General features: G+C 36.3%; 102 protein-coding genes, 1 tRNA gene and 2 pseudogenes (1 of these 105 running past the window's edge). 61 read left to right on the plus strand and 44 right to left on the minus strand.

The window, feature by feature from the left end:
- Positions 1-79: EF-Tu C-terminal domain-related protein (locus tag B6A32_RS16265; protein ID WP_198946944.1), on the plus strand; the 79-nt coding region annotated here is incomplete at its 5' end.
- Positions 80-1,122: 1,043 nt separating this feature from the next.
- On the opposite strand, the gene B6A32_RS16270 is transcribed toward B6A32_RS16265, so the two are convergent.
- Positions 1,123-1,199 (minus strand) — tRNA-Arg (locus tag B6A32_RS16270).
- A gap of 465 nt (positions 1,200-1,664) precedes the next feature.
- Between B6A32_RS16270 and B6A32_RS16275 the strand changes: the two genes are divergently transcribed.
- Genes B6A32_RS16275 through prsR form a run of 4 tightly spaced genes read left to right on the plus strand, consistent with a single transcriptional unit; the run spans position 1,665 to position 9,089 of the window.
- Positions 1,665-2,615 (plus strand): efflux RND transporter periplasmic adaptor subunit, encoded by a 951-nt coding sequence (locus B6A32_RS16275; protein ID WP_158088504.1) that lies wholly within the window; start codon positions 1,665-1,667, stop codon positions 2,613-2,615.
- 5 nt (positions 2,616-2,620) lie between these two features.
- Positions 2,621-5,665, plus strand: a complete 3,045-nt coding sequence (locus B6A32_RS16280) for an efflux RND transporter permease subunit (protein WP_085305980.1) — start codon at positions 2,621-2,623, stop codon at positions 5,663-5,665.
- Between the two features lie 3 nt (positions 5,666-5,668).
- Positions 5,669-7,726, plus strand: coding sequence for an XrtA/PEP-CTERM system histidine kinase PrsK (prsK, locus tag B6A32_RS16285; protein WP_085305981.1), 2,058 nt, complete (start codon positions 5,669-5,671; stop codon positions 7,724-7,726).
- A 13-nt stretch (positions 7,727-7,739) separates the two neighbouring features.
- Positions 7,740-9,089, plus strand: a complete 1,350-nt coding sequence (gene prsR, locus B6A32_RS16290; RefSeq protein ID WP_085305982.1) for a PEP-CTERM-box response regulator transcription factor — start codon at positions 7,740-7,742, stop codon at positions 9,087-9,089.
- 223 nt (positions 9,090-9,312) lie between these two features.
- On the opposite strand, the gene B6A32_RS16295 is transcribed toward prsR, so the two are convergent.
- From B6A32_RS16295 to B6A32_RS16315, 5 genes are read right to left on the minus strand one after another with little or no spacing between them, the layout of a single operon-like run.
- Positions 9,313-10,344: an XrtA/PEP-CTERM system-associated ATPase gene (locus B6A32_RS16295; protein ID WP_085305983.1), complete on the minus strand. Its 1,032-nt coding sequence runs from the start codon at positions 10,342-10,344 to the stop codon at positions 9,313-9,315.
- A 4-nt stretch (positions 10,345-10,348) separates the two neighbouring features.
- Positions 10,349-11,971, minus strand: a complete 1,623-nt coding sequence (locus B6A32_RS16300) for a TIGR03016 family PEP-CTERM system-associated outer membrane protein (protein ID WP_085305984.1) — start codon at positions 11,969-11,971, stop codon at positions 10,349-10,351.
- Positions 11,940-12,794, minus strand: coding sequence for an XrtA-associated tyrosine autokinase (locus B6A32_RS16305; protein ID WP_085305985.1), 855 nt, complete (start codon positions 12,792-12,794; stop codon positions 11,940-11,942). The genes B6A32_RS16300 and B6A32_RS16305 overlap by 32 nt, the downstream gene beginning before the upstream one ends.
- 3 nt (positions 12,795-12,797) lie before the next feature.
- On the minus strand, positions 12,798-14,390 hold the full coding sequence (locus B6A32_RS16310) for an XrtA system polysaccharide chain length determinant (protein WP_085305986.1): 1,593 nt from the start codon (positions 14,388-14,390) through the stop codon (positions 12,798-12,800).
- Between the two features lie 37 nt (positions 14,391-14,427).
- Positions 14,428-15,051 carry an XrtA/PEP-CTERM system exopolysaccharide export protein gene (locus tag B6A32_RS16315; protein ID WP_233131453.1) on the minus strand — a complete coding sequence of 208 codons (624 nt, stop codon included), beginning with the start codon at positions 15,049-15,051 and terminating at the stop codon, positions 14,428-14,430.
- Positions 15,052-15,292: 241 nt separating this feature from the next.
- Here B6A32_RS16315 and B6A32_RS16320 point away from each other — a divergent pair, with 241 nt between their 5' ends.
- The 10 genes from B6A32_RS16320 (at position 15,293) to B6A32_RS16365 (ending at position 26,477) form a co-directional block, all read left to right on the plus strand.
- A complete protein-coding gene (locus B6A32_RS16320; RefSeq protein WP_085305988.1) occupies positions 15,293-16,702 on the plus strand; it encodes a TIGR03013 family XrtA/PEP-CTERM system glycosyltransferase in 1,410 nt (469 codons plus the stop codon).
- Positions 16,703-16,741: 39 nt separating this feature from the next.
- Complete coding sequence (locus B6A32_RS16325) at positions 16,742-17,263, plus strand: serine O-acetyltransferase (RefSeq protein WP_085305989.1); 522 nt, start codon at positions 16,742-16,744, stop codon at positions 17,261-17,263.
- Positions 17,263-18,444, plus strand: a complete 1,182-nt coding sequence (locus B6A32_RS16330) for a glycosyltransferase family 2 protein (RefSeq protein ID WP_085305990.1) — start codon at positions 17,263-17,265, stop codon at positions 18,442-18,444. The genes B6A32_RS16325 and B6A32_RS16330 overlap by 1 nt, the downstream gene beginning before the upstream one ends.
- 65 nt (positions 18,445-18,509) lie before the next feature.
- Entirely contained in the window at positions 18,510-19,604 is a 1,095-nt protein-coding gene (locus B6A32_RS16335) for a hypothetical protein (RefSeq protein WP_233131454.1), read from the plus strand.
- Positions 19,604-20,587: a polysaccharide deacetylase family protein gene (locus B6A32_RS16340; RefSeq protein ID WP_085305992.1), complete on the plus strand. Its 984-nt coding sequence runs from the start codon at positions 19,604-19,606 to the stop codon at positions 20,585-20,587. The genes B6A32_RS16335 and B6A32_RS16340 overlap by 1 nt, the downstream gene beginning before the upstream one ends.
- A gap of 26 nt (positions 20,588-20,613) precedes the next feature.
- Positions 20,614-21,666, plus strand: a complete 1,053-nt coding sequence (locus B6A32_RS16345) for a glycosyltransferase family 4 protein (RefSeq protein ID WP_085305993.1) — start codon at positions 20,614-20,616, stop codon at positions 21,664-21,666.
- A complete protein-coding gene (locus tag B6A32_RS16350) occupies positions 21,663-22,778 on the plus strand; it encodes a glycosyltransferase (protein ID WP_085305994.1) in 1,116 nt (371 codons plus the stop codon). Before B6A32_RS16345 ends, B6A32_RS16350 begins: the two co-directional genes overlap by 4 nt.
- Positions 22,779-22,836: 58 nt before the next feature.
- Complete coding sequence (locus tag B6A32_RS16355; protein WP_085305995.1) at positions 22,837-24,336, plus strand: oligosaccharide flippase family protein; 1,500 nt, start codon at positions 22,837-22,839, stop codon at positions 24,334-24,336.
- A gap of 12 nt (positions 24,337-24,348) precedes the next feature.
- Positions 24,349-25,287 carry a glycosyltransferase family 2 protein gene (locus B6A32_RS16360; protein ID WP_085305996.1) on the plus strand — a complete coding sequence of 313 codons (939 nt, stop codon included), beginning with the start codon at positions 24,349-24,351 and terminating at the stop codon, positions 25,285-25,287.
- Positions 25,288-25,376: 89 nt separating this feature from the next.
- The gene (locus B6A32_RS16365) at positions 25,377-26,477 is read left to right on the plus strand and encodes a hypothetical protein (RefSeq protein WP_085305997.1); all 1,101 of its coding nucleotides are present in this window, start codon (positions 25,377-25,379) and stop codon (positions 26,475-26,477) included.
- A gap of 72 nt (positions 26,478-26,549) precedes the next feature.
- Here the strand turns inward: B6A32_RS16365 and B6A32_RS16370 are convergent, their stop codons facing one another.
- Positions 26,550-27,539: an acyltransferase family protein gene (locus B6A32_RS16370; RefSeq protein ID WP_085305998.1), complete on the minus strand. Its 990-nt coding sequence runs from the start codon at positions 27,537-27,539 to the stop codon at positions 26,550-26,552.
- 321 nt (positions 27,540-27,860) lie between these two features.
- Here B6A32_RS16370 and B6A32_RS16375 point away from each other — a divergent pair, with 321 nt between their 5' ends.
- The 3 genes from B6A32_RS16375 to B6A32_RS16385 are packed head-to-tail and all read left to right on the plus strand — an operon-like array spanning position 27,861 to position 30,561.
- A complete protein-coding gene (locus B6A32_RS16375; RefSeq protein ID WP_085305999.1) occupies positions 27,861-28,961 on the plus strand; it encodes an acyltransferase family protein in 1,101 nt (366 codons plus the stop codon).
- Between the two features lie 6 nt (positions 28,962-28,967).
- Positions 28,968-30,158, plus strand: coding sequence for a CDP-glycerol glycerophosphotransferase family protein (locus B6A32_RS16380; protein WP_085306000.1), 1,191 nt, complete (start codon positions 28,968-28,970; stop codon positions 30,156-30,158).
- Positions 30,159-30,168: 10 nt separating this feature from the next.
- A complete protein-coding gene (locus tag B6A32_RS16385; RefSeq protein ID WP_085306001.1) occupies positions 30,169-30,561 on the plus strand; it encodes an adenylyltransferase/cytidyltransferase family protein in 393 nt (130 codons plus the stop codon).
- Positions 30,562-31,422: 861 nt separating this feature from the next.
- On the opposite strand, the gene B6A32_RS16395 is transcribed toward B6A32_RS16385, so the two are convergent.
- The 10 genes and pseudogenes from B6A32_RS16395 to xrt all read right to left on the minus strand — a co-directional run bounded on the left by B6A32_RS16395 (position 31,423) and on the right by xrt (position 41,152).
- A complete protein-coding gene (locus B6A32_RS16395; RefSeq protein WP_085306003.1) occupies positions 31,423-31,809 on the minus strand; it encodes a hypothetical protein in 387 nt (128 codons plus the stop codon).
- A gap of 455 nt (positions 31,810-32,264) precedes the next feature.
- A pseudogene (locus B6A32_RS16400) lies at positions 32,265-33,195 on the minus strand (IS630 family transposase).
- A 44-nt stretch (positions 33,196-33,239) separates the two neighbouring features.
- On the minus strand, positions 33,240-33,506 hold the full coding sequence (locus B6A32_RS16405; protein WP_085306004.1) for a hypothetical protein: 267 nt from the start codon (positions 33,504-33,506) through the stop codon (positions 33,240-33,242).
- 115 nt (positions 33,507-33,621) lie between these two features.
- Positions 33,622-33,819 (minus strand): annotated as a pseudogene (locus B6A32_RS16410) (asparagine synthase-related protein); the annotation flags it as partial.
- A gap of 61 nt (positions 33,820-33,880) precedes the next feature.
- Complete coding sequence (locus B6A32_RS16415) at positions 33,881-34,018, minus strand: adenylyltransferase/cytidyltransferase family protein (RefSeq protein WP_198946943.1); 138 nt, start codon at positions 34,016-34,018, stop codon at positions 33,881-33,883.
- Positions 34,019-34,042: 24 nt separating this feature from the next.
- Positions 34,043-35,449, minus strand: a complete 1,407-nt coding sequence (locus tag B6A32_RS16420; protein WP_085306006.1) for an O-antigen ligase family protein — start codon at positions 35,447-35,449, stop codon at positions 34,043-34,045.
- A gap of 62 nt (positions 35,450-35,511) precedes the next feature.
- The gene (locus B6A32_RS16425; protein ID WP_158088505.1) at positions 35,512-36,582 is read right to left on the minus strand and encodes a GNAT family N-acetyltransferase; all 1,071 of its coding nucleotides are present in this window, start codon (positions 36,580-36,582) and stop codon (positions 35,512-35,514) included.
- Complete coding sequence (locus tag B6A32_RS16430; protein WP_085306008.1) at positions 36,572-37,510, minus strand: glycosyltransferase family 2 protein; 939 nt, start codon at positions 37,508-37,510, stop codon at positions 36,572-36,574. Before B6A32_RS16430 ends, B6A32_RS16425 begins: the two co-directional genes overlap by 11 nt.
- A 31-nt stretch (positions 37,511-37,541) precedes the next feature.
- The gene (locus B6A32_RS16435) at positions 37,542-39,704 is read right to left on the minus strand and encodes a right-handed parallel beta-helix repeat-containing protein (protein ID WP_085306009.1); all 2,163 of its coding nucleotides are present in this window, start codon (positions 39,702-39,704) and stop codon (positions 37,542-37,544) included.
- Positions 39,705-39,775: 71 nt separating this feature from the next.
- Positions 39,776-41,152: an exosortase gene (xrt, locus tag B6A32_RS16440; protein ID WP_158088506.1), complete on the minus strand. Its 1,377-nt coding sequence runs from the start codon at positions 41,150-41,152 to the stop codon at positions 39,776-39,778.
- 219 nt (positions 41,153-41,371) lie between these two features.
- Here xrt and prsT (B6A32_RS16445) point away from each other — a divergent pair, with 219 nt between their 5' ends.
- The 3 genes from prsT (B6A32_RS16445) (at position 41,372) to B6A32_RS16455 (ending at position 48,051) form a co-directional block, all read left to right on the plus strand.
- Positions 41,372-44,119, plus strand: a complete 2,748-nt coding sequence (prsT, locus tag B6A32_RS16445) for an XrtA/PEP-CTERM system TPR-repeat protein PrsT (protein WP_085306011.1) — start codon at positions 41,372-41,374, stop codon at positions 44,117-44,119.
- A 206-nt stretch (positions 44,120-44,325) separates the two neighbouring features.
- On the plus strand, positions 44,326-47,040 hold the full coding sequence (prsT, locus tag B6A32_RS16450; protein WP_085306012.1) for an XrtA/PEP-CTERM system TPR-repeat protein PrsT: 2,715 nt from the start codon (positions 44,326-44,328) through the stop codon (positions 47,038-47,040).
- A 168-nt stretch (positions 47,041-47,208) separates the two neighbouring features.
- Positions 47,209-48,051, plus strand: coding sequence for a PEP-CTERM sorting domain-containing protein (locus B6A32_RS16455; RefSeq protein ID WP_085306013.1), 843 nt, complete (start codon positions 47,209-47,211; stop codon positions 48,049-48,051).
- A gap of 641 nt (positions 48,052-48,692) precedes the next feature.
- On the opposite strand, the gene B6A32_RS16460 is transcribed toward B6A32_RS16455, so the two are convergent.
- The 3 genes from B6A32_RS16460 to B6A32_RS16470 form a co-directional block, all read right to left on the minus strand.
- Positions 48,693-49,583, minus strand: coding sequence for a ThiF family adenylyltransferase (locus B6A32_RS16460; RefSeq protein ID WP_085306014.1), 891 nt, complete (start codon positions 49,581-49,583; stop codon positions 48,693-48,695).
- Between the two features lie 87 nt (positions 49,584-49,670).
- Positions 49,671-50,477 (minus strand): PEP-CTERM/exosortase system-associated acyltransferase, encoded by an 807-nt coding sequence (locus tag B6A32_RS16465; RefSeq protein ID WP_085306015.1) that lies wholly within the window; start codon positions 50,475-50,477, stop codon positions 49,671-49,673.
- Between the two features lie 137 nt (positions 50,478-50,614).
- Positions 50,615-51,439, minus strand: a complete 825-nt coding sequence (locus tag B6A32_RS16470) for a patatin-like phospholipase family protein (protein ID WP_085306016.1) — start codon at positions 51,437-51,439, stop codon at positions 50,615-50,617.
- 125 nt (positions 51,440-51,564) lie between these two features.
- On the opposite strand from B6A32_RS16470, the gene B6A32_RS16475 reads away from it, so the two are divergent.
- A complete protein-coding gene (locus tag B6A32_RS16475) occupies positions 51,565-52,329 on the plus strand; it encodes a S1 family peptidase (RefSeq protein ID WP_085306017.1) in 765 nt (254 codons plus the stop codon).
- A 50-nt stretch (positions 52,330-52,379) separates the two neighbouring features.
- Here B6A32_RS16475 and B6A32_RS16480 read toward each other — a convergent pair whose 3' ends face one another.
- From B6A32_RS16480 to gpmM, 3 genes are all read right to left on the minus strand, one after another.
- Positions 52,380-53,144: a divergent polysaccharide deacetylase family protein gene (locus tag B6A32_RS16480; protein WP_101685980.1), complete on the minus strand. Its 765-nt coding sequence runs from the start codon at positions 53,142-53,144 to the stop codon at positions 52,380-52,382.
- 97 nt (positions 53,145-53,241) lie between these two features.
- Positions 53,242-54,459: a murein hydrolase activator EnvC family protein gene (locus B6A32_RS16485; RefSeq protein WP_143327925.1), complete on the minus strand. Its 1,218-nt coding sequence runs from the start codon at positions 54,457-54,459 to the stop codon at positions 53,242-53,244.
- Between the two features lie 71 nt (positions 54,460-54,530).
- Positions 54,531-56,075, minus strand: coding sequence for a 2,3-bisphosphoglycerate-independent phosphoglycerate mutase (gene gpmM / locus B6A32_RS16490; protein ID WP_085306019.1), 1,545 nt, complete (start codon positions 56,073-56,075; stop codon positions 54,531-54,533).
- Positions 56,076-56,323: 248 nt separating this feature from the next.
- Here gpmM and B6A32_RS16495 point away from each other — a divergent pair, with 248 nt between their 5' ends.
- The 4 genes from B6A32_RS16495 to gpsA all read left to right on the plus strand — a co-directional run bounded on the left by B6A32_RS16495 (position 56,324) and on the right by gpsA (position 58,628).
- A complete protein-coding gene (locus B6A32_RS16495; protein ID WP_085306020.1) occupies positions 56,324-56,749 on the plus strand; it encodes a rhodanese-like domain-containing protein in 426 nt (141 codons plus the stop codon).
- A 32-nt stretch (positions 56,750-56,781) separates the two neighbouring features.
- On the plus strand, positions 56,782-57,042 hold the full coding sequence (grxC, locus tag B6A32_RS16500) for a glutaredoxin 3 (protein WP_101685982.1): 261 nt from the start codon (positions 56,782-56,784) through the stop codon (positions 57,040-57,042).
- Between the two features lie 65 nt (positions 57,043-57,107).
- Positions 57,108-57,617 (plus strand): protein-export chaperone SecB, encoded by a 510-nt coding sequence (gene secB, locus B6A32_RS16505; protein ID WP_085306022.1) that lies wholly within the window; start codon positions 57,108-57,110, stop codon positions 57,615-57,617.
- Between the two features lie 3 nt (positions 57,618-57,620).
- Entirely contained in the window at positions 57,621-58,628 is a 1,008-nt protein-coding gene (gene gpsA / locus B6A32_RS16510; RefSeq protein WP_085306023.1) for an NAD(P)H-dependent glycerol-3-phosphate dehydrogenase, read from the plus strand.
- 121 nt (positions 58,629-58,749) lie between these two features.
- Here the strand turns inward: gpsA and trmL are convergent, their stop codons facing one another.
- Positions 58,750-59,214: a tRNA (uridine(34)/cytosine(34)/5-carboxymethylaminomethyluridine(34)-2'-O)-methyltransferase TrmL gene (trmL, locus tag B6A32_RS16515; RefSeq protein WP_085306024.1), complete on the minus strand. Its 465-nt coding sequence runs from the start codon at positions 59,212-59,214 to the stop codon at positions 58,750-58,752.
- Between the two features lie 110 nt (positions 59,215-59,324).
- Here trmL and B6A32_RS16520 point away from each other — a divergent pair, with 110 nt between their 5' ends.
- Positions 59,325-60,251, plus strand: coding sequence for a cation diffusion facilitator family transporter (locus tag B6A32_RS16520; protein ID WP_233131455.1), 927 nt, complete (start codon positions 59,325-59,327; stop codon positions 60,249-60,251).
- Between the two features lie 47 nt (positions 60,252-60,298).
- On the opposite strand, the gene B6A32_RS16525 is transcribed toward B6A32_RS16520, so the two are convergent.
- Genes B6A32_RS16525 through B6A32_RS16535 form a run of 3 tightly spaced genes read right to left on the minus strand, consistent with a single transcriptional unit; the run spans position 60,299 to position 63,466 of the window.
- Positions 60,299-61,309: an alpha/beta fold hydrolase gene (locus B6A32_RS16525; protein WP_085306025.1), complete on the minus strand. Its 1,011-nt coding sequence runs from the start codon at positions 61,307-61,309 to the stop codon at positions 60,299-60,301.
- 49 nt (positions 61,310-61,358) lie between these two features.
- On the minus strand, positions 61,359-62,765 hold the full coding sequence (locus tag B6A32_RS16530; RefSeq protein ID WP_085306026.1) for an ATP-binding protein: 1,407 nt from the start codon (positions 62,763-62,765) through the stop codon (positions 61,359-61,361).
- A complete protein-coding gene (locus B6A32_RS16535) occupies positions 62,765-63,466 on the minus strand; it encodes a response regulator (protein ID WP_085306027.1) in 702 nt (233 codons plus the stop codon). The genes B6A32_RS16530 and B6A32_RS16535 overlap by 1 nt, the downstream gene beginning before the upstream one ends.
- Before the next feature lie 176 nt (positions 63,467-63,642).
- Between B6A32_RS16535 and B6A32_RS16540 the strand changes: the two genes are divergently transcribed.
- Positions 63,643-64,140: a Spy/CpxP family protein refolding chaperone gene (locus B6A32_RS16540; protein WP_085306028.1), complete on the plus strand. Its 498-nt coding sequence runs from the start codon at positions 63,643-63,645 to the stop codon at positions 64,138-64,140.
- Between the two features lie 2 nt (positions 64,141-64,142).
- Here the strand turns inward: B6A32_RS16540 and B6A32_RS16545 are convergent, their stop codons facing one another.
- The 4 genes from B6A32_RS16545 to rsgA form a co-directional block, all read right to left on the minus strand.
- A complete protein-coding gene (locus B6A32_RS16545) occupies positions 64,143-66,104 on the minus strand; it encodes a M56 family metallopeptidase (RefSeq protein WP_085306029.1) in 1,962 nt (653 codons plus the stop codon).
- A 49-nt stretch (positions 66,105-66,153) separates the two neighbouring features.
- Positions 66,154-66,540: a BlaI/MecI/CopY family transcriptional regulator gene (locus tag B6A32_RS16550; RefSeq protein ID WP_085306030.1), complete on the minus strand. Its 387-nt coding sequence runs from the start codon at positions 66,538-66,540 to the stop codon at positions 66,154-66,156.
- Positions 66,541-67,342: 802 nt separating this feature from the next.
- Positions 67,343-68,218: an archaetidylserine decarboxylase gene (gene asd / locus B6A32_RS16555; protein ID WP_085306031.1), complete on the minus strand. Its 876-nt coding sequence runs from the start codon at positions 68,216-68,218 to the stop codon at positions 67,343-67,345.
- Between the two features lie 37 nt (positions 68,219-68,255).
- Positions 68,256-69,293: a small ribosomal subunit biogenesis GTPase RsgA gene (rsgA, locus tag B6A32_RS16560; RefSeq protein ID WP_085306032.1), complete on the minus strand. Its 1,038-nt coding sequence runs from the start codon at positions 69,291-69,293 to the stop codon at positions 68,256-68,258.
- Positions 69,294-69,506: 213 nt separating this feature from the next.
- Between rsgA and orn the strand changes: the two genes are divergently transcribed.
- Complete coding sequence (orn, locus tag B6A32_RS16565; protein WP_085306033.1) at positions 69,507-70,052, plus strand: oligoribonuclease; 546 nt, start codon at positions 69,507-69,509, stop codon at positions 70,050-70,052.
- A 258-nt stretch (positions 70,053-70,310) separates the two neighbouring features.
- Here the strand turns inward: orn and B6A32_RS16570 are convergent, their stop codons facing one another.
- Entirely contained in the window at positions 70,311-70,781 is a 471-nt protein-coding gene (locus B6A32_RS16570) for a hotdog fold domain-containing protein (RefSeq protein WP_085306034.1), read from the minus strand.
- 449 nt (positions 70,782-71,230) lie between these two features.
- Between B6A32_RS16570 and B6A32_RS16575 the strand changes: the two genes are divergently transcribed.
- From B6A32_RS16575 to B6A32_RS16585, 3 genes are read left to right on the plus strand one after another with little or no spacing between them, the layout of a single operon-like run.
- Entirely contained in the window at positions 71,231-74,857 is a 3,627-nt protein-coding gene (locus B6A32_RS16575) for a hypothetical protein (protein WP_085306035.1), read from the plus strand.
- Positions 74,854-75,051, plus strand: a complete 198-nt coding sequence (locus B6A32_RS16580; protein ID WP_085306036.1) for a DUF1289 domain-containing protein — start codon at positions 74,854-74,856, stop codon at positions 75,049-75,051. Before B6A32_RS16575 ends, B6A32_RS16580 begins: the two co-directional genes overlap by 4 nt.
- Positions 75,052-75,081: 30 nt before the next feature.
- Entirely contained in the window at positions 75,082-76,731 is a 1,650-nt protein-coding gene (locus B6A32_RS16585; RefSeq protein WP_085306037.1) for a response regulator, read from the plus strand.
- A gap of 63 nt (positions 76,732-76,794) precedes the next feature.
- Here B6A32_RS16585 and queG read toward each other — a convergent pair whose 3' ends face one another.
- Entirely contained in the window at positions 76,795-77,940 is a 1,146-nt protein-coding gene (gene queG / locus B6A32_RS16590; protein ID WP_085306038.1) for a tRNA epoxyqueuosine(34) reductase QueG, read from the minus strand.
- A gap of 398 nt (positions 77,941-78,338) precedes the next feature.
- Between queG and tsaE the strand changes: the two genes are divergently transcribed.
- From tsaE to hflC, 8 genes are all read left to right on the plus strand, one after another.
- Complete coding sequence (gene tsaE / locus B6A32_RS16595; protein WP_456297761.1) at positions 78,339-78,779, plus strand: tRNA (adenosine(37)-N6)-threonylcarbamoyltransferase complex ATPase subunit type 1 TsaE; 441 nt, start codon at positions 78,339-78,341, stop codon at positions 78,777-78,779.
- A 95-nt stretch (positions 78,780-78,874) separates the two neighbouring features.
- The gene (locus B6A32_RS16600; RefSeq protein WP_085306039.1) at positions 78,875-80,194 is read left to right on the plus strand and encodes an N-acetylmuramoyl-L-alanine amidase; all 1,320 of its coding nucleotides are present in this window, start codon (positions 78,875-78,877) and stop codon (positions 80,192-80,194) included.
- A gap of 7 nt (positions 80,195-80,201) precedes the next feature.
- Positions 80,202-82,160: a DNA mismatch repair endonuclease MutL gene (gene mutL / locus B6A32_RS16605; protein WP_085306040.1), complete on the plus strand. Its 1,959-nt coding sequence runs from the start codon at positions 80,202-80,204 to the stop codon at positions 82,158-82,160.
- A 12-nt stretch (positions 82,161-82,172) separates the two neighbouring features.
- Positions 82,173-83,129, plus strand: a complete 957-nt coding sequence (gene miaA, locus B6A32_RS16610; protein WP_085306041.1) for a tRNA (adenosine(37)-N6)-dimethylallyltransferase MiaA — start codon at positions 82,173-82,175, stop codon at positions 83,127-83,129.
- A 118-nt stretch (positions 83,130-83,247) separates the two neighbouring features.
- Positions 83,248-83,496 (plus strand): RNA chaperone Hfq, encoded by a 249-nt coding sequence (gene hfq, locus B6A32_RS16615; RefSeq protein ID WP_085306042.1) that lies wholly within the window; start codon positions 83,248-83,250, stop codon positions 83,494-83,496.
- 33 nt (positions 83,497-83,529) lie between these two features.
- Positions 83,530-84,816 (plus strand): ribosome rescue GTPase HflX, encoded by a 1,287-nt coding sequence (hflX, locus tag B6A32_RS16620; protein WP_085306043.1) that lies wholly within the window; start codon positions 83,530-83,532, stop codon positions 84,814-84,816.
- Positions 84,817-84,896: 80 nt separating this feature from the next.
- A complete protein-coding gene (hflK, locus tag B6A32_RS16625; RefSeq protein ID WP_085306044.1) occupies positions 84,897-86,045 on the plus strand; it encodes an FtsH protease activity modulator HflK in 1,149 nt (382 codons plus the stop codon).
- A gap of 3 nt (positions 86,046-86,048) precedes the next feature.
- Positions 86,049-86,927, plus strand: a complete 879-nt coding sequence (hflC, locus tag B6A32_RS16630) for a protease modulator HflC (RefSeq protein ID WP_085306045.1) — start codon at positions 86,049-86,051, stop codon at positions 86,925-86,927.
- A 316-nt stretch (positions 86,928-87,243) separates the two neighbouring features.
- On the opposite strand, the gene B6A32_RS16635 is transcribed toward hflC, so the two are convergent.
- The gene (locus B6A32_RS16635; RefSeq protein ID WP_143327926.1) at positions 87,244-88,047 is read right to left on the minus strand and encodes a hypothetical protein; all 804 of its coding nucleotides are present in this window, start codon (positions 88,045-88,047) and stop codon (positions 87,244-87,246) included.
- A 277-nt stretch (positions 88,048-88,324) separates the two neighbouring features.
- The gene (locus B6A32_RS16640) at positions 88,325-89,200 is read right to left on the minus strand and encodes an alpha/beta hydrolase family esterase (protein ID WP_158088508.1); all 876 of its coding nucleotides are present in this window, start codon (positions 89,198-89,200) and stop codon (positions 88,325-88,327) included.
- 153 nt (positions 89,201-89,353) lie between these two features.
- Here B6A32_RS16640 and B6A32_RS16645 point away from each other — a divergent pair, with 153 nt between their 5' ends.
- The 3 genes from B6A32_RS16645 to B6A32_RS16655 all read left to right on the plus strand — a co-directional run bounded on the left by B6A32_RS16645 (position 89,354) and on the right by B6A32_RS16655 (position 92,898).
- On the plus strand, positions 89,354-91,447 hold the full coding sequence (locus B6A32_RS16645) for a winged helix-turn-helix domain-containing protein (protein ID WP_085306048.1): 2,094 nt from the start codon (positions 89,354-89,356) through the stop codon (positions 91,445-91,447).
- A 152-nt stretch (positions 91,448-91,599) separates the two neighbouring features.
- Entirely contained in the window at positions 91,600-92,217 is a 618-nt protein-coding gene (locus B6A32_RS16650; protein WP_158088509.1) for an HAD family hydrolase, read from the plus strand.
- Positions 92,218-92,367: 150 nt separating this feature from the next.
- Complete coding sequence (locus B6A32_RS16655; RefSeq protein ID WP_085306050.1) at positions 92,368-92,898, plus strand: CIA30 family protein; 531 nt, start codon at positions 92,368-92,370, stop codon at positions 92,896-92,898.
- Positions 92,899-92,969: 71 nt separating this feature from the next.
- Here B6A32_RS16655 and B6A32_RS16660 read toward each other — a convergent pair whose 3' ends face one another.
- From B6A32_RS16660 to B6A32_RS16670, 3 genes are read right to left on the minus strand one after another with little or no spacing between them, the layout of a single operon-like run.
- Positions 92,970-93,716: an SDR family NAD(P)-dependent oxidoreductase gene (locus tag B6A32_RS16660; RefSeq protein ID WP_085306051.1), complete on the minus strand. Its 747-nt coding sequence runs from the start codon at positions 93,714-93,716 to the stop codon at positions 92,970-92,972.
- A complete protein-coding gene (locus tag B6A32_RS16665) occupies positions 93,679-94,104 on the minus strand; it encodes a thiol-disulfide oxidoreductase DCC family protein (protein WP_085306052.1) in 426 nt (141 codons plus the stop codon). Before B6A32_RS16665 ends, B6A32_RS16660 begins: the two co-directional genes overlap by 38 nt.
- 38 nt (positions 94,105-94,142) lie before the next feature.
- Positions 94,143-94,793, minus strand: coding sequence for a flavin reductase family protein (locus B6A32_RS16670; RefSeq protein WP_085306053.1), 651 nt, complete (start codon positions 94,791-94,793; stop codon positions 94,143-94,145).
- Positions 94,794-95,119: 326 nt separating this feature from the next.
- Here B6A32_RS16670 and B6A32_RS16675 point away from each other — a divergent pair, with 326 nt between their 5' ends.
- Together B6A32_RS16675 and B6A32_RS16680 are read left to right on the plus strand one after the other, a co-directional pair.
- Positions 95,120-96,121 (plus strand): ABC transporter substrate-binding protein, encoded by a 1,002-nt coding sequence (locus tag B6A32_RS16675; protein ID WP_233131456.1) that lies wholly within the window; start codon positions 95,120-95,122, stop codon positions 96,119-96,121.
- 13 nt (positions 96,122-96,134) lie between these two features.
- Entirely contained in the window at positions 96,135-97,412 is a 1,278-nt protein-coding gene (locus B6A32_RS16680) for a diguanylate cyclase (protein ID WP_085306054.1), read from the plus strand.
- Between the two features lie 11 nt (positions 97,413-97,423).
- Here B6A32_RS16680 and B6A32_RS16685 read toward each other — a convergent pair whose 3' ends face one another.
- From B6A32_RS16685 to B6A32_RS16705, 5 genes are all read right to left on the minus strand, one after another.
- On the minus strand, positions 97,424-99,175 hold the full coding sequence (locus B6A32_RS16685) for a sugar phosphorylase (protein ID WP_085306092.1): 1,752 nt from the start codon (positions 99,173-99,175) through the stop codon (positions 97,424-97,426).
- A gap of 17 nt (positions 99,176-99,192) precedes the next feature.
- Positions 99,193-100,419, minus strand: a complete 1,227-nt coding sequence (locus B6A32_RS16690; RefSeq protein WP_085306055.1) for a glycosyltransferase family protein — start codon at positions 100,417-100,419, stop codon at positions 99,193-99,195.
- A gap of 54 nt (positions 100,420-100,473) precedes the next feature.
- The gene (locus B6A32_RS16695; RefSeq protein WP_085306056.1) at positions 100,474-101,325 is read right to left on the minus strand and encodes an HAD-IIB family hydrolase; all 852 of its coding nucleotides are present in this window, start codon (positions 101,323-101,325) and stop codon (positions 100,474-100,476) included.
- Entirely contained in the window at positions 101,322-102,203 is an 882-nt protein-coding gene (locus B6A32_RS16700) for a kinase (protein ID WP_085306093.1), read from the minus strand. The genes B6A32_RS16695 and B6A32_RS16700 overlap by 4 nt, the downstream gene beginning before the upstream one ends.
- A gap of 292 nt (positions 102,204-102,495) precedes the next feature.
- On the minus strand, positions 102,496-103,368 hold the full coding sequence (locus B6A32_RS16705) for a LysR family transcriptional regulator (RefSeq protein ID WP_085306057.1): 873 nt from the start codon (positions 103,366-103,368) through the stop codon (positions 102,496-102,498).
- A 93-nt stretch (positions 103,369-103,461) separates the two neighbouring features.
- On the opposite strand from B6A32_RS16705, the gene B6A32_RS16710 reads away from it, so the two are divergent.
- The 3 genes from B6A32_RS16710 (at position 103,462) to B6A32_RS16720 (ending at position 104,902) form a co-directional block, all read left to right on the plus strand.
- The gene (locus tag B6A32_RS16710; protein ID WP_085306058.1) at positions 103,462-103,965 is read left to right on the plus strand and encodes a lactoylglutathione lyase family protein; all 504 of its coding nucleotides are present in this window, start codon (positions 103,462-103,464) and stop codon (positions 103,963-103,965) included.
- Positions 103,966-104,426: 461 nt separating this feature from the next.
- Positions 104,427-104,690, plus strand: coding sequence for a DUF3081 family protein (locus tag B6A32_RS16715; protein WP_085306059.1), 264 nt, complete (start codon positions 104,427-104,429; stop codon positions 104,688-104,690).
- Entirely contained in the window at positions 104,687-104,902 is a 216-nt protein-coding gene (locus B6A32_RS16720; protein ID WP_085306060.1) for a TIGR02450 family Trp-rich protein, read from the plus strand. Before B6A32_RS16715 ends, B6A32_RS16720 begins: the two co-directional genes overlap by 4 nt.
- A gap of 62 nt (positions 104,903-104,964) precedes the next feature.
- Here B6A32_RS16720 and B6A32_RS16725 read toward each other — a convergent pair whose 3' ends face one another.
- The gene (locus B6A32_RS16725) at positions 104,965-105,381 is read right to left on the minus strand and encodes a DUF3429 domain-containing protein (protein WP_085306061.1); all 417 of its coding nucleotides are present in this window, start codon (positions 105,379-105,381) and stop codon (positions 104,965-104,967) included.
- Between the two features lie 134 nt (positions 105,382-105,515).
- Here B6A32_RS16725 and B6A32_RS16730 point away from each other — a divergent pair, with 134 nt between their 5' ends.
- The 13 genes from B6A32_RS16730 to B6A32_RS16790 all read left to right on the plus strand — a co-directional run.
- Positions 105,516-106,037: a DUF2878 domain-containing protein gene (locus B6A32_RS16730; protein WP_158088510.1), complete on the plus strand. Its 522-nt coding sequence runs from the start codon at positions 105,516-105,518 to the stop codon at positions 106,035-106,037.
- The gene (locus B6A32_RS16735; protein WP_085306063.1) at positions 106,027-106,650 is read left to right on the plus strand and encodes a chalcone isomerase family protein; all 624 of its coding nucleotides are present in this window, start codon (positions 106,027-106,029) and stop codon (positions 106,648-106,650) included. The genes B6A32_RS16730 and B6A32_RS16735 overlap by 11 nt, the downstream gene beginning before the upstream one ends.
- Complete coding sequence (locus B6A32_RS16740) at positions 106,647-107,207, plus strand: DUF3833 domain-containing protein (protein ID WP_233131457.1); 561 nt, start codon at positions 106,647-106,649, stop codon at positions 107,205-107,207. The genes B6A32_RS16735 and B6A32_RS16740 overlap by 4 nt, the downstream gene beginning before the upstream one ends.
- A 202-nt stretch (positions 107,208-107,409) precedes the next feature.
- Positions 107,410-107,985: an LON peptidase substrate-binding domain-containing protein gene (locus B6A32_RS16745; RefSeq protein WP_085306064.1), complete on the plus strand. Its 576-nt coding sequence runs from the start codon at positions 107,410-107,412 to the stop codon at positions 107,983-107,985.
- 69 nt (positions 107,986-108,054) lie between these two features.
- The gene (locus B6A32_RS16750; RefSeq protein WP_085306065.1) at positions 108,055-108,681 is read left to right on the plus strand and encodes a sigma-70 family RNA polymerase sigma factor; all 627 of its coding nucleotides are present in this window, start codon (positions 108,055-108,057) and stop codon (positions 108,679-108,681) included.
- A complete protein-coding gene (locus B6A32_RS16755) occupies positions 108,674-109,363 on the plus strand; it encodes a ChrR family anti-sigma-E factor (protein WP_085306066.1) in 690 nt (229 codons plus the stop codon). Before B6A32_RS16750 ends, B6A32_RS16755 begins: the two co-directional genes overlap by 8 nt.
- Positions 109,364-109,374: 11 nt before the next feature.
- The gene (locus B6A32_RS16760; RefSeq protein WP_085306067.1) at positions 109,375-110,334 is read left to right on the plus strand and encodes a YbgA family protein; all 960 of its coding nucleotides are present in this window, start codon (positions 109,375-109,377) and stop codon (positions 110,332-110,334) included.
- A gap of 20 nt (positions 110,335-110,354) precedes the next feature.
- Positions 110,355-111,758 carry a deoxyribodipyrimidine photo-lyase gene (gene phrB / locus B6A32_RS16765; protein ID WP_085306068.1) on the plus strand — a complete coding sequence of 468 codons (1,404 nt, stop codon included), beginning with the start codon at positions 110,355-110,357 and terminating at the stop codon, positions 111,756-111,758.
- Positions 111,759-111,866: 108 nt separating this feature from the next.
- A complete protein-coding gene (locus B6A32_RS16770) occupies positions 111,867-112,343 on the plus strand; it encodes a nuclear transport factor 2 family protein (protein WP_085306069.1) in 477 nt (158 codons plus the stop codon).
- On the plus strand, positions 112,343-113,101 hold the full coding sequence (locus B6A32_RS16775) for an SDR family NAD(P)-dependent oxidoreductase (protein ID WP_085306070.1): 759 nt from the start codon (positions 112,343-112,345) through the stop codon (positions 113,099-113,101). Before B6A32_RS16770 ends, B6A32_RS16775 begins: the two co-directional genes overlap by 1 nt.
- Entirely contained in the window at positions 113,101-114,384 is a 1,284-nt protein-coding gene (locus B6A32_RS16780) for an NAD(P)/FAD-dependent oxidoreductase (RefSeq protein WP_085306071.1), read from the plus strand. Before B6A32_RS16775 ends, B6A32_RS16780 begins: the two co-directional genes overlap by 1 nt.
- A complete protein-coding gene (locus B6A32_RS16785; RefSeq protein ID WP_085306072.1) occupies positions 114,377-115,195 on the plus strand; it encodes a DUF1365 domain-containing protein in 819 nt (272 codons plus the stop codon). The genes B6A32_RS16780 and B6A32_RS16785 overlap by 8 nt, the downstream gene beginning before the upstream one ends.
- Positions 115,196-115,219: 24 nt before the next feature.
- Positions 115,220-115,343, plus strand: the 5' portion of a protein-coding gene (locus tag B6A32_RS16790; RefSeq protein WP_085306073.1) for an SAM-dependent methyltransferase. It continues 1,103 nt past the right edge of the window; the window shows 124 of its 1,227 coding nt (coding positions 1-124); the start codon lies at positions 115,220-115,222; its stop codon lies off the right edge, out of view.

The following is a 115,343-nucleotide window of genomic DNA, read 5'->3' on the forward strand; positions in this document are numbered from 1 at the left end:
GGACGAAGGTTTACGCTTCGCTATCCGTGAAGGTGGTCGTACTGTAGGTGCTGGTGTTGTATCTAAAATCATCGCTTAATAGCTGATTTAAGAAACACCTTTAAAAAGACGCTTCGGCGTCTTTTTTGTTAATAAGAGATTAGCAAAGTGAGTGCTGGTGTTGTATCTGCTCTTACCTTAGAAAAGCATCACTTAATAGCTGATAATTTGAGACACTTTTAAAAAGACGCTTCGGCGTCTTTTTTGTTGTTAAGAGATTAATAAAGTGAGTGCTGGTGTTGTATCTGCTCTTACCTTAGAAAACTATCGCTCAATAGCTTATAATTAGAAACACCTTTAAAAAGATGCTTCGGCGTCTTTTTTGTTTTCGGGTGATTACTAATTGAATGGTGGTATTACAGTTGGTGCTGATGTTGTATCTGCTCTTACCTTAGAAAACTATCGCTTAATAACTGATTTAAGACACCCCTGTAAAAAGACGCTTAGGCGTTTTAAATCGAATACTAATACTCGACGTTATTATATGTATAGTATTTTTACTTACATTATAAAACCAAAGCTGAGTAACTTCATTATTCGAAATTCACAACAGAAATAAAATTTATTTCATTTTTATTCTATGGGAATAGCTAGATATTATGCAACGGATGTTGTGATGTTTTACCTGTCTAAAATCAATAGCTAAGATTAAATTCACCAAGAAATTGAAGGTGAATTAAGATAATAAATTAAACCATGTTTGGGGATATTTAAGTTATGTTGAAATTAATTAAGGTAGAAGTTTGCATTATAAATATATTGTTCTAGTATTGTTGGTGTTGGCAACAAAGCGAAGCAGGATGCTTTGTTTAGGACGCTTCAGGATGAAGTTAAGCGGCAAGAAGCTGCTACAAGGATGAATAAAAACAGGGAGTGTTAATCATGGAAGATTTCCTCTGTTTTACCTTTCTTTTACATCAAGTCTCTATCAATAATTTATGTTGATAAAGATGTTAAGTATAAATGTTGAATCAAAATAATGATCTTCTGAATAATCCCATCAAATAGCTTACGACTTTTAGGTAGAGTTAAAAATAGAAAAAATAGTCGCGTTATAAATAAAATAATATCGTTTAAGGAAAGTGGCCCACCCGACAGGATTTGAACCTGTGACCGCACGCTTCGGAGGCGTGTACTCTATCCAGCTGAGCTACGGGTGGTTAATATATTAAGACACTATTATTCAATAATAAAAATCAGTGTTGCCTGTACTATTAGCTGCAGGTGAATACTAGAATGTGTCATGGCTTAATTCATATAACACTAAGTTCTAAATGAACAACAAATAGTGTAAAGATTCAAGCGCGGCAAATACTATAGTTTAACGCCGATTATGTCTAGGGAATATGTTAATTTGTGTCGACATATATAACTTCGTTGATGAGAACCCTCGAATGCTGCAGTTGATAGCAATCGTGATCGAAAGACGGTAGTTAACCTACGCATTCATCGTGAGAATATATTTGTTTGTTAATTAAATTGTTAACAGAATGAGGGAAAAAGATGTACTTTCATCATGAAGATGCCTAAAGTAAAGGCTATAATATCTCTTATCTCAATACCCTATAAGCAAACACTTGACTATGAAATATCTCTCGATTGTTTTTACCTTTCTATTCATATCTATGATTACTCCTTTAGCAGCGCAATCATTTGATACAGAAGTTATTAGTGCAGAGTTGTACAATGACACAATACAACGTACAGGCAAGCTTGATTATAAGCGCACTTTAGCGCTTTCATTTAAAAGTACTGGCTACTTGGAATTACTAAAAGTAGATGAGGGCGATCAATTTGCCAAAGGGCAATTATTAGCCTCACTTGATGTAACTGAATTAAAAGAACAAAAAAACTCAAACTATGCAAAATTAGTACAAGCTAAGCGTGAGGTAAAACGTTTAAGTAAGCTTATGGATGCCAATCTAAGTTCTGAGCGTGATTTAGACACAGCAAAAACAGAAGTTGAAGTATTACGAGCAGCCTATCAGCTTTCAAGTTACAGTTTAGAAAAGGCACAAATATATGCGCCCTTTTCTGGTGTAGTGTTGTCACGTACTACTGAGCTTGGTGAATTACAGAGTCCAGGACAAACAGCATTAAAAATAGCTAAACTCGAATGGGTTGTAAAAGTTGCTTTAACGGGACAAGAAGTTGCTCAAATTCAATTAGGTCAAAAAGCGAGTATTTCACTTAGTCATGTCGGTATTGTTGAAGGCGTGATTAGTAAAATACCAGCAATGGCTGGTAGCAACGGCAACCTATTCACAATAGAGATATTATTACCTAAAATAAAAATATCTGCGGGGATGATTGCTGGGCAACTTGCTGCTGCCACCATAGCTTTTGAAAGTAATATGTTTGTCTATAAATTACCAATATCTGCACTGGTTGCTGTAGACGAAGTAGGTAAAGCAATTGTGATTGCACAAACAGAGCAGAGTTCAGGCTTCAAACAATATAGCTTTGAAATTTTTCAAATAGACAACGATTATGTATACGTAAAAGCCAATCGTAATGACGAGTCATTAAAGATAATGACTACAGGTTGGCAAAATTTTTCTGAAGTAGGGAAATAGTCGTTATGCAACTCCCTCGCATTGCAATTAAAAATGCTCAGTTTACTTTTACAATAGTTGTACTTTTAGTGCTGGTTGGCATAGTGTCATATTTTCAAATGCCACGTTCTGAAGATCCTCAGTTTGATATTCCGATCACCTTGCTTGAAATTATTTATCCTGGTGCATCTCCTACCGATATTGAAACATTAGTCGTTGACCCTCTCGAAGAAGAATTCGCAGAAATTGAAGGGATCAAAAAAGTTGAGTCGCAAATTAAAAATGGTGGGGCTCGCATCGAAGTTACCTTTTTATATGGTAGTGACCCAAATGCAGCTTACAATGAAGTAAAGCAAGCCGTTTCAACAGTAAAACCCTCGTTACCTGAAGGTGTACAAGACGTATTAGTATTAAAAGCAACACCTACCAGCGTTGCTATTATCCAATTAGCCTTGTGGAGTGAAACAACAGATTACAAAAGCATGGAGTTTCATGCTAAGCAGCTCGAAAAGCGTCTTGAAGCAATTGAGGCGGTAAAAAAAGCCGATATTTGGGGATACCCAACACAAGTAGTCGCGGTTGACTTAAATCTTGCCATGCTTAAGCACTATGGTATTAGTATTGCCGCAATAAACAATGTACTCCAAAAGCGGGCTGTAAATATAACGCCAGGTTTTGTTGATGCAAATACTCGCCGTTTTAATGTTAAAACTAGTGGCAATTATCAACATATTGATGAACTGAATAATACAGTAGTTTATTCTGACAACACTGGCGTTATTCGGTTAAAAGATGTTGCGCATGTTACCTTTTCAAACAGAGAAGCAAACTATTTAGCCTATTACGATGAGAAGCCGGTAATATTTTTAACGGCTGAACAAAGAACGAACACTAATATATTTGCATTGACGCAGGCAATAGAGTCTGAGATTTCAGCGTTTAAACAAACGCTACCCGATAACATAAAAATAGACACACTTTTTAAACAATCTGACGGTGTAGAAAACCGAGTGAATGGCTTCTTCGATAATTTATGGCAAGGCCTAGTGCTTGTTGGGATTATGTCATTGATCTTTTTGGGTGTGCGTGAAGCCGTTGTTGTTATTGTTGCTATTCCTTTATCTTTTTTAGTGGCGATTGGTTGGTTAGACTTCGCAGGCTTTGGCTTGCAGCAAATGTCTATTGTAGGTTTAATTATCGCGCTAGGTTTATTAGTAGATAATGCCATTGTAGTCACTGAGAGCATTCATCGAGAAAAGAAAAATACCGCATCTCTGGCTGATGCAGCAGCAGCGGGCACGAGTAAAGTAGGTTGGGCAATTACCAGTGGCACAGTTACGACAATGTTAGCTTTTTTACCTATGCTGATGTTGGCAAGTGATACGGGAGATTTTGTTCGCTCTATGCCTGTTACCGTAGTGTTAGTTTTATTGGCTTCTTTATTAATTGCCTTAACACTAACACCATTGCTTGCAAGTAAATTTTTCAGCAAAAAACCGAGTAAATTTAAAACTCTACAGTATTATGCCAATGGCTTTGCCGAGCAATATTATGTGCAAGGGTTAAGTCGCTTAATGAACATAAAGCTCATTATGCTTGTAGTTGCCTTTATTGCTTTATTCGCTATGGCCTCTCTCTTTGGACAAGTAGGCGTGAGCTTATTTCCAAAAGCTGAGAAGTCTATGTTGTTAATTGATGTAGAAACACCGGCAAACTCATCTCTGGATTATACCAACGATGTTATGCAATCAATGACTGGCTTTATTAAAACTCAGCCCTATGTGGAAAAAATTGCCCTTAATGTGGGTAACTCTAACCCTCGTATTTACTACAATGAAATTCCAAAACGTGGTGTATCAAGCTACGGGCAAGTACTACTAGTTCTAAAAGAATACGACGAGCAAGAAGTTAACAAGCTAGTTGCATCATTGCGAAAAGAGTTTTCAACATGGCAACAAGCAAAAGTTACCGTGAAAGAGTTCACCCAAGGGCCAGTAACTGATCAGCCAATTACCGTAAGGTTAATCAGCGAGTCATTATCAGATCTTGAACATGTAGCCAGTGACTTACAGCGTAAAATAGCTTCAATACCAGGCGCTATTAATTTAGATAACCCAATTGGTATTGCTAATACGGAATTAGCCTTAGCAATTGATTATGATAAAGCGGCTTTATCAGGTATTGATATCAACCAATTAGACAATGCAATTCAAACTGCGTTATCAGGCACCTTTATTGGGCAATTTAACGATGCCAACGGGGAAAACTATCCAATATTAGTTCGCAGACCTAAAAGTGATTTATCAGGCCTTTCTGATATTACTATCGTTAACCAGCAAGGCGAAAACATTCCATTAGGACAATTTGTAGAGATTAAATTACAAAAAGGCCGAACAGACTTTTTTCATTATCAAAAATTACGTATGGCTAGAGTATCTGCTGATGCAGCTCAAGGCTATTCGGTGCAAGAGATTACCAGCGAAGTGGTTAACTACTTAGATAGCTACACATTACCAGCAGGCATGTATTACATATTAGGTGGTGAAGAAGAGTCTCGACAAGAGTCTTTTGCAGGTTTATCTCAAATTATGTTGATCACGGCAATCGGTATATTTGCTATTTTAGTTTTACAATTTAAGTCATTTTTGCAGCCATTGATTATCTTTACTTCGATACCTTTTGCTATGACAGGTGCAATTCTAGGCTTGTTCATCACGAATTTATCATTTTCTATGATGGCCTTTATCGGTTTAATTAGTTTATTTGGTATTGTAGTTAACAATGCCATTATCTTGATTGATACGACCAACAGAAACTTGTCGACGGGTTTAGCTAAAAAAGAAGCTATTTTATTGGCCAGCTCAACGCGATTTACCCCAATACTACTAACCACGATCACTACCATTGGAGGTTTATTACCGTTAACACTTTTTGGTGGTAGTTTATGGCAACCATTAGGCGTAGTTATAATTTCAGGACTGTGTGTTTCGGCGATAGCGAGTTTTATTATTGTGCCAATACTCACCGAGCTATTTACAAAAACAGATGAACCTCAAATAATAAAAGAATAAATCATGGATTTTTACGGCTTAATTGGTTTCTCACTTGCAGTAGGTGTTTATACATTATTTGCACTGCTCATTATTGCCGCGCGCAATTATAGCTTGGTTGCTCGTGCAGTATTAATTTGTACTTTAGTTACTTTAAGCAGTAACTTAATTGCAGCATTACAAATTAAGCTTGGATTCAGTCTTCAATGGGCAATGCTTACAGACGGATTTAAAATTGCTTGTTGGTCGTTACTCATTATTTTGTTCAATACCGAGCACCGAAATCTAAAGGCATTGGTGGGCAACTATTATGTTCGACAATATATCGGCATTTGGTCTGTACTCATGGTGGGCTCTTGGCTCGCCAGCTATTGGTTAGGTTATGCGTATGAATATATATTCTTACTATTCATCATTTTAAACTTATGGATGTTGGTATTGCTCGAGCAGCTATATCGTAATGCTGACTTGCAGGTACGTTGGGCTATTTGGCCGTTGGTTGTCGCATTGGCCAGTGTTGCTATTTTTGATTTTGTTATTTATGCGCAAGCCACCATGGTTGATGGCATTGATTTTAATTTTTGGTTTAGTCGTGGTTATTTAGCTTTTCTGGTAACACCATTACTATTAATTAGTATTCGTCGAATTAAAAATGGCGAGGTCCGCATTTTTGTTTCTCGTAATGTTGTCTTCTATAGCTCAATGTTAATGATAGCCGGTGCTTACTTACTGTTAATGTCTTTTGCCGGATATATCATCAACTTTATTGGTGGAGAGTGGGGGGACTTAGTCAGTCTCGGGTTTTTAGTGCTGAGTGGTATTGTGCTAGTGGCTTTACTGATCACCGAATCTTTAAGGCGCCGAGTAAAAGTTTTTATTGCGAAAAACTTTTTTGCCAATAAGTATGAGTATCGAGACGAGTGGCTAAACTTAATTGAGAAAATTGAAACCACAAGTGGTGCAAGTCATTATCAAATGGCTACGCAAATTATGCAGTCTAAGGTTGAAGCGTCTTGTGGTGCAATAATTAAAAAATTCTCTAATCAGCATTATCAGTTACAGTATAGTCATGGCATAGAAATTAACGACGAACTCGAAGAACACCTTTTGGAGGTTGGCTTATTTTGTCATCAACAAGGTTGGATTGTTGACGTAAACGAATATGAAAAATCTCCTTTACTTTATCCTGATTTGACATTGAATATTGCGTTATTAAGAGCTAAAAAAATTCAAATAATAGTGCCAATATTTATTGGCAAAGCATTTTATGGTTTGTTTCTGCTCGCTAATGAACAAGAGCTAAAACGCTTAAACTGGGAAGACAGAGATTTATTATTTGCGATTTCTAAACAGTTAGGCAATTTCGTATCTTTGTACGAAGCCACAGACAAGTTAAGTGAATCGAAACAATTCGACGCTTTTAATCGTATGTCGGCATTTTTGGTACATGATCTAAAAAATGTTCAAGCGCAATTAGCTTTAATAACCGCAAATGCTGAAAAGCACCGAAATAATCCTGAATTTATTGATGACGTATTTGAAACGGTAGAATCAGCGACACAACGTCTAGAAAAGGTTTTATCACAATTACGGAAAAAACAAGTAGAGCAATCGTCGAATAGTCAAACAGATATCGCATTAACTATCAAAAAAGTAATTGAACAAAGCAACTTAAGCTTACCTGCAGTACAGTTTGAACAGCAAGGTGATTGTTCCACTTTTATTGATAACGAATCATTTCACTCGGTTATACATCACTTAATACAAAATGCTCAAGAGGCAACCGAAAGTAGTGGATGGGTTAAAGTTTCGATTGTTGAGAAACAGCGAGTTATCAGAATTATTATTGAAGATAATGGTTGCGGTATGAGCGAAGAATTTATTAAGAATAGATTGTTTAGGCCTTTTGATACCACTAAAGGAAATGCTGGTATGGGCATTGGGGTATTTGAAGCGAAACAGTTTTTTGAAAATATGGCTGGTATTATAAAAGTTACAAGCACGCCAAAAAAAGGCACAATGTTTACCATTGATATACCAAAAAGAACAATAGGCGCGATAAACGGCCAAAATTTACTATAAGGATCCAAGAAGCATGGAAAAGTTGTTAATAGTAGATGACGATAAAGGTATCCAAAAACAATTAAAATGGAGCTTATCTGATTATGATGCTGTACTCGCGGCTGATCGTGAAAGTGCAGTTGCTGCTGTTAGGCGCTATGAGCCAAAAGTGGTTACATTAGATTTAGGCCTGCCACCAGACGAAGCAAATGCCTCTGAAGGCCTTGCTGCATTGCAAGAGATTTTAACTATTGCTCCACATACTAAAGTCATTGTAATAACGGGTAATGATGACCGTACCAATGCACTTGCAGCAATTTCTGCTGGCGCTTACGATTTTTATCAGAAGCCAATTGAAACTGACGTTATTAATGTCATCGTCGCTAGGGCGTTTAGTGTTGCTGCCATTGAAGAAGAAAACCGCAAAATGCGTGCCGTTGGTGGAAGTGACATTGGTATTATTGGTAATAGCGAAAGCATTGAACGTTTACGTATGATGGTTAAGCGCATTGCACCAACGGCAATTACCGCTTTATTATTGGGTGAAAGTGGTACTGGTAAAGAAGTAACAGCTAATGCCGTACATTTAGCTAGTGACCGAAAAAATAAACCCTTCGTTGCGATTAACTGTGCCTCTATTCCTGAAACGCTTTTAGAAAGTGAATTGTTTGGCTTTGAAAAAGGTGCTTTCACAGGCGCACACAGAGCAACCAAAGGGAAAATAGAATGTGCAGAAGGCGGCACATTATTCCTCGACGAAATAGGGGATATGCCCTACAGCTTGCAAGCTAAACTTTTACGTTTTCTGCAAGAAAAAAGCATTGAACGCTTAGGTGGCAGACAAGAGATTGCCGTAGATGTTCGTGTAGTTTGTGCAACTAACCAAAACCTTGAACAAATGGTTGCTGATAAAACCTTTCGTGAAGATTTATTCTATCGAGTCAGTGAAATAACGTTAAACATTCCGCCGCTTAGAGATCGTGATGAAGACGTAATCATCCTTTCACAGTACTTTCTTCAACATTATGCGGCTGAGTATAAGCGTAATGTTAAAAGCTTCTCTGAAGACGCCTTAAGCGCGATTAAAGCACATAAATGGCCGGGTAATATACGTGAGTTACAAAATAAAGTGAAAAGCTCGGTAATTATGACCACAGGTACACAAGTAACTGCGATAGATTTAGGTTTTTTTGAAAATCAGGATAAGAGTTTCGAACTGTCGCTAAACTTGCGGACTGTGCGCGAACAAGCTGAGTCAATTGCGATACAAAAAGCCTATGCTATTTCTGAAGGCAATATGTCGAAAGCCGCTGACTTGTTAGGGGTAACTCGACCAACGTTATATTCATTAATAGAAAAATACGAATTAAAAATTAATGCTTAGTGTTTAGTTTGAAAATTCGAGTAAAAAACTAAAAATAACCGTCGTAAGGCGGTTTTTTAGTTTAAGAGGTTTAGAAATAAATCAAGAGTATAGTAATCAGTTGTAGGTTGGACTTTAGTCCGTCAGCGCTCAAACCTGCGTTAATGAGCACACAGTACTTACGTAAATATAAATTATAAAGATAATCCCTACTGTAAAGCAGGGATACAAGGAAAGTTAGGTGTTATTGTTCGCTTTTATCATCTGTATCAGTGTAAATGCGACTTTTATGTTTAAGCATCTTATCAACATAACGTGCCATTTTAATTTTTTGCTTAATATTACTTTCTAATATTTCTTCTACTTCTCGTAATACTTCTTTAATGCTCTCAACTTTTTCAGCAGAATTTACCACAACTTGATTTGGTTCAGTGCTGGTTAATTCAGCGGCATTTAATGAACCGGTTAACTCAACTTCCATCTCTTGTGCTACTTCATTGATCGCAGCCGAATTTATACTGTTTAGCTCTTCTAAAAAACCAAACAAGAGTAGCCGATCAACAAAAATATTAATCTTACGTGGCACACCTAATGTTTTCTCATGAATAAGATCAAATGCAGCATCAGAAAATAAATCTTCTTTATTACAGCCCGCTTGATGTAGCCTATGGTTAATATACTTCTTAACTTCTTCTTTAGATAAAGGTTTTAAATGCGCAGAGGCGATAATTCGTTGACGAAATTGCTCCATATTTGGCGCTTGTATAATACCTTTAAGTTCTTCCTGTCCGAGTAAAAAGCTCTGGATTAAAGGTTTATTATCTAATTGAAAATTAGATAACATACGTAACTCTTCAACGGTCTCACCAGGTAGATTTTGCGCTTCATCAACAATTAATAATGCACGTTTACCTTGTTGGTTTAGTTGAATTAGAAACTTCTCAATACCTTGTAGTAAGTCGGCTTTACTGTTGCCTTCAACAGAAATGTTAAACTCTGACACCACTAACTCGAGTAATTCTTGAGGATTAAGTTTAGTGGTTACAAGTTGTGCGGCAACAATGCTTTTATCCGCTAAGTTATTTAATAAATTGCGGGCTATTGTCGTTTTTCCTGTGCCAATTGGCCCAGTTACCACAATAAAGCCTTCGCCTTGATCTAATCCATATTGTAGGTAAGACAAAGCGCGTTGATGATGGCTAGAAGCGAAAAAAAATCGTGGATCTGGACTTAACTGGAACGGTCTTTCTTTAAAACCATAGTAATTTTCATACATACTGCTAAAAACCTTTGGTTACTTTGGCGCTAACGCGACCTTCTTCGTAATTGAATAATGCATTATCAGAAGCTCTGTTTAAGTAGCTTAACGATAAATCAAAAGACAAGGCGCTATTTAATGATTTCTGATAACTGATTTCGTAACGTCTATATCTGTCGATACGCTCAAACTCTGTATCTATTTGCAAATTAGTTTCGGTATAAGATAAATCAAAACTGATACTCGAACGACCACTGACTTTTCTGCTTACATTTAAGCTTGAAGCACTTCGTTCATCCTCATTGAAGGTTTCTAAATTTTCTCTATTTTGATGGTTAGCGGTAAAGCTAATTGTTGTTCTAGGTAATGCTAAAACAGAACTCCAATTTAAGGTTTTATTTAAAGAAAAAACGTTGTCTTCAACCAAAGTAAAGTCTTGAATAGGGAATAATTGAAACCCAGGGTTGTCAGGTTCATTGGGGTTATCAGGAAATATAGTGCCCTCATCTTTAATAATACAATCAGCTACGGATGTTATATTACTTGAAGGGCAAAAATAAAACCCAACGAGGTTTGCTGCAAAATTATTACGGGTGAAAGTTTGTACATCTTCTACATAACTAATTGAGTTAGTTAAGCGTTTATTTCTATGAGTAAAATCTAAACCATAACTGGTGCCATAAAAGCGTTCAGAAATATTAGCGGTAAGTTTAGTTCGTGGTGAAGGTTGCCATTGCACTGAAGCATTAACATAAGCTTCTTGTTCGTCGCCATCTAAATCTAGGTTATCACCAATAGGCTGATTATAAGAAACATTTAACGCTAAACGCGGTGTAATTAACCAACGAACACCTAAGCCGTATGAGTTCGACTCAATAGAGCGATTACTGTTATTAATATCGCCACTATTGTCTTCATCATAATATCGCAGAAAAGGATTAAGACCATAGCCTGTTATCCAACCAATTTTAACTTCACTTTGGCTTTGTTTACCTTTTTGATTATTATTTTCTAAATCTTGGTAATCATGCTCAACTTCCCAAAAAACATGGCGAGCGCCAGTGCCATTTGTGCTGGTAATTCTGCTGTTTATTCCTTTTTGATTTCCAATATTGTCTTCTGAATTAGTTTCTCGATAACCAATCGAAGAGTTTACAATAAAATCACTATTATCGATGTTGTATTCAAGACCACCGCTGTAAGTTTCTACTTGCACTGTATCAGCTGAAACAATATCGGCTAATGCATTTCGGCTGCCATTTCGCGATTGATTAGCAATATCGACGCCACCATAAACGACAATACCATTAGGCCAAAGTTGAATTCTTAAATCACTCGATAAGGTTTGATAGTCGCTATCAAGATCATGATCATGACTATATAAAGCATAAATACTTTCTGATGAAAAATTAAATTCAGCTTGTTGTGCCTTATATGTAGATTCAATGTTTAATCCAACCTGAGTTACTAAGCTAGACTGTTCATTATTAGTGGTTAAGCCAACATTATCAGAGTATGTTTCATCGACAATAATACTAGGATCAAACTGCCATTCACCTGCAGTAGCAAGCTTAGAGCAAATTAATGCAATACAAACAGCACTAAGCTTAGTTTTATGCGCCATACCCATAGCCGTAATAGCCATACAAATCCTTATGAGATCTTATTGCTTTATTTAATACTAGACCTAATGCTAAATCTTCATTGAGATGTCGAGTTGCTGCTTGAATATCAGCAATAGAACTTTTAGATTCTTCAACAACAATAACGCCTTGCCCCATTAAACTCGCTAGTACCAATGTTTCGGTCACACCTATTAATGGCGGGCAATCAAAAATAACAATACGATCAGGGTATCTATTCGCCAATTCATTCGCTAGTGTTGCCATTTTCTCACTGGCTAACAACTCGTTAGACAAATGATGCGGCTTACCCGCGGGGATTAATTTTAGTTTATCGATATCGGTGTTATAAATTATATCGCTAACTTTTTCAGATTTACCCAGTAAGTATTCAATAAGGCCAGGACTGTCTTCAACACCTAACTCGCGAACTACACTTGGGCGAAGTACGTCGGCATCAATAAGTAACACGGTTTTATCTTGCTCAAGTGCAATACTTAACGCTAGGTTAATCGCAACGAAAGTTTTACCTTCATTAGGCTTTGCGCTACTCACCATAATTAAATTACTGTGATGTAAAGTTTTTGAGGCATTACCAAAAGCATTATTAAGAAGCTTACGTTTAATTTGTCTAAATTCGTCTTTAATACTTTTGCGGGTACCGTTATCGATTAAATAGCCACGCTCAGCTAAGCTTACTTTATCAAGTGCTAACGTATCTTTTTTCTCTACATTAGTTGCTTCGACAGCAACCTTTTCTTGAGGAACTGGCTGTTGCTCAACTTTCTCTGAATCGTCATGACTTTTTTGTTGTTGCTTAGCTAGCGCTTTTTCTATGATACTCATAAGTTATAAAATCCCTCTGATCGGCGCTAATAAAGCATTAGGAGCAATGGCATAAAGTATAAAAAATGCCAATACGATTAATAGCACACTATTAGAAATAATAAATATCAGGGTTTTTCTTTTGTGCCAACGTTGTAAACCTAAGTTCTCAGTGGCAGACACAATACCGAATACAGGAATACCAGTAAGTTTAGACACTTGGCTACTAGAAGTAACCACAGGGTTAATTTGGCTAAATAATAATGACAAGCCAACACCTACACCAAAAGCAAAAATTGTAGAGCCAAGTAAAAACAAAATACGTTTTGGCCCTGCAGGTTCAGTAGGAGCTCTGGGTGGATCAATCACTCTAAATTGAATCGGATTGGTTGTTTCATCAGCTTGTTGTGCTAACTGAGCTGTTTCCTGACGATTCAATAATTCTTCATATTTATCTTTTGTTATTTCATAGCCACGGTTTAATGAGGTTAATTCGGCTTCTATTTCTGGCAAAATATGAATTTTACTTTCAAGCTCTTTAACTTGTTGGCGATAATCCTTTGCGCGAACATTAGTTGAAGCAACAGCGTTTTCTAATTGGTTCACCTGAATTTGCAATTGTTGAATAACAGGGTTTTGACTAGTAGCAAGCTTATTGTTATCACCGTTATTAGTGGCATTCAAATACTCATCAATTTCTTTAGTTCGCTGAGCGTTTAAATGTTCTAACCGACGTTTAACTTCTTTAACATCAGGATGCATTTCAGTGTATCGTAACTGAAGTGAATCGAGGTTAGCTTCTAATTCAGAAATTCTGTCGTCATACGTCGTTTGGATACTGTTCGAATTCATAATGTTATTTTGAGCATTATCATTACTTGACGGAGAAGAATTCAATTGTGACTTCGCTGATTTTAATTGCGTTTCTTGTTCAAGTAAGTTCAATTCAGTTATTTTTAGCTGCTCTTTAACTATATTTAATTTTTGATAAAAGCCACCATATTGGTCAGGTAATACGCCGCTGTACTTTTGTTTAAAATCAGTTAGTCGAGATTCTGCAGCTAATAAACGGTTTTCATAATCCTTAATCTGAGTTGTTAAGAACTTTTGTGCGGTATTAGAATCACTGCGATTTTCACCTAATGTATTTTCAATAAAAACGGTTAATGCTGAGTTAACAACACTTTTCGCCATTTCGGGATCTTTATCTTGGTAAGTAATGGTAAAAATATTCTCTCTTCGACCACCAGTTTTTTTGATAATAATATTAGTTTTTAAATCATCTATTAGTTCTTCATAAGCTGCGGGAGTGTTAGCTTGAACATCAAGATCTGTCATACGGGTAATGCGTTCTAAATTCGGACGACTTAACAACGTTTTTATCATTAAGCGTATTTGCACTTCAGGATCTGTATTTACAGTTAAACCTTTAAGCAAAGGACCGAGAATAGATTGAGTATCAGCATATACACGAGCTTCAGACTCATAAACATTATCAAGTTGAGAAATAAAAACCCAAGCAAAAGGGCATATTAACCACGTTGATATGATAATAAAGCGACGTTTAAGCCAAATACCTTTAAGGTAATCGACAATTTGTTCTATAATTTCTTGCATTCCTGACCTCTAAAACAGGTAAATAAATCTATTTTGTTTAAAACCATGTTTCAGGTATAACAATAATATCGCCAGGTAATACATCAACGTTAGCTAATATTTCACCATTTTTAATCAAGTCTTCAATGTAAATTTCATACTGTTTTTGAAGACCATTTTCTATTCTGACTAACTTAGCACCATTACCGTTAGCAAATTCAGTTAAACCACCAACTTGAATCATCACGTCAAGTAACGTCATGTGTTGAATATAATTAACCGCTTGCGGTTGAGCAGCTTCACCTATTACACGAATTTGTTCACTAAAAGGGCCTACAAAGTTGTTTACGGTTACGGTAACAACGGGCTCTCGTAAATACGTTGCTAGTATTTCTTCAATAGAACGGGCAAGTTCGGTCGGGGTTTTACCGGATACAGGAATGTCTTCAACTAAAGAAGTCGTAATCATACCATCGGGGCGCACTTTAAATGTGCCAGAAACTTCAGGGTTACGCCAAACAAAAATATTAACAACATCACCGGCACCAATTAAATATTTATAGGAGTCAACATCAACAGTATTCGACTGATGCAGCTTGGCAGGTGGTAATGTAGCTGAGCTACAACCAGCTAAAATATAACCAAAAGTAAGAAATAAAATCGCTTTTAATGTAGTAGTCATGCGTTTTTCCATGGTTTTAACCTTATTTATTTATAACCGTATTTTATATAAGCTAATTGATTGTATTTGATTTTTACAATTGATGCACATTATTTAATTTATGTAAATATATTGTTAATGTAGTATTTTAAATAGTCTCTTGTTTACATTTCGCAGTGAATCCATTCTAATATACAGCTTAAAAAATGAAAACATCTAATAATGAACACTGCTTCATACTAGAAAGGAACTTTATTACCTTATGTCTAGCCCTAAATTTCGTGATTTATCTGCGGGTAGTAAATCTTTAGTGTTAATCGAATTTATCTGCTTTGCTGGCGCACTTTTACTTAGCTTATACCTAAATAAAGTATTTCAGTTTGTTGAACACGACACTCAAAAAACGCCAACGAATATTCTTTTTATTCATTCAGTTGTTTACGCCTTAGTAGTGCAGTTATCGTGTCTTGCCATGGGTCTTTATGATTCGAAATTGAGAGAGAGTTTAAGAGGTGTTATCAGGCGTTTACTGGTATCAATCGCTATAGGTTTTTTTATTGTTTCATTATTTAATCCATTTTACGGCTCAGGTTCACTCGCCATTGAGTTACTTGCAGTTGCTTCATTAATCAGTTTCTTTTTTGTTTGTGGTGTTCGTTATTTTACTCTTCAAATTGACTTTTTTGGCTTTAATAAACGTAACATTCTCGTTTTAGGTGCCGGAGAACGAGCATCAATTATAGAAAAACGCATGCGTCGTGACGTTGACCGACAAGGTTTTTTTATGCACGGCTTTGTGGTTATGAATGGCGATGCTGAACATGGCATTGTCAACGAGAACAGAATTACACTCGACTGCTCATTGGTTAATTACGCCCTAGAACATCAAATTGATGAAATTGTTGTTGCTAATGATGAACGTAGAGAAAATCTACCAGTGGATGAACTCTTTGCCTGTAAAATTAGAGGCGTCGAAATAACCGAAATTCTAGACTTTATTGAACGAGAAACCGGGCAGGTTGCGGTTAATTTAATTTATCCAAGTTGGGTTATATATTCAAATGGTTTTGCATCGGCGAATCATTTAAGAAATACCTTAGACTGGATTTTTAACGCCACAATGGGCTTCTTCTTATTTCTTATTACTTGGCCTGTAATGTTAATTACGGCTTTATTAATTAAGCTTGAAGACGGTTGGAAATCACCGATATTTTACTCGCAAGAACGTGTAGGGTTAGACGGGCAAGCTTTTAGAATTGTTAAATTTAGAAGTATGCGAATAGATGCAGAAAAAAATGGCGCACAAATGGCAGCCAAAGATGACGATAGAACAACACGCATCGGTAAAGCCCTTCGCAAATATCGTATTGACGAACTTCCTCAAATTTATAACGTAATGGTTGGTGATATGGGCTTTGTTGGCCCACGCCCTGAACGCCCTGAATTTGTTCAGCAATTAATTAAAAATATTCCATATTACAATGAACGTCATAACGTTAAACCTGGTTTAACAGGTTGGGCACAGCTTAAATACCCTTATGGTGCTACAGAGTCAGACTCTTTAGAAAAGCTAAAGTACGATTTGTATTACATTAAACATCGCAGCTTTATGTTGGATTTACTTATACTAATTCGAACGGTTGAAATTGTATTGTTTGGGAAGGGAAGATAATTTTGGGTATTTTTCGATATGTTATGTTAGGTACTATCTATGGATAATTTTCAATCTTTAATTAAAAGTGACTTTAATAGAAAATTAGAAATCTTTCTTGGAGATGGAGCTAAGGTGTCTTTGCTGCGTATTATATTTACTGATGGTAGCAGTGCTAATGTGATACAAAGACTTGCATTTGAATGCGCTAAAATTAAAATACTATCCCCATTGGCGCTATTATTTCAACACTTTAACCGTATATATAATGGTTGCACGATTGGTACTAAAGCAACCTTTTCAGGTGGATTAGTTTTAATGCACCCATCCGGTGTTGTAATTAATTCAAAAGTAATTGCAGGGAAGAATATAACTATCGAAAGCGGAGTAGTCATAGGTGATGAAAAAGGTTTTTCTCCTAAATTAGGGGATAATGTGTTTATTGGTTCAGGTGCCAAAATTATTGGAAACGTTAAAGTTGGAAATAATGTTAAAATAGGTGCTAATGCAGTCGTTGTGAAAGATGTTCCTGATAATTGTACTGCACTTGGTATACCTGCTAAATCGAGGTTGAATAATTAATGTATTTCCTTGAGTTAGTACTTTGGTTTTCAGTGTTTTTAGTTTTTTACACTTATTTGTTCTATCCAATAATTTTGATGATGTTAAGCGGTCTCCGACAGTTAAAAAAAGATACCTCGTTTGTCCTTTCCAAATCTGAACGTAGAATTCGAATAGCAGAACTACCTGAAATTACAGTGGTTATCGCCGCTTATAACGAAGAAAAATGTATCGAAGATAGGGTTATTAACTTATTGGCGCTGAACTACCCAAAAGATAAGCTTAAATTTATTATTGGTTCTGATGGCAGTATCGATAATACGAATGTTATTTTAAAAAGCTTTGATGAAAATAGCCTGAGTGTTTTTTGTTTTGAGAAAAACAGGGGTAAAATTAATGTTCTGAATGAGTTAATGACAAAGGTAGAGTCGGCAATATGTGTCTTTTCGGATGCTAACACTATGTTTGAAAAAGATGCATTAAAGCACTTAGTATCCCATTTTGATAATTCCAATGTTGGAGCTGTGTGTGGTGAGTTACATTTGATAGATCCATTTTCAGGTGATAATAAAGACAACCTATATTGGAGCTATGAGCAAGCACTAAAGTTCCATGAATCAAGATTGAACGCACTTTTAGGGGCTAATGGCGCAATTTATGCGATCAGAACACAAGATTATATGCCCTTACCTACCGATACTATAATTGATGACTTTTGCATAGTAATGAATATAGCTCGCAAAGGATATGAAGTTATTTATGCTCCAGAAGCTAAAGCTACTGAAGAGATTGCTCCCGATTTAACAGAAGAATCATCGAGAAGAGTTAGAATTGGCGCAGGAAACTATCAAGCCATGATGCGTTTAGGTTGGTTACTAAATCCACTTGAAGGGTATCGTTTTTTCTCTTATTTCAGTCATAAGATATTACGATGGTTTGTTCCTCACTTAATGATATTGATTCTAATTTCTAATTCTTTATTGGCACTAGATTTCAATTTTTATAAAGTTACTTTATTTTTACAAATTGCTTTTTACAGCTCAGCTATTATTGGTTTGAAATTAAAGTCTGGACATGGATTTATATTTAATTTCCTTAAAATTTCTGCTTTTTTTGTTTCAATGAATTACTCTATTTTTAGAGGCTTTATCAAATTTTTAAATAAAAACCTATCCGCTACTTGGGAGAGTACATCCAGATGATCATAGCATTGCTTTTATCCCTCTTTATTATTGGAGCTTTTGTTTTCGTTGTTCACAAAAAAGAAATGCAAACATGGCTTCCAACTTATGTAAAACAAAGTTTATTTCCTAATAAAAAGTTTGGTGGTCCTAAGCACATCATGTTTTGTTTTGTCGATCATTACGAGCCTCAATGGATGAATAAAGACAATATAAACCTTGAGCGCGAAAGAGTAGACCGTTGGATGACAGACTATCCAATAATGGCAGAAAAATATACTGATGCTGATGGATATCACCCTAAACATTCATTCTTCTTCCCAGAGGAAGAGTATAGGAAAGAGCATTTAGATAAACTTTCAGACTTATGTGCTAGAGGTTTTGGTGAAATTGAAATTCATCTTCATCATGAAAATGATACTAGTGATAACCTAAGGTCAACCCTGACTAATTTTGCTGAACTACTATACAAAGATCACGGAGCACTCAGTTTAGATCCTGAAACAGGAAAGCCTACCTATGCTTTTATTCATGGTAATTGGGCGCTAGATAATTCGCATGCGCATGGAGATTGGTGTGGTGTAAATGACGAACTTATCATATTAAAAGAAACTGGATGTTACGCCGACTTTACTTTTCCATCACCTGATACCACACAACCTGCGATGGTAAATTGTATTTATTATGCAAAAGATGATCCTGAAAAACCAAAATCATATAACAAAGGCAGAAAAGTAAAAAAAGGTGGCAGAACATGGGGTGACCTAATGATCGTCCAAGGTGTACTTAAGTTAAACTGGAAAAATAGAAAATTTGGTGTAATTCCAAAAATAGAACAATCAGATGTTAGAAATACGCTTCCGCCAAGTAAAGAAAGAGTCGATATGTGGGTTGATCAAGCAATCCATATTGAAAATAGACCCGATTGGATTTTTATAAAAGTTCATACGCATGGCACTCAAGAAGCTTCTATGGAAACATTATTAGGGCAACCTATTAATGAAATGCATCAGCACTTAAATAAAAAGTATAATGACGGAAAAAACTACTTTTTACATTATGTAAGTTCACGAGAAATGTACAATATTATTAAAGCAGCAGAAGATTGTAAAAAGGGTAACCCGAATGACTATCGTGATTTTATAATTCCTAAGCCAGACTTTAAAAGGAGTCAGCTTTAATGCTTACAAAGGTATTGAGAAGGCTTGAGCGCTATATAGGAGCCGATGCCATCAGATGGGCAAATATTCCTGATGGAATATATAGCTTTAATTTTCACAGAATTGGTGATTGGAAGGGTACACGTTTTGATCCTTGTGTTTTTTCATGTAATCCCAAGCAATTAGATGAGTTTATAGTTTTCTTTAAACAAGAGTTTGACATCATTTCTATCACAGAAGCAGTTGAACTTGTAAAGAAACACGCGGGTAAAATTCATGGGAAATATTTAATCATTACTTTTGATGATGGCTACAAAGATAATTACACCGAAGCTTTTCCAATTTTAAAACGTCATAATGTACCAGCATGCTTTTTTATCGCGACTAGCCTAATTGGTGATAAAAAATTACCGTGGTGGGATCGAATTGCATACAACTATAAGAAAAATAAATTTAAAACACTAAAGTTATCTAGTTGGAATCAATCCGTCACATATAATGGTGATGAACGTGAATTCGTTCGCAGTATGTTAGCTGCAGCAAAGTTAAGTCAAGTACCAATTGAAGAGCAATTAAATGAACTGGAAGCATTGTTCCCAATAGATGGCGAGTTACCAACACAAGAATTTATGGCTTGGGAAGATCTAGCTGAAATGATTGAACACGGTATGGATGTTGGTGCTCACTCACACAATCATGAAATATTAGCTAACCTACCTCAAGAAGATATTATTTTTGAATTAACACATTCAAAAATGCTCATAGAAAAGCACTTGCCTTATAAAGTAAGCTCTTTTTCCTACCCTGTTGGTAGCCAGGGTACTTACAATGAGCAAGTAACTGCGGCTTTAGTCAACTGTGGCTATGATATAGCGTTTAATTTTCAACCGGGTATCAATGTAAGCATTGAAGTTAATAAGTATGACCTAAGGCGTTTTTCAATCGAGCCTTCAACGACCATTAGCACACTAAAACACACTTTAGGTTACGCTAAAATATACTGATCTTTGAAAAAGTGATAGCAATAAAAATGAAAATACTTCATTGTGTCAGCAGCTTACAAGTTGGTGGAGCAGAAAAGCTAGTAAAGAACTTATCGCTTTCACAACAAGCGAATGGACAAGACGTATCTATTTTATCATTTGGTGATGAAACCGATGAATTTCAGCAAGCTTTAAAGAGCTCGCAGATAAAAATTTATAATATTGCTGGCAGCTTTCTTAAAAAACAATATCTATTATTAAAGCTAATAAAGCAATTTGATGTAATACATATTCATTCTCCAGCGGTTATTAGAGCTTTCTTATTTATTTCCCCCTTGTTGATGCACAAGCAAGTTATATATACCATTCATGGTGAAGTTGCGCCGAATTTAAGAGGCATTAAAGCATCCCATATCGTCGCACGTTGCTATGTAAATTATACCTTTGCGGTATCTGAACAAAGCAAACTTAAAGCAAAAGCACTTTTCAATTGGCCTCAAGAAAAAATAAACATCATTAAAAACGGTGTAGCCATTTCAACCTTAAAAAACCAAACAACGAATACCGAAAAACTAGTTATTGGTATGGTGTCACGTTTAATCCCATTGAAAAAAATTGAAGATGTAATTCAATGCATCAGTGATTATGATCTTAGCGAAAAGCTATCGTTAAAAATATATGGCGACGGACCACAAAGGCAGGCGTTAGAAACGCTAGTTCAGAGAACAGGCTTAACGGATCATGTCATGTTTATGGGTAATGTTATTGATGAAGGCGAGATTTACCCTGAACTTGATTGCTTAATTATTAGTTCTGAAACTGAAGGACTACCCATGGTGCTGTTAGAAGCTATGGCTAGCGGTGTGCCTTGTATTAGTTCACGTGTAGGGGCAATACCAGACATTGTTACAGCCAGCGAAGGTGGCTTTTTATATGACACTGGAAATATATCGCAACTAGGCCAGCACCTTGAATTTATTTGTGCTAATAAAAATATGCTATCTGAAAAAGGTAAGTTAGGGCAAAAATATGTGGCGAGTAACTTTTCGATTGATAATATTGCTAAGACCTACCAAGAATATTATGGGTATAAAGTATGAAAAAGGAGATCCTATTTTTCTCAAATTTATACCCATTACCTTGGGAGCAAACAAGAGGGCAATTTAACCTACAGCAAACAGCACATATGGAAGCGCAAGCAAACTTGTCATATTTAATCCCTGTTTCGTTTGTCACTTGGTTTAAAAAAGTACTCATTGGACGGGAAAATTATGCACAAAAAAATATTTGCCTATTTCCATTTTTCTATATACCAGGCTTTGGCCGTTCACTGAACCCATTGTTTATGCTAATTTCAATCGTTATCAGCATTAAGCCATTACTTTGGTTTGCTAAACATAAATATGTCTTAGCCAGTTGGGCTTACCCTGAAGGTGTAACAGCAGCCATGTTAAAAAAAATTTTTGGCTTTAATTTAACCATAGATTGCTTAGGCAGTGACGTTAACGTACACAGTCTTTGCCCCAAAAGAAAAAAACAACTGGCCTTTGCCTTTAAACATGCAACAACCGTAGCCACTAAAAGTAATGCCCTTGCCGCCAAAGTGCTTGAAATAGCGTCTAGTGCTAAAGTAAGAACAATTTACAATGGCGTTAATTTTGAGCGTTTCAACGTTGATAAAAAACCGGATAGTTCAAAGCTTAAATTATTGTTTATTGGCAATCTAATTCCTACCAAAGGAGTGTTTGAATTATTAGCCGCAGCCAAGTTATTAAAAGATAAAAATGTGGATTTTGAATTATCGTTAATAGGCAAAGGACCTGAAAAAAATAAGTTGGCAATTTATATCGAGCAAAACGCACTGCAAAATAGAGTAAAAATAATCGGTGCTATTCCACATGCGCAACTAAATAAGTGGTTTGCTAACTCTCATGCATTAATTTTACCTAGCTATAGGGAAGGTGTGCCTAATGTAATAATGGAAGCATTAGCAACGGGTACACCTGTAGTTGCTACTAGTGTTGGTGGTATTCCCGAAGTTATTACTAACAAAGTTAATGGCATACTCCTTAATAGCTATCAGCCTGAAAATATTTATCAAGGGATTATGCAATTTACCGAGCAAAACTGGTCAAGCGAAAGTATTGTGAAATCAATTGAACATCTTACTTGGCAAAATACTAGTGAACAATTTCTAAGAGAGTTTACATGATATCAAATCAAGAACTCATCCCTTCACTGCAGCTCGCTTTGTTAAAAATGGCGCATCGATGAAAGAAAAACTAGTAAAAAGCTCTATTTTTAGGGTTATTGAAATTGTCACTGTTACTATTATATCGTTAGCATTAACACCTTACCTAATTAAACATTTAGGTGATGAAAATTATGGATTATGGCTACTAATTTTATCAACATTAGGTTGGTTCAATTTTATTGATTTAGGGTTTTCTTCGGCAGTTAAGCGGGAAATAGCAATAGCACTAGAAAAAGGCGATAACCACCGTATTAATGTCGTTTTTTCGGTTGCCGTTGTTCTTTTTAGTACATTAGGCGCACTTGCGACAAGTTGTTTACTATTACTAGCATTGGTACCTGAAGCTTTAGGTATAAATATTAATAGCCAGAGTACCGCCGCAATAGCGTTGTCGATATTAGCCTTTAAAGTTTTTCTTGATTTTATGATGAATAGCTTTCATGGCTTTTTTACGGCTTATTTAAGAATGGATATCGACGCTAATATCAGTTTACTAAACACTATGGTTAAGTCAGTCATGGTGTTTTATCTGGTTATTGACTTAAATATATATGGTGCAGTAATCGCGACCATTAGTGCTGACATTATTACGCATATTTTAAAAATTTATTATGCCAAGCGGCTTAATAATGAATTTCAGTTTTCAATCAAGTTTGTTTCTCTAACTGAAGTTAAGCATCTATTCTCATACTCTAAGCATTTAGTGGTGGCGGGTATTGCCAATACCATACTTAGACGTTCAGACCCAGTAGTTATCAGCCATATATTAGGGCTTAAATTTGTTGCTCTATACGGGGTTATTAATAATTTAATTAACCAAATTGAAAGTTTAGTTGTAGCCGTAGTTGGGGTTTTTAATCCAATGCTAAATCGCCTTGTGGCCCGAAACAACAACATTGAGGATACGTTTAAACAAATAATAGATGTTAACTTTTTTGTTGTTATTATGCTTTATGCCCCCCTTGCTATTTTAGCTGAGGATTTTATATACCTTTGGATAGGCGGCGAATATGCAGAGCATGCTAACTTAGCCTCTATTCTTGGTTTTGCTTATATTTGCAAGTCAATATCAAGACCAATAGGTGCTGTCTTATTAGCGCAAGCTAATCATAAACTTATGTCGGTGGTGAGTTTACTCGGTGCCATAGTAAATATCTCATTATCAATAATACTTGCACTGCAATGGGGACTAATGGGTGTAGCTATAGCGACCGCGGTAAGCTTCTTTCTTAGTGAGGTAGTATTAAACCTATGGCTGATCAAACGGTATAATAACTTTGTTATTATGCGGTCGATATTTAAATTTACTGTATTGGCAATAAGTTATATTAGTTTAGTAATAATTGGTCAAATAGTTTTTCAACAGCTTCCAGTGTTAAGTTGGCTTGAGTTGATTTTTGCCGCTGGCGTTATTGTTATAACGTTGTTTGTTTTTTCATGGTTTTTAATTTTATCACTGCATATGCGACAACAGCTAATGGCAATGGTGTTAAAAAAAGACCTACCTATAAAGTAATATGAGAATACCATGTCACAAGCTTTAGTATCCGTTGTCATTCCTTTTTATAAAGGTGAGCAATACTTAGAAAAAACCATTGATAGTGTTTTGCAGCAAAGTTATAACAACTTTGAATTACTCATTATTAACGACGGTAGCCCAAATGCCGAAAGCAGTTTTTTTGCTAAGCTATGCCAAAAAGATAACCGTATTACTGTTTTGCATAAAAATAATGGCGGTGTAGCTTGCGCGCGGCAATTTGGTATCGCAAAGGCTAAAGGCGAATTTATTGCCTTTTGTGATCAGGATGATCTTTGGTTGCCAGAAAAAATAGCAAAACAAATACCATTATTTAATAATCCTGAAGTTGGCTTGGTCTATTGTGGCGCTATAGAAGATCATATCACCGAAGGACGAAAGGTTGAGTTGCCGTTCTTTAATAGTTATCGGGGCAATATATACTCTTCTTTAATTCATAAAAACGAGATTGTTAGCTGTACTGCAGTTGCTAGAAGGTCATTGTTAATTGACTCACAGGTCTTTGATGCGGATATCGAGTTAATGGGCGTAGACGACTGGTTGGCATGGCTTAAAATGTCACTTGTTTGCAAGGTAGATTTCGTAAAAGAATATTTAGCAATTCACGTATTCCATGGTGAAAACTATTCTTCTAATGAAGAAAAAATGTATCAAGCAGAGCTTGTCTGTTTAGCTAAAATAAAACCGATAGCACAGGAAAAAACACTAAGCGGAGAGGTTAATTACAAACAAGTCGAGGCAAATATTCATTTACGCTATGCCGAGGCATTTATATTTAATGGTGACTTTACTGTAGGGGCTGATGCGCTACTAGAGGCTGCTAGTGCTTTAAGTAGCGTAAAAGTTAAATGCAAAGGTTTTCTATTTAAGTACACTCCAAATGCCTTTTTACTTTTAGCTCAATCGTTAAAACGCAGAGTTTTTAGCTAAGAAATTTAGGGCAAGTTTGTATTTTGAGGAAATGCTTTAGTAACTTTTTCTCAAAAAAGTTACATTTTATAAAATATTAAGGATCTGAAATGCAAAGATTGCAATGTGATTTAATTGTTAATTCAAATGCTAGGCATTTACAGCCAATTTTATCAGGATTTAATATGCTTCAACGAAATAAACTAATTTCGTTGAAGCAACACTTTCCTGGAGATGCCTTTCTTTTAAGAGGGAAAAAAATACTGGTAGATAAGTTATTTGTTAATGAAATGCATTTAGATGTGATTATCAATAATTCAATTTTGGTCCATTACGATGTGGGCGATTCTAAAAGGATTAATGAAGAAGCGTTAAGTACTTGTGATATTTACTTTAAAAGAAGCTATAGCATTGATTATGTTAATAGCTATTTTCCCGACGAAGCACAGAGAATAATGCCGCTCGGGCTTTACTTTTTAGCCATTGATAATGAATTAGATTTATATTCATTAAAGCGTGATATTAAATTTTCTTCGGGAATTAATAAGCTTAAGTCAATAATAAAACATTTTGATCGTAAAAACACGCTAACAGACTCTCCGTATTTAAAGCTTTTTGAACAAACACCTCTAGCCTCTAAAGATCCTAAAATACTTTTTTATGCAAAAGTGTGGGATCCTGATTTTGATGGTGAGTATCAATTAACCCATGAAGATAATGCAGATAGAGTGCAAATCAACCAACACAGGGTTAGTTGTATAAGGGCGCTGAAAAAAGCTTATGGCGACAAATTTTCCGGAGGAATTGAAACGTCTAAATTTTCTCAAAAATACTGTAAGGATTTAGTTATAACCAATACAGAAACGACTAAAAGGACAAACTATATAAAGCTAATGCAAGCACATGATATTTGTATAGCTACAGCTGGCTTGCATAAGTCAGTTGGAGGGAAATTTACAGAGTATCTTGCTGCTTCTCGGTCAATAGTAACGGAGCCTTTAGAATATGAAGCCATCGGCTCTGTTAAGGCAGTGGACAATTATTTTGAATTTACTACAGTGGAAGAGTGCGTATCAGTTGTTGACGTATTGATGAATAATGTAATATTGAGACAAAAACAGATGTTGAAAAATTATGAGTATTATCATACTTTCGTAAGGCCAGATATGCAGGTAAAAATCTCACTCATAACAGCTCTTAATAAAGTATAACTAAGCTAATCTTAAAGTGTTTGTTTAATGATAAAAATTAAACGAACATGTTAAATTTCAGTCTCAAATTATCTATGCTGATATTTTTCGGTAAGCGTTACGTATTACTATTAGCGAAGGTTTCTCTACAAACCTTGTTGTCAAATATGCTAGTGATAATGTAGTAAGAATTGCTAGAATAATAGATAAAATTGGATTTACACCAATATTATAGAGCTTATTAATAACTATATAACCTATGTTCTGGTGCAATAAATATAAAGAATAAGAGATACTACCTAATATTACTAAGGGCTTGATAGATAAAAATTTTAACCTTCCGGAAACTGCTAAAAAAAACAGCAGATAAAACGCGGAGGTAATTAAAAATACGCCCTTAGAAAATACAAACAATGTAGACACCATACAGAGCATCAGAATCGCATACGTAAACTTATTTGCCAATCTATTCATTAGCTTATAAAAACAGATACCTGCTAGAAAATAAGATAGATATTGAAGCATTAATATTTTGTTGATTAACTCTGAAAACTCAATTAAACCTTGGGATTGCAATACAGATATCATTATTAATGGACTAAATAGATATTCAGTATATTTGAGCACTCCTGTTATGAAGAAAATAAAAATCCAGAAGTAGAAAGTTAGTTCAATCGTTAAAGTCCAGTAAACCCCATCAATATGCTTAATCCCAGCGTATTCATGAAACATAAAAGCATTCATAATCGCATGATGAAGATTAATCTCTCTTCCAGGCAAGCCAAAAAAGGATATAATCGTAAATGTTAATAAGGCCGAAAACCAGAATGTAGGGTATAACCTAGAAAATCGTGAAACTAAAAAGTCTAAAGGTTTATCAACTCTATTTAATGTCCAATAAATAACAAACCCGCTAACCATAAAGAATAGTTGAACCCCGAGCTTACCTAGCTGAGCCCATTCTGTTGATAAGCCTTCATGGCCATAAAGAATATCATATCTATAAAAATAATGGTAAATAACTACAGCTATTGCTGCCAAACCTCTTAATGCATCTAGCTCCAAAAGCCTATTTTTTTCCATGTACTCACGACTCCTATGTTAATATCAATAAATATATGTTTGTAGTGGTACAGCTTGATTGATAGAGCTTTTGTAGACATTATTCATTCTAGCATGAATTAAACCTTTAGCAGGTATCACGTACTAATTCACAAGATGTAACTCATCTTTCAAAGGTAAATAAGATCTAGGTATATAAAAGTAAATAGTATTTTTGTGTCTATGCAGTTTTTTAATATTCTTCACTTTTATGTTGATTTTAAATTGGTTAACTCAAGCAAAGTGTTTACGATACAAGTGTAAGTTATTAAACTAAATTATAAATATTAAAAGGTGTAAATAATGAATAACACTTTATCCAGTTTTCTTGAGGGTAGGGACAACAACTTCAATATAATTAGGTTTTTTGCTGCGACATTAGTGTTAGTTAGTCATTCTTTCCCTTTATTATTTGGTCACGGTAATAGTGAACCATTGCGGTATTTGGTTGGTATTTCATTAGGTACGGTAGCGGTGGATCTTTTTTTTATCACTAGTGGTTTTTTAATCGCTAATAGCTTATTTCGAAGAAAAGGCTTAGGTGACTTTGTTAAAGCTCGGGTTTTGAGGATTTACCCTGGCTTAGCTGCATCACTGATTATAAGTGTTTTTATCTTAGGTGTATATTTTACTAATCTACCAACGATCGCATATTTAACCGACTTGCAAACCTATAAATTTTTGTTCATTAACATGGTTTTATTTTTTGGCGAAGAAGCTACTTTACCTGGAGTATTTGAGTTGTTGCCCTGGGCGAGTACGGTTAATGGATCTTTATGGACCTTGCCCTTCGAGGTTAGGGCTTATGCACTTCTAGTTATAATAGGGTTAACACTTACTCACTTTCAAAAAAAGTGGAAAGTCACATTTATCAAAAAAGTGTATTTATTAATACCACTTATCGGTATGGGGATATATTTATTTGACTATTTCCACACAATTTTGCCCATATCTTATTTTGGCTCTGAATACGCTCGACTACTATCGATGTTTTTCATTGGTGTAGCTTTCTATATTTATAGAGAAAAAATAGTACTTTCAAATAAAATATTTTATACATTAATAGCATTACTAATTATATCAAGTATTGATAATCAATTATTTTTTGTAATATATAATTGCACATTAGCTTATATTGTTTTCTATTTAGCGTACGTACCCAAAGGTGTTATACGAAAATTTAACACTTATGGTGATTACTCTTATGGAATTTATATTTATGCTTTTCCTGTCCAACAAGATGTGCTTGCAGTTAATCCAAAGTTAAGTTTACTAACGTTTACTATAATATCGCTAGTCATTACATTTATCTTGGCATACCTCTCATGGCACTTGATTGAAAAGAAAGCATTGAAGCTAAAAAATGCTAAATTTCAATTTATTAAAAAAAATACGCTAAGGTAAAAATATATGAAAAAAACTAAACAAATTTTTTATCTCTTAATAAACATAATTCTTTATTTTTTCTCATATTTAATACCAAAAAAGAAGAGCCTTTGGGTTTTTGGTGCGTGGTTCGGTCAAAAATATAGTGATAACCCCAAAGCATTTTTCGAATATGTTAACTTTAATCAAAAGCGAATTGATGCAGTATGGATCAGCAAAAATACTGATGTTATTCAGCATGTAAGAAGTTTAGGGTTTCAAGCGCATAATGAACAAAGCATTGCGGGAATGTGGTATCAATTAAGGTCTGAGTTTGTGTTTGTTTGTCAATCACTGCACGATGACCTATATCCTGCGACAATAGGTAAAAAAACTAAAGTGATTAACTTGTGGCATGGCTTACCATTAAAAAAAATTATGTATGATGTTTTTGGTGAAGAGCCCAAGAATAAAAATACAGTAGGTAAGTTATGTGATTTTTTCAGTCCGTATGAGAAACATCGTAACGATTATTTAATAGCTACAAGTAAAGAAACTCAGTTTACATTTTCAACTGCCTTTAGAATGCCTCTAAGTAATACTCTAATTACAGGCTTTCCTCGTAATGATATTTTTTTAGCTCCTAGTGCGAGTAGCAGCTTTAAACCTTTATTCAATTGTATTTACATGCCAACATTTAGAGGAGGTAAAGGTACTGAATGTGATTTATTTCAAAAGTATGACTTTAATATAACAGAAATAGACGACTTACTTACAAAGCACTCTATTCAATTGACCCTGAGAATGCACCCAGTTAATAGACCTCCTCAGAGCATTTTATCTCAAATTGAATCGTCGAAGATGCTCAAGCTAGATTCAGGGAAGGATATTTACGAAACAATACATGAATTTGATTGTTTGATTACCGACTATTCGAGTATTTATTTTGACTTTTTGCTGTCAAATAAACCTATTGTCTTTGCACCTTTTGATCTTGAAGAATATAAATTAAGAGAGCGTTCACTGTATTATAATTTTGAAGACGTAACTTTAACGCCATACTGTAATAATTGGCCAAGTGTGATAAACAGAATCATTGATTTAAAAGTTTTAGGTGCATCAAAAATATATGAAGCTCAATATCAAGAATTGAAAAGTAGATTTCATTTATTACAGGATAAAGATCAGAACAAGTCTTTTTCTTATATGTTGTATAACGAACTAATTAACAGGTAAGGCAAGCTACATGAAAAAAATAATAACATTTGGAACATTTGACTTATTTCATATTGGGCATCTTCAGATCTTAAAAAGAGCGAGAGCAATGGGAGATTACTTAATAGTAGGTATATCTACAGATAAATTAAATTTTTCGAAAAAACAAAGAAATCCTATATGTAGTGAACAAAACCGGATGGATATAATAAAAGAGTTAAAATGTGTAGATGAAGTCTTTTATGAAGACGCCCTCGAACTTAAACGACAATATATTATAGATAGTAAAGCTGATGTATTAGTTATGGGAGATGATTGGGCTGGGAAATTTGATGAATTTAATGATATTTGTAGTGTCCAGTATTTATCGAGAACACCATCAATTTCTACTACGGCATTAATTGAAATAGTGAAAGATATTTAGAGGTTCAGATAATGTTAAGAAAGTTTAATATAAGAGTTGAAGGCACACTATTTCATGAGAAAATATCGAAAAAGTTATTTATTCTGTCTTCTAAGATTATTCCAAAGGATACCCCCCTATTATAAATATCATTAGCCCGTAATTAAATCATATTTCTTTCGGCTTTTTGTTTGCTAATATGCACCCAGTAACGAAAAAAATCAGACCAAAGAATGGACTCTTTCTTGTATTGAAATCAATGTTGATTCCGAAACTAGTTCCGTTATATGACTTAGCCAATATCCCGAAAATGAATAAAAATAGAGGTGAATAACAATTATTTCAAGTAGTCTTTATAGATAAATAAAGAGGTAATAGTTATCGAAATCATAAATGATACTAAAAGTCACAAATGGGTTTTACTACCTTAAAAAAAAGTTTACAGGCTGTTCAACTAAATCCGAATACGCTAGCTTAATTGCCCCCTATTAAAACATCATTATAAATCGAGATTAAATTGAACGGCATCATATATATAACGCACCAACTTAAATACAATATAGCGACTCTTGGTAACATTTTTTTCTATCGCTAATGAGCAAGATCCTTTAATTACTTTAATACCATAAAAGTAACCTGAAATAACAAAAAAATGGAACCGCAAACCTTGCTAATTGATTTATAATAATGTTTAAGCAGTAATAGATGCTACTAACGTTTTCTGTATTATGTGAAAAAGGGTTGGTATGTATAGCTATTACAGCAGTTATTGCGATCAACTTTACCGTATCAACACTATCTATTCTCGACATAAGACCTTCTTTATTGTTGCTCATAAATTTATAGGTAATAGTAAACATCAAATACTCTTGTTATTTTATACTAACAGCCTGAGCGAGTTTTTATTTCGTCAAAATCAACTTTAGTCACGATCTCTTCATATTTTTGAGAAAGTATACACCAAAAAATTTGGCATTCTGGTTGATCATATTCGATACAACAATTGTATACATCTGTACACAATGCTCGTATCGATTTACGAATACTCATGTCATCGACTTTATATACAATAACTCCGTTATTCATTACACGATTATTGTGGCGGTAACCTTGTTCGATACTTATATCTACGAAGGGTATTGTTGCTTCCATAATTCTTGCGTACCTTTCTTGGCTTTTTGCTTCTTCTACTTCGTCCCAAACAGACACTTTTAATCGAGGGGTATTTCTGATCAGAATGCCTTTATTACATGCCTGAGTATATTGCACAATATTGTCTTAAATTCTACGGCTGTCCATATATACAATATACTGATAATTAAAAAGTTGAGTTAATATTGACGGTTCGAGTTGCAAAAATTTTACCACTTTAGTGTGTAAAGAAAAGTCGATACTTTCGCCAACATCAACATCCTTTTCAATATATTGATATTCCCAGCCCCGATGGACAATTTCTTTTTTCAATTTTTGATTATTAGTAAAAAATACATTTCTTTTGATTTATAGGTATTTCAGGGATAACCGAGTCTATATTTAGTAGGTCCAATACTTTTAAAGGTAGCAATGATTTAACTTTGTACTTGGTAAACCTAACAAGATCGCCGACTGTTCGCACTTTTTGTGAGCTGCTAAACCGTTCACCAAACCAACATGAAATAACTACAGTATTATTCATTATACGTTTCACAAAAATAAAAGTGGTTTAATACCAATCTGCATAAGCATTAAATCAGATTAATCCAGCCACGATTGCATAACGACATTGCTCTTTTATGTCACTTCGGAAGATATTCCAAGCATTGCTGCATTCATTAACTATATTTTCATAGCCATTAAAGCATCTATTGGCCAAACAGTTTTGTCTTAGCCATTGCCACACTTGCTCAATTGGGTTCAACTCTGGGGAATAAGGGGGTAACTTGATCATGGCTAGATTTTTTAAATCTTCAAATGTGTCTTCTGTATGCTACCCAACTCCATCCATTACTACAACGACATATCTACCTTCGGGTGTCGCCTGTGATATTTGTTATAAATGCTTTTTCATAACGTCTTTATTCATTACAGATGAGATCAATGCCTCAGTAGCGCCTGTCGAAGGACAAAAAGCCCCGAACATGTATGCATATTCGAACTGTTGTTGTCTTACTGCTCTAGGTCTACTACCCGCTTTCGCCCATAACCTTGTTGTTGTATTTTGCTGGCCGAATCGTGCTTCATCTTGCAACCAAACATCAACTTTATCTAAGCTGATATTGAAGGGGATGTTAAGGATCGTTTCCATCTGGAAGCTTTTTAAAAACGTCCTGGACGCTTTGTGATTGCTTAGGATGCTTGGATCGGCTTGTTATCCAGGAGTATTCTAGTTTCTTTAGGATTTTATATACATGATCTCGATGATAATCTATGTCGAATTCTTTTTTGATAAAGGTACAAAAGTCTTGCCCCATAAGTCGACCTCCCTCAGCTGTGCAACTCTGATTTTCAACGTATTGAGCAAGTTGGCTGAGCTGCTTTGGAGAAAGCATGGACGGTCTTCCTTTCGGGTTAACACTATCAAGGTCCGACAAGCCTTTTGACAAATATGCAGTGACCCAACGATTAACACTTGAACGTCAGGTCATCTAAAAAGTATGATACAGCAAGCAAACGCATACGCTTTCGCCCATTCTGTTCCTTTCGTGATCACTTGAGTAAATCTACTGAGGTGAATTGTTCCAAAACGTGGTATCTGCTTCAAAAATAAATAGCATTAGATTACATTTTTGTGCAGATTGATATAACACCATCCAAACTTTCATTGCTAAGCCATGATCTTTTGATAAATCTTTATCATCTAATAATGAAAGAACAAAACGGGTATCAATAACTTGGTTAGCAATATTGTCTTCATCGTTAAGAATTTTTCTTGCTTGGTCAGCAAAACTGCCACCTAGCCATTTGTCTAATGGTACAGGAAAGCCCATTTTTTACGGTATAGTACCTCATCAGGTAAGTACTTTTCACCGACCTTTGTAAGGATATATTTAGGGGGGGGGCGTGTACTTCAAAAATTTGATCGGACAATTTTGTTTTAGTAAGTTATTTGTCTTGTTCAGAGTTCCATTTCAACTTGTATTTATTAGGAATAGTAAAAGCAAACTCAACGAGGCGATGGTCAACGAAGGGAGCACGTGCCTCTACTGAGGTAGCCATTGTGGTATTATCAACCCGAGACAGCAAACCTTGTAAATGCACAGTTTCAAATGTATAAATCATTTTTATTTGATAATCATACTCTTCTACTTCATTAAAACTTTGTTCAAACCTTTGATTTAATGATTATTCTATTGTTTGCCAGTCAATGTTCATAACTTACAAGTTCGTCAGTTTTTACGCCAACAACGAGCTTATCGCACATGGCTTTAGCATTCCGGAGTAAATTTACATGGCCAACATGGAATAAATCAAAAACGCCTGTGGTGTATCCTAAAATCATAGTTCTTCCTAGTTATAGGCCTATTTAAAGCCCCATTTTAAGTGTGATATATACGGCAATAATAACAACCCAACAATATAGCATGGAGCGAATTGCAATGTTAGCATTACAGAATTGTTCGATTTTGGGCTCTAGTTTTATTAATCGAACGTGACTTGCTAGAGACATACCGATAAAAACAAAAAGTAGCAAGGAGAAGCTTCTGCTAAGAAAAAAAGCGGTGACCATAAAGCCTACCATTGAAAAAAAGAGAGTTTGATTTAGAGCATATTCACTGGTTATGTTTAACTTTTCAGTCTCTTTTTTTAACTGCAATTTTTGTACTTTTCTATTTTGCATTGAACTTACTTTATAACTTTTTATTTCCGCTAGTGCCGTAGGTTCATCACCAAGTTTTTGTTTGTTGTTGAATTTAATAACTAGGTAGCTAACAAGTACAGTAAATATTAAAGCACCTCCCCATAAACTATAACCTGGAATACCTAACTCGCCTACAATATGAACATACGAATTGTGTGCGACTAAGCCATGTTCTTCTCGAAAGCGGCCTTTACCGATACCAAATATAGGGTTCGCTAGCATCATATGAATACCATGATACCAAGCCTCCAGTCGGCCATTGGCTGAGGCGTCAATATTACTTTGTAACGAAGCTACAACTGTAGCCGCAATGGGAGCCAATACCATAGCGGCTATAAATAACTTAGGCCCTGCATAAGTAACTAAAAAATATATCCCAGCTAATGAGCCAACCCCTAGCATGGTTCCACGAGAACCAGTTAAATAAACCCCATAAAGCAGTGTTATTAATGTTAATAACATACATGTTTTTAGAAATGCATTTCCACTTTTATAAAAATATATTGTAAACGGTATGCACATAACTAAAAACATACCTAAATCATTTGGGTCACTGAAAAAACCTAAATAAGTAATACGCCTTTCACCTAAATCAATATAACCTACAGAGTGTGTAAAAAGCGCCCAACCATTACCCATGAATGCTGATTGTTGGAAATGGCCATTATGCACCATGGTTATTGCTGCAATTAAGCAAATAAACATAAGTGCATGTTGACGCTTGATAGTGGTTATGCAGTTAGAATATAAAAATAAAGGAATGAGTGAGCTAACAAATAATTGAATGGCCTCATCTACGCCTGTCATGCCTGAACCATTTAAAAAACCTGAAATAATAATCAGTGGCGCTAAGGCCAATAGCATCCAATGCTGGGGATAAAGTTTTAGTGGGCGCTGTGCTATTAATAAAGTTACAAAGCATAGAATAGCGAACACCTTTATTATGATCCAATTACGCGTATCTATGAACATTTCATGTGGTCGAATAAGTACCGCTGCCGTATATAAAAACAATAAAAAAAAGGCAAATGATGAATCGGTATTTTCTTTTTCTGGAAATTGTCGTGCCATAAGAGTTTACCGTTCCGCTGTGCTCATAAGTTAAAAAAGACTATAATTATTTCTTTAACTTGCTAACAGATATAAAGTTTATTTATAAGTTTACTAATGAAGCATTTTACCCTACTTCGCTTAGCATTTACTACATAAGTGTCATCAAGTTTATTTTGACCAGTAAATGCTTTTTTATAAGCATCATTTGTATTACCAATCATAAAGTCATAATTCTGTATAGGGTTATGTAAAATACTCCAAATATGCAATGCATAGCTTGGCGATAAATGAGCAAATTTAGCTTCATCCCAGCCACACTGATAAAAATATAAGGTGGTGTTATCATAAAGGTAATAATGAATCGCGGCGACTTCGTCATCTATTAATAGTAGGCTGATTTTTGTGTTATTCGATTTACGAAATTGAGTGTGAAATTTAATAACATCAGGATGAAAAAAGGCACCTTTTTTACCTTTTTTTTGCCACCTTTTCTGATGAAATAATATTAATTGTTGCCAATATATTTCATAGTCTTCTTCGTTAACCCAAAAAAATATAGCATTAGAACGTTGAAGCTTGCTTTTACATCGCTTCCATTTTGCTCTGTTGTTTTTGCTCAGAGTATTTAAATAATTTTTATTATTGGGAATTAAATACCGTTTGCCTTCTTGTTTAACGGTTGCATGTTTGAAATGTAATAAGATTGAATGCCAGTTTGAGCTTGGTAATACCGAATGGCAACTAAATTGCTCAAAGTTAATTGCTTGTATTTGGTTTGCAATTTCGCGATAGATGAGCTCATTCTTTTTTTCTAAAACAATGTCTTGAAATTCGGATAATACTTCACTTTCTTCCGGCTCTCCTTGTCCCAATGGAAATAGGGTGTTAATTGGAATAAGTTTATTAGATTTTTGTAGATAAAGAGGAGCAATTGCAATTACTTTTTCTCCCTCAAAACCCATAATTGTTTTAAGTTGCCAGTCAGGTTGCCAGTATATTTCTATCCAGTTCATTATCCATTGTGGTGAACAGAATAAATTAGCTTGGCTTGTTTCCACTAACTTGTGCCATTGCTCGGTATATTGCCTTAACTGTTCAATATCTTCGACTAATCGCCATTCTACTGTTTGTTCAATATTGCTATTGTCCATGTATGGTTTTGTATTCGTTATGTTTAATGCCAAAAAAACCTGCGATTGTACCTGCTGCGGAGCAAAGTCTAAATAAACCATCAACAAAGGTGGTTTTATTGAAGGTTACTAATCCGAGGATGCAATAGCCTAATCCACGTAAAACCCTTACCCCGGTCATTGCTAAGCAATAAACTAAGGCTTTGATAAAGGAGTCTTCAAACAAGTGACTGCGGGTAAAGCCAATACCAGAGCGAAACCCTCGTTTTAAAAACCATTTTACTGTCGCTCTGGATTTTGGAAATTCTTCAATAACTGGGGCTGCGGTATAAATAGCTTTAAAACCCGCTTTCTGACACTTTAAGGCGAAGTGATAGTCACTGGCACCTGTCATTGCAAAACGCTCATCAAACGGAGGGTTTATTTGCTGTAGTACTTCACGTGAAATTAATAAATTGTTTGTGTAAAAAATATTAACATTATCACCCTCAATCAATTTATTTTTACCATAAATTAATTCAATAGCCCAAGTTGGCGTACCTTTACTACCAACCGATATAACGTGGCTAGTAACAATATCTACTTTATGCTCTGCTTGTTTATTGAGTAATAGCTGTGCCCAATCATTAGATTCTGGCCATTCGTCGTCGTCAATAAAAAACAAATTTTGTGAGTCTGTTTTTAAAAACTCAGTTACGCACCGGTTTCTCGCGAATACTATACCAGCATTACTTTCGTGAAAATAATTAATTGTAAACGGGCTTTTTAAGGCTATTTCATTTACTACCGCTAATGTTGATTCTTCACCAGCGTTATCTACAACAAGTATATTTAATTCGATACTTTCATCAACTTCTTGCTGAATAAGTGCTTGTAGCAGGCGCTTTAACCATTGAGGGCGATGACACGTAATAATTGCTATGGTAGCTTTCGGTTGAGTTGTTTGCATTTTTTGGTTTTTATCCGTGAATAAAATAATATTATTGGTTTATCGCACCAATATCTACGGGTTTAGTTCGTAGCTTTTGGTTATAGTCGGTTGTAAATTTTTCAAGCCATACCCCATTGTTACTAAGAGGACTGTCAATGTAGGGTTTAAAGTCTTTAAATATATAATTAAATAGCTTATCAATGCTTTCGACAGTTTGACTATTTTTATCATTTTGTGTGTAGGATTGCCACTCTTTGAGTGACATGACACTTTCACCGCCATTTAATGTAAACCTTGTTGTAAAAGCGTTGTAGTTACTTTCGAAACCAATTAGCGAGCTTTCATCTATTGAGATCGCTCCTCGGTATGAATGGTAAGAAACACAAACATTGTTTTTGAATTTGTTAAAACTGCTGTTTACTTTAAAAAGAGCGCACCAACGCCCATCTTTAGGCATTACAATGGTATTGTGGATAACTTGATTATACTTCGAACCATCACCACCATCTCCTTTGAATAGCCCAATACCTGTGGCGTAGTTGTCATATAAAATATTGTTATAAACTTTTGAGTATTGAACACCATCCATATTTAAAGCGGCACCACCAGCTTTACCATTATAATAAATTAAATTGTTATAAATATGCGCATTGGTAATTATGCCAATTCCTCCCATGTTTTTGTCGCCATTTAATTGAATGCCTGCTGCATGATTGGAGAAAGTTATATTGTTGTGCACCGTTATGTTTTCAGAGGTATTTGAAACATAAATACCGTGCTCCTTAACAGATTCAGATGCTATATTATTATTGATGGTTAAGTTGCTGCAAAAACCTGTGAAAATCCCCCAATGTTGATTTTTAACTAACTTATTCCACTCTAAAGTAATATCCGAACATGTTATGGCACTTATGCCGGCACGATTGGCGTGATGAACTTCAAAGCCTCTAATCGTAATATGTTTCGCATTTTTTATTTCAATGCCATCCCTCGTATTTCCTTGAAAAGCATCAATAACTGCGCCGTCAGAGCTAAACGTAATAGGTTTGTTTTTTGTACCACTAACCGATATTTTAAAAGGGCTATAATTTCCTTTCTCTACATTAATGGTGTCACCTGGTGCTGCTAAATTCGCAGCATGTTGTAACGTTTTCCATGGCCTTTCGTTAGTTCCGTCATATGAGTCATGTCCGTAAGGCGAAACATAGAAATTAGTGTAATATTTTGCTTTGTTTTTATAGTACTTTCTATTTTTAGTGGTAGGCGAAGGATCTTTTTCATATAGTTCAAGTGGATCAGTTGTGGCAGAGTCAGGGTGCACTTGAAGTGAGCCAGTATCAATTGCTTCAAAGTCATTGGTAACGAGTTTTTTTAGATCTTTTAAACCCCAGTTACTCCAGTTTTCATTTGGCTCCCCACTTATAAATAGTGGGCCGCCGTTATCGGCTAATATCATGCCGTATTTCTTAAGTGCTGTTGCAATAATTTTAGCTTGAGGTGAGAAACTAGAAATATCAACGCTCTGTTTCAATCTTAACCGCATTCCCATGGGGGGAAGATTTGGGTTGTTATGTCTAGAGGCAAAGTGCCTAGCAGGCCATAAATATTCTCTGTTGGTTGTTCGAGCAGTGAACCTTAATGCGTGATTAATAGCACCAGATTCAACTTCATCATATCGCACTAACCCAGGAAAAATGGGCAACCCTGCAGCATCAGCTGATGTCCATTTATCAGGTCGTAAATTATTACTGTTCAGGTTGAAAACTGCGCCTGAGCCTGCAGTCCATTGTCCAGACTCTCTTTGGTAAACATGGAATAGCTCATATAAAATACATTGGTCAGTATCAAATGAAATTATGTGTCGATCGCCGTCGCCATTAGCGCCACCTTCAATTTTCGCTCGTACTGGAATAGGGTACTCTACAAGGTCACTTTCAGACTTATATTTAAATAGAACGGCGTGTTTTTTAGTGTTATTGTTGGTGTAATTTACCGGTATGCCTGCGGCCCGATTTTTATAACGTTTAGAGCCAAAGTCGGGATGAACCTTAACGCCTTTACCTATGGCATTCAGCCATGTTACAGAGCTTTTATGTACTGGTGCGTTGGTAATGTCTTGATTCCAAATATTAGATTCTGGAAAAATACTACAATTATTAGCTTGAGTGTTGCAGCTAATTAATATGATTATTTTTATAATATTTTTAAACATTAAATCTAGCTCTACTATTTTGGGCAGTGCTTGAGATTAATTGGTTAATTTGTGATTTAGCCATAAAATTATTAATCTAATGCAGTTTTTTCAAGTAAATTTATTGCAACGCTTTTAAATGCATCACAACTCTTAATACATTTTATAAATGACCAGTGAAGCTTGGTATCACTAGTTCCTATTAATGCACTCTTTAATCTCTTAATTTTAAAGTTACGACTACTAGGTGTAACTTGATTATCAATCTCGTACTTAACCATTATCATGGCTTGAGTTGTGCCATTTGAAATATTGAATATGTGCCAGTCTTTTGTATATTCTTCTGAAAATGTATTCCAACCTTCAGGAATAAAGTTATTTTCATAATAAGTTGGTTTAGCATCTAAGGTTTTATTATTAAAGCTAAATATGAGGTATGTATTATCAGATGTCCCTTCTGGTGAAACAATAGTGCTTACAGAAGAATAATTGAAAATATCAGGTGTATTTTTACTAGTTGGTATTTGACCGCCCATATTATCACTGCTGGTTATAAAAAGAGCTTTAAGTGTTGTTGATGATAAAATTAGAATGATAAGGATTCCAATACTGATCCCATTGCTAGGGTTGAGAATGTTATTAGTGTTTTGATGTGCATGATCGTGTTGCTCATCAAATTTTACGAATTTATTTCCCCAATAAAAAAGTAAAACCATGAAGGGCACATAAAGGTACCAACCGAAAGTGTTATGATCTTCCATCAAACTACTTTCCATGTTTGTATACTCACCGATTAAAATGAGTGCGGTTATTCTGATCCAATTAGTTAGTAATGCTCCAAATATGGTAATAGATAAAAACAGTATGGCTTTCTTACTATCTTTAATATTTAGAAAAATAAATAACGACCCTATTGCCAACGATACAATCATATATCTTAAACCACTGCATCCGTCTGCGATTTCGAATACTCCTGCGGGAATAGTTACAAAGTTTCCTTCAACATAAGTAGGAACGCCTGAAAAGCTCATCATGTATGTAACAACTGCTACAGATATGTTTTGTAACAAGGGGACTAATACACCCCAGAAAGGAATAATGAAAATAAGAAAAACTGCAGGGAATACAATGCTCCAATTAAAGCGATAAAGCATAGTTATACTAGTTACAAATACAGCTATGAGTGCTACCCAATAGCCTATGCTTATCTGGGCATTGCTGGTAACAAATAATACATAACAACTTAGCACTAATGAGAGTACAGAAAAAATTGATGGAACTGCTCTAAATTCTAATTTACCAGTTTGTGATAATTGATAAAAAAGATACATGCTAATAAAAGGAATAAGATACGCGTGCGAGTATGTGCCATCATCAAATCCATGACGCCATAACGTTAGTATAATAGGAAGGTTAAGCATGCATAAAATTGTGAAAAGAGCGACTATACCAAGAAAAGGCTTAGTCATTTTAGGCACTACTAAAAAAGAGTCTCTGTTCATTACTAACCATTGATATCAATATTGTTTAATATCAATAGTACCTAGAATATAAGATTAGATATACTGTTTTTTGATATAAAGACTTTCTTACATTAGCTGTAAGATAATTACTAATAATTGTAAGGAGTTTGCTAAATGGGTAGTATGTTAATATTTGAATCTATATCAAATTGAAGGCATTTATTAATGGCGTTACATAAAATATTATTTATTAGTGTTGTATTAACTATTATTGTTGGTTGTGGCGAAACCATAACGGCTAAAAAACATATAGAACAAGCAAAAGCTTATATTATTGAAAAACAAATTGATGAAAGCATTATTGAATTAAAGAATGCTATTAAAAAATCTCCAAAAGACTCTGAAGCTCGGTTTTTATTGGGTGAGCTTTATTTAAATCAAGGAAGTGGTCTCAAGTCTGTAAAAGAATTAGAAAAAGCGCATGAATTAGGATATCCAAATAATAAGTTACTTCCTTCCCTTGCGAGGGCTTATTTAATTAATAATGACGACGAAAATGTTTTATCGCTAGATGATACAGAATCTTTAGCTGATGAAAATAAAGTAGAATATCTTTCTTATAAAACACTTGCAGCCATTAAAGTCCAGCAGTTCAGTTTAGCAGAAGAGACCTCGGAACTAGCTTTATCTATATTACCAACCAATATATTTTCAATACTCTCACAGGCTTATGTTGAATTATCTAAAAATAATATTGAAAAAGCATCTGCCTTAATTACCAAAATTATAAGTATTGTTGATGATAACCCTGAAGTTACCATGCTTGAAGCTCAAATAGCTTCAGCACAACAAGATTTTCAAAAAGCTAGTGAGCGTTATAAGTATTATCAAACATTGCAGCCTAACGCACGTGTCGTTTACTTATTAATAGCAGATAGTCTAATAAAAGCTAAACAATACGATGAAGCAGAAAAGTATGCCGATGAGATCCTCTCGATATTAAGCACTCAGCCTATTGCTAACTATGTTAAAGCGGTTGCTTTGTTTGAAAAAAAGGATTTTATACTTGCTAAAGAGCATGCTGAAACTGCACTAAATCAAAACTATAACTTACCAATTTTAAAATTAATAGCAGGTACTAGTGCGTTTTATTTAAATAACTTTGAGAGTGCTCACCTTCATTTAAATACAGTAGCAAAACAGCTACCACCTAATCATTATGCAAGAAAAATATTAGCAATAAGTCAGCTTCAGCTGGGGTTAATTGAAGATATAAACGATACACTTGTCGGTTTTAATGCTACAACCTCGGAAGGGGTCGATTTTCTATCTAATATGAGTTATCAGCTCGCTGAGTTAGGCGCTGTTGAAGATGCTAAATTAATATCGAAACAAGCTGATGGCGATGTTGAATTGAGCGCACAGCAAAGTGTTCGTCAGGGGGTTTTAAAGCTAATGATGAACGATCCTTCTGGTGTTGAAGATTTAGAGGTGGCTCTTGAAGAAAATCCAGATATTGAAGGTGTTGAACTTGCTATTGCTTATGCAGCATTACAAAAAGGTGACTTTGATCAGGCGCTGAAAGTTGCCAAAGGTTGGCAGGAAAAACAGCCAGATTTAGCAGGAAGTTATAATATGCTAGCCGCAGTTTATATTGCGCAAAAAAAGAATGATTTGGCCAAAGAAGCATTACAGACTAGCTTAACTAAAGATGTAAATAACCTTTTTGCGCTTACCGAATTAGCGAAGCTTAATTTTTCTGAAGGAAACAGCACAGAGGCGGAAAAATTTGCTTTACGTGCGGTGGATAAATTTCCAGATAACCCGAGAGCATTACGATACTTGTATTCAGTAAAGCCTGAGCCTGCTGCACTAGATAAGATTAAATTGGCATATCAAAAAGACAGCAGTAATATTGCTCTAAATTTACTTTATATTGATGCACTTATTGCATCTGAAGATTTAGCTCAAGCTTTAGATATTTCAAACGCACTTGAAATTAATGTTAAAACACCGAAAAAAGCATGGTTACAACGCTTATCTATTTATAAAAAACAGCAGAATGAACTTCAATTAGTAACGGCGCTTGAAAAGTGGCTTCAAGTTAACCCATATCATATTGAGCCTGTTTTAATGTTGTCTGAATACTATGTTAAACAAAGGCAAGCAGATAAAGCATTACAATACTTAAACAAAGCATTGTTAGGGCAACATAAAGAGAACTTAGCGGTGAAAATTGTTAAAATACAGTTGCTATTAAATCTTGGCAAGTTGGATGACGCTAAAACTCTTTACCAAGATTCTCAGTTTGAGAAAGTTAATCCTGCACTTCAATCAGGCCTAGAAGGACGAATAGCTTTTCTTGAAAAAAATTATGTTGTGGCACTTAAAAAATTAGCACCATTTTATAAAGCTTACCCTTCAAGCCAAAATGCAATGCTAGTTGCACTAGCGCAAAAGCAAGCACAAAAAGGTGATGAAGCAATTCAAACGTTGAAAACCTTTTTAAAAGCAAATGATTCAGACACCCAAGTTCGTTCTTTATTAGCAAGCTTTTATCTCGAGCAACAACCTGAAAAATCTATACCGCTATATGAAAGAATGTTAAAAGATAGTCCTGAGAATGTTGTTTTTCTAAATAATTTAGCGTGGCTAAACCTTGAAAATAACAATTTAGAACTTGCTTTGAAATATTCATCTGAAGCAATTAAATTAGCGCCTAAGCATCCTAGTGTACTTGATACGCGAGGTATGATTTTACTTAAATCGGGCGATAAAAACATTGCACTCAAAGCATTAACAAGTGCTTTTGAATTATCAAGAGGCACTGATATTAATATTGTGCTTAACTATGCTGAGGTGCTTATCGCTAATGATAAAAATGACGAAGCACGTAAAATTTTAAGACGTTTAAAGCCAGAAGATCCTGAACAAAATGTAAGATTAAAGCTTTTAAAGTCGTCAGCAAACTAATATCAATTTAATTAATTTGTATTTAAGAATCAGGTTTATCTTCTTAGCCTTAGTAAAGGCTAAGGATTATAAACCTTCATTCAGTTAGCCCGCAGTGCTCTTCGTTTTAAAGTTATTCAGGTGAATAACTATCACATACCTTTTGTATACTAAACGACGTAGAGCGAACATTTGGAAGTTGCATAATCAAGATTTAAGGAATTAATATGAATATCAATAGTAACCCTAAGTTAGCCATTTCAGCTCTTTTATTATCAACCATATTGCTTGGTTGTGGTGACAATAAAACGCCAACTGAATATATGGCTGAAGCAAAAACAGCGATTAATGACGGCCAGAAAAGTGTGGCTATTATCAATCTGAAAAATGTATTAAAAACTGAAGCAGATAATGCAGAAGCGCGTTTTTTATTAGGTTCAGTTTACGTGCAGCAAGGCTTATGGGTAAATGCTGAAAAAGAACTTAGAAGAGCTGAAACGGCAGGTTTTTCAGATGATAAACTTAGTTTATTACTATTGAAAGTTAATTATCGACTTGAAAATATAGATTACTTGGCGGCAATTACTGAAGAAAATAAATTGAATGAACTAGCAAAGTTATACTTGGCTCTATCGGCACTTAAGAGTAGAGATATAGTAAAAGGCCGCTCTATGCTGGATGAAATCATTTTGGTTAATGATAATCAAAATATAAGTAAATTAGCTATGGCATGGGAATCATTTTTAGATAAAGAGAACAAAGCCTCCTTAGCATTTTTGAACGCTGCGGAATCTGCAGATATTATCCAAGAAGATATAATCGAGTTACGAGTTGCGAACTTTGTTGTGCAAAAAAAATATGAAGCGGCAGCTGAGCAGTTAGAATTGTTTTTATCACTTTATCCTCAATCTCATAGTCATAGACTTCAGCTAGCTGACCAATATGCTAAATATAGGAACTACGCTAAAGCAGAAGAAAATGCTGATTTACTATTAACACTTTTTGAAAATAACGTTGTATTAAATAGAATTAAAGCAGAAATAAAATTTAATGAGAAAGAGTACACCTTAGCTAAAGAATATGCAGATATCGCACTACGTAATAGTAATGATGTTTTGGCGAAAATCATTGCAGGTTTAAGTGCGTATCAACTTGAGCAGTATGAAGCATCATACAATTACTTAAGTGCCTTAAGTGATGCTTTTGCAAAAGACCACCCTGTAAATCAAATGATAAAGCTACTGTCTAACCAGTTAGCCTATGGTGACGCGGGTATAGATAGTACATTACCTGATATGGTTAGCTCTTTAATTCAAAGTGGTGATTATAATAAAACGCGTGAACTCATCGAAGGAGATTCTAATTCAGCAACCCTAAAAGAAGGTGTAATAGATTTTAGATTGGGACTGTTAAAAATTATTGAAGGAGATAATTCATATACAGAAGATTTTGAACGAGCAATTGCTGATGGATATGATGGTATTGAGCCGAGAATTTTACTCGCTCAGCAATATTTACAAGATAAAAAGTATAGTAAAGTTTTAGAAATTGCAGAGTCTATATCTTCGTCAAATGAAGTAACTGCTTTTCTACTTGAGGGGAGTGTCTATCAAGAACAAGGTGAGCTTTCTAAAGCTTCTGAAGTTTATCAAAAAGTACTTGTGAAAGAGCCTTCTCATACAGGTGCTATGTTTAAACTGAGCCAAGTTTACTTTAAACAAGGTGATTCAGATAAATCTATTTCGCTACTCAAAAATATTTATTCTATCTCGTCTTCTAATGTTTATGCAGTTCGCGCGTTATTTAAGTTTTCTTTAGAAGATAAAAATAAAAAAACTTTAGAGCAGTTTTTTATTACGCAATTGGCAGAAGATAAAAAACGCCTTAATAGGCATATAGTTTTGACTGAGTTTTACTTACTTCATAAAGAATTTGAACAGGCATTAGACATTACTACTCGCTATTTATTAGTGTCACCTGAACAATTGGAGTTGACGTTATTAAAAGCCAGAGCGCTCTTATCATTAAATAGAGTAAAAGAGGCAGAAGAGAGTTTAAATACTATAGAAAGCTTCGCTTTTGGTCACCCTGATTTTGTTAAAAGTAAAGCGATATTTTTGAATGCGAGTAACAAAAAATCAGAAGCAATTAAAGTGATTGAGGATTTTATCGTAACGAATAGTAATGAGTTAAATGACGAATTATTATTACTATTAAGTAGTCTTTATATTGAAACGGTGAAGATTGCGCAGGCAGATAAAACTTTAAATAAAGTTAAAAACAAGCAAAGTGCTATATATATTCGTATAGCTGGGAAAGTAGCGTTAATTAAAGGCAATAATACTTTAGCTAAAGAGCTTTTAAGTAATGCCTATAAAGATAACCCTATACAAATAGTGGCATTAGAGCTTGCTCAAGCATTACAAAACTTAACTGAAATTGACGCCGCAATTGAATTACTAGAAAGCCACATTGCACAATTTAAAGAGAGCAATGTTATTTTATTGAATTATAAATTAGCCGAATTAAACGAGGGGAAATACCCCTCAAAAGCAGAACAGTACTATAAGAAATTGTTAGTGGATACAAATAACAGCGTTGTATCGATAAACAATATAGCTTGGTTTTATTATACTCAAGGGCGTTATAGTGAAGCGAAAACATATGCAACAATCGCTGTAAAGAAAGCGCCAAAATTAGCCCCTGTACAAAATACTTTAGGGGTTATTTTATTAGCGTTAGAAGAGTACAGCCAAGCAACCTACCATTTAAAAACATCTGTGGAATTAGGACAGGCAAACAATAAATATAAAGTATGGCTAGCAAGAAGTCATATGTTGAACAATGATTTAGAAGCCGTTAAGAGTCTACGTGATTCTATAAAGGTAGAAAGCTTAGATGCAGAAATGACATTAATGTTTAACACGATTTATGCTAATTAGAAAAGAGTATATTAGTATGTCAGGTATTTTTACAGTTTTGACTTTAAATAAAAGCGACTGTGAATAAAATCCATTATAATCAATCGATTGAAAAGTTGGCTTACTATGTGCATTGATACTATCAAGCAAGAACATTAATTAAATTTAATATACAAAAGGGAATATAAAATGAAACTTACTTTATTAAAAGCAGCAGCAGTTGCAAGTGTATTAGTTTTTAATACAGCTTATGCTGACTCAATCCAAGTAGATTTAAACGACAGTGGCGCTAGCCTTACATCTGCATTTGACAAGTTAGGTGTTTTCTATGATTCACATACAGTTGTAAATGTAGCAACAGGCGCAGTGAGTACTTATGCAGGTGCAAACTTAGTTGGCAACAACATCTTAGGTTTAGGTGATGTATATTCAAGCTTTTCTGATATGACAAACAATGGTACAGAAAATATTTTATTATCTTCACCTAACGTTGCAACATTATTTATGGAAGGTTTTTCTGCCGGTTCATACTTATCATTTGGTGTAGACTTAGTTGGTTCATTCAGCCCTACTAATGGCATAGTATATTCTTCTGGTACTTTAGATTTATGGCAGGGTTACACTGATGGTGTTACACCAGCTGAAAAAATAATGTCATCTACTTTCGTTTCAGGTGGTATCACAGCTGGTAACCAAGATGTATTATCTATTGCTGGTCCTGCTGATATATTGAAAGATGACGTATTATTTTTCGACCAAAATGGTACTCCAATTTCATTTGAAGATTACTTAGCTGCTAACCCACTTACAGATATTCGTTTGACTATCGATCAAAATGTTGTAAATGGTGCTAATTCACTAATCACAGCTGTAGGCGGTGGTGCAGGTTTTATCGGTCAATCTGGTAACGAAGTATATGTAAGTGCAGGTCATAACGCATCACTTACATTTAATGTGCCAGAGCCAACTACTTTAGCTATTTTAGGCTTAGGTTTATTAGGTTTTGCCGGCTCACGTCGTCGTAACTCTTAATTAGCACTTAACCTTAGCTAAACTAAAAACCGCCATTAGGCGGTTTTTTTATGTCTATAATCTTTAAGTTTAGTTCAAGGTGCTATTAGAAACCTTTAAAAATAATTGTTATGAGCATAAAAACATGTGATGAGTGAGCAAGTAAAAACTTTAAATTAGTGAAAGCTGGTTACTATATAAAAATGTTAAGTGGCCTATGTTTTATAAGTGATTATGAAATATGAAGATAATAATAGTAATTCTGATTAACTATGTAGTTTATAACCCTTAGTTAGTGGTTAAATTTGGTAGAGAAGTGATGCAAGGCAATGTGCTTGTAGCCTTGTAAAATACGTAATATTATCCGGCTCTTTCAAAGAAAAAATCGCCCAAAGGCGATTTTTTTATTTTATAACAACAATATACTTTAGTTAACCTGAACTCTGGATAATGAGTGCTTGATACTCAAGTGAATCAAAAGCTTAGGTGGTAAAGTAAATGCTATAGCCAGGTGAACATCACGAATAGACATCATCAATGCTTCATTTTATGCCATTTTCAAGGCAAAACGTTTATGAATAGCGAGCTATTTATCGACGTTTTAACGAAGAAAATGGCTTAAAATGGAGGGTTGAGCAAGTGCTGCTTATCCAGAGTTCAGGTTAGTTACTCTCTTTCAATAACTCTTTAACACGCCAAAACATGAAGCGTTGTAGCCAGTTTCTATTACCCCATGGTCGCCAGGTTTTAATTAAGTTGTTTCTGTAGGCGTCGAAATGCATACCATGCGGAGCATGTATAACATTTCCACGGTTTAGCACTAATTTTAATACGTTAGTACACAAGGTGCCTGCTGCAAGCGAAATACCCATACAGGTTGATGGAACTTTTTTCTTAAGAAAATTAACGGATGATCTATCCACTAAATAATGACGTTGTTGAACAGACGGCGAAACACCGATTACAAAACGAATAATATTATCGTTAAATATTTGTGATTTTTCTTCTTCACTGGCATTTGCAGCGGCATCAACTATAGCGAAATACTCATCGAAAGACATTTTTCCAGGTATAAATATTAAAAATGCAGTCCCCATTCCCATTGGTGCAGCTGTAATTGCAGGAATGCCCTTTTCGTAACAGCGACGAAATACTTTACGTCTGATTTCTAATACAAAAATATCTAAACTGTCTACATAGATATCAACACCATCTAGAAATTCATCAAGATTTTCTTCATTAATACCTGCATTGAAATTTTTAATGGTAGCTTCAGGGTTAATGCCTCTTACCGTCTCTTCCATTACTGCAGCTTTAGCCTTTCCAAGTGTCGACATATTTGCGCCAGCTTGGCGGTTAAAGTTGGCTACATCATATTCGTCAAGATCTGAGATGTGAAAATTACCAATACCTAAACGCGCTAACACTATTGTGTGATCACCACCAACGCCACCTAAGCCGCCAATGGCAACTTTTGTATTTCTAAGTTTTTGTTGTTCTTCTTGAGTAACCCAACCAATATTTCGTGAGAATGCTTCTTCATAGTTAAACATGGGGATCCTTATATACTAAAAACTTAATTCTATTGAGACTGTTCATACGTTAATGATAGTTAAAAAAAGTAATCTGGGGTAACTAAATCAGAGCTGACTACAAATTTCTTTTTGTATTTCTTTAAATAAACATTTAAAGCCTGGTGATAAATTTTCCATGAAAATACTCGGGTTTATATAATACGGCGCCCTTATTCCATGATAATCAATTGCTTCGCCAAGCTGAATGAAGTTTATACCGACAAATTTCATACTGCGTGCTAGCCTTGGTTCCATCATAACGTAAACATGCTTAACACCTGTTTCCATGCTCATTGTTGCTGCGGCCATGTATAGGCCGATGGCGATGAATGGGAAGCAACGTAATTCAGTTTCTGAGTAGGTCGGCTCATTGATCGCACCTACAGCTGAACCTCTGAATTTATCGGTTTTACGACGTCTGAAATCAGCTTTAACCGCGAGGCGAGATATTTCAGCTATTTCTTGTCTAGGGAAGTTACGCGGGTGGAGTTCTTGGTTTTGTATGGCATCTAAACAGTATTTTTCTATGGGTAATAATTCAGATTCATTCGCCGATTTAACTACACGAACACAGCTGGTATAGGTATTTGACGGTTTGTGTTTGATCATTGAGAAAATTGACTGAGCGTCAAACTCGTCTTGTTCTTTACCTTCGGCTTTTACTTTTTCAAAGGCTAATTCTTCGCAATATACATTGTGGCGTATACGGAAAACTTCATCGCGAAGCTCACGGTTACTTGCAAATTCTGGTTGTAGGAATTGGGTAAAATGCTCAGCAATATTCATTGCATCATTGTTCACTTTGATTGATGCAATACGCTTGGTTATGCCGCCAATTACTGGGGTGTTTAGTAACTTCTTGCTCCAATTCATTATTTTCTCATTTTATATGGTTAAAAACGTTAACCGATAATATATATTTATTATTGTAGAATTAATTTAGCACTTTAAATGTGATTTATGAAATATAATTGTTAAGTATTTATTAATAATGTTTATTTTATATAATTTTAACTGCGATTCTGAGTTTTAATCGGTACAATTTCCATTGCTGTTTGGTAACCTACATCAAATAGTTCGAGTTTTTTCTCTTCACTCATACCAAAATCAACAGCGGAAGAAAGACCTGCATTTATTATGATGGTGTTATGCCAGAATGCATCGTTGATATATTCTCGTGATATCGTGGTCATAAATGTGCGAATGAGTAAAGTGACATAATTAACGATAGGGAACATACCGTCGGTTTTTAATTCGTCATATTCGTGTTCACCTCTTAAGCGAAAACATAGTACGGGAGTGCCATCCATCGCCCAATCTCTGTGCAAGGCGTCTTCTGATAAAATACTGCCATCTACCATTAAATGGCTGCCAAACTTTTTAAAACTAAATACCAGTGGTATCGACATTGAAAACCGAACAGCGAGAGATACTTTCATGCCGGGTGTTCTTTTACGATCGAAAATTACTGGACGACCTGTTTTGACATCGGTAGCGACAATATGCAGGTTGCAGTTAAGATCGTTAAAAGTTTTCCCTGATAAATGCTTGTCGACCCATAGTTCAAAAACATCACCTGAGCTTAAGCCGCCATTTCGAATTAAACTAATAATTGAGAAACCTTTAAATTGATTATAATCAGTAGTTAAGGCGATTTTTTTCATTTTACTAATCGAAAGGCCGGCAGCGTAGAAGCTGGCAATAATGCTTCCGCCTGAAACACCGACAAGATGGGTAAAGTCAATGCGTAAATCATCTAATGCTTGCAGAACGCCGATATGAGCGGGTAACCGCGTGCCTCCGCCAGCTAAAATAGGTACTATAGTTTTCGCCACTCAGTCATACTCTTTATTGTTGCTTTATTATTGTGTCATTTAATTATGGACAATAATTTCAAAATCGCTAACAAATAAGTATGCTAAGTTCAGGTAAAGTGTGAAATTTTTTAAAGAGTGAAAACATGAAATATTTATTACCATTATTAATATTTATCGGATTGCTATTTAATCCGGTAGCAAAAGCGAACTTGGTTGACACCGTTAGCTTGGTCACACCTTCAGTTGTCGGTATTGGTGTTTATACCCCAACAGGGCGGCAGAAAAATCAGCTAAATGGTACGGGCTTTGTTGTTGGCGATGGCACCTACATAGTGACAAATAATCACGTTATTAATACAGAGTTAGACGAAAGTTTATTGCAAAAATTAGCGGTTTTTACCGGCAAAGGGCGAGCAGCTAAAGTTAGAATTGCCACTTTAATTGCCACTGATAAAGAACACGATTTAGCAATTCTTAAAATTGAAGGCAAAGCGTTACCGGCGTTAACCTTAGCGAAGAATGACTTTATTAAAGAGGGTAGTAGTATTGCATTTACCGGTTTCCCTATTGGTGCAGTACTTGGGCTTTACCCTGTTACACATCGTGGCATTATTGCTGCGGTTACACCAACGATTATTCCTGTTGATGACTCAAGACAATTAAGCATTGCTATGCTTAAGCGTTTACGAGATCCCTATTTAGTTTATCAATTAGATGCCACAGCGTACCCCGGTAATAGTGGTAGTGCTATGTATGATGTTAAAAACGGTGAGGTTGTTGGCGTTATAAATAAAGTTTTTGTTCAGCAAAGTAAAGAAACGGTGATCAGTAAACCTAGCGGAATTACCTATGCTATACCGGTAAAATACCTACATCAATTATTGAAAAAACATAATATAAAGAGCTAGTTAATTATGCACTGTCAGGTATTTTTACATAGTTAAAATACCTGAGTTCTTTATTCTTCAGCACTTTCCTGTGCGTTAAGTGAGTTTGTTTTACGGGTAAGCAATTGAGATATTGGCACCAGCTCAACATTATTTTCAGCAAGCAAGGGTAATAGTTTACGAAGCGCCGTTACCGTTTCAGGGTGAGGGTGAGCAATTGCAACCACTGTTTGGTAACGTTTAGCGTCTCTAATGAGTTGTTTAAACTGTTGTCGAATATAATTGTGCTCTAATTTATTATCGAGAAAAATATGTCGATGTAAACTTGGCACCCCAAAGCTAATAGCAACCTTCTCAGCTTTACTCGCGCTGGTGGTAACGCTATCAATAAACACTAGATTTCGCTCTTGAAGAAACTGCATAGTCCAAGCCATAGGTTGATACAGCTCAGTTAACTTACTGCCCATGTGGTTGTTAATACCTAACGCAAAGGGAATTTCAGCAAAAGCATTGGTTAAGTTTTCTCGAATGCCGATTTCACTCATTTCACTCGTTAATGCGCCTGGTCCTAGCTTTTTGCCGTTTTTTGCTTCCATTGGAATATGCAAAATAACATCATTATTGTTCGCTTGTGCTTTTAGCGCTAACTTTTTTCCATAAGGAGTATGAGGCAGAATAGCGTAACTAAGATTGCCAGGTAGATACAATGCTTGAGCATCGCTTTTGCGGTAACCAATGTCGTCAATAATGATCGCTACTTGTGCTTGTTGAGCATAAAGTAAAGCAGGAAATACTAGGCTAAGGGGCGAAAAAATTTTGAATAATAATTTAAGCACGGTAAGTTTTTCTTATAACAAGGCATAACGGAGAATAGCAGTTCAAGTGGTCAAAATCGACCAATTCAAAGTATAATAATTTTAAAGCTCAACAGTTTTATTTGCACCAGAGTTTTGGATTAACAGCTAAACCTGTGTGTCTAATTTCAAAATAAAGCCCAGAGTTAGCTTGCCCACCACTTTGCCCTACTAAGGCTATAGGTTCACCTGCTTCTACTCGGTCGCCTACTGATTTAAGTAACGCTTGGTTATGACCATATAAGCTCATGTAGCCATCACCATGATCAACCACAGTAACTAACCCGTAACCCTTCAACCAATCTGAAAATAAAATAGTACCGTTGTGAATAGTTTTAACTTCTCTACCAATAGGCGCTGAAATTAACACGCCTTTCCATTTTAAGTACCCTTGCTTGCTTGAGCCAAAACTATGACTAATTCGTCCTTTAACCGGCCAACTAAGTTTACGTTTTAACTTACTTAAACCAACGAGCTTTTCTGCTTCTTTCGCCCTTTTAGCTCTTTCGGCATCAGCAGCCATTTTCTTTAACAAGGCCACTAACGCTTTTTCTTCTTGCTCTAGTTTGTTGAGTTTTTGTTGTTCGGTAAGCGCTTTTTTATTCAGTGCTTTTAATGTTTGCTGCTGTTTTACTTTTGATAATTCGAGAATTTTTTTCTGTTGGCTTTGCGTTTGTGTTAATTCTGATAATTGCGCAGCTTGTTGTTGATATTGTTGAGTAATGTTATTTAATTGGGTAATTGTACTTTTAAAAGTCTCAATTTCTTTAATACGGGCGGTATTTAAATACTGGTAATGGGTAATAGTGCGCTGCACTTCACTGGGTTTTTCTTGATTTAAAATTAATTTTAGATAATCGTGGTGACCCGCAGAATAGGCAGCTCTGAGTTGTTTGGCTAGAATTTGTTCTTGTTGTTTTTTATCGAGTTCAAGCTGTGTTTTTTCCGCACTTAACTCTGCGAGTTTCTTTTCTGTTGCGCTGAGTTCGCTGCTGGTATTGGATAAGTCTTTTGCAATTTTGCCGATAGCGAGATCATCAGTTTTTAACTGTTGCTCTAAATCACTGATTTTAACGTTGGTGTTTAACAGGTTTTGTTTTTGCTGATTAATCGCCTGTTGAAGATCACTCAGTTGTTGGGTGGTTTGTGAACTTTTATTTGAACTGCTATTAGCGTTTGCTTGTACTTTGCCAATAAAAAATAAACACAACACAAGTAGCCCAAGGCAAAAAGCAAAGCCTGCATTGTGCTGGCTGCGTTTTGAAGTTGGGTATTTTATGTTGATACTATTCGGCAAAATAACAAGCACGCTTAAGTTCAGTTAATGTTAATTAGAGAATACTATTTGTTAATAACAATTCGCTAATCTTATTTAGTGAGCGTTAATAAGTTATGCCCAGTCATTTCCTCTGGCTGCGGCATATTCATTAATGATAAAACTGTTGGGGCAATATCACTAAGCGCACCTGATGCTGCCATTGAGGCTTTGCGACCAACATATATTAAAGGCACCGGCTCACAAGTATGTGCTGTATGAGCTTGTCCAGAAGTAGGATCTAGCATTTGCTCTGCGTTACCGTGATCGGCGGTGATTAAGCATTCGCCACCTGTTTTGTCTAACGCATTTACAATACGTCCTATGCAAGTGTCAACTGCTTCACAAGCTTTGACTGCTGCGTCAAAATCACCCGTATGACCAACCATATCACCATTAGGGTAATTACAAACAATAAAATCGTGATCACCGCTTTCTATTGCCGCCACTAATTTATCGGTTAACAGTGTGGAGTTCATTTCTGGTTGTAAGTCGTAAGTAGCCACTTGAGGCGAAGGCACTAAAATTCGCTCTTCACCTTTAAAAGTGTCTTCTTTACCACCGCTGAAGAAAAAAGTTACGTGAGCATATTTTTCAGTTTCTGAAATACGAAGTTGTGTTTTGTCATGTTTTTCTAACCATTCGCCTAAAACGTTATTAAGTTCAACTTTAGGGAATGCACATGGTGCGTTAATGTCAGCTGCATACTCGGTTAACATCACAAAACTGCCTAATTTAGGCTGGTGCTGGCGTTGAAAGCCTGAAAACTCTGGCTCGGTAAAACAGCGAGTAAACTGGCGTGCACGGTCAGCGCGAAAGTTCATAAAAATCATCGCATCGCCATCTTCTACTTGAATAACATCACCGTTTGTATCGGTTATCGCAGAAGCTTTGACAAACTCGTCGTTTTCGTCACGCGCGTAAGCAGCATGTAAAGCATCGGTTGCTTTGCTGTATTGGTATTGCGCTTGGCCTGCTACCATTAAATTGTATGCTGATTCAACGCGATCCCAACGTTGATCTCGGTCCATAGCATAATAACGACCGATAACTGAGGCAACTTGGCCAAAGCCGAGTTGTGCAAATTTTTCTTGTGCTTTAATAAGTGACGCTTCAGCGCTGCGTGGTGGTGTATCGCGGCCATCTAAGAAAGCATGTAGATAAATTTTTGTAGCGCCTTTTTCTGCTGCCATTTCTAACATGGCAAAAATATGATCTTCATGACTATGAACGCCGCCTGGAGATAGCAAACCAAACACGTGAATCGCTTTATTGTTACTAACGGCATTATCTACTGCGCTAGCCAATGTTGGATTGCTTTGAAACTCGTTATCTTGAATGGCTTTAGTAATTCTAGTGAAGTCTTGATAAACAATGCGACCAGCACCTAAATTAACGTGGCCCACTTCCGAATTACCCATTTGCCCGTCTGGTAAGCCTACCGCCATGCCCGAAGTTTCAATTAACATATTAGGCTTATTCGCCATTAAATTGTCTAGTACCGGGGTATTAGCATGAAAAATAGCGTTTGATTCGGTGTTTTCTCTATATCCCCAACCATCTAGAATAATAAGAACAGTAGACTTCTTGTTTGGCATCACGGTTTCCTTTAAACGAGCAAATATAGGTAAAAATAATTGAATATAATTTTCAACAGCAGTATATCAAGTCATGATGTGAATATCTTCTGTCTGTTTAGACAAAATGTTTCAGTTTTAAGATCAAAAACCTGCGATATGCCATAAGTTATTTCATTATTGTGTTTTTCTATGAAAAGTTCAGTTTGGGTTTAGTTTATTAGCCTGTATACTGTGGAAAATTTTTAGTTAATTAGAATATAAAACTTATGGACCAACTTATCACTTTCGCAATGAGCCAGCCTTTACTTAGTGGAGCATGGTTAGTTATTGTTTTAATGATTATTGTCATTACTATCAAAATTCAAATGTCGCCTATTAAGCAATTAAGTACACAACAAATGACTTTTTTAATTAATAGAGAGTCGGGTGTTGTAGTTGATAGCCGCAGCGAAAAAGACTTTAAAGCAGGGCATATTGTTGATGCTGAGCATCTTGGCAATGAAAAAGTCAGTAAAAATGACTTTGCTAGTCTTGAAAAACACAAAGATAAACCCATTATTGTAGTATGTAGTGCTGGCCTTAGTGCAAGTAAAGTGGCTAGTCAGCTAGCAAAAGCAGGTTTCACTAAAGTTAGTATTCTTAAAGGTGGAATGAGTGCTTGGTTAAGTGCAGGTTTACCTGTAACTAAGTAATTTTTGTAATATAAAATTAACAACGGACAATCATAATGGCAGTTGATATATATACCAAAGCAACTTGTTTTTATTGCATGCGAGCGAAAGCTTTATTAGATGATATGAACGTTGCTTACAATGAAATAAAAATAGATGGTGATGCACCACTACGTGAGAAAATGATCAAGCGTAGTCATGGCGCTTCAACCGTGCCTCAAATATTTATTAACAATAACCATATCGGTGGTTGTGACGATTTATTTGCATTGCATGCACAAGACAAATTAGCTTCACTTTTAGCCTCTGAGTAAAAGTGAAAATATCTTAGAATAAAATGCCAATACATAATGGCGTAAAATATAAAGGACATAACAACATGGCTGACGAAAACCAAACTGGCGCAGAAGCGACTACTGAGCAACAAGCACCACAATTTGCTATTCAACGTATTTATACAAAAGATATTTCTTTTGAAACACCAAACTCTCCAGCAATTTTTCAAAAAGAATGGAAGCCTGAAGTTCAATTAGATATTGATACTAAGTCTAATAAACTAGCTGATGACACTTATGAAGTAACGTTATCGTTAACGGTTACGGCTAAAGTTGAAGAGCAAACGGCATTTTTAGCAGAAGTACAACAATCGGGTATTTTTACTATTGGTAATTTACCAGAAGCGCAATTAGCACATACTATTGGTGCATTTTGTCCTACAACATTATTCCCTTATGCTCGTGAAGCAGTAGCTAACTTAGTAAGTCGTGGTTCTTTCCCACAAATTAACTTAGCACCAGTTAACTTTGAAGCATTATTCGCAAACTACGTACAACAGCGTGCAGCTCAAGCAAATGCTGAACAAGCACCTGCAAGTACAGAAACGCATTAATTGATGAGCCCTGATTCTGCCGCAATTTCGGTTATTGGTGCTGGCTCTTACGGTACCGCGCTGGCTATTTGCTTAGCGAGAAATGGCCATAAAACGCTACTTTGGGGGCGTGATGAAAATCATGTTGCCCAAATGGCAAGCTCGCGTGCCAATGAAAAATATTTACCAGGTAGCTCTTTTCCAGAAGCGTTACTCGTAAGCAGTGACTTAGCTAAAGTAGTAGCCGCCAGTAAAAATATTTTATTAGTAGTACCTAGCCATGTTTTTGGTGAAATGCTAACGCAAATAAAGCCTTTTTTGACAAAGGATGCCCGTTTAGTTTGGGCCACTAAAGGCTTAGAGCATGATACAGGGCGTTTATTGCAAGACGTAGCAAGAGAGATCTTAGGTGACGATATATCGTTAGCAGTACTTTCTGGGCCTACTTTTGCTAAAGAAATGGCGGCAGGCTTACCTACCGCAATTTCGTTGTCTTCAACGGATGATACTTTTGTTGAAGATATCTCGAATTTATTACACTGTGAACGAACATTTCGGGTGTACAGCAATAAAGACTTTATTGGCATTCAATTAGGTGGTGCTGTTAAAAACGTTATTGCCATTGGTGCTGGTATGGCCGATGGTATTGGCTTTGGTGCCAATGCACGTACCGCATTAATTACCCGTGGCCTAGCAGAAATGACACGCTTAGGCTGTGCATTAAATGCGGAACCATCAACTTTTATGGGCATGGCCGGGCTAGGTGATTTAGTATTAACGTGTACTGATAACCAATCACGCAACCGTCGCTTTGGCTTAGCTTTAGGTGGCGGAGCTGGTGTTGAGCAAGCTATTGCTGATATTGGGCAAGTGGTAGAAGGTTACCGCAATACCAAAGAGGTTTACTTATTGGCTAAAAGAATGGGCGTTGAAATGCCTATTGTTGAGCAAGTTTACCAAGTACTTTATTGTGCTAAAGATGCCAAATTAGCTGCTGCAGATTTATTATCACGCGATCGTAAATTCGAATAACTGATAACTTAGAGTTTCAAGCTGTCAGTTTTAAGCTGTCAGCTTTAAGCTGTCAGCTTTAAGCTGTCAGCTTTAAGTTCATTTTTCTAATTTTAGCTTCTCGCTAATTCAACCTCTGCTTTTAAACCGAATTTTCAAAACCCAATTGGCGCCATGCTTCATAAACGATAACGGCTGTTGCGTTTGATAAGTTCATACTTCTGCTGTCTTTTAACATCGGTATTCTAATTTTGTCTTGATCGGGGATTTGTTGTCTAACATCTTCAGGCAAACCTCCGGTTTCAGAGCCGAATAAGAGATAATCACCGGCCTCAAAGTTTATATCACCATAATAACCGGTTGATTTTGTCGTTACCGCTAACACGCGTTTAGGTTGTTCAGATTCAACAAAACTTTCATAACTTGCATGACGTTTAAGCGCCGCAAACTCATGGTAATCTAGTCCAGCTCTGCGGAGTTTTTTATCTTCTAGATCAAAACCCAATGGTTCAATAAGGTGTAATCTAAACCCCGTATTGGCACATAAGCGAATAATATTACCTGTATTGGGCGGTATTTGAGGTTGAAATAAAACGACATCTAACATAGCAAGTGCTTAATAAATTCTATAATTAAATGTTATTATACAGGCCTTGAAGCGAATGCTTAAGCTTTGCTTTGACAATTTTTTAGAATATATATTCATGGGAGAACCCAGTGTCAGAAAACAAGATTGATTCTGCTCAATATGCGCACTTAGTTAAGATGGCGGCCTTTGCTGCATCGACAACGGCCTTGGTGTTAGTGCTAATAAAGCTCTATGCATTTTTTGTGACTGACGCTAGTGCTATGTTGGCCTCTGCTACCGACTCTATTTTAGATTTGTTTGCTTCTATTATGAATGTGGTTATTTTACGTTTTGCTTTAGCGCCAGCTGATAAAGAGCATAAATTTGGTCATGGCAAAGCAGAAAGTTTAGCTGGCTTAGTGCAAGCCGCCTTTGTTTTAGGTTCAGCGCTACTGCTAGTATTTAATGGTGTTGAACGCACGATTAGCCCTCAAGAAGTTGTTCGAACTGAAGTCGGTATTGTGGTATCGATTATTGCGATTGTGATGACATTAATGCTAGTGGTATTGCAAAAATGGGTTATTAGTCAAACAAAGTCGGTTGCGATAAGCGCTGATGCTTTGCATTATCAATCTGATCTGATATTGAATTTAGGCGTGTTGGCGGCATTATTTCTTAGCCAAGGTTACTGGTTACAGGCAGATGGAGTATTTACGGTTGCAGTTGGTATATTTTTGCTAATTGGCGCAGGTAAAATAATATGGACCAGCGTGCATCAGTTAATGGATCACGAATTAACTTCAGAAGAGCTGAGTGTTATTAAGAAAATAGTTTTAGCGCATGAAGGTACACTAGGTTTGCATGAATTAAGAACACGACAAGCAGGTCCTGACCGTTTTATACAGTTTCATTTAGAGCTTGATGGAGAATTGTCTCTGTTTGAAGCCCATATAATAGGTGAAGCGATTGAACTTGAAATTATTGAAGCGCTAGCACCTTGTGAAGTCTTTATTCATCATGACCCGCTATCTGCGGCTAATCATCAACAAAAAAGTGAAGACATAAAGCGTATTTAGTCTTCAACTTTTTTAATTAATAACGCTTTACTCATAAGCACTTAATGTTATTGGTGTAACTCGAACCACGCGATAGTTTTATCTATCGCGATATCTCGGTATTGGTCTACCTCAAAATAAAGCTCGTGATATGCACCGTCGATAACAACGGGTTTACCTTCAGGGCACGCACTTTTATTGGCTTTATAAAGTTGCTGGCAAAAACTTAACTGAGCATCATTATCTACAATTAGTTCGTTACCGGCTTGTAGCATTTGTATGGGAAGCGATAGTTTGTTTATATCTTTAAATAAGTTGTCTGAATTAATTATGGCTTGTTCTAACCAGGTAAAGGTTACTCCGCCAAGCTTTAATTCAGGTTGCGCCTGGTATAGCGCTTGAAAACGCTCGAACCTAGGCGCAGAATGCATCAGGTAATTCTCTTCAAAAGTACTTTTATTGATATCGTTTTGTCCCAAAAAGTACCAAGGGTTGTCTGACAGCCAGCGATTTAATGTTGAGCCTGTTTTTATTAATGACTTCGCCAACCACTTTGGTGTGCCACCACTTGATATAGCGATCATCGGTGAACTTAATGTCAGTGCTTTGATATTATGCGGATATAACTGCAAATACCTTAAGGCAATCGCTCCGCCCATAGAATGTGCCAGCATATAGGCTTGTTTATTATGTTGCGGGTATTGCTCGGGTAAAACGACGCTAATTAACTGGTTTAAATCTTGGGCGTAGTGATCAAACTTTTTAATATACCCTTGTAAACGATTAGGCGTTAATCGTGCTGAAAGCCCTTGGCCGCGATGATCAATAATAACACTGTCATAACCTAGGTTATCGAGATCAAATGCCAATTCTTGATACTTTAAGTAGCTTTCTGAGCGGCCAGGAACAATAACAATGAACGGCTTTTCTGGACGCTTAAGGTTAGTGGCATAAGCAATAGTAATTCTATCTTCGGTTTCGAATGAAGCATGATTCACTGTCTTCCAAAAATCTGCAATGGCGAGCTCTTTTTGGGTTGTAAGTGCTCGCTTACTTTCTATGCTTTTGTCATTAGCCATTAACGGGGTTCCTAGCAATAGTCCCAATAAGACTACTACATAAAATAATTTAAGCTTGATGACGACTATTTTTGCCGATTGCAGTGGGTAATTCAATGGTTACTGTTAATCCGTTTTGATTATTATTTTGGGCGCTGATATTACCATTATGCGCAACAACAGCTTGTTTTGCTATAGCCATTCCTAGCCCGGTTCCACCGGTTGCCCGATCGCGTGCTTGAGCAACTCTATAAAAAGGGTCAAATAGCTTAGGTAAATCTTCAATAGGTACACCTGTGCCGGTATCAGCTATCTCAATAATAAATGTTGAATTTGTTTTCGTTAATTTAATACTAACTTGTTGATTTTTATGACTGTAGTTTACTGCGTTAATCAATATATTATTAAAGGCGCTCGATAGTAAGTTAGCATCTGCTTGCAATAAAGCGCTTCCTTGATGATCAAAGAGAATATTAATAGATTTTTCATTAGCGATATACTGTGCGTCTTCAATACACAGCGTAAGTAGTTGTTTAAGATCTAAAGACATTAACTCAAGTTGGTTAATCGTATTTTCTTGCCTTGATAGCGATAAAACACTCGATATCATTTCGTCGAGTCGAGCTATTTCAAGCTCACATCGTTGTAAATGTTTATGTAATAAAGCTTCAGAGATATTGTTTTGTTGAGCAAGGCCTAACGCGATTTGTAAGCGGGTCATCGGGGAGCGGAGTTCATGAGAAACATCAGCCATTAATCGTTGATGTGAACCAATATTTTGTGCAAGTTTTTCAGCCATTAAATTAAAGCTTGCTGCACAAGCGCCAATTTCATCATTACGTTGGGCAATTAAAGGGATGCGAGTATTAAAGTCGCCGTCGCCAAAATGGGCGGCTGCTCTTTGCATAGCAATAAGAGGCTTGGTGAATGAGCGGGTTAATAACCACAGTAAAAGCGAGCTAATAAAAATAGGAATTGCTAAACGAAGCCAAGTTGGAATACGCTGTATTATGTTACCAAATGCAGGTTTTCGATCACGATTTGCTAAATACAATTGATATGAAGTTCCGGCAACATCAACCAAAACAGGGCCGGTCATTCGATAGAATTCAAACTTAATGGTCGTTAGATTCTCAAGGTTATTTTCAGTTAAAAAATCCTGTAAATTAACAGTTTGCCATGTATGTGAAGTAAGTACTTCGTTAGTTTTCGTATTTTTTAACAGTATTTCGCGCCCAGGTTTTTGGGGTAAATCGGATAACAGCTTTTCTGTTGAGTCGTAGGGGTTAAGTGCTAACTTTTGGCTGATACGATCAACTCTGACGATATCTGAATGATGCGTTGGAATAATAACGCTTTTTGTTCTAAATTGTTCAGATATCAACCGTGTAACAACTATAGTTAAAATTACGATCAACCAAAAGCAAATAAATAGTTTAGCGCCAATGGAAAAGAATTTTTTTGGTATTTTAAGCATTAAGACACCTCTCCTGCTAAGAAAATATAACCAGCGCCACGAATGGTTTTAAGTTTGTCCGTTGGGCTAAAAGGAAGAAGCTTACGGCGAATATTACTCACATGCATATCAATACTGCGATCAAACGCGCTTAACTTTCGGTTTAATACTTGTTCTGAAATTTCATTTTTACTGACAATTGAACCTGGCTTTGCCATTAAGTGCTCAATAATTTGATATTCAGTGCCGGTGAGTTCAACAAACTGATCATGGCAAGTCACTTGTCGTGTTGCGTGATTAAGCTTCACACCATTGACTTGTAAAGCTGAAATAGGAGCTTTAGTATTTTTAACGATGTTTATGCGGCGAAGAATTGCTTTAATACGTGCAAGTAGCTCACGATGCTGAAAAGGCTTTGGTAAATAATCATCGGCCCCTAGCTCTAAACCTAATATGCGATCAGCATTATCGCCTTTAGCTGTTAACATTAAAATAGGTGTTTTATGGTTGCCACCTAAGGCTTTCAATACTTCAAAACCCGTTAATCCGGGCATCATAACGTCTAACAAAATCAATGAAATTTTATCATCGAAGGCCTTTTCTAATCCTGAAATTCCATCATGACAGCAAATAAGCTCAAAGCCTTCAGTAGCAAGGTAATCTGTTAATAATTCGGCAAGCTCTTTGTCATCGTCGATTAATAAAAGTTTATGATTTTTCATTGTGGTTCTCGCTAATTACTGATGTATATGTCGATAGAAGTCATTTATTGATTCGTGGTGCATGATAACGTATAAATTTAAAGCGCATTGCTATCTTTACAAAACATTTACGTTGGCTTTCGTTTCTTTTCGTTGCATAAATTATACTGGTGTTGAATTCATTGAGGAGCAATATTATGAAAATCCAAAAACTATATACAACAATTAAGCCGTACGCAGTAGTCAGTATATTTGTACTAGGTATTAGCAGTCTTAGTGTTAGCGCCATGGGGCATAATAAAAACGACCATAATATCGAAAATAACGTTGAAATGAGCCAACATAAAGGTGAGGGCGGTCATAAGCATCACGGTAATATGAAAAAAAGTCTACGTCGTCTAGCGAAAAAATTGGACTTAACGGCTGAGCAACGTAGTGAAATAAAAGCTATTTTTGCGGGTATGAAGGAAGATAGGAAAGCAAATAAAGTTGCGCTTTCTAGTTATAAAGAACAAATGAAGTCACTACATGCTGAGAGCGAATTTGACGAAAATAAGTTTAATGCAATTTATGCCGAATTTCAGGAGAGCTTTAAACAGCTAGCAATGGAAAAAGCAAAAAATCATCATGCTATCATGCAAGTATTAACACCTGAACAACAGGAAAAATATTCATCAATGCGTAAGCGCCGTTAAGCTTATTTTAAAAGGCTGAACGAGAATATTTTAGACATCTTGCTTTCTACCGCACGGCCGTTCTTTTTAGCCGGTAGAAAGCGCCACTTTTCCATGGCATTACGAATGGTACTTCGAAAGTAGTTCACTCTACTTTTTGATTCAAATTCGATATTTCTAACAAAGCCATTTCGGTCAATATCAAACTCAACCATAACCTCTAGCTCTATACCTTTTCTTTTTGCAGAGCTAGGGTATTTAGGATCTGCAGAGCTTAATAACTTAGCCGCTACGGTTTTATGCTGTAAATCATGCTTACTTATATCGTTATCATTTAATGTTGCTTGATTAAAGTGATTGTTATTAGTGCCTAGTTGCACGCTTTTGGCTGTTTGGTAATAATTTTTTGGGTGACTTCTATTTAATGTATTAGTTAACGTATCACTTGATGTAACAGGTTCATTTAACAGGTTACTAATTTGTTTAGTGTATGAATTATTTTTAGCAACATTACGCTTAGAGTCGGTACGTTCAAACGCTATTTCAGAAATTGACTTAGTATCTGAATTTGCTTGATTTTTTTGGGCAGGTAAATGTTGAGTTAGCGCTTCAATAATAGGTTGCGCTTCATTTTTTGTATCGCTGGTGTTTGCACCTATAAAAGGTAGCTCATTGTAATACGGGTTCGTTGAATATTGATTTACAATAGCTAACTCATTAGCTGGTTCAACAGCTATAACTTTAAGCTTTGAATTAAATTTTTTCGGCTCAGCATTCGCAGGAGATATCGATGCTGAATTTGCGCCGTCTGCGTTTTCTATGGCTAATAAATGGCTAGCTAACGACGTGTTAATATTTTCAGGTTCAACATTAGGCACTGCTTGTAATAGTAAGCTTTTGTTTAAATATGTTGCCGAATTATTTAAAGAAATGCTGCCAGATTGCAAATCAATGATAGGTAAGGTGAACGAATATTTTGACAACAGAAATACTACGGTGAGTAAAATACTAACCGAAGCTAACCACTTACCCGAGTCATTAGTTTTTGTACAATGTTGTTGGTGCTCTAATAAGCGTACAACCCGTTGCTTAAGATCACCACCAGAAGCTGCCATCGCCATGTTCGGAATAGTATGGTGGCGATGATTTGCGCATAACGAAGCTGTATCTGCCAAAGTATGCGCATAGGCAAGCGAGTTTCCGCAATGTTTTACCGCAATGTCATCGCTACAATATTCACGCTCATTGCGCATTTGTTTTGAAACCCAACGCACGCTTGGATGAAAAAATAATGTTATTTCTACCAATGTTTGGAAAAAGTTAACTAAATAGTCATGGCGACGAATATGGGCTAACTCATGCAACAATAACATATCAAGCTGTTGCGGGGTTAAACCAGAAACCATGCTAAATGGAATCAACACTACTGGCTTTAACCAACCTATTGCCATGGGTACATCAGTTTTATGTGAAAGTAAAAGAGATACAGGTTGCGACAAGCCAACTTGGCTTATTAACTGATTAAATCGCTTTTGTAAGGTTATATCTGCTTTTGTGCAGCCTTGAAGCGGCAGACGATTTACATTGTATAACTCTATAATTAGCTTAAGCGTTAGTACAATTACAAAGCTTAGCCATACCATGGTAAGCAGTGGTAGGTACTCTAACCATTCAACATACCAAATATTAGTTTGTATATGCTCTAGATTAAAGCTTTGATCAAGTAACGGTAGGCTATACACCAAATTGGTTACTTGACGGTAATCAATATCGTAGACAAAAAAGAAAGTTATCGTAGGTAGAACTAAGTTAGCCAGCATAGCTAAGGTGCTTAATGCGTAGCGTAATTGAGACTTTTGATATGAAATTAACGATAGAAAAGCTTTTAATACTGCTGCAACAAGTGCTCCTTGCCATAAGAAATGGATAAGAGTAATGGCTAAAGCAGCTAATAGTGGATTATTAATTAAGCTTTCCTGAAACATGCCTATTTAAGTGACCTTTTACGTATAAGTTAGTTAAGGTGTTGATGAATTAAGACTGTTGTTCTAATTCATTAAGTAACTGTCTAATGTCTTCAATTTCTTTTTTACTGGTTGAGTTATCTAGTGCGCGCATAACGAGCTTTGACGTTGAACCACCAAAGGCTTTTAAAACTAAGTCTTTCAATAAAGAAGATTGGGTAACCATTTCGCTATTCGCCGGAGCATAAACGTGTGCTCGATTGCTTTCATCGCGAATGACTAACGCTTTTTCATGCATTATTTGCAATATTTTTAAAACGGTCGTGTAGCCAGTCGTTTGTGTTTGGCTAACTGTTTCATGTATTTGTCTAACGGTAGCAGGTCCCATTTTCCAAAGTATATTAAGTAACGTCAGCTCGGCTTCGGTAGGCTTAATATCTGATTTATCTCGTAACATTGAGATTCCTTAGGCAGTTTTATTTCATTGTTATACTAAACAGTACGCTGCATTTAAGTTTTAATTTTCTATTAACGGCGTAAATCAGTTCAGTCTTATTATGTTATGTTTTTACATTTTTTTTATATTGTTATACGAATTAACTCGTATCATATTACTCCTATCCTATCTTGCGATGAATAAATGAGCAATAGCAATTATAAAATTGCCCGATTTAAATCTAAATATTAATAACAAATAAAAGAACGGATACTCGTTTAAGGTCAATATTATTTCATGCGTATGTGCTGGGGAATTGGTAAATAACCTGACGATTTGGAAACCGAAATATTGTTAAATTTAATATTAATTATCAATAGTATAAGCCTAAGCCTGTGAGCTTGCTTGAAACGCAGCGTTGATTATTTCAGCATCAAAGCACTTAAGTGAAAGATTAAGTATTCTGACGTTTAATTTTTGGCAGAATTAGCGTAGCTGATAGGGCATTATGCAATAAGTGCAGCGATTTTGATGCTAGATATATTATCTGCTATTAACAAAAATGCATGATGATTAAACGAAGAAAAAATTGCAGGTAAAAAATTATTGCCTGTTTTTATTGTTTTAATGAATCACAGAGCTTCTGAATTTCAATACGGAGTTGTTCGCCTTGTGTTCATAAAACTCAATGGCATTGCAACCTCGTATGGCTGTTTTACTCAAAAGCTAGTAGTGAGTTTTTGTGGAACTCACTACTCGTATCATTGCATAATGACCTTCTTGGTTTTAAATACCTTCAGGCTTGAAAGTCAAAAAATATGGTTTATGTACTTTCAGTTGCGTTAACTAAATCAGCATAATGTTCACCAAGTCGCGTTACAGTTTCTGGACCTGCTGCTTGATTAAATTTCACCATGTTAGGTGCAAAGGTTGTTACAACGGTAGAGCCGAGTTTAAAGCGACCCATTTCAGCACCTTTTTCTAATGTAATAGCACCAACGCCATCTTTGGGGTAGTGCCAGCGAAATACATCTTTACCTGCCGGAGGTGTAATAGTGCCTGCCCAAACTGTTTCAATACTGGCAACAATTGTTGCACCGACAAGCACCATTGCCATAGCACCATGTTCGGTATCAAAAATAGCGACAACACGTTCATTGCGAGCAAATAAATTAGGCACATTATTAGCCGTTAATGGGTTAACAGAAAATAAATCGCCCGGTACATAAATCATTTCACGCAATGTACCTGTAATTGGCATGTGAATGCGGTGATAATCTTTCGGGGCAAGGTAAATACATGAAAATTCACCATCTTGAAAAGGTGCCGCTGTTGCTTTGTCGCCACCAAGTAAGGTTTCTAAGCTGTAATTAAAGCCTTTTGCTTGAATAAGTTGTCCTTGCTCAATAGGGCCTTGTTGACTGATAGCACCATCAACAGGATAACAAACCGTATTTTCATCTGCGATAAAAGTACGAGCGCCATCTTCAAGTTCACGAGTAAAAAAGTCGTTAAAGGTTTTAAAATCAGTGGCATTTTTTAACTTAGCTTCAGCCATATTAATATCATAAGCTTTAATAAATGAACTAATTGCTTTAGTTGTTAACCAGCCGGCTTCTGCGGCGGCAAACTTGCCTACTAATCGAGATATTGCATGCTTTGGCATTATGTACTGCAGAGCAATTTTAATTTTATTCATTAACACTTTTTTTTCCTTAATCTATTTATTATCTATTTTAATCATTAAAGCGCGAGGTTAGGGTGTTATCACCTAAGCTGGCTAATATTTTTTGGAAACTAGCTAAACGCTCAGGAAATATTCTTCCTTCGTCTTTTGCCGCTACTAGCGCACAACCGGGATCGTTCTGATGTTTGCAGTCGCGAAATTTACACGTACCTAGGTATTCGTCAAACTCGATAAAGCCATTACTGACCTGCTCGGGTGATAAATGCCATAAACCAAATTCTCTTATACCTGGCGAGTCAATTAAATCACCGCCTTGTTCAAAGTGATATAATCTAGCAACCGTTGTAGTGTGCTGACCAAGCCCTGAGTTTTCAGAGACAACTTTAGTCATTACCTCTAACTCTGGCATTAAAGTATTAGTTAAGGTTGACTTGCCTACGCCAGATTGCCCAACAAATACACTAGTATGTTGGCTAAGCTGTAGCTTTAAATCTGCAATGCCTTCGCCGGTTTCGTTACTCACGTAAGTGACTTGATAACCAATATTTCTGTATATGTTTAACTGCTTTTCAATGGCTTCGCGATTACTATCATCAAGTAAGTCGACTTTATTTAAGAGGATAACCGGCGTTATGCCTGTTTGCTCAGCAGCAACTAAATAGCGATCGATAATATCTGCATTAAAAGCAGGCAATACAGAAGATACAATTAATATTTGACTAATGTTGGCAGCAATAGGTTTAACACCATCATAAACATCAGGGCGACTAAGTACTGACTTTCGCTCATGAACGGCTTCTATAACGCCAGAAATACTATGCTGTGTTTCTTTACCTCTACGCCAAAGCACTTTGTCGCCACAGACTAATGAGGTAATACTGCGACGTAAGTTACAACGGAAAATTACGCCGTCGCTGCTTTCAACATCGGCATGTTGACCAAAGCGGCTGATAACGGTGCCCGTTTCAGCAGCGGCGAGTTCGTCATCTTGCCACTGCACTTTTTCAGTCGATTTACGTAACTTCTTACTTTGATTGGCTTTGATTTGCCGTGCTTGACCTTTGGTCAGTTTTTTGGCTTTAGCCACAAGTTAGTCTCATTTATATGTTAACTCAGCATTTGTGTTTTAATCGGATAGGGTTACCGAAAAATAATTTTAATCATGCCACATTCTGACGTATTATATACTCAAGCATTATATAAATGCATGTGTAATTGCGCCTTTTGCAGACACTACGCTGAGTAGGCAGTTTAGTCATGGGCGCTAACTTGATAAAAGGTAACTCACCTAGGGATAACAATGAGCGTGAATGATAGCAATTTAATTTGGTTAGATTTAGAAATGACCGGTCTTGAGCCTAAGACTGATGTTATTTTAGAAATTGCGACAATAATTACTGACAGTCAACTGAATGTATTAGCCGAAGGCCCCGTGTTTGCTATTCATCAAAGTGATGAAGTTTTGAATAATATGAATGAATGGTGTATCGACCATCATGGTCAATCGGGTTTAACTCAAAGGTGTCGGGAAAGTAAAATCAGCCTTGAACAAGCTAGTGCTGAAACGTTAGCATTTATAAAGCATTACGTTACCCAAGGTAAGTCACCTATGTGTGGTAATAGTATTGGGCAAGACAGGCGATTTATTAACAAATACATGCCAGAGTTTGAAGATTACTTTCACTATCGTAATATCGATGTAAGCACCATAAAAGAGTTAGCGCGTCGTTGGAAGCCTGAAGTATTAGATAAAGTGGTAAAAACAGGTGCACACTTAGCGATGGATGATATCCGTGAATCTATAGCAGAGTTAAAAGTTTACCAAGAACACTTTTTTCAACTTTAAAAGTTAAAACAAAGCTAAGCTTGATTTGTTCGAGCACTTTACTGATAACTGGTTTGTTTTGCCTTGATATGATTGATATTTTCGGTGTTTTTGCCAAGCTTACATTGCATTAAGCTTGGCAAAAAACGATTGATTCTTAATAATTGCTTTTTATAGCCGAACTTGCGTTTGACTGGAAATTCGCAAGAAAAATTACAGTAAACCGAAATTTTGTCCGACTATTTCGGTATTTTCAACCAATACTGGCCAGTACAAAGGTTACTTTTTAGGCTTTTCAGATAGCCATAGTCTAATTTCGCCATCAACAACAACAGTGCCGTGGGTGTCTAATGCTCTAACGGCAACACTAACGTCGCCCACTTGCCATTGCTCCGCATTGATTTTCGCTTCTGCTGTGATATCTGTTGTAGATTTAGCGAGGTAATTAACATCCATGCCTTTTGGCAGCCAACGTAAATTTTTAGGTATTGAAGCTTCTGTCATAGCACCCATTGCCATTTCTAATGCGTTACAAATCGCAATAGCATGTACAGTACCTATGTGGTTTTGAACAGGCTTGCGCTTAGGTAATAGCACCTGACAAAAATTCACTTCTAAGGTCAAAATTGTTGGCTTAATCGATTTAAAATAGGGGGCTTGAGAAGCAAACACTTTACTAAATAGTGTGCGTCCAAATGGGTACTTAAGAAATTTTTCTTGTAATTTTAGTAGATAGTTTGTTTGACTCATACTGGTCCAATCTCTTTTGAAATTTCGGTAAGTTGGCATCTTACCGTATTTTTTTGGTGATGTTTATCTTGTTTTAAGCAAATATTTATTATCGTTATTACACTTCAAATATTAAGGAATATTCAGCAATACATTGAATTATTAATGGGCGAATGCCTGAACTAGGTTGAAATGGGAATAATATGTTTTACTTTAAAGTTAGCTAGTAGTTTGTGTTAAATGAGTTGCTGTATTGAACGATTAGTGAGAATTTAATACCTTAAATGCACTATTTGCAGGCGCTGTATTGATGAATTCATGATGCCATTTAGTATTAATCGTTGCTAATTAACGTTAAATCCATACACTGTTATCTAGCCAAACCATTTCACTTAGATGTTAACTTCTCGAACAGGTTTGTCTTTATAAGTTACCCATTAGTATTTGACCTGTTAGGATATTCTTCGTTCATGGATTCAACATTACCGCTATATCGCCAACTTACCAGTAGACTATTGCTATTATTTTTAAGTTTTATGGTGCTATTTTCAGTCGGATTTTATTTTTACTTACAATATGAGCAAGACCTAACGCTATTAAAGCACCAACAGCTGCCAGCAATCGAGGAATTTAATCAACATCAGCAACTATTAATTCAAAGTGATCGCATTTTGTATGGGATTCTTAATAGTAAATACGCTAATACTCTTGCTAATGACTATTTGATTTTACAGGAAAATATCAAAAGTATATCTTATGTAAACCGCAAAAACAGAAGGCTACTCGAGCAACTTATGATGAGGTTAAAGGCACAATCAGTAAATGTGTCTCTGTTAACTGAGAATGAGCGACGAAACCTACAGCTTAAAGATAATGTTATTATTCAGTTAACTCTCATTGCTGATAATTTAGCGAACTTAATTAGCGAACAGTCAGATGAACAAGAAACCTTAAACCGTCAAATTAACGAAGAGAAATCTTCAAACCGTATCTTGGTAAACCGAGTTAAAGCCTATAGTCGTTTGCTAACGAAAATTAAAATAAACCACGAATTGCATCAAAGCCTTATCGATACGTTAGTTATGTTTAATCAGCTTGATTTACAATACGACTTAGCCGATTTTGATTACACAACACTAAAAGCCCAACGTAATATAAATGATTGGTTAGATAACGCTGCCATTGCCGTCTCTAGAAGTTCGAATGAAAATGCCTTAATGGAGCAAGTTTTAGTCCTTAACGCCTTATTATTTAACGAGCAAAATACTTTAGCAAAATGGCGTGGACAATTGCGCATGGCGATTGATTTACAAACCGAACTAAGCAAACAAAAAATTGAACTTGCACCGCTACTTAATAAAATGCTCGTTGTACAACCGATTAAGTCCTCAATAATTGAACAAAAAATATTATCTTGGTTAGCGTTAGTTGATGTTAGTTTTCAGCCTAAATATTATATATGGCTTATTACGGCTACCTTTTTAATCATTGGCATTATTTTTATTATTTTACTCATTAGTTTACGCAAAAAAATAAAACATGCAGGTTTACAAGGAATAGCCGTTATTGATGAATTAGTAACGACGGGAGAAGTGTTAACGCAAGTACCTGTACAAGAAATTAATACTATAATCAGTAAAGTAGAGCAGCTTTCCAAACCTTTACATTCAGAAAGTGATTTTCAACTTCAGCAGCAACAGTTTAAGGCGCATAACGCACTTATGTCGCGCCACACCGGCAATATTTATTGGCAATTACCGCTAGCTTCAAAAAAGCTTTTACGAAAATTAACGGCATTATTAGCGGTTGAAGCCAGTGATAAACATTGGCGTCATTTTTTTAGTCGTGCAGACGTTCGCTTGATTTTATCCAGTGCGAGAAAAGCCAAAAATAACCAGCGTGTTGAAAAAATAAATTTAACCAGTAATCAGGAAAAAGCGGTCGCGATAACCATTGAGTATATCGATAGTACTTGGTGCGGTAGCATACAAAATATAGAAGAGTACCGATTACTTAAAGATGAAAACGTACAGCTGCATCAACAAGTTAAACAACAGAACCAGATAAACAAGCTTGCTGTCATTGCCAGTAGCGAAGGTGTGTTAGACATCACGAGTAACGTTATGACTCAACAACAACAACTTTCGTTAACTCCAGGTTATCAAGGCTATGTTTATCAGCAATTGCAGCAATTAACTCAGTTGAGTGAACAGCAAAGAACTTGCGCGCAATTGCGTTGTGACGATTTTATTTTGTCGTTATCAACCGTATCACTAGTGAATGAAGTCAATACAGCGATAGCGAATGTTAGCTTTTATCAAGCGCAAAATAATAACCATATTTTTGTCAACTTGGATGAAAACTTAGCGCATTTAGTCACACTAGAAAGTGAATTGTTCCAGGCTATGCTCACCACAATATGCCAAAAAATGTTTACAGAGCAGCATATGTCAGTGCTTGATATAGACTTAAATGTAATCGATGTAAACAGTGCTCAACAGATTGTTCGCATTAGTTTTACTATTAAGAAAGCATCACAATTACAACCGTTACAAGAGACTATTAATACATTAGCATTTAATGAAGAAGCCAATGAAAGTCTTAACAATATTACCGATAATTATTTAAAAGATTTACAGTTAATATTCAATGTTAACAATAAGGTATGTCAGTCGCTTGATGAAGGAGGTAAATTCTCATTCGATATGCCGTTTGCCATTGCTGAAGACTTACATCAAAAAAGTAACGATAAAATAATTAAGCTTTCAAAGCGTTCATTACTGGTAATCGCGACTGAAAAAGCTAATCGAGAACGAATTTGTCAAGCATTAAGTAAAAGCAAAGCTGTGATAGAAACTATGCAAGATATGGTGTTATTTCAGCGACAAATTAGTCTTAAGCATCTCACTCGAAATCCTATAGACGTTATTATTTTGTCTGCTGAGGTGTACCTAACTGACTATGACTTAATCACTCAGCATATGGCTAGCTTACCTAATAAGTTACAGCCTAAAATATTGGTTTTACAACCATATCACTGCGAAATATTGCAAAGAACAGGCTTATTTTCATCATGTAATTTACCCTGGTTCAGTGAAACACTTATTGCCGAGGTTCAGCAGTTACTTCGAAGCGACAGCAAAATTAATTTAGTTGTTGAGCCTGAAATTTTCGCACCTTACCGATTTCTACCTAGCAAAGTAGAAGTATTAGTTGGCATAGCAGAAACGAAAAGCAAGCAACTGTTAATTCGAACGCTGCATTGGCTCGGTTTGAAAGTTACCTTAGTGTCTCGGCCTGAACAGCTTGAACGGTTGTGGCAATCGGGACGATTCTTGTTGGTAATTTCTGAGTTTTCAGACTTTAATATGGCTGTTAATAAAAATGTCAGCGCTCAGCGTGGCATATTTATTTTAAATCAACATCTAGCTAAAAAAACCGATGTTATACACAATAATGTCTCTAATACTGTTAATGGTACTTACGAAATTAAGTATTTAGCACCTGTGTTAGACATTCAAAAACTTACCGAGCAGTTATCACCTTGGCTGATCTCAGGCTTAGGCGTCAATGCAAGTTCAGAGCAGCAAACACCAGTAACATCGGGTAAAGATATTAACGCTGCAAAGATGAATACATCAGCAAAGGCAATGCCTTTGGCACCAGCAACAAACAAGGCAGACATAGAGCAGTTATTGTCTATTGAGTTAGATAACAAGCTGGAACAGGTAAGCGAAATAACGAGCAATGCTTTTGATTTAAATCAATATGCACAGAATCAAGGTTCTGCTGAGCTTGCCGCCTTTATGTTAGACGACTATTTAACCGAGATTACGGATTATAGCCAAGAATTTGTTACAGCAATTGATCAACAAAATATTGATTTGGCTAAACAAAAGCTAGTGTTATTGGTTAAATTAGCTAAAGTTATTGCAGCTAAACCTTTAATAACGCAATGTGACGAGCTTAGTAAAACTCTGAATAATGATGGCAGTCAGGCTGATGTGTTAGCCAAACTCGATAACGAGATCCATCAGAAAATACACCACCTAAAGCAATGTATAGTAGAATTAACTGAGTTTGCAGAAACAATATGAATGTAAAATACCACCAGCCAACAGAAACCGTTGCTAGCCCTTGTGTTCGTAATTGTTGTTTGAATCAGGAAGATGTTTGCTTAGGCTGCTTTCGTCACATTGATGAAATTATGGCGTGGAGTAAACTCGATGCCAAGGCAAAGAAAAACGTACTTAACTTATGTGAGCAACGTCAGCAGCTAATTCAAAAATAGCATGCTAGGCCGATAGTCAGTAGGTATAAAATGGAAGAAGTCGACAAAAATACATTAGCACAGCTCGATCAACTCAATGTTCTGATTATTGATGATAATTTACTCGTTCATAGTATCTTGAAAGAGAGTTTATTTGCCTTAGGAATTAAAGAAGTACGTTGTGCGCAAAATGCCTATTACGGACTTCGCTTGTGCGATGAAATGCATTTTCATATCGTAATTTGTGCTTTTAATGTTAAAAGTGACAAAGACGGATTTCATCTTTTAGAAGAGCTAAAGTTTAAAGGCCATGTGACTAAAACCACAGTATTAATATTTTTAAGTACCGAAACTAATGAGTCACTGGTTAATTCTATTATTGAGCTACAACCTGATGATTTTTGGACTAAACCGTTAGCAATAAAGAAAGTACGTAGTCGTTTTATTGCCATACTGAAGGTTAAGCAGGTGTTGTTTAATATTAACAACGCGATTGACAAAAAATCTTACGCTAAAGCGCTTTATTTCGCCGAACGTCATCTAAAAAATGAAAAGCTCGCATTTTATCACCCTAATATTAACCGCATTATTGGCGAGTCTTACCTAGCTTTACGTGAGTTTGTAGAAGCAGAAAAATTTTATTTTCAACTTTTTAAGCAGTATAAATATTCTTGGGTTTACCTAGGTTATGCCAAAGCCTTACTAAAACAAGGCCGTTTAGAAGAAATTAGCGATATGCTAAAAACCTTGATAGATAAACCAGAAACTCGGTTTGGTGCTCACGATATGATGGCGCAGTATTTTATTGAGCAAGAAGATTACGAACAAGCCTACGAAGAAATAAAAAAAGCCATGGCGCTTGCTCCTAGAAATATAGAGCGTAATAAAAAATCATGGGATTTAGCACGCTTAACTCATGATCATAAAGGTCAGTATGTGGCGACCAAAAATATTGCACAACAAGCTAAAAACTCGATTCATGATTCTCCCGAGCTATTACTTAATATTATTAGGTCAAGTATTGATCTCGCTTGCGCAACGCCAGATGAAAGCGCTAATGATTTGTTGCAACAAACCGATCGATATATCAGGCAATTTGAGCACGATTTACACGACGCTAACCTATTTAAACAACAATTAATTGTTGTTAAAGCTCGGTTGCATAATGTTCGCAACGAACGTGATAAAGCCACCAAGTTAGTTGAAAATCATATGTCACTTCAGCCAACCAACGTTGTAGAAGATAACCTAGATCGGGTAAAAGTATTGCATGAACTTGGTATGCGTGAAGATGCCATTGATTTACTTGCTGCGATAAATAAGCAAATTGCAGGTGACTCGTTAAATAGCCAAGTGGTTAGGCGTTACATAGCGCAAGAAACTCAGCAACGTGAAGAAATACATTTTACCGCTAAAGAACTTAACAGCATGGCTGTTGAGCATTTTCAGAAGAATCGATTATTGCCAGCACTTGACGCTATAAAACAAGCATTAACGCTCAGCCCTAACAATACAAAACTCTTGTTTAGTGAATTAAAAATATTAATAAAAATTAAACAAGAAGAGCAAGGTACGTCGGAGCATGAGGAGGCAACAGAAAAAATTATTGCAGAACTAGATACCGCTAACCTTGAGGGGAAAAGCCGAGCTACTTTTGAAGACTTATTGCTGAAATGGCAAAAAGCTAAAGAACAAGATTAACTTATATTAGCCAAGCCTAAGTTATTGATAGCAGGTTTAAGTCATTAATATCCATTTAGCATGCTATGCATCACGTGGCATACCCTTTTCTACAGAGCGAATAAGCCGAGCGGTTAATCTAACATTTTTGTCTTGAACTAGTGTTTTTTGTTTTAAAGATTGCTGCGCTAACGCCCACTCAATATGTTCTGCCACCATAGTTTCAGCATTAACTAATGCTGATGTTAACGCATGAACATTATCTAGAGAAAAATTGGCATTACCCAAAGCAACGGCGATATTACGTTGCCAGCATTGAAAGCCAATACGTCGAATTGGAGAGCCTTCTGTTTTACTGAGAAAGGTGGCTTCATCCCAAGCAAATAAAGTTAATAAGTCGATGTTATCTAAGTTTTGTCGCGGTTTAAAATCATCTTCACTGCCAAGCTTGGCAAATTTATTCCATGGGCAAATTAGCTGACAATCATCACAACCATAAATTCTATTACCAATTAATGCTCGAAACTCTTCCGGAATTGCATCTCGTAATTCAATAGTAAGATAAGAGATACAGCGCCTAGCATCAACAACATAAGGTTCAACTATTGCTTGAGTTGGGCAAATTTTTATACAGGCCACACAGGCTCCGCAGTCATTTTCTGCTTGCTTATCTGCAATCAAAGGAATATCAACCAATAACTCACCGAGAAAAAACCATGAACCCGCTTGTTTGTTGATCAGTAATGTATGTTTACCCACCCAGCCCAAACCGGCTTTTTCGGCTAGAGGCCTTTCTAATATCGGGGCAGAATCAACAAATGGGCGATAATTAAAGTTTTCACAGTGAGCACTAATTTTTTCACCTAATTGTTTTAGGCGTTTGCGCATTAATTTGTGATAGTCACGACCTAGTGCATAACGACTAATGTAGGCATGATCTCTATTTTTTAATATACGCGCAAACTTAGCATCCGTAGGTAAGTAGTCCATACGTACGCTAATTACGTTAAGCGTACCTTCAACTAACTCTTTTGCTCTGGCGCGCATTAAGCCATGACGAGCCATATAATCCATGTCGCCGTGATAATTGTTTTCTAACCATCGCGTTAATGCTGCTTCATGATCAGATAAATCGACATCACTAATACCCACTTGGGAAAAGCCAAGGTCTTGTCCCCAACGTTTAATTTGTGCGGATAATTCTTGATAATTAATAACAGGTAAGGTCATGGCTATGGAATATAAAAAAGATATAGATGATGCATAATGTGCGACAAGGTTAACACATCGCGATTATAAGGTTAATTGAAGTAAAGCTCATGATAAAAATACTTATTAATTATGGTGAGTATTAATGAGTACAAGTTTACCTTTTAGGTAATTACAAAGCGCTAGGTTGAGTTATAAGGAAAATTTTACGCTTTCAAATGCTGATACTGTATTCAATGCGTTGCAGCTGATATTATTATCATCTCTTACGGTACAGCTTGCATAGAAAATAGTAGACTATAGCATTAAATTTGAACTGCTAAATAATGGTAATTGTGCAGTAGATAAGATACTTTAGAACGACTAACGAAACGATGAATAATATAGTGACAAAACAAACGTTTATATTAGCCGATGAAATGGCAACAATTGCTTTAGGCAAAAAAATAGCAAATCTTGTAAAAACAGCACTTAAACAAGGCATTATTGTTTTTTTAAATGGTGATTTAGGGGCAGGAAAAACCACGTTAACTCGTGGCTTTGTACAAGGAATGGGGCATATTGGTAATGTTAAAAGCCCAACTTACACTTTAGTTGAGCCTTATGATCTACAAGATTGGCAAGTGTATCATTTTGATTTATACCGCTTAGCTGACCCAGAAGAACTAGAATATATGGGTATTCGAGATTACTTTAACAGCAACTGTTGTAGCTTTATCGAGTGGCCTGAAAAAGGTCAAGGTATGCTACCAGTAGCCGATATGATTATTGATTTAGTTTACCTTGATGAACAACGTCAAGTTGCGTTACAAGCTAATACCCCATTAGGCGAACAACTAATATCACTTTTGGCCAGGTAGCATTAACGATAGAAAGCATTAACGATAAATAATATTAATGAGCTTGCTCCAAGAACAATAGTATTCAAAAAGAGATACACAAGGGAATAAATTCGATGCACTTAAGCCGTATTGTAAAAAAATTAACCGCTGTACTTATGCTTTGGCTAGCCTATGCAGCAACGGTTAACGCAAACAATAGCATTGATAGTGTGCGGATATGGCCGGCGCCAGAAAATACCCGGGTTGTTTTTGATCTGAGTAACAAACCAGATTTTAAATACTTTTCTTTAAAGTCACCGCAACGTTTAGTGATCGATTTTAAAAATAGCACCAATAATGCTGATTTAATGTCAGCAATTAAAGCCGACCGTCGCGTACAAAAAATTCGCACTAGCCGCTCAAAACAAAAAGGCACCACGCGTTTGGTCTTGGAGTTAGCTGAAGATTATAGAGTGTCGGTATTTCCCTTAGCACCGGCAGGGCAATACAGTGATCGTTTAGTTATTGATCTTTACGACAAAAGTAGCCATCCAATTACCACTCATGATAACAGTAAAGGTAAACGCGATATCGTTATTGCTATTGTTGCTGGTCATGGCGGCGAAGATCCTGGTTCAATTGGCGCTTCAGGTACTTATGAAAAGCATGTTACCTTAAAAATATCTCAAAAATTGGCTAATTTAATTAACAGCAAGCAAGGGCTAAAAGCAGTGATGATCCGCAGCGGCGATTATTATGTTGATCATAATCGTAAGACAGAGCTTGCCAGAAAGTCGAAAGCCGATTTACTTATTTCCATTCATGCCGATGCATTTACCTCCCCACAACCTAGCGGTGCTTCTGTGTTAGTGCAAGCGACTCGGCGCGCAGATTCTGAGTTTTCGCGCTGGATTCAAAACCGAGAAAAAAACTCTGAGTTACTTGGCGGTGCCGGTGAAACCATTAGAAGTACTAAAGATAATAACTTAGCTATTGCGCTTGGTGATATGAAAAAAGAATACACCATGGCGAGCAGTTACGACTTTGCTGAGCATGTAGTTAAACAGTTGAAAAAAGTAACTAAATTACATAAACGCAAACCAGAGCGTTTAAGCTTAGCGGTGTTAAAGTCGTCTGATATTCCTTCTGTACTTATAGAAACAGGCTTTATTTCTAATCATCAAGAAGAACGACGTTTAAATAACAGTAATCATCAGCAGAAGTTAGCTAAAGCTATCTATATCGCAGTAGACGACTATTTTTCTCGCAACCCACCTGACGGCACATTAATGGCGGCAACACGCGTGCGCGAGCACAAGGTTAGTCGAGGCGAGTCGCTATCGGTCGTTGCACAGCGTTACAAAGTTTCAATTAGACAATTAAAATCTGCCAACAACCTCAAATCCAATGTGGTTAGAATTGGCCAAACACTCAAAATACCACAGGCAGACTAACGCTCGTATGACCATCGCAATATTACCCGCTCGTCTCGCTAACCAAATTGCCGCAGGCGAAGTAGTAGAACGCCCAGCCTCTGTAGTAAAAGAACTTGTAGAAAATAGCATTGATGCTGGTGCTACCACCATTAAAATCGACATTGAGAAAGGCGGCGCAAAACGTATTCGCATTATTGATAATGGTAAAGGTATTGCTAAAGCGGAGTTAGCATTAGCTTTGAGCCGACATGCAACCAGTAAAATTAAAGATCTTGATGATCTAGAAGCTATCAGTAGTTTGGGCTTCCGTGGTGAGGCATTAGCCAGTATAAGTTCTGTTTCACGTTTAACCTTAACCTCGAAACCTGAAGCTCAAGAGTCCGCATGGCAAGCAAATGCCGAAGGTCGAGATATGGCTGTGGCAATTAAGCCTGCTGCTCACCCAAATGGCACGACTATAGATGTTAGCGACTTATTTTTTAACACACCAGCAAGGCGAAAATTTTTACGTACTGAAAAAACAGAATACGCTCATATAGAAGAAGTAATCAAACGTATCGCGTTGGCAAACTTTGATATTACTTTTGTCTTGTCACACAACCATAAAATTATTAAACAGTTTCGTGGCGCAACCACAGCCTTGCAACGCAGTAAACGTGTTGCGCAAGTGTGTGGTCAAAAGTTTATTGATAATGCTATTGAAGTAAACTGTGAGCATGGTGGCTTACATTTGCACGGTTGGATTGCTCAGCCGAGTTACTTTAGAAATCAGAATGACTTAAGCTATAGTTATGTTAATGAACGCATGATGCGCGATAAATTAATTAATCACGCTATTCGTCAAGCATATGCTGACATGCTGCCTAGCGATAGTTATCCTGCGTTTGTTTTATTTTTACAGCTCGACTTTAGTGAAGTTGATGTGAATGTGCACCCCGCCAAGCATGAAGTACGGTTTCACCAAGGTCGCTATGTGCATGATTTTATTTACTCAGTTTGTAATCGCGCTTTACAAAGTGAGCTCGAACTCAATGTTGATAATACCACGGGCGAAATTCTTTCTACGACAAACTCCGATAATAGCCAGCAGCAAGCTCATAACCAGGCTTCGAACTTTGTTACGCCGTTAAGACCTCGCGCTGATGGCCAACAAGAAACCGCTACATCAAGTTCTTCTCAGTTAGGAAGTCAGCTAGAAAATCAGTCAGTAAGTCAGAAAGGTGAATATCATCAAGCATATAACAGTCAGCGTAGTAATGGGCAAAGTTATAGTAGCAAGGTAAATCATCAGGCTAGCAAAGCCTATAGTGATTTAATGACACCGTTGGCGAACGAGCCCCAGATTTCAGAGCCTGTGATTACACATTCACAACCTCTAATACAAAATGCACAAGCTAATAATATTGCGCAAGTCATTGAAGATAATAGTACTGATGTTAATAAAATACTGTTTTGGCAGGCTCCACATTATTTAGTTTTTCAACACCACGATACTTTACGTTTATTGTCGGTTACAAAACTTGATTTACAACTTAAGTTACAAGTAATCAAACAACGTTGGCATGAAAAGCTTGTTAGTCAGCCACTATTATTACCGGTAAAAATATCGGTCAGTGAAAAAGTCGCAAACTTTGTCCAAATAAATGAAAATCAATTTCAACATATAGGGATGGAAGTTCGTCAACAAAATTCAACAACATTACAAATTCGACAGTTTCCCGCTTTGCTTCGAAATCAAGACATAGCAAATAGCTTTGATGAGTTAATTAAGCAACTAGACGTTGAAAATACTACCGAAGCACACTCAGAAACAGCGTGGCAAATCGCGTTGGCTGAACTTATGTTGAACCGAGAATCTACGCAAGCCTATGCATTACAAGTTTGGCGAAATGCAGAAAGTCATTTTAATTGTCAATTTGAGCAGCAACTACGCTTGAATTCTGTAGTGATAGACCTCACATCATTCATAAATCAGATAGAGTAAATTATTACCAAAATGACTAAGGCGTTAAATCAACAAAATATTAACCTGCAAGAGCCACCCGTTATTTGTTTAATGGGGCCAACTGCGTCAGGTAAAACGGCCTTAGCAATGGCATTATGTGATGCACTGCCATGTGACATCATTAGTGTCGATTCAGCTTTAGTTTTTAAAGGAATGGATATTGGAACGGCGAAACCTACGGCTGAAGAATTAGCCGCCTATCCGCATCAGTTAGTCGACATTAAAGATCCTAGCGAAAGTTATAGTGCTGCAGATTTTTGTCATGATGCACTTAAAGCCATCGCAAAAAGTAGAGAAAATGGCCGTATACCTTTATTGGTTGGCGGTACTATGATGTATTTTAAAAGTTTAATTGAAGGGATATCGCCACTTCCTGAAGCGGATCAAGACATTCGCAATGCTATAGCGTTAGAGGCAGCTGACAAAGGGTGGCTTGCATTGCATGAAGAGTTACAGAGTTTCGATCCTGTTTCTGCCGAGCGAATTCACCCTAATGATCCCCAAAGGCTTGCACGTGCAATAGAGGTATATCGAAAGTCTGGTAATACTTTGACACAATTAACTGCAATAAAAGGTGATATAGTCAGTGGAAATGTTTTACAGTTTGCTATAGCACCAAAAGAGCGAAGCGATTTGCATGCACGTATTGAGCTTCGTTTTGAGCAAATGATAGCGCAAAACTTTGAACAAGAAGTTATTGCACTAAAAGAAAGAGGCGATTTGCACCTTGACCTACCCTCGATTCGTTGTGTTGGTTACCGGCAAATGTGGCAATACTTAGCAGGTGACTTCTCTCACGAAGACATGGTTTTTAAAGGTATCTGTGCAACTCGTCAGTTAGCAAAAAGACAGTTAACCTGGTTAAGAAGTTGGCAAAATTTACATTGGTTGCATATGGAAGATGAAAATAATTTAAAACTTATTTTGTCGGCAGTAAGCAAACTGTAAACATTGATGTATACTTAAACTGGTTGCGCAGTTTTCAGCTAGTTAATTGAATTACTATAATAAAATATTTGAACTAAATATTTCACTTTTTACTAAAAATAACAAAAGGGGCCAAATAATGGCAAAGGGGCAATCTTTACAAGACCCATTTTTGAATGCGTTACGTCGTGACCGTATTCCAGTAGCAATATATTTAGTTAATGGCATTAAATTGCAAGGGCAAGTTGAATCATTTGATCAGTTTGTAATTTTACTTAAAAACACGGTTAGTCAAATGGTTTATAAACATGCCATTTCAACGGTAGTGCCGGCGCGTGCAGTAACCACTATGCCAACCCCACAGGCGAATCAGGAAATAGAAGATTAATGCAAAAAGCTAGTATTGTATGGAGTCGCTCATTTGTTTGATAGGTATCAGGCAGGTGAGCAGGCGATACTTGTTCATGTAGATTTTCCAGATGATAACACCCGCGAAGATATACAAGAGTTTGAAATGCTTGTTGATTCTGCAGGTATAAATTCGTTAAATATCGTTACAGGTAAACGCAATACCCCGCATCCTAAATATTTTGTTGGCACAGGTAAAGTTCAAGAAGTTGCTGACGCAGTACGTATGTTTGATGCGAATATTGTTTTATTTAACCATAGCTTATCGCCTTCACAGGAAAAAAATATCGAAGCCATGTGCGAATGTCGTGTGGTTGATCGCACAACATTGATTTTAGATATTTTTGCCCAGCGCGCTCGCACGCATGAAGGTAAGTTACAGGTAGAGTTAGCGCAATTACGGCACATGAGCACTCGCCTTATTCGTGGTTGGACTCATTTAGAGCGCCAAAAAGGTGGTATTGGTTTACGTGGCCCAGGTGAAACACAGCTTGAAACTGATCGCCGTTTACTTCACGAACGTATGGTTAATATTCGTAAGCGATTAGGTAAAGTTGAAAAGCAAAGGCAACAAGGTCGCCGAGCAAGAAACCGCGCTGAGATCCCAACAATTTCCCTCGTTGGATATACCAATGCAGGTAAATCAACCTTATTTAATAAAATAACTCAAGCGGATGTTTATGCCGCAGATCAATTATTTGCTACCTTAGACCCCACTTTACGTAAAATTGAAGTTGAGGATGTTGGTCGTGTTATTTTGGCTGATACTGTCGGTTTTATTCGTCATTTGCCTCATGACTTAGTTGCTGCATTTAAAGCGACCTTAACCGAAACACGTGAAGCAGAACTATTATTGCATGTAATAGATATTGCTGATGAACGACGAACTGAAAACATTGAACAAGTAGAAGAAGTTTTAAAAGAAATCGAGGCGGATGATGTTCCGCAACTCTTAATTTGTAATAAAATAGACCGGTTAGATGATGTTGAGCCGCGGATTGATCGTGATGATCAAGGATTGCCTATTCGCGTATGGCTCTCAGCACAACAAGGTATTGGTATTGAATTATTATTCCAAGCGCTTTCGGAGCGACTAGGAAAAGAAATTATTCAACACTTGCTGTGTTTACCGCCCAGTGCTGGTAAAATTCGCGGTCAACTTTACGAGTTAAATTGTATAACTGATGAACGATATGATGAACAAGGTAATTGTTTACTCAACATAAAATTACCTATTAGAGAGTGGAATCAGTTACTGAAACAAGATGAAGCAGAAATAGAGCACTTTATTCAAACTTAACAGACTGATATATTACGTGAAACGCAGTGTTTTAATATTATATAGCAGTTAGCGCATTAATTTTTATAGCGGAGAATAGCATGGCTTGGAACGAACCGGGGAATAACGAGAAAGATCCCTGGAAAAATAAAGGTGGTAAGAACCAAGGTCCACCTGATCTAGATGATCTATTAAAAGATATCGGCAATAAATTTGGCGGTATATTTGGCGGTGGCAAATCAGGAGGCGGATCAGGAAAAAGCTTTTCTAGTATCGGTGTCATGGTTGTACTCATTATATCTATATTAGTTTATGTATTTGCAGGTTTTTTTACTATTAAAGAAGCTGAAAAAGGCATTGTTTTACGCTTTGGTCAGTATGCAGGTACGGTAGAACCAGGTTTACGTTGGAAGTGGACGTTCGCAGAACGTATTATTCCTGTTGATATGCAAACTACCCGTAACCTTCCGTCATCTGGCTTTATGCTGACAAAAGACGAAAACGTTGTTCGTGTAGAAATGGAAATTCAATACCGTGTAGTAGATTCACGTAACTATGTTTTTAGTGTTACCAATGCTGATGAAAGCTTAAGTGAGTCACTAGATAGTGCATTGCGCTATGTTGTTGGTCACGCAAACATGGATGACATTTTAACCAAAGGTCGTGAAGAAGTTCGTCAATCAGTTTGGAAAGAGCTAGAGAAGATTATAGAGCCTTATAATTTAGGTTTGATCATTGTTGATGTTAACTTCAAGGATGCTCGTCCGCCAAACGAAGTTAAAGATGCATTTGATGATGCTATTTCTGCACAAGAAGATGAAGTGCGCTTTTTACGTGAAGCTGAAGCCTACGCTCGTGGTATTGAACCTCGTGCCCGTGGTCGTGTTAAGCGTTTAGAGCAAGAAGCTTTAGCTTATAAGTCGCAAATACTTCTTGATGCTGAAGGTGATGTAGCGCGTTTTAACAAGTTATTACCAGAATACAAAGCTGCACCTGAAGTTACTCGCCAACGTATGTACATTACATCGATGGAAAAAGTATACAGCAACACCAGCAAAGTAATGGTTGATGTTGATGGTGGCAATAACATGATTTACTTACCTCTAGATAAAATTATGCAACAACAATCTGGCGGCCAACGTGTTATTCAACAATCATCACCAACGACGATAAATCAATCGTCAAACAGCAATAATACTGCGCCAACATTATCTGGTCGTAATGATCGATTCAATAATGGGAGAGACTAAGCCATGAAGAATTTTCTATTGGCAATTATTGCCTTAATACTTGTGCTAACGGTTTCGTCTGTTTTTGTGGTAATTGAAGGACAACGCGGCATTGTTTTCCAATTCTCAAAAATTAAACGTGATGGTGATACCGGTGACATGAAAGTTTATGAGCCAGGTTTACACTTTAAATTTCCGTTTATTAACCAAGTACGTAAACTTGATGCACGTATTCAAACCTTAGATGATGCGGCTGATCGATTCGTAACATCTGAAAAGAAAGATTTAATGGTCGACTCATTTGTTAAATGGCGCATCGTTGATTTTTCTACTTATTACTTACGTACATCAGGTTCAATTGAAAATGCACGTGCCTTACTAAAACAGAAAGTAAACAATGGTTTACGTACTGAGATTGGTACACGTACTATTAAAGATATTGTATCTGGCGAACGTGACGATATTATGGCTAAAGCACTGGAAAGTGCGGCAAGTAGTCGTGAAGATTTAGGTATTGAAGTGATTGATGTTCGCATCAAAGCTATTAACTTACCTACTGAAGTCAGTAACTCAATCTACGAACGTATGCGTGCTGAACGTACCGCTGTAGCGAAAGAACATCGCTCACAAGGTCAAGAGCAAGCTGAAATCATTCGTGCAACTATTGATGCCAAAGTTACCGTAATGTTAGCGACAGCACAGAAAGAAGCACAAGAAATTCGTGGTGAAGGTGATGCTTTAGCAGCAAAAGTTTATGCTGATTCTTATGGTCAAGATGCTGAATTTTATAACTTCTTTCGTAGTTTAGAAGCTTACGAAAAAAGCTTCAGCGATAAGAGTGATATCTTAGTGGTTAAGCCTGATAGTAATTTCTTTAATTACTTAAAAGATAGTAAAAAATAGGATTAGTTTGAACGCTTAATTCAACTTTTAAAACTAGCACTTTGTTATAACGCCACTCGTGTAAAAACGAGTGGCGTTTTTTTAATATCGAAAAATATAATTTTAGTTATTGAAACTGCAGCTTGAGAGTGCGCTTTCATTTTCTCCCGTATGAATCGTTTTCTCGGAGTTGCTAATTACTGCAATCTTGTATTTATTTACACAAGCGAATACATTAATGGCTATACGCTCGTATAGATTTACGTAAAATAACGCTCTGTATTCGGCTGGCTATGTATCTAAAATATGCTTAAAAAAAACTAGGCCACACGTGTACTTATATTTCAAATAAACATGCCTGATGGGCTTGTATGGTCTCTGAGGCTAGTTGTTTCAATACTTGTTGTGTTGCTTCGTTGACATCTATATCTTTAATAAAGGGCAGTAAATCTGCCGCTTCTCCAGTAATGACTTCATAGAAAACAAAAGCGGTGAGCAGTTGCCCAGTTAATGCAGCATGATTACCGTCAGGTGTATGTAGCACTAGTTGAGGTAGGGTCATGATGACTTTATCCCAAGTCAAGCCAATAGGTGCTACACAAGACTTTTGTATTTCTGCAATTCCAGTGTGAATTTGATGCACTCGGCTCCCTTCTTGCGTTTTACCTTGTTGTGGGTGCTCGGGGAATAGTATTGGGGTTATACCTAGACTTTTAGCTTTTTTAATCCAAGATAGTGCAGCGGTAACAGGGTAAGTTGTCGCACCCGATTGGGAATATTTTTGCCCTTGTAATATCACATGTGTCCAAGGTTGGTTTTCAAGTAGATCAATCCTTTTCTGTTGTGTTGATCGGTTATCTAGAAAACCTCCCCCTGCATTCTGTATAGTAATGGTGGCAAAGGGATTACCTGCGTTCAGTAACTTCTTTAGTAAACTGCTTAGCCCAATGACATGGCTATTGCCAAAGAGTAATACTTGGTAATTATTAGCAAATCGATTGTCAGGAATTGCCATGTTAGTGTCAGGCACTGTAATGTTTTCGGGTGGCTCAATGGGGTTTGTTATTTCTGTTTTATTGTTATCACCAGAGCAAGCTGACAATAAAAACGTCGTCAGAAAAAAACTATAAATTGCACGCATAGTTGATCCTTATTAAATGTGAAGTGTTTTGACATTGGAGATATTAGTTAACCTGAACTCTGGAAAAGCAGCACTTGCTCAATGCTCCCTTTTAACCATTTATCTGGGTTAAAACGTCGATAAATAGCGCGCTATTGATAAACGTTTTGTCTCGGAAGTGGCATAAAATGAAGCATTGATGGTGTCTATTCGTGATGTTCACCTTGCTATAGCATTTACTTTTCCACCTAAGCTATTGATTCACTTGAGTATCAAATTCTCATATCCATAGTTCAGGTTAGTTAAAAACAGCGCTATAAATTTGCTTTAAAGCCTCTGCGTTATAACTACTTTCGTGTGGCACATTATTTAATGAAGTGAAACGAACATCTTTAGCGCAACCCTCCCATACTTGTGTTTCGCTACCACTACTTTCATTGATAACTTTAGGATGCTCTACGCTAGTAAATGTGTCGCTACAGCCATTGATTAACAGCCAATGGGCAAGTGTATCTGTAACAGATTTAATCGCGCCTGTGCTTCTGCCGCTTAGAGGGACTTCTCTATCTTGTGGACTATGTAGATGATGTAAAGTTACTGGTGTTAATGTTGAGCAAGCCGTAAATTCGCCACGAAACTGTCCAGCTAAAGTAACCACTGAAGTTAAATGCTCTGGAATGTGGCAAGCAAGTTTATAAGCCATAAACCCGCCAGCAGAGTAGCCAAAAACATAGACTTTATCTGTGGTTACATCATTGTCAGCTCTGATCTGTGCTAGCAGATTAAGCATAAAGTCGACATCAATATTACTGGCACTTGCATTATTAAGACTTTCCCACCCCCAAGTTTCATTTCTCCCTTCAGGAGCAACCGAGAGTAAATTTTCGCTAATACTTAATGTTTTAGCATCAAATATTTTACTTACTTTTTTAGCTGAGCCAGGGGCACCATGTAAAAATAGAGCGATACCTTCTATTGCATCGTCAGGTTTGTAAACAATGGCTTCTCGGTTCTCTATGCTAATACAGCTCGCTCCGGTATCAAGCGATTGTCCAGCACATGTTTTAATGACTGGGATCGGCTGTGTAATTTTTTCATCTTTACTGCCAGATCCGCAAGCTATAAGTAGGCAACATGAAGCAATAGTAAGGCTAAGTATCTGGATTTTATTCATGATATTTCTCATCTAATTTCTTATCAAATAATGGTGACTAGGTAGATTCGAAGTTTGTCAGTTTCTTGATTTGCTTCAATAAAGAGGTAACAATGATTTTATAATGAAATGATAATGACGAAGAAAGTGATGAATAAAGTGATGAATTATTAAATGCGGTTTTTATTTGGCGATATTATTGTTGATGTAGAGCAGGTAGCACTTTTTAAAAACACTAAACGAATCGAGTTTGAGCCGAGAGTTTTTGAATTATTAGTGTATTTTTGTCAACACCCTCAAGAGGCTATTTCAAGAGAAGAGCTAGTTGCTCAAGTATGGCGAGGTCGAGTTGTTAGTGATGCAGCCATAAACCGAGCTGTTGGTGAGCTGCGAAAACTAATAGAAGATAACTCATCCGCGCCGAAATGGATTAAAACGGTAAGTAAAGTAGGCTATAGATTTACAGAAGTACCAACTTTACAGCATATAACCGATGAAGCTAGCTCAGCTGAGTTGATGGCTAATGCAACTGCCCCAAAAAATAATAAAGCTTCTCATGACGACACAATAACCGTAAAAGAGTCTTCTGAGCAAAAATTACCTTGGTTAAGTGTCAGTCGAGTATGGGTTTTAGCTGTATTATTACTCATCATAATTTTCTTATATAAACTTTCAGACGCTAAGAGTGAACCAGAAGCTTTAAGAGTTGTTGCTTGGCAACCGATTACATCTACATTGGGTAGTGCTTTTAATGCCAGTTTTGAGCCAAAAACTGGTTCACTTGTTTATTTGCACCGAACAAATGCTGATGCTACTGCACAACTGCAGATGAAAAAAGCTGACGGTTCAATTCAAGCTATTTCCGATGACAATTATTATTACACCGACGTTTTGTTTGCCAGCGATGGCTTTATTTATGCTTCAAGATTAAATAACTTACAACAAAGGCTATGTGAAATAGTTAAAATAGACTTATCTACAATGGTGTTTTCTACCGTTGTTGAATGCGGCACAAGAGTGGTAACACAGCTTGCTTATGATGAGAGAAAGCGCCGCTTAATTTATCGTTCTAGAGCAAGCATATCTGAGCCGTATGCAATGTACTCTTATCAGCTTGATACCGGAAGAAAACAACAACTTACTCACCCAGCTCAAACCGGAAATACTGTCGGGGATTATGCTTTTGCTATTTCACCTGACTTTCAAGCGTTAGCTGTTATTGAATATAGTGGCGATGAAACCGATAAAATTAAACTTATTTCATTAAACGATAACTCGATTACGTTGAGCGCAACCGTTATTGATAATGTTTATGGCATGATGTGGCACTCAGCAGATAAAATATTATTGGCCAATAATACGGGGCTTTTTGACTTTAATATTGACCACAGTCTGTTAAAAAATATAGCGCATGGCGATCAATTTAGTCGGCTTTCAATCGGTGATTCTCCTCGCACTGTAATAACCGAACGCAGCCAATCTACGGTTAATATAGTAAGTTACTCTATGCAAAATGGTGAACTAAAGCCACTGACAAAAAGTAGTGGGATTAATCTTAATCCAACGCTTGGCAATAATACTAACGTATTGGCATTTGTATCTAATAGATCCGGTAAAGAACAAGTATACATACAAGATGAAAATGAAAACGTTAGTGTGGCTAAGTTCGATGAGGAAATAGCTTATATCGGCGCCATTTCTTGGTCACCAAACGATGATGAAATAGTGGCGAGCATTAATAATAGTTTGTATTTATACAGTTTGAATAATAAAAAATGGCAAAAAATAGCTGAAAACTTTACCAAAGTGCATCACGTTGCTTTTACATCGGGGCACATCCTATTTAGTGCTGAAGTTGATGGGCAATGGAATATTTGGCAGTTGTCTTTGAACAATAAAAGAGTAACCCAGTTAACGACTAAAGGTGGCTATAGCGTACAAGGTAATAAAAATAATGTTTATTATACTAAATTTAATCAGCCAGGCTTATATCAATTAGATGTAAAAACCGGTGTTGAATCTATGCTTATTGCTGAGTTTCCTATTTCTGGTTGGCGTCATTGGCAGTGGCGAGATAATAGGATTTATTATTTGAAAGATAAATCCTATATGGCACTGAACCTAAACACAGGTGAGCATCAAGTTATGTTTAACTTTAAAGGCAGAATACCTAACAGTTGTCATACTGCTTATGAACACAATTTTTTTGCTTGTGAAAAGGTTGACTCAAGCAGCAGTAATGTTTGGCAATTTCAGTTGTCTAACTAACCTTTATTATTGCTTTAGCCGGCGGAATATAAACTAGCGGCTATGTTATATGATCTTTTTACGTATATATCGCGTAATAAAGGTCATGCTTAGGTTTTATTTTATAAGTACTCACGCGAGTGCTTAAATCGATTAATTATGAGAGAGAAACATTGTTACCACATAAACTATCGGGTGTAATTTTTGACTTAGATAATACGTTAGTTTCTTCAGCGTTAAATTTCGACAATATTCGTGACGCCTTAGGGTGTGAGAAAAATATAGACCTACTCGATTTTGTAGAAAGTTTACCAGAAAGCCAGAAAATACAAGCGAATGAACTATTAGTTGAGTTTGAAATTAATGATGCGAGAAAAACCGAGAAGCTACTCGGAACAGATCAACTATTGGCACTATTGTCTGGCTTAAATATTCCTTGTGCCATTGTTACCCGCAATTGTCGAGAAGCCGCATTAATAAAGATTAAGCATAACAATATTGCTATTGAACAGGTTTTTACCCGAGCTGATCACAAAGCTAAACCCGCACCAGATGCTTTATTACATCTTGCGAAACTGTGGAATTTGCCTGCTGAAAATATATTATATGTGGGTGATTATCTTTATGACCTGCAAGCAGCTAAAAATGCTAACACTATGTCTTGTTTAGTTACCCATGGCGCTGAAGTTGATTATGCCAGTATGGCGACTATTGTGGTAAATGAACTGACTCAGTTAAGTGACACTATTACTCAAATTTTTGCTCGTGAAACTGTAGGTATTGCTAAATAAGCATTGTCTAAAAAAGTTGATTGTTTAAAGGTGTACTCAAGTTTTGCTTTGAGTTTATGATACCTCGACTTTAGATATTTTAGTGTCAGCAGTTACTCAGCAACAATGTAAATACACCTTCTTTATTACTGACGAAATAGGGCAAAGTAGTTGATTGATTTTTCCGAGCAACACAGCACTGAACTCGCTTCCGCCTCCAAGCATTCTGCTTTAACGTCTATGAGCGAAACAGAAGGTTGGCGTATTACTAACGATAGTGTTATGGGAGGTAAGTCGGCAGGTAATTTTATCTTACAGCAGAATTACGCACTTTTCAGCGGTAATATTTCCTTGGAAAATAATGGTGGATTTAGTTCGGTTTATCGTTCGATTAGTCCGTTAGAAAAAGCACTTAGCAGGGTATGTATTAAGGTGAAGGGCGATGGGCTTACTTATCAATTAAGGCTGAGCGTAAATGTTGATGGTTATCGCTTAGCTTATAAACATAATTTCACTACGATTGCCGATCATCTAGCACAATTAAGTTTTTTATTGACTGACTTTCAAGCTACTTTTCGTGGACGAAATATAGCTAAAGCACCTATTCTGCTATCTGAAAATATTATTGAAATAGGCTTTTTAGTTAAGAGAAAAGTGTCTGGCCCATTTTCATTAGCGATAAAAAATGTAGATTTCGAGTAAAGGCTTGTTGATTAATCGAAGAACGATTCAAATATACCCATAAATCATGGTTATAACATGTGAGATGTTAGTTACCAGTTAATCTTTTCGCCTTGCCAATCAAGGTAACTTGCCATTTTATCATGTGGCGTTTTTTCAACGATTTCTAATAACTGCTTCGCGACAAACGCTGCACTAAAAAGCTTACTTTCAGGCACATTTTTTTGAAAAGGTTTCGATAATGGTGTATCAGTTGTTCCCGGATGAAAAGCAATTAACTTAATGTTTTTGGCTCGTCGAGCTAGCTCTATTGCTGCGGTTTTCACCATCATATTTAATGCTGCTTTTGATGCCCTATAGCTATACCAACCGCCTAAACGATTATCACTGATACTGCCAACTCTGGCACTAAACAGTACAAATGTGCAGGGAGATTTCCCTGTTATTATAGGGGTTAACTTTTGTATCCACAGCATTGGCGTTAAAGTGTTTGAGCTGATAACGTCAATAAAAGATTGTGCATTAAAGTCCTCTAAACGTTTTTCTGGGGTTATGGTGCTGTTATGTAATACACCGTTACAAACAAATACCTGGGTGATTGGCGCTTGGTTGTCTTGTGATAGTTGCGATATAGCTTGGTCAATAGACTGTGGTTGATAATCTTTGAGTTTAATTTTGGTAACATTTGATGAATTAGCTTTATACTCTGGTTGATCATCATCAGCGAAACTACGGCTAATCAATATTAAATTGGCGCTATCTTCAGCGATGATTTGCTTAGCAATAGCTTTACCTATGTCGCTACTTGCGCCTATTATCAAGGTTTGCTCGGTTCTCATAACATGCTCCTGAAGTACAATGGGTAGTTTTGATGTTAAATATTTTAGCGAGTAATGCTGAAATTTGGTGTCGATATTTCGCTAAGCCTAGATATATCCAATGACTTATTGTTTTAATAATAGGCCAATTTAAAGGAGCGACCCAAAAGCCTTTACCTACCAGTGTCCAGGCTCTATGAGTTACTTCTAGACCAAGTAATAGCTGAGCATTGTAATGCCCATGCAATATTTTCATTGCTTCATCAAAACAAACGCTGGGGTAACGTGTTGAAAAGTCATCTTCATGTATATTGACTAACTGAATCTTGTTTTTTGCATCATGTTTTTTAAGATGTGCCATTTCAGTTGCACATAATGGGCAATTACCATCATAGAAAATCGTTAACATTAATTTACCTCACCAAATAACATATATTTGCAATTATCTTATGCTTCGCCATTAATAGTAATACACTTAGGTAAAGTCTCAGGTTTAGCGTAACTCAAACGTGAAAGCCTTTGGCTAGTGTGATAGCTGTCGAGGCCCGAAACCATAACCGTGTTTAATGATTCGATGTCGATGTAACCATCGTTTTTAATTGCGGCTTCTTGGCATAAAATATGAGTAATTTCACCAATAACAAGCACTGTGTTATTCAGCTCAATTGGTATTATAGACTTTAACGTTAGTGCATACTTAAGTTGGCTCTCTTCAACAAAAGGTGCTTCTATACCCGCTATTAACTGTGCTGTTAGCCCCGTTTGTTTAAATTCGCATTGCTCTTCTTTATAACGGGCTGAGGTTTGATGGGCTGCTTGCCAAAACCCTTCAGCTACTTGATTGATGGTATATTGTTGTGTTTGTTTGATGTTTTTCAAGGTATGTCGATCAACATTGTCTGGACGTGAAATAAAGCCGACCAAGGCAGGTGATGCACCAAGGTGAAATACAGAACTAAAAATAGCTAAATTATGTGTTTGGTTCTGGTTAGTGGTACCAATAAGGTTGGCACTTTTAAAACCCGATAAACTGTTAATCATTTGAGCTCTATAGCGAGGCTCCATCGCGTTTAATTGCGCTTTAGTTATATTTTTCATTTAAGTCATATTTATTCCACAGTACTTTAAATTTATATACGAAATTGGCAATGCTTAGGATCACCAAATATGAAGTGCAGCTACTCGCAATAAGTACTTAGAACAGTCCTTTATTAAGAAATATTCTCATGTATTTTTATATTTTTTCAATATTGTTTAATTTTCATAAAAATTTAAAAGCAGATCTAGCGTTACCTGCTAGTATTATTATTTAATGGTTGCAGTACTGTAATTAATCTAAAAACGATGCTTAATTAATAGGATATATCATTAAATATGCATATAATAAGTATAAATAATGCATAGATAAAAAGGAGATTTACGCTTTGCATGAAAAAAAACGATTAGCGCCTGTTATATTGGTGCTCTTAATCATGGGTGTTGCAATTTGCTACTTCTACGTTGCAAATTTTACAGCCCAAGAAAAGCATCCCATCACTATCGCCGTTTCTAAAACGCCATTGTCTGCGCCTTTTTATGTTGCTAACGCTATAAATGCTTTTGAAAATACCTGTGCAAGTGTCGAAGTTGATGAAGTTGTTGGTGGGCAAGCAGCATTTGAAAAAGTGATGAGCGGTAAGGTTGATTTTGGTACAAGCTCTGATTCTGTCATTGCATTTCAAAGTTTAAACACGCAAGACTTTGTAACACACGCCATGTTTGTTCAGTCAGACAATGATGTAAAATTAATTACTCGCAAAGCTGATAATATTGAATTTATGAGTGATCTCAAAGGTAAACGAATAGGAGTTACTAAAGGCACATCTAGCGAATATATTTTGAGTACATTACTCGCTATTGAAGGGCTAAGTATGCATGATGTTAAACTACATCATTATAAGCCTGAGAAGTTGTTAACAGGTTTTAGTCAGCAGGAAGTTGACGCCATTCTTCCGTGGGAACCTTTTGGCTTTCAAGCGTTACAATTACTCAGTGAAGAAATAAAAATTCACGACACTAAAAGTTTAAGTACGCTAAGCTTTAACTTAATTTCTCAAACCGCAGATAAAAAACTACTAAAAAAAGCTAAGTGTGTTATCGAAGGTTTACGTATCGCAATTGATTATATCGTGTCTAATCCCGAAGCAGCGAAAAAAATAGTCATAGCAGAATTAAATGTAGAACCTGAGTTTATTGCCTGGGTATGGTCTGATTATATTTTTAAGCTCGGGCTAAATCATTCTTTAATGTTAAACATTAAATCTCAAGCTATTTGGGCAATGGAGTCACAATCTGAAGAGTTTGAACATGTTCATAATACCGAACGTATTTTTGATAGCAGAGCGCTTACTATGGTTAGTCCTGGGTCAGTAAACCTATCGATGTAAATAAGGATTTACTATGAAGTTGAGCCTACAAAAACAAATTTACGTATTTACCTTTAGTAGTTGCATATTTTTTCTCGCGCTTGCGATCAGTATTTTATGGTCAATTCAGGTAGTAAATGTTGCATTGGAACGTGAGCGGTACGCCAATAAAGTAGAAAACCATGCTAATATTTTGAAGCAATTCATAAGTATAGAGAACATTTATGCAAGCGACTTTAATACCGATAGTTGGTTGGCTTTAGATCGTGAATTTAGTGAATTGCTCTTAAAAACTCCAAATCTAACAGCTCAACAGCAGACCATTCAACATAGTATAGAAAGTCAGAATAAAAATGTACTTCGTTTATTCAACGCCATTAATAAAAATAAATTATTAAATGCAGATAATAAAATTAAACAACACTTAAAAGCTAGATTAATTAATCAGTTAGAGGCAATAAGAGCTGATTCTATACACTTATTCAATATAGTGCAGGTTGATATTAATTCTGTCATAAAACGACAGGTTACATGGATATTATCGGTGTTGCTCTTGAGTTTATTTACTTTGGTTTATGGCGCTTTTAAATTAGTGCGAATTTTTAGAACGTCACTTCAAGAAGTTAAATCAGCTTTTGTAAAAACTAGCTCTGGTAACTTTCAGAAAATAGAACTGTCTAATTCATCAGAAGAGTTTGAAAGTATTGCTAGTGCATTTAATGACATGAATACCGAGTTGAGTGAAACAACGGTATCTTTAGAGTCAATGACTAAAATTGTTGCAGAAAGAACAGAAGTGTTAGAAAAGTTATCTAACACCGACCCGTTAACGAACGTTGCTAATCGACGTGCCTTATTTGAACGCGGTAATGCTGAATTTGCTCGGGTACAAAGAAGCCATAATAAGTTCACCATTATATTGCTAGATTGCGACCTATTTAAAGATGTTAATGATCAATATGGTCATGCATTTGGTGATGAAGTGCTCAAACATATTTGTAATATATGCAGCACAGAAATTCGTAATATTGATTTTTTTGCTCGCTATGGTGGCGAAGAGTTCATTATACTTTTACCTGAAAGTGAATTAGCAGGTGCAGTGAAAACGGCTGAACGTATTCAAAAATCTTTAGCAAGTAATTGCCCTAGTTTTGAAGGTAACGAAATAACAGTAACCCTAAGTTTAGGCATTTGTACCGTTAGCGACAGCCACACTAATTTTGAAGCGGTAATAAAAGATGCTGACACTGCCATGTATCGAGCCAAGGAAAGTGGTCGAAATAGAATTGAAGTGTTTAAAAGCACATCATAATCAACAACAGGTTAAGCTCTTTGGTTAGAGATCCAGACTGTTTGATATGGCGCTAACATAACTTCTTGAGTTAAAGCGGTTATTTCTTCGCCGCTGATTAATTCTACCCATGCCTCTGTAATAATTAAATTGAGTTCACTTAATGGTAGTGCAGCAGGTTTGTCCGAAATATTTGTCACACAAAACACGCTCTGTTTTCTATTTTGACTTTGTCGCCAAAAGCCAAATAGTTTTACACCTAAGTGCAAGGTAAATTGGGTTGCATTAGGGTGAAAAGCTGGTTGTTTAATGCGTGTGTTTAACAAAGACTTTAAAGTGGAAAGTACTTTACCATGATGCAAGTTAGTATTTGCTAAAGCGGATTCTAGTTCACTTTCATCCCAACGATGTCGATTTATTGAGCGATTATTGTGGGTGTTGGCAAGCTTATTATAATCGTTTTGCGTACCTAACATGCTATGAATATAAATCCCAGGTACACCTTCAAGTGCAAACATAATGGCATGAGCACAAATAAAACGTTCAAAATTCCACTCGTCTTTGCCTTTTACCGTGCCTTGTAGGGCATCATAAAGGGCTATGTTCATTTCATACGGTTTTTGTTCGCCTTGGTCTGATGTTCGCCACGATATTTTACCGCCAAAACTTTCGATAGTTTGCACTAAATTATCTAGCTCAGTGTCATTTAACAAACCTTCTGCAGGGCGTAAACCTATGCCGTCGTGTGAAGCAATAAAATTGAAATACATGGTGCCGTTTTGTGAAGGCGGCATACTCATCAGCCAACGCTTTAAATGGGTGCAATTACCGGTAAGTAAAGTGTTGATTAATAAAGGAGGCAGCGAAAAATTATATATGCCATGGGCTTCATTAGCGTTACCAAAATAGGTCAGGTTTTGAGTGTTAGGGATATTGGTTTCAGTAATAATTATGGCTTGCGAGTCGGCAGACTCAATTAACGTGCGTAATAGTCTAACCATCTCGTGAGTTTGAGGTAAGTTGATACAATCACGGCCGACAATTTTCCAAAGAAAAGCAATCGCGTCAAACCTAAATATTTTAACTCCATTATCAAGATATTGTCGAATGATTGAGGTAAAGGCTTTTAATACCTCAGGGTTTCGAAAGTCAAAGTCAACTTGGTCATGGCTAAATGTACACCAAACAAATTTTTGTCCTTGGCCGGTCATTACCTCTTTTAGTAAGGGGGATGTTCGGGGTCGAACGACATTAGATAAGTCGTCATCTAATTGTGCAGTAAAGAAAAAGTCATGCCCTGGTCCTTCACCTTTTATAAAGTTATCGAACCAGGCACTGCGGCTTGAGCAATGATTAATAACTAAGTCTGACATTAATTGATAATCTTGACTTATCTTGGTGATTTCTTGCCAAGAGCCTAAAGATTCATTAACAGAAGAGTAATCAATAACCGAAAAGCCGTCATCTGAACTATAAGGAAAAAATGGCAGAATATGCACACTATTAATTGTGTCTTTTACATGACTGTCTAAAAAGTTTTTCAATGTTTTTAGAGGTGCTTGGTCTGTTTTTATAATACTGTCACCATAAGTGATTAATATTATGTCGGTCTCTGACCAATGGTTGGTAAAAGGCGTTGGGGCTTCGGTATCGGAGGTTAACCGCATTATGTCTATGAGCGCATCTGCAATATCATCAATAGACTGCTTTAGGGTTATCCCTTGATAAATCGTCGAAAGCTGTTGGGTTAATTTGTGTTTTAACGGTTCGCTCTGCGCTAGCATAGTCATATTCGGCCTCCTTATGATTGATTAAACTCTTGGTTATCTAATTCTACAGCGGTTTTTAGTTGCGATAATATATCAGGAATTGCACTTACAACTCGGTTCCAAGAAGGTATGAAAGGTGTTTCCATTGGGTTTTCTAAAAAAGTATTACCTGCAGTTAAAATATTTTCAGCAAACATTTCTACCGCTTTTTCTTCGTTGTGAATATCAAGTTCAAGGCCGTTCATCATTGCATCGTTGCGATAGGTTTCAACATAATCGAGAGCGATACGGTAATAGGTTGCTTTTAACGTTCTGAATTTTTCAGCACTAAAAGTTTCGCCTTGTGTAGCAAGCTTACGAATAAAAGCTTTACTGATATCAATAGACATTTTAGATAAGCCTCCTGCGGTATTATCTAAAGATAAGTCCTGATGCTTATGATCATATGTTGCGGCTATATCTACTTGGCATAAGCGATTTGGAGAATAGTTACGATACATTTCAGACAACACGCCTATCTCTAATCCCCAGTCACTTGGGATGCGAATATCACTGAGTACATCTCGGCGGAATGAAAACTCGCCCGCTAATGGGTATAAAAAACTGTCCATATATTCGAGATAGTCACAATGACCAACGGTTTTCTTTAAGGCTTTTATCAGTGGCGTCACGAGTAATCGTGAAACTCGACCATTAATCTTTCCTCCGGCTACTCGGGCATAAAATCCTTTCGAAAATTCATAATTAAATAACGGATTTGCGACTGGGTAAAGTAGTCGATCGAGCAGCTCTTTTTCATAAGTTAAAATATCGCAGTCATGCAGCGCAATTGATTCCGTTTTACCAGAAGCTAGAATATAGCCCATGCAATACCAAACATTACGACCTTTACCGAGTTCTTTTGGTGCTAAACCCAATTTTTGCAATTTTTTATCAATTGCCTGTAGTCTTGGTCCGTCGTTCCACAATACTCTGTGATGCTGAGGTAATTGTCCAAAAAACGATAGAGCATGTTTATATTGGGCTAAGTCGGCACGATCTAAGCCTATAACTATTTCAGATAAGTATTTTACGTCTTTTATTTTACCTATAATATCTGGTAAGGCTTTTCCTTCTAATTCAGAAAATAAAGACGGTAGAATAAGCCCTAAAGAGCGCGTTTTTGAGAATTCTAATAACTCAGCTGCCATATTTTCTGGATCGCGCTGAGCTAGGTTATGTAACGTGGTTACGGTTCCATTTTGATAAAAGTCAGCCATGTTATTCCTTTGATTTAATTGCGTGTGAATTTGATTTAGCAGTTATGTGCTGCATTATTGTGCTTTCTCAGGTATTGCATTTATTTGCTCAGCGAGCAGGTGTTGTATCGATTCTGCCCAGCCTTCTGGACCATATAGCTTTGTCTGGCTAGTTTGATACTTACGATACAATGCAGGGAAGTCATGCACTGGGGAGCGAATTTGCACGGCAATATCTGCAGCATCTAACATGGGGGTGTCATTTTCACCGTCACCTAAAGCTAGGGTGTATACTGAAAAATTGTTATAATGCTCTCGATATTGCTCGGTTAACCAAATCAGCGCTTGACCTTTGTCACAGAAACCTCCCACATGAATAAATCTGCCGCCATGTACTACATTTGCACCTAATTCCACTAAATGTGAGATAAAGGCTTTTTTAGTTTCTTTGTCGCCTAACCATTGAATAGGTTCACCATACTGACGCTGTTTTGCTCGTGCAGCTTGCGCTAAATCTAGCCCGGTTATTTGGCCCAATTCTTCCGCCGACAGCGATGAAAACCCACGGTAATACTGCTTAAAGTCGTGGCTATGTTCAGTGAGTAAATCTAACCAATGTTTGCTAGGTAAACAGAATGACTTTACCCAATAATCACCTATACTTTCAGTATCTTTAGGTTGGATATCGAAGGTGTTTTTGGGGATATATACCGCAGCGCCATTTTCGATAATAAAAGGTGTATCAAGCTTTAGTTCTGTTTTTATAACTTCAAGCTCAGCCAATGTTTTACTGGTATTTAATATCACCGGTATTTTTGCTTGCTGCAGTTGTTGAAGTGTTGCATCAGCTGCAGTTGATTTATAACTATAGTGGTCAAGCAGAGTGCCATCTAAATCGCTGAATATAATTGGTTTTTTACTATTCATGCATCGTCCGTCACTGGAATATCTGAAATGTTTCTAGCGTAATCTAAATAAAATATTGCATCAGCAGATTGAGAGATCGTATTGCAGGCTTGTACACTAAGCCTTTGAAAATATTGTGTGAAATTTAAAATACCAGCTGACTTCATTATTTTAGAGTTAGACAAGCCCTGATTTTTAGCCTTTAATTTTTCTTCTTGCTCTAAACGCCATTTGTAGACACAGTCAAATGAAGGCGCTTGCAGTGCTAGCCAAAAATCCATTGTTTTATATAGAGGTTGGTAGTGTTGTTGTAGTTGTTGGTTAACATAATTACGCCAGTCTCCGTTGCTGTCGTGTTTAAGTTCTAGTTCATTAACCGGTGAACTGAGTTGTTCTGCTGTTTGCGGCTTTACACCCCAACACCAGCCTTCCAACAATATAATGTCTATCGGTTTTTCAATAACTTGCCATTGTTCCTGAGGATACGGTTCATCAGTAGCTTTATTAAATCTGGGAATAGTAAAGCCAACTTCTTGCGCCTTTAATTTTACTAGCGTACTTTCTAGCATAGCCATGTCATGGGTGCCGGGAACGCCTCGTGTAGCGAGCAATGGATGAATGTCTCGCGCTAAAGCTTGACGTTTTTCGCCAGTATAATAAAAGTCGTCTAGCGACATTACCGCGATATTCAAGTTGTGGGTTTTTGTTAAATATTCTGCGATATAATCGGTGAGGGTTGACTTTCCGCTACCTTGACAGCCATTAATGCCGACAAAGTAGGCATGACTACTTTTGCTAAATTGGTTGAAAATTCGTTCTGCTAGAGGTTGGTAATAATCTTTCGCAGTTAGTCTAAATTTTTCAGGTAATTTATGTTGTTTAATAAAAGTAGAAAGCATAATTTTCACTGTGGCTCATTATTTATATCTTAATACTTTCAACTCTTATGCCAGTATATCTAGTTAATAACGTTTGCAGGTAATACGCTGTAAACTAAGAAGTATTTTTTAATTTTTTGTTTTTTAAGGAAAGGGTGGTACTCGTTAAACTGCACCAATGAAGCTAGTTGCTCTATTTTGGTGCAACTAATTTTTTGTAGAAGAGTGAGCGCTGTTGGCTGATGTTTCGCCAGTAGTTTATAAAAACTACTTCAGTGACTGCATTGAAAGTACTTTTATTTAAATTTTGCATTCAAATAATAAAATTGATGATCTTACTTTTAATAAACTTGCTGCGATTATTTTCTAATGTATGTCGGTTTTGACATAAATATAAGGTTTCATTTACTGAGTTTTCTAATGCGTGCACCTTTAGTGCTTGAGGGTTACCAAAAGCATTTACCGCATTTAAAGGTAATACTGTAAAGCCAATACCTCGGCTAACGGGCTCTAAGATCAAGCTAATTTGATTAGAAAAACCCCGATGTGAGAGTTGACTAATATGTTCAAATTGAGGGAAGTTTTTACTCAGCAAAAGCTGAGCATGATGTTGACCGTCAGGGTGGTTTATAAAACCAATTTTAGTCAGTTTTTCCCAACTTATACGACTAATATCATGTGACGTAACTAATACTAAAGGTTCATCAGTTACTTTTTGGCTAACAATATTCTCCGCTTTACTCAGCTCAGTAACCAAGCCAATATCAATTTTACGTTCAACTAAGTCCTGCGCTATATTTTTATTTGGCGCAAATTTATAGTCTATAGATAATGTAGCGTGTTGTTGCTGAATATCGAGCATGTAAGGGTATAACGTTAAGCCAATGCTGCCAGGTGAAGCAATACTTACTGTTCCTGTATATTGGTCATCATATTTTATTGCCTTTTCAAGCTCGGCTGAGCGTTGTAATAAATTTTGGCCTTGTTGGTTTAATTTAATGCCGGCATCGGTGAGAGAAAAAGACTTACCTTCACGAATTAATAACGCTGTACCCAATTGCTGCTCTAATTTCTTTACTTGTTGGCTTACGCCAGATTGCGTCATATAAAGTAATTCAGCCGTTTTAGTGAAGTGACCCACTTCAACCAAGGTACAAAATGTTTTTAACCAAATCAGATTTATCATAACGAAATGTAATCATAATTATTATTAATGATAATTTTTAGTAATTTATATTGTTCTCTATACTTTGTCTATCAAATTAAAGAGGCAATTCGCATGAATAAAGTATATCCAAGAACCTTTTCACACATAGGTATTTCAGTACCAAGCGTAGAAAAGGCGGTTAAGTTTTACACTGAAGTTTTAGGTTGGTATTTAATTATGGAGCCTACCGAAGTTATTGAAGACGACAGTGCTATAGGTGTTATGTGCACTGATGTTTTTGGTGCCAATTGGGATAAATTTAAAATTGCGCATATGTCGACAGGTGATCGCATTGGTGTTGAGTTATTTGAGTTTAAAAATCAACAAAATCCAGAGAATAACTTTGAGTACTGGAAAACAGGTGTGTTTCACTTTTGTGTGCAGGACCCAAACCTTGAAGAATTAGTAGAGAAAATTGTTGCCGCGGGCGGTAAAAAACGTATGGCAGAGCCTCGTTACTATTACCCAGGAGAGAAGCCTTATCGTATGATTTATATGGAAGACCCTTTTGGTAATATTCTTGAAATCTATAGTCACAGTTATGAGTTAACGTATTCTCAAGGTGCTTATCAGTAAGTAGCCAAATAAAAACTCACGATAAATTACTTAGGATGCTTACTTTAATGGTTGAGCGCCTAAGTAATTTTTTCTAATCCATATAAATAACAGCGTTCAGGTTAGTTAATAATAAGCTTGTGGTTTATATCATGACCTTCTCTATTAGAAAGCACCTACCTTCTATACTGAGTGCTACTACTCAACATTCACTATATTAAGTTATCAGTATTGAACTTTATTATTCATTGAGCCGTATATGTTTAATAATTATAAGGTACTCGTTATGCTATTGATTGAAATAAAAATAGTTTAGGGCTTAGTCGCTATTTATCAAAATGAAGGTAAAGTGGCCAACACAGTAGCTAACTTTAGTGTCATAATATTTTTGTCACCTTTAAATAAGGCTGGCTTATGATGCAACCGGCGAATACACAACCTTTATCTACGTTATGTAGGGTTACTATAAGGATAATATACTAATGAAAAACAATAACGTTGCTTTGAGCGACTTACTACAGGTATTTAATATAGTAACGACTCAAGGAAATAAAATAGCAGGTAACTATGAATTTGAAGGTATTAAAGCTTGGCATGACTTTGACGGCTATACCTGCTTCTTAGGCTATAAAGATTTAACCTTAACGCTTTTGTTTCATGGCCGATATACCTTTGACTTTACAGAACAAGAAACCATGGATTTGTTCTTGGCTAAAATAAATAAATTATTAGTGTCAGCAGCATGAACAGAGTTAACCCGAAAGTATTAATCAATAGTAAATGGTCTAAACGGCATGTCGAAAACAAAGAAAAGCATTTTGTTATCACTAAAGTAGAGTTTGACGAAGATAAAAATGTTATTGAATGTTTAATTACCGCAGTTATTAGTGGCAATGAATATGCAATTAATTGGCGTGATTTAAAGGACCCTAAATTTTGGCGTTTTGGTTGGCAATAAGCTTTAAATAAACTGGTGCGACAATAGACGGTAAATTTAAATTGTTTCCATCATTACTGCCATTAAATACACCAAATGACAAAAGCGATAATATGTAATACAACGACCAAAGCTGTTAGATGCATTCGCAAATTTAAATACGGATGATTTTTTGGATCGCTATGATCAAAATGGTACTCACAAAGTAAAGCCAACAGATAAACTTTCGCTAAAATAACCAAAGCAATATAATTAGGCAAAAATAGAGTAAGAAATGCCAGTAAACTAAATATATTACTTAGAATTTGTAGCTTAATACTTGTCTTGTCATTAAGCTTGCGCCATAAAGTGCCGGCGATAAAGCTCAATATAATTGCACTATAAAATATAAATACTTTTACGGCAGGTATGTTTAAAAGCTCATCAATATATGCAGCAAAAGCGATTGTTAGTATAAAGGGTATCAAGCCTAAATAGCCTAAGTAATGTTTTGTACGCATTGAAAGCTCTTATCAAATTTTGATCATTAATACTTTATATACGGCAAACCTTCGCACTTAGATCATAAAAACTAATCTAAAACTCATTTCGTTACGTATAAGCCAATATAATATTATCAGTGGTAGTTGATATAGTGACGAGAATAAAACCTTCTACTTTATTGAACCTAATTGGATACAACATTGCTTGGTTTGGTTTGATTCTAATTGGCGATAACTTCATTCCTGTCGCCATAGCTTTGTTTGTAAGTCAGCTTTGGTTTTTTAAAGCGGCTAAAAACGAAATTCTGTTAATTTTATTGGTCGCTTTAGTAGGCATTGGGCTAGATCTTACTTTAGTTTACTTTGGAGTTTTTATTTTTCCTGATACCGAATGGATCCCGTTATGGTTGCTCACCCTCTGGTTTGTTTTCGCTGGGACTATTCGACATAGTTTAGCGTTTCTTGAAAACGCTAAACTATTACAACTTTTTGTCGGGGCTATTTTTGCCCCCTTAAGTTATATCGCAGGGGCCAAATTATCGGTGGTTTATTTCGTACCGTCATTAGGTGTTACTTATTTCTTACTTGCCAGTGTATGGGCACCGTTAATGTTAGTTATTTTTTCGTTAAGTCGTTGGCTGCTAACTTTAGAGGAGAAAAGCAATGTTGGTTAATGCTAAAGCATTTAAAGCAATGTTCGTGATTATTTTATTGTGGCCATTACAAACTTTTGCTAATAAAAGTAATGATTTAGTAAATGGTGCAAAGAATATTAATACTGAAATAAATTGCGCTGCGCTAGATCAGCCATTCATTAATCCAAATAACCTATCAGCATACTTGGCAGAACAGCCTTTTATTTTATTAGGTAAAGCCAAGTTTTCAGTGTTGTTTTGGGATATATATGAAAGCGCCTTACTCACCACTGATGGTCAAAGACCGTTTGATGATACCTGCCAGCAATCGTTATTCGAGATTGAATATTTGCGCGATATCAGTAAAAAGGACTTATTAGATAATACCGTATCGCAATGGCAACATTTATCATTTAAAGAAAGTGAATATGCGGTATTTTTACCTTTATTAGAGCGAATATGGTTAGACATAAATGCTGGTGATAGGCTATCAATGTTAACTCAAGAGAATAAAACGTTATTCTATTTAAATAGTAAATTCATTGGTGAAATTGACAGTGCAACGTTTGCTAAAACGTTTCTCAGTATTTGGATAGACGAAGGTACCAGTGAACCTAAGTTACGATTAAAACTACTAGGAGATAAAGCGTGATTAAATATCTAAGTATGCCGATAATTATTGGCCTAACTTTCTTGATATCAAGTTGTACAGCACAGTTATCAGACTACAAAGCAACATCGCAGAGCTTAGATATAAAACAATACTTTACCGGAAAATCGATAGCTTGGGGGATGGTGCAAGACTATAGTAATAAAGTTACGCGTCGTTTTTGTGTTGAGCTTGATGGTCAATGGCAAAATAATGAAGGAATATTAAAAGAAGTGTTTTATTTTGCTGATGGTGAAATTAGTTATCGGAATTGGCAGTTAACAAAGTTAGAGCAAGGTTTTTATCAAGGGCGTGCTGAAGATGTGGTTGGTGTAGCTAGGGGTCAGCAAGTGGGGCTTGCTTTTCAGTGGCAGTACAACTTGAACGTACCAGTAGATAACGATGTTATTGAACTTTCACTTGATGATTGGATGTATAAAATTGATGAACATCGTGTTTTTAATCGAACAAAAATGAAAAAATTTGGTGTAACCGTTGCAGAAATAACCTTGTTCTTTGATAAGCAAGCAGCGGTTAAGCGCTGTGAATTAAGTAATTAACGCTTTAAATTAGCTTTGTTATAAATTATTTGATCTTTTTTAAATTTATGACGTATAACTAAATTGTGTATAACTAATATACAAACAAATTTATTCCCGCTGTGTAAATCCCTTGCCTCATTATGAGGCTTTTTTTTGATCGTTTTTTAGCTTCTCTACGTATAAAGAACATCTACTAACACAATTGAGTTACTTAACGCCGATGCCTACTATTAACTTACCTATTTTTCCGTTGCCGATATTTATATTGCCGCAAGGTATTACACGGCTGAGAATATTTGAAGCGCGTTATTTAAAAATGGTTTCGTTAGCAATGAAAAACCAAGGGTTTGTTATTTTAAGTAATGATAAAGATGATAAATCTAACGCCTCGCATGTGGGGAGTTGGGTTGAGATAATTAATTTTGAACAGAGTGGCGATGGTATTTTACTCATTGATGTTCATTGCAAGTGCCTTGTTGATATACAAAGTATTAGCCAAGATAGCATGAAGCTTCACCATGGCGATGTAGCCCCAATAGCGCACTGGTCTGAAGTGAATTTAGATGAAACTACCAGTGATTTATCCACTTCACTTAGTAAACTTTTTAGTGAAAACAATGAACTAAATGACTTATATCAAAAGCAATGCTTCACAAGTGGCGATTGGGTAGTTGCACGATGGATAGAGCTTATTCCATTAAAGTTATCTGAAAAAAAAATCTTCGTCGCTCAAGACTCATATAGCCAAGCCAAACAACTTTTACAGCGCATAATTTTAGCCGATGAATTAATTTAAATATTAAAGTGATCTCATGATGTTTGCACTGCGTATTAATTGTCATAAGTAAAATAACGGGTAAGAACTATGCAGTTATTGCATTCAGAGTTGCCAAGTCATAAAGCAAATGCTACATCTAGTGATATGACTAATAAAATCGATCATCCCCAACTTTGTCAATGGCTTAAATTGATAGCTGACAATAGAGACAAGCAAGCATTTACTGAAGTGTTTAGCTTTTTCGCACCCAAAATTAAAGGTATTGCACAAGGTAAATTAAACAGCGAAGCGCTCGCCTCAGAAGTTGTGCAAGACACCATGACTAATGTATGGAGAAAAGCACACCTATTTGACGATAACAAAGGCGCGGCAACAACTTGGGTTTATACCATTATGCGTAATGTTACTTTTGATTTGTTACGTAAAATGAAAGCCAACAAAGAAGATACACTTAGTGATGATATATGGCCACTGGCTGAATCTGAACATACAGAAGACGACGTTTTTAGTGACCATATTCAAAGCCGTAACTTAAAAGGTATTATTGATACGCTGCCTGAAAATCAACAACAAGTGGTGAAAGGTTTTTACTTTTTGGAAATGTCACAAGAGCAGCTTGCTGTTCATTTGAATTTACCACTAGGCACAATAAAATCTCGACTAAGGCTTGCGCTTGGTAAGCTGAAATTGAAATTAGGAGAAGATCATGATTAAACACCACCCTAAATTTTCCTTGTTAAAAAGTTTTGTGGATGGTGATTTACCTGCTTCGCTTGCTGCAGGTATAGCAATACACGCTGACATGTGTCCAATCTGCCAACAAAAAATATCTCAGCTTACAGAACAAGTTGCCGAAGCTAGCTTTGAGCAAGACATACTAATTAAAACGCCAGTATCAGAAAGTGCTCATACGCTTGAAGCCGCACAAATGAGCTTCGATGACATTATTAGTGAAATTACAGCTTCTGATGACATCGCACCAGCAAAAGTTATAGCAAAAGAAAAATTAATAACTTTTAAAGGTATGCAGTACTCACTTCCTAATGCGCTACGTAATATGGAGTTAGGCAGAACTGCTCAAATTGGGAAGTTATCTCGCGCTCGAGTCAATTTAGGTGAAGGGGAGATTCATACCAATTTATTGCATATCGGCCCTGGTGGTTCAATCCCTGAGCACACCCACAAAGGCTTTGAGTTAACACTTTTGTTAGCGGGTACTTTTGCTGATGAACAAGGTGAATATGTAGCAGGTGACTTTATCATGCTAGATAAGCGACACCAGCATCAACCTGCTACAGAGCATGGTTGTCTTTGTTATACAGTGGCAAATGATGCACTACACTTTACCCAAGGGATTAATAAATTACTAAACCCTATTGGTGCTTTTATTTACTAATAGAGATTGCTATGTATAAAGAATTTGGCAAAGAAGATGTTATTGTCGGCATAAGTGCCTGTTTAATCGGTGAGAAGGTAAGGTTTGATGCCAGCAACAAGCCGTCTAACTTTTGTAATAAAGAATTAGGGCAGCATGTAACTTATAAAGCTTATTGCCCTGAAGTTGCAGTAGGTATGCCTATACCACGTCCCACTATTCGCTTGATTAAAGACGAACAAATGATCAAGGTTTCTCGGCCCGACGGGTCTGGAGATGTTACAGCGGCGATCAAAGCTTACGGAAAAAAAATAGCATCACTCTCACAGAACCTGAGTGGTTATGTTTTTTGTGCTAAAAGTCCAAGCTGTGGTATGGAGCGTGTAAAAGTTTATTCGCCCAGCGGTGATCCTTTACAAGCTCATGGTATTGGTGTTTTCTCTCGAGAAATAATGAAAGCCAACCCGTTATTGCCTTGTGAAGAAAATGGCCGTTTAAACGATCCTATTCTGAGAGAGAACTTTGTTGCTCGAGTTTATACTTATCGTCACTGGCTGTCGGTAGTTGAGTCTGGCGTAAGTAAGCATAAACTTACGAGTTTTCATGCCCAATATAAATACACACTAATGAGTCATGATCTTGTTGCGTATAAGCAGCTAGGACGTTTATTGGCCAGTGCAGATATTGCGCTAGAAGATATGGCTGAGCAATATATAGCGGGGCTAATGACTGCTTTAAAACGGGTAGCAACACGGAAAAATCATGCGAATACACTTTCTCATATTCAAGGTTACTTCTCGAAATACTTAAATAAAGATCAACGCAAAGAACTATCACAACAAATTGATGCTTATCGTGAGGGATTAATGCCTTTAATGGTGCCTTTAACGCTGATAAATCATTACTTATTGGGGCATCCTAACGATTACTTAGCTCAACAAGCTTACCTAAACCCATATCCTGAGTCGTTAAAATTAAGATACGGCTATTAAACCCAATTAATTATTAAGGAATGTCCTTGTTACTTTGGTTTCGCAACGATATTAGAATTCACGATAATCCAGCCTTAGATTATTTCCTCCAGCAACATCAAAGCTCGGAAATGGCTAAGGCCATTTTTTTTGTCAGTGAAAAACAATGGCTAGCTCATGATTGGTCAGCGATTAAAATTGATTTTATCAAGCGTCATGTTAATGCATTAGCAGAGCAGTTGTTATCATTAAATATTACCTTAGAAGTTGTACATTGTGATGATTTTTCAGCGCAAACTTCTTACTTAAAGCAATATTGCCAACAGCATAATATTACTGAAGTTATTGCTAACCAAGAAATAGAATTTAATGAGCAACAGCGTGACGCGGCGTGTATTGCCCAAGGCGTTCCGTTACGCATGTTTGAAAGTGATGTCATTGTAAAAAAAGGACAAGTACTCAATAAAACTAATGAAATGTATAAGGTGTTTACACCCTATAAACGTGCATGGCTAAGTTATGTTAAACAACACGGTTTTTCCTATTTAGGTAAACCTAGCTCGGTACTTTCAGCAAGTCAGATTGAAGAAAAAAAGCAAAATCTTGTAGCGCCATTAGACTGTGTTGGCACGTCAGATTCTTGGCCGTTAGCTGAACAAGTCGAGCAACAGGTTATTCCTGATTTTTATCAATATAAAGTCGCAAACTATGCTAATAAACGTGACTTTCCTGCGATAAAAGCAACCTCTGGTTTATCTCCTTATTTAGCCATAGGTGCCATTAGCCCTCGTTATTTACTTATGCTTTTTCTGCAACGATTTCCCGATATTCTAGTGGCTTCAGACAGTGAAGAATTTACTTGGTTAAATGAATTAATTTGGCGAGAATTTTACCGAAATTTAATTTTCCACCGACAAGATTTATCTAAGCATGCCTGCTTCAATCCTAAGTATAGCGCAGTGAAATGGCCGAATAATAAAACCTTATTTGCTCAATGGTGCGAAGGTAAAACGGGTTACCCTTTGGTTGATGCGGCAATGAGACAGCTAAATCAAACCGGCTGGATGCATAATCGATTGCGCATGGTGGTGGCGAGTTTTCTAACAAAGCACTTATTAATTGATTGGCGCTGGGGAGAGAAATACTTTATGCAGCAGTTAATTGATGGTGACCTAGCTGCTAATAATGGCGGTTGGCAATGGGCGGCAAGTACCGGCTGTGATGCTCAACCTTATTTTCGAGTCTTTAACCCGATCAGACAAAGCGAAAGATTTGATCCAAAAGGTGAGTTTATACGTAAATTTATACCAGAGCTGGCGCAATTGCCTGATAAAGAAATACATTTTCCGCATAAACATATTGCAAAAGAAAGGTTATCAATTTACTGGCCAGCAATAGTTGAGCATAAACAAGCAAGGTTAGCGGCACTTGATTTTTATCGGTAATAATCGTCATTTAAATAGGTATAACAGGTAACCCATTTTAGCCTTGTTTAGCGTCCAAAAACTATCTACTGAATTTAAGTAGATTCGTCGAAACTATGAAGAGTGTTTATGTCAAATAATAAAGCTATGCGTGTTAATGAGTTATCTGCTCATGGTCAAAGTTTAGCCTGGTTGGTTAAGTTTGTGGATATTTATCAACAATTATCAATCGACAACTTACAGTTACTCAACGAGGTTTATCATCGCGATATTATTTTTATAGATCCACTACATCAGTTGTCGGGTATTGAACAATTTAATCACTATTTTAACCAACTCTATCAAAACCTTAATTATTGCAATTTTTATATTGAGCACGTATTGGTAGATGGAGAAGAAGCCACTATTTATTGGCAAATGAACTACCAACATCCACGTTTAAACTCAGGTAAGGTGGTCAGTGTGCAAGGCAGTTCTCATTTAAAAGGTGTTGAAGACAAAGTTATTTATCATCGAGATTACCTAGATTTAGGTGCGATGCTTTATGAACAGTTACCTTTATTTGGTCGCATTATTCGTTGGTTTAAAAATAAGGCAGTATCGTAATGAGCAGACAAAAGACAGTGCTTATTACAGGCGCAACGTCAGGTATAGGCGAATCATTGTTGCAGCAATATTTAGCTCATGATTATCAAGTAATTGCCTGTGGTCGAAATGAGCAGAAGCTAAAACAATTATCAAACCTGCATCATAATATTATTCCACTGGCTTTTGATGTTACAAATACCGAGCAAATTTGTCAGGCAGCAAGTCAGCTTAGCGAGATAAAGCATATTGATATCTTAATGTTAAATGCTGGCGATTGTCGTTATATTGACGATGCCAAAGCATTTGACGGTGCACTTTTTTCTAGCGTTATTGCCACCAACTTACAATGCTTAGGCCACCTGTTAGAGAATTTTTTGCCTAAAATTCCTCAGGGTGGAAAAGTGGTTTTCATTAGTTCTAGTGCCACTATATTACCTTTTCCTCGTGCTGAAGCTTATGGCGCTTCTAAAGCGGGAGTTGACTATTTAGCGAATAGTTTACGTTTAGATTTAAAAGCAGAAAACATAGCCGTTACTTTAGTGCACCCAGGATTTATAAAAACACCATTAACAGATAAAAATGATTTTCCTATGCCATTTTTACTCACCAGTGAACAAGCCGCTAAAAGAATTTATCAAGGAGTTGAAGTAGGTAAATCGTATTTGCAATTCCCTAAACGCTTAACTTTAATTATGAAGTTAATTGCATTGCTGCCAACGTTTGTTTGGCAGAGTATGGCTTTAAAAAATAACAATAATGTAAAGGATAACAACTGATGAAACGTATTGCCGTTATTGGCTCAGGAGTTTCAGGTCTAACCGCCGCCTATTTGCTGTCGAAAAAGCATCAAGTGAGTGTTTTTGAAAAGTCTGCCAATATTGGTGGCCATACGGCAACTGTTGATGTTGAGTTGGCCGGACAACATTATGCTATTGATACCGGCTTTATCGTTTTTAATAATAAAACTTATCCAAACTACTTAGCACTTCTTAATGAAATAGGCATAGGTAAACAAGAAACCGAAATGAGCTTTTCAGTACATAACTCAGATTCGGGCATGGAATATAACGGCCATAACTTAAATACATTGTTTGCTCAACGTCGCAATATATTTAACCCTAAATTTTGGTTGTTAGTAAAAGAAATTCTGAGATTTAATAAGCTGTGTAAGCAAAGTTATCATGCTAAAAATTATGATAAAAGCTTAACATTAGGGGATTTTTTAGAAGAAAATAATTTTGGTTATTACTTTGCTGAGCATTATATTTTACCTATGGGCGCGGCTATTTGGTCTAGTTCACTGGGGCAAATGCAAGCGTTTCAATTTCATTTTTTTGTTAAGTTTTTTCATAATCATGGCTTATTAAATATAGCTGACCGCCCACAGTGGTATGTTGTGCCTGGTGGTTCTAGAAGTTATTTAGCACCGCTGTGTGAGCCATTTGCAGATAATATCCACCTAAATGCGGATATAAAAAAGATTACGAGAGAAAATAATGCAGTACAGATCTATTTTACCAATGGTGATGTGCAAACGTTTGACGAAGTCGTTATAGCCTGTCATTCAGATCAAGCATTAGCATTATTGGGTGATGCAACTGAGCAAGAGCAAAAAATTCTCGGCGCTATTCCATACAGTGAAAACTCAGTGGTTTTGCATACCGATATTAATTTATTGCCGAAAAGGAAAAAGGCTTGGGCAAGTTGGAATTATCAGTTAAATGGTAATAGAGCTAAGCCTGCTAGTGTGACTTACAATATGAATATCTTACAAGGTTTAAGCTCAGATGATACTTTTTGTGTCACCTTGAATCAGCGAGAAGATATTGAGCAAAGTAAAATTTTACGTGAGTTTATTTATCATCATCCGGTTTTTTCTACAGAATCTATAAATGCTCAACAAAAACGCTTGGAAATATGCGGACATCAACACACACATTTTGCTGGGGCATATTGGTATAGTGGCTTTCATGAAGATGGCGTTAGAAGCGGTGTAGATGTTGCTCAACGTTTTGACTGTTTTTTACAGCCTTTAGCTTCAAATCACGCTAATGACTGATCTTTCAACATTAAGTCACATTTATCGCGGACAAATTAGGCATAGGCGCCATACCCCAAAGTCGCATAGTTTTAGTTATAAGCTTTATATGCTTGCGTTAGATGTTGACGAAATGCAGGCAAAGAAAGTGCCTGGTGGAATTTTTGGTTTTTCTTGGTTCAACTTATTGAGGTTTAAAGAAAGTGATTACCTTAGAGGTGAACCAAACACACTTAAACAACGTATAAAGAATAAGGTAGCGTCATTATCGGGTTTTGAGGATATAAGTCGCATTAGTATGCTAGTTCAGGTTAGGTGTTTAGGTATTTATTTTAGTCCAGCCAATTTTTATTTTTGTTATGACGTTAGCAACAACTGTACACAAGTGTTGGTTGAAGTAAGTAATACGCCATGGAACGAAAGGCACTATTATTTAGTCCCATTGATTAATAGCGATAAAAATAAAGCGGCAATACCGCACTCAACGAATAAGAACTTTCAGGTGTCGCCTTTTATGGATTTAAATATGTGCTATAAGTGGCGTATTAAGCCACCAACTGAGCATAGTTCAAGCTTAATGGTGCATATTGAGAATCATTTATATGATCAAGATAATACTGAAAAAATGTTTGATAACGAGTTAAAGCAAGACAGCAAAATATTTGATGTCACGATGAATTTAACTAAAGCTGCATTTAACCGCACAGCGCTATGGAAGCTTTGGCTAAATATTCCAGTAATGACCCTAAAAATTATTCTTGGTATCTATTGGCAAGCCATGAAAATATTTTTAAAACGTATACCTTTTATTGGTTATCAAAAAAGTAAATAAAAATTCTAAAACAGGAGTTTAGTGGTGGAACAAGTATCAGGTTTGAAAGTTAAAAAACCAGCAAGTTGGATAGAAAAACGTTGTCGTAGTTTAGTTTTCAACGTATTTGCAAAAATTCAATATGGTCAAATTGAACTCGTTGAGCATA

The organism is Colwellia polaris (genome assembly GCF_002104515.1).
GTDB classification, from domain to species: Bacteria; Pseudomonadota; Gammaproteobacteria; order Enterobacterales; family Alteromonadaceae; genus Cognaticolwellia; species Cognaticolwellia polaris.

What these genes read in the sequence shown, in the direction of transcription:
- B6A32_RS16310 (WP_085305986.1), bottom strand. Translation starts at nt 14,390, where the DNA reads ATGCAAGAAATTATAGAACAAATTGTCGATTACCTTAAAGGTATTTGG.
- B6A32_RS16300 (WP_085305984.1), bottom strand. Translation starts at nt 11,971, where the DNA reads ATGGCTATTACGGCTATGGGTATGGCGCATAAAACTAAGCTTAGTGCT.
- B6A32_RS16425 (WP_158088505.1), bottom strand. Translation starts at nt 36,582, where the DNA reads ATGGACAATAGCAATATTGAACAAACAGTAGAATGGCGATTAGTCGAA.
- B6A32_RS16735 (WP_085306063.1), top strand. Translation starts at nt 106,027, where the DNA reads ATGTTGGTTAATGCTAAAGCATTTAAAGCAATGTTCGTGATTATTTTA.
- phrB (WP_085306068.1), top strand. Translation starts at nt 110,355, where the DNA reads ATGTCCTTGTTACTTTGGTTTCGCAACGATATTAGAATTCACGATAAT.
- B6A32_RS16755 (WP_085306066.1), top strand. Translation starts at nt 108,674, where the DNA reads ATGATTAAACACCACCCTAAATTTTCCTTGTTAAAAAGTTTTGTGGAT.
- B6A32_RS16645 (WP_085306048.1), top strand. Translation starts at nt 89,354, where the DNA reads ATGCGGTTTTTATTTGGCGATATTATTGTTGATGTAGAGCAGGTAGCA.
- prsK (WP_085305981.1), top strand. Translation starts at nt 5,669, where the DNA reads ATGGATTTTTACGGCTTAATTGGTTTCTCACTTGCAGTAGGTGTTTAT.
- mutL (WP_085306040.1), top strand. Translation starts at nt 80,202, where the DNA reads ATGACCATCGCAATATTACCCGCTCGTCTCGCTAACCAAATTGCCGCA.
- queG (WP_085306038.1), bottom strand. Translation starts at nt 77,940, where the DNA reads ATGACCTTACCTGTTATTAATTATCAAGAATTATCCGCACAAATTAAA.
- B6A32_RS16700 (WP_085306093.1), bottom strand. Translation starts at nt 102,203, where the DNA reads ATGCTTTCTACTTTTATTAAACAACATAAATTACCTGAAAAATTTAGA.
- B6A32_RS16535 (WP_085306027.1), bottom strand. Translation starts at nt 63,466, where the DNA reads ATGAAAAATCATAAACTTTTATTAATCGACGATGACAAAGAGCTTGCC.
- prsT (WP_085306011.1), top strand. Translation starts at nt 41,372, where the DNA reads ATGGCGTTACATAAAATATTATTTATTAGTGTTGTATTAACTATTATT.
- B6A32_RS16775 (WP_085306070.1), top strand. Translation starts at nt 112,343, where the DNA reads ATGAGCAGACAAAAGACAGTGCTTATTACAGGCGCAACGTCAGGTATA.
- B6A32_RS16415 (WP_198946943.1), bottom strand. Translation starts at nt 34,018, where the DNA reads ATGATTTTAGGATACACCACAGGCGTTTTTGATTTATTCCATGTTGGC.
- B6A32_RS16495 (WP_085306020.1), top strand. Translation starts at nt 56,324, where the DNA reads ATGGACCAACTTATCACTTTCGCAATGAGCCAGCCTTTACTTAGTGGA.
- B6A32_RS16460 (WP_085306014.1), bottom strand. Translation starts at nt 49,583, where the DNA reads ATGTTTAACTATGAAGAAGCATTCTCACGAAATATTGGTTGGGTTACT.
- B6A32_RS16600 (WP_085306039.1), top strand. Translation starts at nt 78,875, where the DNA reads ATGCACTTAAGCCGTATTGTAAAAAAATTAACCGCTGTACTTATGCTT.
- B6A32_RS16580 (WP_085306036.1), top strand. Translation starts at nt 74,854, where the DNA reads ATGAATGTAAAATACCACCAGCCAACAGAAACCGTTGCTAGCCCTTGT.
- B6A32_RS16275 (WP_158088504.1), top strand. Translation starts at nt 1,665, where the DNA reads ATGATTACTCCTTTAGCAGCGCAATCATTTGATACAGAAGTTATTAGT.
- B6A32_RS16710 (WP_085306058.1), top strand. Translation starts at nt 103,462, where the DNA reads ATGAATAAAGTATATCCAAGAACCTTTTCACACATAGGTATTTCAGTA.
- B6A32_RS16575 (WP_085306035.1), top strand. Translation starts at nt 71,231, where the DNA reads ATGGATTCAACATTACCGCTATATCGCCAACTTACCAGTAGACTATTG.
- B6A32_RS16540 (WP_085306028.1), top strand. Translation starts at nt 63,643, where the DNA reads ATGAAAATCCAAAAACTATATACAACAATTAAGCCGTACGCAGTAGTC.
- B6A32_RS16550 (WP_085306030.1), bottom strand. Translation starts at nt 66,540, where the DNA reads ATGTTACGAGATAAATCAGATATTAAGCCTACCGAAGCCGAGCTGACG.
- B6A32_RS16530 (WP_085306026.1), bottom strand. Translation starts at nt 62,765, where the DNA reads ATGCTTAAAATACCAAAAAAATTCTTTTCCATTGGCGCTAAACTATTT.
- B6A32_RS16320 (WP_085305988.1), top strand. Translation starts at nt 15,293, where the DNA reads ATGTCTAGCCCTAAATTTCGTGATTTATCTGCGGGTAGTAAATCTTTA.
- prsR (WP_085305982.1), top strand. Translation starts at nt 7,740, where the DNA reads ATGGAAAAGTTGTTAATAGTAGATGACGATAAAGGTATCCAAAAACAA.
- B6A32_RS16295 (WP_085305983.1), bottom strand. Translation starts at nt 10,344, where the DNA reads ATGTATGAAAATTACTATGGTTTTAAAGAAAGACCGTTCCAGTTAAGT.
- hfq (WP_085306042.1), top strand. Translation starts at nt 83,248, where the DNA reads ATGGCAAAGGGGCAATCTTTACAAGACCCATTTTTGAATGCGTTACGT.
- B6A32_RS16670 (WP_085306053.1), bottom strand. Translation starts at nt 94,793, where the DNA reads ATGAAAAATATAACTAAAGCGCAATTAAACGCGATGGAGCCTCGCTAT.
- B6A32_RS16405 (WP_085306004.1), bottom strand. Translation starts at nt 33,506, where the DNA reads ATGGGCTTTCCTGTACCATTAGACAAATGGCTAGGTGGCAGTTTTGCT.
- B6A32_RS16635 (WP_143327926.1), bottom strand. Translation starts at nt 88,047, where the DNA reads ATGCGTGCAATTTATAGTTTTTTTCTGACGACGTTTTTATTGTCAGCT.
- B6A32_RS16680 (WP_085306054.1), top strand. Translation starts at nt 96,135, where the DNA reads ATGAAGTTGAGCCTACAAAAACAAATTTACGTATTTACCTTTAGTAGT.
- gpsA (WP_085306023.1), top strand. Translation starts at nt 57,621, where the DNA reads ATGAGCCCTGATTCTGCCGCAATTTCGGTTATTGGTGCTGGCTCTTAC.
- B6A32_RS16660 (WP_085306051.1), bottom strand. Translation starts at nt 93,716, where the DNA reads ATGAGAACCGAGCAAACCTTGATAATAGGCGCAAGTAGCGACATAGGT.
- B6A32_RS16340 (WP_085305992.1), top strand. Translation starts at nt 19,604, where the DNA reads ATGCTTACAAAGGTATTGAGAAGGCTTGAGCGCTATATAGGAGCCGAT.
- B6A32_RS16690 (WP_085306055.1), bottom strand. Translation starts at nt 100,419, where the DNA reads ATGGCTGACTTTTATCAAAATGGAACCGTAACCACGTTACATAACCTA.
- hflC (WP_085306045.1), top strand. Translation starts at nt 86,049, where the DNA reads ATGAAGAATTTTCTATTGGCAATTATTGCCTTAATACTTGTGCTAACG.
- tsaE (WP_456297761.1), top strand. Translation starts at nt 78,339, where the DNA reads ATGGCAACAATTGCTTTAGGCAAAAAAATAGCAAATCTTGTAAAAACA.
- prsT (WP_085306012.1), top strand. Translation starts at nt 44,326, where the DNA reads ATGAATATCAATAGTAACCCTAAGTTAGCCATTTCAGCTCTTTTATTA.
- B6A32_RS16430 (WP_085306008.1), bottom strand. Translation starts at nt 37,510, where the DNA reads ATGCAAACAACTCAACCGAAAGCTACCATAGCAATTATTACGTGTCAT.
- B6A32_RS16345 (WP_085305993.1), top strand. Translation starts at nt 20,614, where the DNA reads ATGAAAATACTTCATTGTGTCAGCAGCTTACAAGTTGGTGGAGCAGAA.
- B6A32_RS16780 (WP_085306071.1), top strand. Translation starts at nt 113,101, where the DNA reads ATGAAACGTATTGCCGTTATTGGCTCAGGAGTTTCAGGTCTAACCGCC.
- B6A32_RS16665 (WP_085306052.1), bottom strand. Translation starts at nt 94,104, where the DNA reads ATGTTAACGATTTTCTATGATGGTAATTGCCCATTATGTGCAACTGAA.
- B6A32_RS16525 (WP_085306025.1), bottom strand. Translation starts at nt 61,309, where the DNA reads ATGGCTAATGACAAAAGCATAGAAAGTAAGCGAGCACTTACAACCCAA.
- B6A32_RS16350 (WP_085305994.1), top strand. Translation starts at nt 21,663, where the DNA reads ATGAAAAAGGAGATCCTATTTTTCTCAAATTTATACCCATTACCTTGG.
- B6A32_RS16380 (WP_085306000.1), top strand. Translation starts at nt 28,968, where the DNA reads ATGAAAAAAACTAAACAAATTTTTTATCTCTTAATAAACATAATTCTT.
- xrt (WP_158088506.1), bottom strand. Translation starts at nt 41,152, where the DNA reads ATGACTAAGCCTTTTCTTGGTATAGTCGCTCTTTTCACAATTTTATGC.
- B6A32_RS16685 (WP_085306092.1), bottom strand. Translation starts at nt 99,175, where the DNA reads ATGCTAGCGCAGAGCGAACCGTTAAAACACAAATTAACCCAACAGCTT.
- B6A32_RS16705 (WP_085306057.1), bottom strand. Translation starts at nt 103,368, where the DNA reads ATGATAAATCTGATTTGGTTAAAAACATTTTGTACCTTGGTTGAAGTG.
- B6A32_RS16375 (WP_085305999.1), top strand. Translation starts at nt 27,861, where the DNA reads ATGAATAACACTTTATCCAGTTTTCTTGAGGGTAGGGACAACAACTTC.
- B6A32_RS16420 (WP_085306006.1), bottom strand. Translation starts at nt 35,449, where the DNA reads ATGGCACGACAATTTCCAGAAAAAGAAAATACCGATTCATCATTTGCC.
- orn (WP_085306033.1), top strand. Translation starts at nt 69,507, where the DNA reads ATGAGCGTGAATGATAGCAATTTAATTTGGTTAGATTTAGAAATGACC.
- B6A32_RS16475 (WP_085306017.1), top strand. Translation starts at nt 51,565, where the DNA reads ATGAAATATTTATTACCATTATTAATATTTATCGGATTGCTATTTAAT.
- B6A32_RS16280 (WP_085305980.1), top strand. Translation starts at nt 2,621, where the DNA reads ATGCAACTCCCTCGCATTGCAATTAAAAATGCTCAGTTTACTTTTACA.
- B6A32_RS16455 (WP_085306013.1), top strand. Translation starts at nt 47,209, where the DNA reads ATGAAACTTACTTTATTAAAAGCAGCAGCAGTTGCAAGTGTATTAGTT.
- B6A32_RS16745 (WP_085306064.1), top strand. Translation starts at nt 107,410, where the DNA reads ATGCCTACTATTAACTTACCTATTTTTCCGTTGCCGATATTTATATTG.
- B6A32_RS16640 (WP_158088508.1), bottom strand. Translation starts at nt 89,200, where the DNA reads ATGAATAAAATCCAGATACTTAGCCTTACTATTGCTTCATGTTGCCTA.
- hflK (WP_085306044.1), top strand. Translation starts at nt 84,897, where the DNA reads ATGGCTTGGAACGAACCGGGGAATAACGAGAAAGATCCCTGGAAAAAT.
- gpmM (WP_085306019.1), bottom strand. Translation starts at nt 56,075, where the DNA reads ATGCCAAACAAGAAGTCTACTGTTCTTATTATTCTAGATGGTTGGGGA.
- B6A32_RS16760 (WP_085306067.1), top strand. Translation starts at nt 109,375, where the DNA reads ATGTATAAAGAATTTGGCAAAGAAGATGTTATTGTCGGCATAAGTGCC.
- miaA (WP_085306041.1), top strand. Translation starts at nt 82,173, where the DNA reads ATGACTAAGGCGTTAAATCAACAAAATATTAACCTGCAAGAGCCACCC.
- B6A32_RS16435 (WP_085306009.1), bottom strand. Translation starts at nt 39,704, where the DNA reads ATGTTTAAAAATATTATAAAAATAATCATATTAATTAGCTGCAACACT.
- B6A32_RS16355 (WP_085305995.1), top strand. Translation starts at nt 22,837, where the DNA reads ATGAAAGAAAAACTAGTAAAAAGCTCTATTTTTAGGGTTATTGAAATT.
- B6A32_RS16750 (WP_085306065.1), top strand. Translation starts at nt 108,055, where the DNA reads ATGCAGTTATTGCATTCAGAGTTGCCAAGTCATAAAGCAAATGCTACA.
- B6A32_RS16370 (WP_085305998.1), bottom strand. Translation starts at nt 27,539, where the DNA reads ATGGAAAAAAATAGGCTTTTGGAGCTAGATGCATTAAGAGGTTTGGCA.
- B6A32_RS16715 (WP_085306059.1), top strand. Translation starts at nt 104,427, where the DNA reads ATGAAAAACAATAACGTTGCTTTGAGCGACTTACTACAGGTATTTAAT.
- trmL (WP_085306024.1), bottom strand. Translation starts at nt 59,214, where the DNA reads ATGTTAGATGTCGTTTTATTTCAACCTCAAATACCGCCCAATACAGGT.
- B6A32_RS16785 (WP_085306072.1), top strand. Translation starts at nt 114,377, where the DNA reads ATGACTGATCTTTCAACATTAAGTCACATTTATCGCGGACAAATTAGG.
- B6A32_RS16330 (WP_085305990.1), top strand. Translation starts at nt 17,263, where the DNA reads ATGTATTTCCTTGAGTTAGTACTTTGGTTTTCAGTGTTTTTAGTTTTT.
- secB (WP_085306022.1), top strand. Translation starts at nt 57,108, where the DNA reads ATGGCTGACGAAAACCAAACTGGCGCAGAAGCGACTACTGAGCAACAA.
- B6A32_RS16325 (WP_085305989.1), top strand. Translation starts at nt 16,742, where the DNA reads ATGGATAATTTTCAATCTTTAATTAAAAGTGACTTTAATAGAAAATTA.
- B6A32_RS16570 (WP_085306034.1), bottom strand. Translation starts at nt 70,781, where the DNA reads ATGAGTCAAACAAACTATCTACTAAAATTACAAGAAAAATTTCTTAAG.
- B6A32_RS16315 (WP_233131453.1), bottom strand. Translation starts at nt 15,051, where the DNA reads ATGACTACTACATTAAAAGCGATTTTATTTCTTACTTTTGGTTATATT.
- asd (WP_085306031.1), bottom strand. Translation starts at nt 68,218, where the DNA reads ATGAATAAAATTAAAATTGCTCTGCAGTACATAATGCCAAAGCATGCA.
- B6A32_RS16385 (WP_085306001.1), top strand. Translation starts at nt 30,169, where the DNA reads ATGAAAAAAATAATAACATTTGGAACATTTGACTTATTTCATATTGGG.
- B6A32_RS16465 (WP_085306015.1), bottom strand. Translation starts at nt 50,477, where the DNA reads ATGAATTGGAGCAAGAAGTTACTAAACACCCCAGTAATTGGCGGCATA.
- B6A32_RS16695 (WP_085306056.1), bottom strand. Translation starts at nt 101,325, where the DNA reads ATGAATAGTAAAAAACCAATTATATTCAGCGATTTAGATGGCACTCTG.
- B6A32_RS16545 (WP_085306029.1), bottom strand. Translation starts at nt 66,104, where the DNA reads ATGTTTCAGGAAAGCTTAATTAATAATCCACTATTAGCTGCTTTAGCC.
- B6A32_RS16725 (WP_085306061.1), bottom strand. Translation starts at nt 105,381, where the DNA reads ATGCGTACAAAACATTACTTAGGCTATTTAGGCTTGATACCCTTTATA.
- B6A32_RS16365 (WP_085305997.1), top strand. Translation starts at nt 25,377, where the DNA reads ATGCAAAGATTGCAATGTGATTTAATTGTTAATTCAAATGCTAGGCAT.
- B6A32_RS16585 (WP_085306037.1), top strand. Translation starts at nt 75,082, where the DNA reads ATGGAAGAAGTCGACAAAAATACATTAGCACAGCTCGATCAACTCAAT.
- B6A32_RS16720 (WP_085306060.1), top strand. Translation starts at nt 104,687, where the DNA reads ATGAACAGAGTTAACCCGAAAGTATTAATCAATAGTAAATGGTCTAAA.
- B6A32_RS16305 (WP_085305985.1), bottom strand. Translation starts at nt 12,794, where the DNA reads ATGAGTATCATAGAAAAAGCGCTAGCTAAGCAACAACAAAAAAGTCAT.
- B6A32_RS16360 (WP_085305996.1), top strand. Translation starts at nt 24,349, where the DNA reads ATGTCACAAGCTTTAGTATCCGTTGTCATTCCTTTTTATAAAGGTGAG.
- B6A32_RS16770 (WP_085306069.1), top strand. Translation starts at nt 111,867, where the DNA reads ATGTCAAATAATAAAGCTATGCGTGTTAATGAGTTATCTGCTCATGGT.
- B6A32_RS16335 (WP_233131454.1), top strand. Translation starts at nt 18,510, where the DNA reads ATGCAAACATGGCTTCCAACTTATGTAAAACAAAGTTTATTTCCTAAT.